Raw genomic sequence first — 111,685 nt, forward strand, 5'->3', positions numbered from 1 at the left:
AGCCCGTCGTCCCCGCGAGCGCGGGGGTGGTCCCGCATCGCCGAATGGGCAGCCGGGAACGCGAAAGTCGTCCCCGCGAGCGCGGGGGTGGTCCCGATCGGGCGGTCGGCCTAGACGGCAGGATGATGTCGTCCCCGCGAGCGCGGGGGTGGTCCCCCCGACAATGACGTCTCCGGCAGGACCCCGAAGTCGTCCCCGCGAGCGCGGGGGTGGTCCCACGTGCTCCACGTCGGGGGTGACCGCGCCGTGGTCGTCCCCGCGAGCGCGGGGGTGGTCCCTGGACGGCGCTGCACACCGGTGAGGCGCCGGCGTCGTCCCCGCGAGCGCGGGGGTGGTCCCAGCGTCAACGGCGCGATCAACGCGGTGGAGACGTCGTCCCCGCGAGCGCGGGGGTGGTCCCTGGTTGACCTCCAGCTGTGACAGCCCGTCGTTGTCGTCCCCGCGAGCGCGGGGGTGGTCCCTCGTCGCGGGACTGCTCGACGCCGCGGGCCATGTCGTCCCCGCGAGCGCGGGGGTGGTCCCCCGAGGACACGGCGTTTGTCGCTGTCGAGCTCGTCGTCCCCGCGAGCGCGGGGGTGGTCCCGGCACGGCCGCGCTCGTGAACGCGTCGACCGGGTCGTCCCCGCGAGCGCGGGGGTGGTCCCGCGCCGGACGAGCGCGGCGACATCACCCATCGGGTCGTCCCCGCGAGCGCGGGGGTGGTCCCCCGGCGTCCTGCCCATCTCGCTCCTCGCACCGGTCGTCCCCGCGAGCGCGGGGGTGGTCCCGAGGGCATCGTCCGGCTGTGGAACGGCATCGCGTCGTCCCCGCGAGCGCGGGGGTGGTCCCGAGGTGCGGGAGGGCTCCCGAAGTGGTGCCAGCGTCGTCCCCGCGAGCGCGGGGGTGGTCCCAAGGAGCTGGTCGCCCAGCAGAAGGCGGCCCCGTCGTCCCCGCGAGCGCGGGGGTGGTCCCGAGCAGCTCGCCGCGCGCGGGCAGGCCCCGGTGTCGTCCCCGCGAGCGCGGGGGTGGTCCCGCGGGGTGTGCACCTCGTGTGGCGAGGTGTGGGGCGTCCCCGCGAGCGCGGGGGTGGTCCCATTCGGCACGTCGAGCACGGCGAGTCCGCCCGGTCGTCCCCGCGAGCGCGGGGGTGGCCCCGGGCCGAGGGCGCCGCCGGGGGAGACCGCCTCGTCGTCCCGCGAGCGTGGGGGTGGTCCCTACTGCATCCAGGGCACCGCCCGCGAGCTGCTGTCATCCCCGCGAGCGCGGGGGTGGTCCCGGTGAGCAGAATCTGCAGGTCAGCGAGCGGTTGTCGTCCCCGCGAGCGCGGGGGTGCTCCCCGGACCTCGGCGTCGGCGCGGGCCGCGGCCTCGTCGTCCCCGCGAGCGCGGGGGTGGTCCCAGGCTCATCGAGCGGGGCAGCCCGGTCACCCGGTCGTCCCCGCGAGCGCGGGAGCGGTCCCGGGTTCGAGGTCGACTGGTTCCGGGCCGCCCGGTTGTCCCCGCGAGCGTGGGGGTGGTCCCTGGGCCTGGCGCATGTCCAGCGCGTTGCTGTCCGTCGTCCCCGCGAGCGCGGGGGTAGTCCCTGGACCCTCAACAACGGCACCGGCGAGCGCGAGTCGTCCCCGCGAGCGCGGGGGTGGTCCCGCCAGCGCGGCCAGGGTGAGCACAAGCGCGGTATCGTCCCCGCGAGCGCGGGGTGGTCCCGGGTACACGATGCCGGACCCGGCGGGCACGTAGTCGTCCCCGCGAGCGCGGGGGTGGTCCCCGGGGCATCCAGGGCTCCGATGCGGGCACCCTGTCATCCCCGCGAGCGCGGGGGTGGTCCCCGTCGGCGACTCGCGGGACAAGACCGCCAACTGTCGTCCCCGCGAGCGCGGGGTGGTCCCTCCATCGTTCGGCGGGTCACCACGGGGTCCTCGTCATCCCCGCGAGCGCGGGGGTGGTCCCGACACGAGCCAGTACGGCACCGGCGCCCGCCAGTCGTCCCCGCGAGCGCGGAGGTGGTCCCGATTGTCGGGGTCGAGCAGCCGTGCTTAGGTGGTCGTCCCCGCGAGCGCGGGGGTGGTCTCAGAGCCGCGGGCAGCCTCGTCGGCTGGTGGTGGTCGTCCCCGCGAGCGCGGGGGTGCCCCTAGCGTGGGGCGATGGTGGTCGACGGACTCCTGCCGTTCCCGCGGCCGGACGAGTGGCCCCGGGCGCACCGACACTTCCCCAACAGACTGGGGCACGGTTTGAGGCACGCTTACGGCTGATCACGGGGTCGGAGGCTGACCATGGCTGATTAGCAAAAGCAGCTCTGACCAGCAGGGAAGACTCTCGGCGAACATGGCTGGCGGTGTCACGGAGGACCCGTCAGGTCGTGGGTTCGAGCCCCACCTGCCCCACAGCGTGTGCTGTTTCTCCAGGTCAGGGCGTTGACTGGTGGCGAGTGCAGCCGTTCTCAAGATCAATGTGCACGGAAACTCTCTTCGTGATGAGCGAGCCATGGGTGCTGACCTGCGAAGATGGCGGATACGAAGATCGCTGGCATGTGCTTGGCCGCTGGACCGCAATCGACGGGCGGCCTCCCAGTTGTGTGGCCGGTGGCCCGGCGCCGGGGGTGTCAGGGGTGACACGTCCGACTGATCGGAGTACCTTGGGACGTATGGGAGGACCTGCTCGCCAGGGAATCCTGTCCGCCCTTGGGCCCCGCTCTGGTAGCGGGGCCGTCGTGCATCTAGGGCCAGATCCGAGCGCGCACGATCTGCGGTCGCAGTAGCTCATACAAGCGCGCCCAGGCCGCCTCACTACGTGCATCCGTCTCGGAGTGCACGGCCCGTCGTCGGTAGAGGTACGTGGCGACGTCGGAGGCCTGGATCAGGCGGGTGCTGTGGGACGGCACGAAGTGGATCGTGTCGACGATTCGGTCGAGAACCTGGGCCTTGTACCCCCACGTACCCTGCCGCTGACCGACCCACAGGCTCCGGCGGTGCTCATCGTGCTGGTCGACTTCGTCCGCGACGACGAGTGCGTAGGTGTCGATGCCCGACGTCCTGGTGATTTGCGCGGTGTACTCGTTTACGCGCTCCATCACATACATCAAGGCCAGAGGGTGGGGATCATCGGGCGTGGCGTAACGCTCGGCCAGCTTGGTCCGGTCGATCCCTTCGGCGATGAACTTGGCGTCATGTTCGGCGATGGCGCCGAGCACTGCTTCGAAGATGCCGATTCGCGCACGGAGCATGGCCTTCATCGGCTTCCATGCACCCTTCGCGTTGACGAGTTCGTGGGCGTGAAGCTCGGTGGTCGGGTCCAAGACGTCGAACGAGCTCGCGGCCCTGAGCATGACGTTGTCGAGAGCTGCCGCGAGCGGTCTGGCGGCAGTCTCGGGCACGACCAACGCACCGATGAACTAGTGGCTGGTCGTATACGAGTGTCCAGGTAGGCCAGGAGCACGTCACCCATCTTGGTGGCGCTCACTCCGATACCGGTTCCGGCTCGCCGAGCGATTCGGAGGTGCAGGACAGAACGAAGGCAGCGAGTCGGCGGAGACGCGACCCGAGAACGGGGTCGCCGCCATTGCCTGCCCGGCTGGTCTGCGACGGCGATCTTGCGCACGACATCACGCGCGAGCGGCTTCTGGCTGGCCGCGGTCGGCGACGCCTTCTCCAACCGCATCGTCGGGTGGCGCTGCTCGGACCGCTGCGACACCGACCTCATCCTCGGCGCGCTCGAGTACGCGGTCTGGACCCGCAACGTCGCAAGCGGACAGATAGTCCATCACTCGGATCGCGGCTCGAACTACACATCTCTGCGATTCGGGCAGCGCTTGGAAGACCACGGGATCCTCGTATCCATGGGCTCGGTCGGCGATTCCTACGATAACGCGCTCATGGAGAACTTCTTCTCCACACTCAAGACCGAGCTCGTCTACCGGAGATCATGGCGAACCCGTGAGGAAGCGGAGAATGAGCTGTTCGCCTACATCGACGGTTGGTACAACACCGAACGTATCCAGGCCCGCCTGGGCTGGCTCTCACCTGATGAGTACGAGGCCACCTGGCACGCCCAGCAAGGCGTCCTGGACGATCAACCCGCATCACCCGCCGACGGGGCCGACCCGGCCCCGGTCAGCTAACCAGCACTCCGAGCCGGCGGGGGAACCTCAGGACTGGGAGGTAGGTCTATTCGGCACTATCGCACAGGTGGCGTGTTCCCACGCCTACTGCGGCTGCGGGATCATCGGGTGTGGCACCGTCAGCCGGAGAGTGGTCGCGGCCCAGTGTGCGTCGAGTCAGTCCGTGCCGAGGTCCGTCGCCTCCAGCCCCGCCTGGAGCTCCGGGTGTGCGGTGAACACGGCGACCTGCAGTTCGGCGACCAGGCGCTGGGCGGGCACCTCGACGTCGACGCCGAAGGCGTCCCGGATCCGGGTGAGCCGGTACTTGAGCGTGTTGCGGTGGACGTACAGCGTGCGGGACGCGGCGGTCAGGTCCCCACCCGCACCGAAGAACGCGCGCAGGCTGGGCAGGTACTCGGTGCCGCGGTCCCGGTCACTGACGACCATGCCCGCCACACCGCCCTGCAGCAGGCGCGGCCGGTCGACCACGAGCTCGGTGAGCTCGGACAGGATGGCGTCGGCGACGGAGTCGTCGAAGCAGACGACGCGCCGCTGCTCGTCGAGCAGCGGGAGGTTCAGCAGCCGGTCGATGTCCCGGCGGGCGCTGCTGACCAGGGCGACGTCTGAGACCTCACTGCTCACGGCGGCGCGCAGGCCGATGTGGAGCTGCCGGTCGGCCTGGCCGATGATCTCGCGGGAGAGGGCGGCGACCTCCCCCGGCGGACGGTCGTCGAGCGCGGGGAACAGCGCGTAGATGCGGTCGTTGCAGGAGGTCACCGCGCCGCGCCGGTGTGAGGCCTCGACCCGGAGCGCGACGAGATCCTCCAGCGGGCGGAGCGCGACGTGGCCCTCGCCCCGCCGAGCGTCGGGCACCTCGTGCGCGAACGAGACCAGACGGAAGGGACGACCGTCGATGCCGAGCCGCGAGGCGACCGTGCCGGGGTCGCCGCGCCCGGAGAGCGCGCCGCGCAGGAGATCGCTGCGCAGCCGCCGGTCGAGGTCCTCGCTGATCCGCGAGCGCAGGAGCTGCAGCGCGGCGACGCGGGCGATCTCCGCGAGCAGGTCCTCGGACTGCTGGTCCAGCTCGCGGGTGGTCTCGGCCACCCAGATGTAGCCGAGGATGTCGGTGCCGCCGCGGATCGCGGTGACCAGGCGGGTGGCGCCGTCCGGTGGGACGACCTTCACCGGCCGCAGGCTCTGCCGCACCCGGGGGAGTACCCCGGTGGTCTCGCACCAGGCGATGAAGTCCTTCGGGGGGCGGCGCTGCAGGATGGACTGTTGGCGGATCTCGTCGATCGGGTCGCCGAGGCTGGAGAAGGCGATGACCTCCATGCGCTCGTCATCGATGATCACCGGCCCCTCCAGGGAGGCGGCCGCCGCATTGGCCAGTGCGAACAGGTCCCCGAACGGGACGCCGCGCTCGTCTGCGACGCCGGCGGTCGTCGAGGAGATCGACCTGCGCGCGAGGACGTGGAGCTGGTCCCAGGACAGGTCGGGCGAGATCGCGAGCACGGTGGCGTCGCACGCGATGGCGGACTCGCGCAGCCGGTCGCGCTCGGCGTCGTCTCGCACCTTGAAGGCCAGGGTGACGTCCCGGCCGAGGAGTTTCATCAGCGGCTCGACGTCCGGATCGTCCACGGCGACCCCGATCGCGAGGATCAGGTCGCCCGCGTTCGCCTGTGCCGTGGTGGACGTGTCGTGGATGAGGACCGCCACCACGGGGATGTCCAGCCCTGCGGGTGCGTGGACGACATCGACGAAGTCACCGCCGACGAGGCCGAGCAACGTGTCGAGCGTGAGCACGGTACCTCGCGAGGGCGCTGTCATACGCTTCTCCCTCCGGGGCTCAGATCATGCTGCGCGCCCCATCGACACCATTGTCCAGGGAAGACCGCTCCCGCTCGTCCCCGAGACGTTGCGTCCCGGTAAACCCGGCGAAGAGATGAGCGTAGACCGCGACGGCGGTGACGAGCGAGTCCACGTCGACGTACTCGTCGACGGTGTGCGCCACGTGCAGTTCGCCGGGGCCGAACACCACCGCGGGGATGCCGAGCTGGTTGCGCATGAAGCGCGCGTCGGTGGTGAAGGGCAGCCCGGTGGTCCCCGGCCGCCGGCCCGTCATCGCCTGGAAGGAGGCGGCGACGGTGTCGACGAACGGATGGCCCGCGTCGATCTCGGACGGCTCGCAGAAGGTGTCGACCTCCAGGTCGTAGTCCTCGCCGGGCGAGAGGTCGAGCGAGGCGATCCGGTCGACGATGCCCTGGACGACGCTGCGCTCGGTGTCGCCGGGCAGGACCCGGCGGTCGATCTGGAGCTCGCACTCCTCGGGGACGACGTTGGGGCCGCTGCCGCCGCGGATGACCCCGACGTTGCAGGTGGTCGTGCCCAGCAGCGGGTGGGGTGTCTGGGGGAACTCGTTGTCGTGCAGGACCTGCGCGATCGCCGCGGCGGTGATGATGGCGCTGCGCCCCTTCGAGGGCTCGCTGCCGTGGGCGGGGATCCCCCGGGTGGTGACGCGCGCGAACATCAGGCCGCGTTCGGCCAGGCAGAGGTCGAGCCCGGTGGGTTCGGGGTCGAGGCAGGCGTCCGCCCTGATCAGGCCCGCCCGCAGCAGGGCCGCCGTGCCCTGCCTGCCGCCGAGCTCCTCGTCCGCCACGAGATGGAAGGCGACCTCGCAGGGCAGGTCGAGCCGCAGCGTCCGACACACCTGCAGGGCGGTGATCGCGGCGGCGACCCCACCCTTCATGTCGGCGGAGCCGCGTCCGTAGAGGCGTCCGTCGTGGACCTCGCCGCCGAACGGGTCGTGGTGCCAGGCGTCGGGCCGGACCGGGACGGTGTCGAGGTGCCCGTTGACCAGCAGCACCGGCTTGCCACTCGGGGTCGCCTGCTCGGTGCCGACCAGGAGGCTCTGCCGACCCGGTGCCGGCTCGACGACGCGGCCGGTGCCGAGCCCCATCTCGCCGAACAGGCCCTGCAGGTACGCCACGACCTCCGTCTCGCGACCGGGCGGGTTCTCCGAGCGGATCCGCACGAGGTCGCGGGTCAGGGTGACGACCGCGTCGACGTCGACGGCCGAGCGGATGTCACGGACGAGGGAGGTGGGGGTCATCGCAGCTTCTCCAGGTCGTGCCGGTCCAGGAACCCGGCGTCCGCGAGCCGGTCCAGGAACTCGCGGAGCCTCGGGTTGCTCCGCACCGCGTCGGCGAGCTGGTCGCGCGCCGCGGTCAGGTCCCCGGAGCGGGCGAGCAGGACACCGCGCCAGAATCGGGCTTCCGGGTTGCCCTCCATGACCTGGGCGGCGTCCTCCAGCGCGGCGAGGGCGCGGTCCCGGTCGCCGGGGTGGGGTTCGGCGTACGCCCCGACCATCAGGCCGGGGGTGAACATCGTCCCGGAGACGGCGTCGAAGGCGCGGCGGTAGCCGAGGAACCTGCGCAGCTCGGCGATGGGGTCGGGATGGTCCTCGACCCGGAGGTCGACGGGCTTGTGGTTCCAGGGATCGGCGACGCGGGGGCCGTCGACGACCAGCAGCGCGGCGCCCTGGCTGCCGCGGATGTCCCCACCCGCGGCCTCGGCGGCCTCCATGGCGGCCATCAGGCGTTCGGCGAGGTCGCCGTCGCTGCGGCGGTACGCCTCGATCATGGCCGGGAGGACGGTGTCGTCGGTCAGCATGTTGCCCTGGACCGCGACGGGGCCGTCCACGAGGCTGCCGGCCCGGGCGATGCACGCGCCCCCGGTCCACGTCGCGGCGTCGCCGCTGCGACCGACCATCCCCACCTGGCGCACCTCGGGGTGCGGGTCGTCGACCCGCAGACGGTCCAGGACCTCGGCGGCCGTCGCGCCGGCGGCGAGCATGTCCATGCCGTCGCCGCCGTACCGGCCGTCGATGAACGCCTGGGTGGCGATGGCGCCGACACCCGGTCGGGCCCAGGTGACCCCGGCGCCGGGCGCGAAGAAGTGCGATTCGCAGGCGACGCCGAGCTGTCCGGTCGCCTCGTCGCGGGCGACGATGGAGTACGTCACCCTCGGCTCCCCTCGACCTCGTCGTGGAACCGCCGGATCGCCTCCGCCGTGGCCGCGGGTGCCTCGAGCATCGGGAGATGGCCGATGCCGTCCATCGTGTGCACGTCGCCCCCGAGGACCTCGGCCAAGGCGTGGGCCATCGCGGGCGGGCAGGTCGGGTCGTGGGTGCCGACGAACACCCGGGCGGGTGGGCGGGTGGAGCGGGCCGCGAGAGCGGCCCCGGCCGGACGGGCGTCCGCGAGCCCGAAGGTCGTGCGCAGCACGTCCACGACCGTGTCGACGTCCCGGTCACCGTCGCGCCCACCGGACGCCAGCTCCACGAGCTCGGCGGCGGCCTCGGGCCGCGACGCCGGCCCCAGGATCCCGGCGCCGTGGCGGACGAACCACTCCCGGACACCGAGCGCGCGCAGATCGCGCTCGGTGTCGTCGAGGGTGGCGTCGTCCCAGCCGACGCGCAGGGTCGCGCCGAACGCGACGACACCGGCCACCCGGTCCGGGGCGGCCACCGCGAACTCCGTCGCCACCGCGCCGCCGATCGAGCCGCACACCAGGTGGGCGCGGTCGAACCCGGCGGCGTCGAGCACCGCCAGCGCGTCGGCGGCGTAGTCGGCGGGCAGGTACGGGCCGCCCGCCTCGGACCGTCCGTGCGCCCGGTAGTCCACCGCGACGCCCGGCCTCGTGCCGCCGAGCGCGGCGGCGACGGCGGACCACACCGCGGCGGCGGTGTTCACCGGGTGCAGGTAGAGGATCGGCGTGGTGTCCGCGGGCCCGGGCCAGGCCAGGTAGGACAGCTCGCCGGCCTTTCCCGGCGTCGAGTGGCGTGGGGCGTGCGACATCGCGGTGGTTCTCCCGACTGGCGTCGTGCTCGGTGGTGGGGCGGGGCGCTCAGGCGTCCTGGGGGAACCTGGGGGTGTCGGGGGAGGCGATGGGGGAGGCGTGGAAGTGCCAGATCTTCCAGACCGGGTTGCCCTTGCCGTCGTCGCGGCGGTACACCTCAGTGACGCGGAAGACCAACGGCTCGGGGTCGGGCTCGAGCACGCCGGTGCCCTTGTCGCCGGAGACCTGGGCGCTCCAGTAGGTGGTCAGGTAGGCCAGGTCGCCCTCGGCGTGGACCTTGGGCTCCTCGACGATCTTCATGTCGGACAGGTTGAAGCCGATCTGGTGCAGGCCCTCCCAGAGTTTCACCTTCTCGTCGACGCTGTCGTACTGGTGGCCGTTCAGGTTGAACTGCAGGTACCCGGGGTTTGCGAAGTTCGGGTACATCTTGGACTCGACGAGATCGTTGTTGGAGTCCAGCCAGGAGTGGTGGACGGCCAGGATCTCCTTGATGTCGTCGGGGTTGTTGACGGTGCCGCTCATCGCGTCTCCTCGGGGTCGGGGTCGGGGTCGGGGTCGGGGTCGGGGTCAGGACTGCGCGGCGTGGGCGCGCAGGGCGGGAAGGACGTCCTCGGACAGCTGGGTCAGGAAGCGTTCCTGGTCGTGGCCGGGGCCGTGGAACACCAGGTGGTCCAGCCCGGCGTCGAGGTAGGGCTTGATCTGGGCCATGGCCTCGGCGGGGTCGCTGGCCACGATCCACCGCCGGGCGATCTCCTCGATGGGCAGCTCGTCGGCGAGGCGTTCCATCTCCTCGGCGGAGTCGACGGTGTGCTTCTGCTCGGCGCTCAGCGACAGCGGTGCCCAGAACCGGGTGTTCTCCAGCGCGGCTGCCGGGTCGCGGTCGTAGGAGAGCTTGACCTCGATGGTGCGCGCGACGGCGTCCGGGTCGCGGCCCGCCTTCTGCGCGCCCTCGGTGACCGCGGGCATGAGCGTGTCCGTGTAGAGCCCCATGCCCTTGCCGGACGTGCAGATCATCCCGTCGCCGAGCCGGCCCGCGTACCGGGCCACCATCGGGCCGCCTGCCGCGACGTAGACGGGCACCGGCTCGTCGGGCCGGTCGTAGATCGAGGCGTTGACCAGCGTGTAGTAGTCGCCTGCGAAGTCGACGTGGGACTCGGCCCACAGCAGCCGCATCAGGGTGATCGACTCGCGCAGGCGGGCGAAGCGCTCCTTGAACTCCGGCCACTCCCGGCCGGACACGGCGACCTCGTTGAGGGCCTCGCCGGTACCCACGCCGAGAATGACGCGGTTGTCGTAGAGCAGCGCCATGGTGGCGAAGGTCTGCGCCATCACCGCGGGGTTGTAGCGGAAGGTCGGCGTGGTCACCGAGGTGCCGATGCGCACGCGCCGGGTCCGTTCGCCGACCGCGGCCATCCAGGTGAGCGCGGACGGGGCGTGCCCGCCTCGGTGCCGCCACGGCAGGAAGTGGTCGGACACCCAGACGCTGTCCAGCCCGACCTGCTCGGCGCGCACCGCGTACTCGACGAGGTCCCGGGGGCCGAACTGCTCGGCGGAGGCCTTGTAACCGAAGGTGAGGTTCATCCACGGCCTCAGGAGAGCCGGGGCAGCACGGTCGACGCCGCGAGCTCGAGTTCGTCGAGTGCGGTGTCGGCGTTGACGGGGGAGAGCACGACGCTGGTGGCCCCCGCGGCGCGCAGGGCCGCGACGCGGGCGGTGACCTCGTCGGGGTCACCCGCGACGGCGAGGGTGTCGATCCACTCGTCGGGCAGGTTGTCGGCGAGCGTGTCCGGTTCCCGGAGCAGCTCGGCGAGCTGGTCGTTGTACCCGCAAGCACCGGTCAGCGGATTGTGCGGACCGACGGCGGCGAGGTACCCGGCCAGAGCGGGCCGCACGGCCTTGCGGGCCTGGGCGCCGTCCTTCGCGATGCTGAACAGGGCGAAGGTCGGCACGAGGTGCTCGGTCCGCCCGGACTCGGCCATGCCGGACCGGATGTGTCCGAGGGCCTTCTCGAGATAGGTGGTCCCCGCCAGCACGCTCATCACCGTGCCGTCGGCGATCCGCCCGGACAGCTGCAGGGACTTCGGGCCCAGGACCCCGGTCAGGATCGGGACCGGGTCCTCGACCGGATGGGTCGCCGTGACCGAGTGGAAGCTGAACTGCTTGCCCTGCTCGTCGAGCGTCTCACCGGCGAGCAGACGCTGAACACCGGTCACACATTCGGTGAGCGCGGAGAGGGGCGACTCGGCGGTCAACCCCATCTGGTCGGTCCAGAAGGGGACGCCGTGGCCGATGCCGGGCAGGAACCGGCCGGGATGGGCGCGGGCCAGGGTCGCGATCTCCATCGCGGTCACCGCCGGGTGCCTTGCGACCGAGGCGACGATGCCGAGGCCGACCTGCACCCGTTCCGTCGCGCCGAGGGCGAGGGCGGCACCGGTGAACCCGCCGTAGCAGAAGTAGTCCTCCGCGACCCAGACCTCGCCGTATCCGAGCCGTTCGGCGGCGGCGGCGAGGACCGGGATGCGCTCGGGGGGCGTCGACGTGGCGACGAAGACGCCGACGGGGGCGGTCACGCTCATGGGGATTCCTCCGGAAGGCGATGACGCTCGGGGACGGGGCATCGCGGGTCGTCGATCGGGACGAGTCTCTGCTCGGGGGAACCCCGGGGGCAATTGGCGGTGCGACGAACTCCGGCCGCCGGCTTGTGCCGTTCCGTCAATGGACACCGCGTTGATCAGCCTCGACGCTGACTCGCATCGCGCCATCTGCGGCGTCCGGGCTCGGCGGGCGAGCGCTCGCCGACCCGGATCGCCCCCCACCACTGAAGGGCGGATCGTGACTCAGCACCAGGTACCCCCAGGATTGATCGGCGCCCGGGTGCGCCGCAAGGAGGATCCGCGCCTGCTGACCGGCCGGGCCCAGTTCGTCGACGACGTGGTGCTGCCCGGCATGCTGGAGGCGGCGGTCCTGCGCAGCCCGCACCCGCACGCCCGGATCCTCGGCATCGACGTCCGCGCGGCGCTGGAGCTGCCGGGGGTCTTCGCGGTGCTCACCGGTGAGGACGTGCGCGCCGCCTGCGCGACCCCGCAGCCGGTGGTCTGGCGGATGATCCCCGACCAGCGCATGACCGACCAGTACGCACTCGCCGTCGACAAGGTCCGCTACGTGGGCCAGGCGGTGGCGGTGGTGGCCGCGGTCGACCGCTACGTCGCCGAGGACGCCCTCGGGCTGATCGACGTGGAGTACGAGGTCCTGGAGCCGGTCGTCACCCTGGACGACGCGCTCGCCGAGGGCGCTCCGCTGCTCTACGACAACTGGCCGGACAACGTCAGCTGTCGTCAGACGATCCCGAAGGGGGACGCCGCGGCGGCGTTCGCCGAGGCGGACGTCGTCGTCACCGAGACTCTGACCTACGGCAGGCAGATGGGTACCCCGCTGGAGACGCGCGGGGCCGTCATGTCGTGGGACCCGTTCACCGACCAGCTCGAGGGCTGGATGTCCACGCAGTCCCCGAACCTGACCCGCGACCTGCTCGGCGAGGTGCTGGGCCTGCCGGTCGACCACATCCGGGTGCGTACCCCGCACGTGGGCGGCGGCTTCGGCAACAAGTTCGACTTCTACGGCGAAGAGGTGCTGGCCGCGCTGCTGTCCAAGCGCACCGGACGGCCGGTGAAGGTCATCGAGGACCGCCTGGAGAGCTTCGTCGCCAACGCCCACTCCCGTGAGCAGCGCATCGAGGTCTCCGTCGCGGCGAAGTCGGACGGCACCATCATCGGGATGCGCGGCACCGTGTGGGCCGTGCTCGGTGGCCAGCTCGCGACCGTCGGCATCGGTCCCTGCTGGCTGTCCATGGCGCTGATGGCGGGCCCCTACGACATCCCCCACGTCGAGGCCACCGTCGTCGGCGTGGTCACCAACCGCTCGCCCTACGGCTCCTACCGAGGCTGGGGCCAGCCGAAGGCCAACTTCGCCCACGAGCGCATCATCGACAAGCTCGCCCACGAGCTCGGGATGCCCGCCAACGAGGTCCGCCGCCGCAACCTGATCGCCCCCGAAAAGTTCCCCTACCCGAGCCAGGTGTTCTTCTACGACAGCGGCAACTACGCCGAGTGCCTCGACATGGCGGAGCAGGCCGTCGCCGACCGCGGGTGGGCCAAGCGTCGGGACGCCGCCGCGGAGGAGGGGCGCTCGCTGGGTATCGGCTACTCGTTCCACATCGAGATCAGCGCGCTCGGCCCCAGCAAGATCATGAACCAGGCGGGGCTGCAGCACTCCTCCTTCGACGAGGAGGTCGTGCGGATCGACTCCGCGGGCGGCGTGACCGTCCGGACCGGGCTCTCCGCCATGGGCCAGGGCATCGAGACCGCCCTCGCGCAGGTCGCCGCCCAGACCCTCGGCGTCCCGCTGGACACCGTCAAGGTGCTGCACGGGGACACCGAGACCAACCCGTTCACCGGGTACGGCACGGGCGCCAGCCGCGGCGCCGCCCTCGGCGGCGGAGCGCTGCTGCGCGCGAGCAGCCGGTTGCGGGACAAGGTCCTGCGCATCGCCGCCCACATGCTGGAGGCCGATGCCGAGGACCTGGAGATCACCGACGGTGTGGTCGCCGTCAAGGGCGCCCCGGGCGGCCCGTCGGTGACGATGCGACAGATCGGGGACGCGGCGTACCGCCGCCTCGACGGGAAGCTGCCCGACGGCGAGGACCCGACCCTCGAGGAACGGGACGTCCTCGACCCGGACAACGTGGCCTTCTCCTACGGCACCACCGCGGTGCTCGCCGAGGTGGACCGGGAGACCGGCCGGGTCGAGCTGCTGGACTACCTCCTGGTCCACGACTGCGGCACCGTGATCAATCCGATGATCGTCGACGGGCAGATCCACGGCGGCGCCACGCAGGGCATCGGCGGGGCGCTGTTCGAGGAGATCGTCTACAGCCCCGAGGGCCAGCCGCTGACCACGACGTTCATGGACTACCTGATCCCGACGGCCTCGGAGATCCCGACCTTCGAGACGCTGCACATGACCACGACGGCGGACCACATCCCCGGCGGCTTCAAGGGCATGGGCGAGGCCGGGACCATCGGCGCGGCCTCCGCCATCACCGCTGCCGTCGAGGACGCGCTCCCCGAACTCGACCTGCGGCTGACCCGCCTCCCGGTCACCCCGCCGCGGCTGCTCGACGCCTTGACCACCGCCACGCCGAAGGACCCGTCATGAAGCCCGCACCCTTCGGCCACGTCCGCGCCTCCACCCTGGACCAGGCGGTGGAGACCCTCGTCGCCGAGGACGGCGACGCCAAGGTCCTCGCCGGGGGACAGAGCCTCGTCCCGCTCCTCGCCATGCGGCTCGCCCAACCGACCACGCTGGTCGACCTGGGCGGGCTGCGCGAGCTGGACTACATCCGCGACGAGGGCGACCACGTCGAGATCGGGGCGATGACCCGCAGCCGCGCCGTGGAGACCTCGCCCCTGGTGGCCACGGCGCTGCCGCTGCTCCCCGCGGCGCTGCGCCACGTCGGGCACGTCACGATCCGCAACCGGGGAACCCTCGGCGGCAGCGTCGCCCACGCCGACCCCGCGGCCGAGGCGCCCTCGGTGCTGCGGGCGCTGGACGCGGAGATCATCGCGACCGGCCCCGGCGGCCGCCGCACGATCGCGGCGGCGGACTTCTTCCAGGGCTTCCTGTTCAGCGCCCTCGAACCCGACGAGATCCTCACCGCGATCCGGATACCCAGGCAGCCGGCCGGGACCGTCGTCGCCGTGGAGGAGTTCGCCCGCCGGCACGGCGACTTCGCCCTGGTCGCGGTCCTCGGCGCCGCGCGGCTGGACCCGTCCGGCGAGATCGCCGAGGTGCGCCTGAGCGTGGCGGGTGCCGCGAACACCCCGCTGCGCGCCGACGCCGCCGAACGCCTGCTCACCGGCCAGGCGCCGACCCCGGACGTGATCGCCGCCGCGGCCACCGCGGTCGCCGAGGCCACGGACCCCGCGGCGGACATCCACGCCCCCGCCGAGTACCGACGCCACCTCGCCGCAGTACTCACCCGACGGTGCCTCCACCGTCTGTTCGCCCACGCCGAGAGGAGCGCAGCCGCATGAGCACCCCGACCCGAACCGGCACCAGCGTGTCGATGACCGTCAATGGCGAGCAGGTCGACCGGCACGTCGACCCGCGACGCACCCTGTCGGACTTCCTGCGCCGGGACTGCGGCGCCACCGGCGTGCACCTGGGCTGCGAGCACGGCGTCTGCGGGGCGTGCACCGTCCTGCTCGACGGCCGCACGGCCCGCTCCTGCTGCACCCTCGCCGTCCAGGCGCAGGGGGCCGACATCACCACCGTCGAGGGCATGGCCGACGGCGCCGAGCTCCACCCGCTGCAGGAGGCCTTCTGGAAGCACCACGGGCTGCAGTGCGGCTTCTGCACACCCGGGATCCTGCTGACGGTGCAGGAACTGCTGGCGGACAACCCCGACCCCAGCGACGAGGAGATCCGCGAGGGCATCTCCGGCAACATCTGCCGCTGCACCGGATACCAGTTCATCGTCGACGCCGTCCGTGACGCCGCCGCGGTCCTGCGCGGGGAGAAGGCCACCGAGGCGGAGTAGCGCCCTGCTCCCCTCGGAGCGAACCGCGTCGCCGTCGAGCCCGTCTGCTCGACGGCGACGCGGGGTCGGGCACGAACAACGCGGCGGTGCCGGGGAGCGCGCCGCCGCCGGTGCGCTCCCCGGACGTGGACGGCGATGAAGGTGCCCAGCGCCACGGCGACGATCGAGCGGGCCACCACGGCGAAGGACAGGGTGACGAACGAGGGCCAGTCGTTCGGGATCCGCGCTGCGGTGGCCGCGGTGGCCTCGGTCCGCGCGGCCGCGTGGCGACCCGCGAGCGCCCGCAGGACCGGGAGACGCAGCACCACCGTCGCCCACTGCTGCGGCTGGTCGTCGGCGAGTGTGTTCATCGACGCGTTCCGGCGGACCTTCGGCCGGACCCCGGGTCGACACCCACTACGGAGCGCCCGTCCGTAGCCGGCGGTCGACCCTGGTCAGCGTGGTGGGGCCGACGGTGGAGTTCACGTCCTCCGCCAGGTCGGCGACGGTGACCGCGTTCAGGGACTCGCGCCACGCACGGTCGGCGTCCGCCACGACGCGGGCGATCCCGCAGGGCACCGTGCAGTTCTCGGGGGCGGCGGCGAGGGGGCGCGCTGTCGCACCTCGGTGCAGCGGAAGGCCGGTGTGGTGCCGTCGATCGCCTCCACGATCTGGAGCACGGTGATCTCGACGGCGGGCCGGGTCAGGAGGTAGCCGTCGTTCGAGGACGGGCCGGTCCTGGAGTTCTTCACCCGCTCGACCGAGCAGCTCCTGGCCGCGGGCCGGTAGGCGGGGATCCGGCACCACGTCGTGTTGTCGATCGTGGGCACCGACGGTGTGCCGAACAGCGGGTACCTGCGGGCCAAGGCGGCACAGGAGGCGCTCGTCCGCGCGGGCGGGCTGCCGTACTCCGTGGTCCGGGCGACGCAGTTCTTCGAGTTCCTGGGGCCGATCGCCGCGGGATCGACGGTGGACGGGGTGGTGCGGCTGCCGACTGCGGACCTCCATCCGGTCGCGGCCGCGAACGTCTCGGCGATCCTGGCGGAGACCGTGGTGGCGGGGCCACGGAACGGTCGCGTCGACGTGGCCGGACCGCAGCGGGGCCCCTTCGCCGACTTCGTGCGCCCCGTGCTCGCCGCCCAGGTGATCCCCGCACGGTGGTGGCCGGTGACGACACGCCCTACCTCGGTGCCGTGCTGGAGAAGTCGGCCCTGGTGCCGGCCGGGGAGGCGGTGATCGGGGCGACGGACTCCGCCACGTGGCTGGCCGGGCTCGCGTCGGATCCGGTCGAGGGATCCGCGGGGCGCGCCGTCCTCAGATCAGGTGCAGGGCGTCGAGCAGGTCGGCGGGGCGGTCGAGCGGCACGATGTGGCCGCAGTCGGGGACGAGACGGCCGGTGAGCTCGTCGCACAGGGGTCGGAGCTGCCGTTCCAGGGCCCGGCCGACCGGAGCGGCGCCGATCGCGGTGGTCGGCACCGTCAGCCGCGTCCGGGCCGCCGCCTCGGCGAGCTGGGACCCGGTGCGCGGCAGGGCTCGGTAGAACCCCAGTGCCCGGCCCAGTGCGCCGGGTCGGGCGTAGGAGCGCCCGATGGCCGCGCGCACGTCGGGGCGGACACCCCGGCCGCGCGTCCCCTGGTCGTAGAACCACCCGACGTACTCGGCCTCGTTCCCGGCCACCACCGTCTCGGCGAGGCCGGGGACGGCGTGGAGGCCGAACCACCACGGCGGGCCGCCCGCGAGGAAGTCCTCGGCGCCGGGGAGGGCACCGAGCGTGCCCTCGACCAGCACGAGCCTGCGCACGAGGTCGGGGCGGCGCAGGGTGAGCAGGAACGCGACCGGGACCCCCGCGTCGAGCGCCACCACGGTGGCGGGGTCACCGCCCAGCAACCCCTCGACGTCCGTCGCGAGGGTCCCGGCGTCGAGGTCGTCGGCGGTCGCCGTGCTGTCCCCGAAGCCGCGCAGGTCCGGGGCGAGGACGCGGTGGTCGCGGGAGAGCGGGCCGATGATCTCCGACCACACCCGCCAGGTGTGCGGGAAGCCGTGCAGGAGCACGACGGTCGGCCCGGCCCCGGCCGTCGCCACGTTCAGCTCGACCCGGCCTGCCCGACCCGGAAGCTGCTCGACCGCATCGGGGCCAAGTGGACGTCGATGGTGGTCGAGGTCCTGGCCGCGCCGGGGGAGCTGCGGTTCTCCGAGCTGCGCGGACGGATCCCCGGCGTCTCGCAGAAGATGCTGTCCACGACCCTGCAGAACCTGGTGGCCGACGGGCTCGTCGCGCGGCGGGTCGAGCACACCGTCCCGCCCCGGGTGTCCTACCGGCTCACCCCGCTCGGGGACTCGCTGGAGGTGCCGCTCGCGGCGCTGCGGGAATGGGCCGAGCGGCACATGGTGGAGATCGACGCGGCGCGGACGGCCGCCCCGGGCTCCGGTTGAACCCGGTCGGCGCCTCAGCGCGCGGGGCTGTCGGTCAGGGAGCGCAGTGTCGTCATCGCGGAGGTCTCGATCGTCGCGATGTCCTCGAGCAGGCGGCTCGCGGCGGCGAGCGGAGCCGGGCTGCCCGTCGTCCCCGCCTCCTCGACGAGTCCGGCGACGCTCGTCCAGAGCCGCGCGGCCTCGGCGAAGTGGTCCCTCGCCCGTTCCACGAGGTCGGCACCCGGCTCGCCGTCCAGCAGACCTCGGCACTCGGTCAGGAAGTCCCGGTACAGGGTGCGGAACAGGGCACCTCCGGTGCCCGCGCGTTCCATCATGGTCGCGATGGCGGGGAGGTCGCGGCCGGGGTCGTCGACCCGGTCGAACCACGACGGCACGCGCCGGGCGGCCGTGCGGATCCCGCGGCCGCCGAGGTTGGCGATCGGCGGCGCGAGGAAGTCCTCGGCGCACGCGCTGAGGGCGGGGACGATCGCGGAGGCGAGACGCCCGCCGTCGACGTCCGGCGGCACCTCCACGGTGAAGGACCGGTGGCGGGCCGACATCGGCCCGCGTGCGGCGCGCGCCCGCGCCAGGCTCTCCAGGCTCGTGGACACGGCCCCGCCCTGCTGCGCGGTGTCGACCAGGTGGGCCCGTGCGGCGTCGTAGCCGTACAGGGCGACGACGTGACCGGCGAAGTGCACGCGGGATCCGAAGTACTCCAGGTCGTGGCTGTCGAGCTGCAGCCCCACGGGGACCCCGTCGTCGATCGAGGAGCGGACCTGCTCCCAGGCCTTCCGCGCCGACGTGGTCTCCGCGACGCGCAGCCCGATCCCGAGTCGTCGGGCCAGGTTCCGGGTGAGCGCGAAGGGCTTCACCCGGCCGCCCAGGAAGGGCAGCGCCTGCCGCGCCGAGTCCCAGTAGACGAAGGACAGCCCGGCCCCCAGGCCGAAGAGCATCGGTTCGGACAGGTCGAGCCCGGCGTGGCGCAGGAGCACGCCGAGGGTCGTGGTCTCGCAGTGCACGCCGCCGGCGGCGGAGACTCCGGCGAGGATCGTCGTGTCGGGCGGCATGTCAGGAGGGGTGCCCGTCGAGGCTGTGCAGCAGGTTCGCCAGCTGCACGCGGCTGTGTACGTCCAGCTTGGCGAACACGGCCCGCAGGTGCGTGCCCACGGTGTTGGGGGAGATGCCGAGCGCGGAGGCGGCGGTCCGGTTGGTGTGGCCGTCGCCGACGAGGGTGGCGACGAGGCGTTCGGTGTCGGTGAGCGAGGTCCAGCCGCTCGTGGGGCGGGGGGACCGGCCGGGCGGGGGGAGCGGCCGGACGCCCGCGTCGGCGAGGGTCCGGTCGATCGCGGCGACCGGCAGGGTCGCGCCGAGCTCCGCGTAGCGGCGGCGGGCCTCCTCGAGGCGGGCGGTGGCGGTCTGGTCCGCGCCCACGGCGAGATGGAGGACGCCCGAGTCGGCGAGGGCGGAGGCGAGGAGCAGCGGGCGGGGGCAGTCGCGGAGCACGTCGACGGCCTCGTCGAGCGTGCGGGGGTCGGCGTCGGCGAGGCCGCGGGTCAGCAGGGCGAGCCCGGCGAAGGCGGGCACGCCGGGGTTGCGGTCGGCGCCGGCGCGGGCCAGCTCGACCGCACCGGTGACCAGCGCGGAGTGTCCCGCGGCGAGGCCTGCCTGGACCTGGGGTCGGGTCCACAGGGGGAACCAGGGCCAGTACTCCCGGCTGCGCGCGGCGCCCGCGACGAGCGGGGCGAAGAGCTCGGCCGCAGCGGCCGCGTCGCCGACCAGCAGCGAGATCCAGCCGTCCATCAGCCGGCGGGCCGTGTCGTGCAGTCGGGGGGCGTGCGGCCCGTCGGGGTGCAGCCGGTGCCGGGCCTCGGCCGGGTCGCCGCGGATCAGGGCGACGAAGGCGAGCACCGACCGGCCGTCGACGGTCCCGCCGTGCTGTCCGAGCTCGTCGGCGAGCCGCAGCAGGGTGTGGGCCTGCGCCTCGGCCTCGTCGAGCCGGCCCAGGTTGACCTCCTGCCACATCTGGGCGTGGACGAGGTCGGGGGTGCGGGCGTCGACGTCCGCGGGGGCGCCGTCCGGCACGGCGTCGAGCAGGCGGGCGGCGTCGTCGAAGCGGTCCAGCAGCTGCAGGCAGCGGATCTCGTCCGCGAGGTGGTCGGCTCCGGTGACCGCGCGCAGCTCCCGGGTCCGCCGGTGGGCGAGCTCGTGTCGACCGTCCTGTCTGGCCACGGCGACGAGGGTGCGCAGGGCGAGCCCCTCGGCCGTCGGATCGCCTGCGGCCCGGGCCTCGGCGAGCGCGGCGTCCGCGGCCGCACCGGCCTCCTGTGTGGTGCCGAGCTGGATCAGGGCGAGCGTCCGCGCCGCGACCACCATGGTGCGCCGGTCCGGGGAGAGCCCGGGCTCGGCGAGGAGGGGATCGAGCCGGGGGGCGATCTCGGTGTGGCGGTCCATGCCGGACAGCGCCAGGACGGCCTGGACCTGGAGCCGGGCCCGGTCGTCGGGGGTGATCGCGTCGGCCTGCGCGGCGTCGACGACGTCGATCGCGGCGACCCCGTGGTGGACCCTGAGCAGGAGCGCGGCGCACTCCTCGGTCGCGGCGACCCGGCCCGGTCCCGGCGGCACCAGGTCGAGGGCCCGGCGGGCCAGCTCGGCGGCGCCTGCGGGCAGGGTGTCCGCCGCCTCGGCGGCGGCCGCGCGGAGCACCCGGATCGCGTCGGCGTCCCCGGGAGCGGCCCCGGTGAAGTGCGGTGCGGCGTCCAGCGCCGAGGCGCCCGCGGCCAGGAGGTGCTGTCCGCACGCGCGGTGCCGGGCGGCGAGCTCGGCGCGGGTGAGATCGGCGTAGACGGCCTCGCGGATCAGGTCGTGACGGAAGGACACCACGGCGGCCGTCCGCTGCAGCAGCCCCTGCGCCACGCCCCGGTCGGCGGCCGCGAGGACCTCGGTCGCGGGCCGGTCGAGCAGGTCGGCGGCGTCCGCGACAGGGAGTGGACGGCCCCAGACGGCGCAGGTCCGGAGCAGCTCGCGCAGGTCCGGGTCGTCGACCGGGAGCCGGCGGTGGACGCCGAGGATCAGGTCGGCGGGCAGCTCGCCGTCGCCGTCTCGGGCGACGGCCTCCACCAGCCGGGCGGCCCAGAACGGGTTGCCCCCGACGGTGCGCAGGAGCAGCGCGGTCCGCGCGGTGGGAGCGGCGCCGAGCCGGTCCGCGGCCAGCTGTTCCAGGTCGTCCGCGTGCAGCGGACCGAGGTCGATCCGCTGCCCGGCCGGACGGGGCTCGTCCACCGGCCTGCCCGCCGTCAGCCACACCACCGGCGCGCCCGCGAGCCGCCCCGGCAGCACGTGCAGGGCGAAGCGGGTGAGCTCGTCCGCCCACTGGAGGTCGTCGATCGCGACGAGGACGGGGGCGGTGGACGCGAGGTCGTCCAGCATGGCCGCGACCCGGTCGACGAGCCACAGTGGACGGTCGGCGTAGAGGGTGCCGAGCTCGGCGAACGCGTCGGCGTCGAGGAGGGGGTGGGGTCCGGAGCGCAGGGCGGTCAGCAGCGGCGCGCCCGCGGCGATGCGGCTGATCTCCTCCGCCTTGCCCACCCCGACGAGGTAGCCGGCCCGCCGGGCCTGCTCGACGATCTCCCGGAGCAGGGCCGACTTGCCGATCCCCGGCTCGCCGACGATCGAGAGGACGTGGCCCCGCCCCGTCCGCGCGACGCGACGCAGGGCACCGAGCGCGGCGGACAGCTCGTTCGCCCGTCCCCTGAGCACCGGCCGCCTCCTCGATCACCCTCGCCGCGGACCGTACCCCCTCGGTCGCGGGTCCCTCACGCCCTCGGGTGAGGCCGCGGGCCCGTTCCCGGGCTGCTCCTCACCCGTTCACGTGATCCGCGCCGGGGCCGCGCCTGCTGTGCTGGTCGGGTTCCGACCACGACTCCGGAGGTACGCCATGCCGATGATCGACGTCTACGCGGTGGAGGGCACCTTCCCCGACCGGGCGGCCCTGGCCGTGGACCTCGCGTCCGCGGTGATGCGGATCGAGGAGGTCCCGGTGATCCCGATGTTCCGGGAGAACACCGCGGCCTTCGTCCACGAGCTGCCCCCGGACTCGCTGCGGAACGTCGCGGGCGACGGCGCGCACGTGCGGGTGCAGGTGCTGACCAACGCCGGCGCGCTGGACCGCGACAAGCAGCTCGCGGTGGTCCGCGAGCTCACCGACATCGTGGCCGCGGCCACCGGTGACCCCGGGCTCGCCGCGCGGACCTGGGTGCTGCTCACCGAGGCCGCGCCGGGCGGATGGGGTCTCGCGGGGCACGCGAACACCAACGAGGAGCTCGTGCTCGCCGCCCGCGCGGAGATCGCCCGGCTGTCCTGACCCGCGGGCCCCGGCCGGTCAGGCGCTGACCAGCACCGTCCGCAGGGCCTCGGCGGCGATGTCGAGCAGGCGCGGGTCGGCGGCCTCGCGGGTCCGCAGGTGCAGCCGCTCCGGCGGCACGGGCGGGAGGTCGTCCCGGCGTTCCAGACCCTCGGGGGCTCCTCCCGTGCCCGCCACGAGCACCACGCCCAGACCGGCGCGCGCCGCGTTCAGCACGCCCGCGAGGTAGGCGGCCTCGCCGACGACGTTCGTCTTGAACCCGTTGCGGCTCAAGGTCTCCAGCGCGCGCCTGCGGATCGTGCACGGACTGTCGATCACTACGAGCGGGATCGGCGCGCTGGGGGGCGGGCGCCGCCAGCCGGGGGCGGCGTACCAGGTCAGGGGCAGCGCTCCGACGGAGACGCTGTCCGCACCCTGGATGTCCCCGATGTACATGGCGAGATCCAGCGTGCCGCGCTCGATCGCGTCGTTGAGCCTGCTGCTGCGGTCGAGCCGGAACCGCACGGCGGAGTCGGGGAACACCGAGCTGAGGGCGCCGGTCACCAGGCCCAGGAGCTCGTCCGCGGCGTGTTCGGTGGTGCCGAGGACGATCGACTCGCGGTCGTCGCCGACGCCGATGTGGCGCAGCGCGTCGTCGTGCGCGGCGAGGATGCGCCGCGCCTGGCCCACCAGGGCCTCGCCCTCGGGGGTGAACCGGCTGTTGCGGCCCACGCGCTCGACGAGCGGCCTGCCGATCGTCTTCTCCAGCCGCCGGACGTGCTGGCTCACCGCCGACTGCGAGACCACCAGGTGCTCGGCCGCGCGATGGAAACCGCCGCAGTCCGCCACCGCCACGAAGCTGCGCAACGCGACGATGTCGAGGACGGCGGTGGGACCGGGCATGCCGCGACGGTAGCACCGGCCGATCGCGGATCCTGATCGATTGTGATGCGGATTCTTCGTTGGACGCTCCCCGGCGCCCCGGCGATACTTCGGGGGTGTCCGAAACGACGGTGGGTGGCCTGCGCGCGTCGCGCCGGTGCGTGCCCGCCGTCCCGGGCGGACGGTCCGTCGGCAGCGCGCTGACCCAGCGCCGCATCATCGACCACGGCACCGTCCACTCCGCCGGTTGTCGCGGGAACAGCTAGCCCCCGCTCGTCCGGCTCCGCTCCCGCCGTGGTCACCCTGCGACCACCGCCGGTCCACGCCCGGACGGGTCGTCCGTCCGCGCGCGCCACCGGGAGAACCGTGTCCGTCGAGTTCATCAGTGCCACCTTCGCCAACGCCGCTACCGAGCTGGACCCCGGTGCCGGGTCCGGGGTGGACCCGGCCTACCTGCGCCGCTACGTCCGCGCGCTGGAGGACGCGGGGTTCGACCACACCCTGCTCGCCTACAGCTCCACCTCGTTCGACCCGTTCACCGTGGCCGGTGCGATCACCCGGCTGACCGAGCGGATCAAGCCGCTGATCGCGTTGCGGCCCAACACCGTCCACCCCACCGTCGCGGCGCGCAAGCTCGCCACGCTCGACCAGCTGTCGGGGGGCCGGGCCGGGGTGCACATCATCTCCGGCGGCCGGCCCGCCGAGCAGGACCGTGAGGGCGACCGGCTCGACAAGGTCGCCCGCTACGCCCGGTCCGAGGAGTACATCGGCATCCTGCGCCGAGCAGGCGTGCCTCGCGGCCCGGACCGACCGCCCGCGGATCTGGGTGACGTTCCGACCGATCATCGCGGGCACCGAGGAGCTCGCCTGGGAGAAGGCGCACGGCATCCTCGCGGTACTGCAGCGGTCCCAGGCCACGGCGACGAACGCCAAGGGCGCGCGTCGACCGCGCTGGTCGGCACGCCGGAGACGGTCGCCGCGGCGATCCTCGACTACATCGACCTCGGCGCCGAGCTCGTCTCGATCCGCGGCTACGACAACCTCCACGACGCGATCGACTACGGCCGCTACGTCCTCCCGCTCGTGCGCCAGGAGCTGGCCCGCCGCCGCCCCGTCGCCGCAGCCCCGTCGCCGTCGGCTCCTCCTGACCGTGCACCGACCATCCCTCCCACCCCGGCCGGACCTCGTCGCGGCCGCCGTGGCCGACCTGACCGCGGTGGTCGGCCACGACCCGGCGGGCACCGACTTCCCGGAGAAGGGCTTCGACGTCGTCCGGCGCTCGGGACTGACCGCGCTGACGGTGCCGACCGCCCTCGGCGGCCACGGCGCGGACCTGCCCGCGGTCGCGGACGCCGCCCGCCGGGTCGCGGCCGTCGACGCCGCGGTGGCGCTGGTCCTGGCCATGCACCACCTGCACACCGTCGACCTCTTCGCGACCGAGACCCCGGTGCTGCGCGCGCTCGCCGCGGAACTGGTCACCCGCGGCGGGTTCGTCGGCGGCCTCGTCAGCGAGGCGCGCAGCAACGCCCCGCACCGCGGCACCCCGCTCGCCGGGAGGGCGTCGCGGACTCCCGACGGCTGGGTCCTCGACGGGCGCAAGACCTATGTCACCGGCAGCCTCGCCCTGACCGCGGCCCGGGTCACCCTCACCGTCGACGGCGTGGACGGCGACCGCCGGACCTTCCTGGTGCCGTTCGACGCGCCGGGCGTCGAGATCGTCCCGAGCTGGGACACCCTCGGCCTGCGCGGCTCGGTGGGGCACGACCTCGTCCTGACCGACGTCCGGGTGGGGGCCGACCGCGACCTCGGGCCCGAAGGGGCGGGCGGACGCAAGGTCGTCTGGTGGCCGATCCTGCTCGCGGCGATCTCCGCAGGCGTCGCGGCGCGCGCCCTGGACCTGGTCGAGGGCGGCGCGACCACGTCTGGCAGCGGCTGTACCGCGACCTGCGGACCGGCCTGCACCACGCCCCACCCGAGGACGTCGTCCTGCGCGAGCGCGCAGCACACCTACTGGAGGCCACATGACCACCTCGATCCGCACCCGCACGCTCGGGTTCAACACCCGCGTGTCCTGGACGGACTCCGCGGGCCCGGCGGCGGGCCTGCGGGACGGCATCGCGCTGTACCGCGCGGCGGAGGAGCTCGGCTACCAGGCGGGCTGGGCCTACCAGCGGCACTTCGACCACTACCTGTCCTCGCCGCTGCCGTTCTTCGCCGCGGTGGGCCAGCACACCTCCCGGATCCGGCTCGGGTCCGCGGTGCTCCCGATGCGCTACCAGGACCCGATCCTGCTGGCGGAGGCGGCGGGCACCACCGACCTGCTCGTCGACGGGCGCCTCGACCTGGCGCTGGCCACCGGCTCGACGGCGCTGTGGGACCCGGTGTTCGGACCCGTCGCCGACGACCCGCGCACCGAGGCCCGACGCCGGCTGGCCCGCTTCGTCGCGGCCGTGGCGGGGGAGGCCCTGCACACCGTCGACGGCGAGGGGCAGGGCGCCCCGATCGGCACCGAGGTGCGCGTGACCCCGCACAGCCCGGGTCTGCGGTCCCGGCTGCGGCGGGGTGCGGCGGGCCTGGACTCCGCCGTCGACGCCGCCCGGCTCGGGCTCGGCCTGATCACCGGTACCGTGCTGCACGACCTGGAGCCGGGGGAGACCTTCCCCGAGTACCAGGCCCGGATCATCGAGGCCTACCGCACCACCTGGCGGGCCACCCACGACAGCGAGCCCCCACCCGTCGCGGTCGCGGCCTCGATCCTGCCGGGGACGACGCCGGAGCTGCGCGAGACCTACGCCGCCTACGACCTCCAGCGGCGGACGGAGGGGATGGCGGCGTCGCGTCCGGAGGGTGCGCTCACCCCGGTGATCGGCGCGGCCCCGCGCGGCGGCGTGGTGATCAGCCCCGTCCACCACGGCGATCCCGACCGGGTCGCCGCGACCGTGGCGACCGACCCCGGCCTGGCCGCCGCGGACGAGATCGTGCTGTTCCTGCCCCCGGCGTTCGCGCTGCCCGCCAACACCCGGCTGATCACCGACCTGGCCCGGCACGTCGCCCCGGCGCTCGGCTGGTCCCCGGCGTGAGCCGGACCCACAGCACGCACTGGGGAGCGTTCCGGGGCACGCTCACCGCGGACGGGCTGCGGGTGGTGCCGCGGGCGGGCGACCCCGACCCGTCGGCGCTGCTGGACAACGTGCCCTCCGCCGTGGACCACCCGGCACGGGTGCGGCGCCCGGCCGTACGCCGCGGCTGGTGGGAGGACGGCGCCGGGCCGGACGACCGCCGGGGCCGGGACTCCTACGTCGAGGTCGAGTGGGACGCCGTGCTGGACCGGGTGGCCGCGGAGCTGCGCCGGTACCGGCCCGAGCAGGTGTACGGCGGCTGCTACGGCTGGGCCGGCGCCGGGCGGTTCCACCACGCCCAGAGCCAGGTCCACCGCTTCCTCAACCACGCCGTCGGCGGGTACGTCCGGTCGGTGGGGGACTACAGCGGGGCCGCGGCCCAGACCGTGCTCACGCACGTCCTGGGCCCGTCCGAGCTGGTGTCGAAGGGCACCGTGACCTGGGACCAGGTCGCCGCCCACACCGACACCGTGCTCGCCTTCGGCGGGATGAACCTCAAGAACAGCGCGGTCGGCGGCGGCGGGATCAGCGCGCATCTGGAGCGGGGTGCCCTGGCTGCGGCCGCCGCGCGCGGCGGCCTCCTGGTGAACGTCGGGCCGCTCCGGTCGGACCTGCCCGAGGGGTCCCGCTGGCTGTCGGTCCCGCCCGGCACGGACACCGCCCTGATGTTCGGGCTGCTGCACACCCTGGTCGAGGAGGACCTGCACGACCGGGGGTTCCTCGACCGCTACTGCGTCGGCTGGGACACGCTGGCGGCCCACCTGCGGGGTCGGGACGCCGAATGGGCCGCCGAGATCACCGGGGTGCCCGCCGCGGAGATCCGGCAGCTGGCCCGCCGGGCCGCCGCGGGACGCACGCTGGTCACCGTGGCGCAGTCGCTGCAGCGCGCCGAGTTCGGGGAGCAGCCGGTGTGGGCGGGCCTCGCGCTGGCCGCGGCGCTCGGCCAGATCGGGCTGCCCGGCGGCGGGTTCTGCTACGGCCTGGGCTCGATCGGGCACTACGGCCGCAACCGGGTGTCGGTCCCCGTCGCCGCGGTCCCGCAGACCCCGGACACCGGCGGGGTGATCGGGGCCTTCCGCGCCGATCCCGACGCCCACCCGCTGCCCACTCCGTCGGGCCGGATCGAGCTGTGGTCGGCCACCATCGACGCGTTCGGCTACCCCGACGCACCCGGCCACCCGACCTGGCTCCCGCCCACCGAGGCGCCCGACGAGCGCCACCCGCTGTGGCTGGTGGCCAACCAGCCCGCGACCCGGCTGCACTCGCAGCTGGACTTCGGCGCCCACTCCCGCGCCCACAAGGTGCGTGGCCGGGAGGTGGCGCGCATCCACCCCGCGGACGCGGGCCCCCGCGGCATCGCGACCGGCGACCTCGTCCGGCTGTCGAACGACCGCGGCGCCTGTCTGGCGGCCGCCGAGGTGACCGACGGGGTCCGGGCCGGTGTCGTGCAGCTGCCGACCGGCGCCTGGTTCGACCCCCTCGACCCGGGCGCCGACGTGCCGTTCTGCGTGCACGGCAACCCGAACGTCCTGACCCGCGACCGGGGCACCTCCCCGCTGCACAGGGCTGCACCGGCCAGCACACGACCGTCGCGCTCGAGCGCTGGGACGCCCCGGTCCGGGAGGTCCGGGCCTTCGCGCCGCCGGTGGGGTGAGCGGGGCCCGGCCCCCACGTGGGGGCCGGGCCCGCCCGGTCAGTCCGCGGGGACGTGCCTGCGCACCCACTCCACGGCCGCGGCGGCCACCGCGTCCTGGCTCTCGTAGAAGGTGTGGGTCGCGCCGGGGACCACGAGGACGCGGGAGCCCGGGGGCAGGAGGTGCTCGCCCGCCAGGGTGGTCGCGGCGAGCGCCTGCTCCTGTGCGCCGGTGTCCCCGTGGATCACCAGGACGGGCACCGACACCGCACCCAGCAGCTCCGCCTGGGTGCCGTCGGCGCCGAGCTTCGGCCGCCGCCGGTTGACGACGACGTGCGTGCGGGTCGGTGAGTCGACCGCCAGCGGGACGTCCTCGTCCCGGTACCAGGCGGCGAGCTGCGCGTCGTCGAGGAACGGGTAGGGCGTGTCGCCGGTGCCCGCACCCGTCAGCGCCCCGGTGAGGACGAGCGTGTGGACCCGGGGCCGCCGCGGGGCGACCCGCAACGCGATCGCCGAGCCGAGACTCTGCCCGTGCACCACCTGGCGGGTGTAGCCGAGCGAGTCGAGGTGGTCCAGCCCGGCGTGGGCGTCCGCGAGCAGGTGGTCGGCGTCGACCACCTCCCCGTCGGAGTCGCCGAACCCGCTCAGGTCCAGCCGCAGGACGGCGTGGCCGAGCGCCGCGTACTCCGCCGCGAGCCGGTCGAAGCGACCGCCGGCCCGCCGGTCGGAGAGGAACCCGTGCAACAGCAGGACCGCGCCGTCCCCGGTCCCCGGGGTGAAGGTGGTGGCCAGCGACCCGCCCCACCCGCTGGTGAGCCGCAGCTCGGTCTCGGTGCTCGTCATGAGAGCCCCAGGTTCGCACGGAGCGTGGTGCCCTCGTACTCGGTCCGGAACACGCCGAGCCGCTGCAGGTGCGGCACGACGGCCCGGCCGAAGTCCTCGAAGGACCCCGGGAAGTGCGTCGGGGTGATCAGGAACCCGTCCGCCGCGCCCGAGCCGAAGATCTCCGCGAGCTGTTCGGCGACCTGCTCGCCGGTCCCGACGACCTGCGGGGTGAGCTCGCTGGTCGAGAACGCGATGCCCGCCTCCGCGATCGTGACCCGGTCCCGGCTCGCGCCCAGCAGGTCGTCGAGCTGGGAGATCGCGCGGGACTCGGTCTGGCCGTCGGTCGCCCGCTCCGCCAGCACGTCGACGTAGCGGGCCTGCAGGTCGACGCCGGTGAGGTCGATGCGGGCGAAGTGGCTCAGGAAGGTCGTCCCGGACTCGGGGGTGATCCGGGTCCGCAGGAAGTCCCGCCGGGCCTCGGCGATCTCGCGGGTCTCGCCGACGATCGGCTGCACCGCGGCGAACAGCCGGATCCGCTCGGGATCCCGCCCGGCCGCTCGCGCCTTGGCCTTGAGGTCGTCCTTCTTGCTCTGCAGGTCGGCCTGGGTGCGCTCGATCGCGAAGATCACGTCCCCCCACCGGGCGCCGAACTCCCGGCCGCGCGGCGAGTCGCCCGCCTGGATGATCACGGGGTGCTGCTGCGGGCTGGGCGGCAGGTTCAGCGGCCCGCGCACCGCGACGTAGCGGCCCTTGTAGTCCGGGACGGTGATCCTCGACGGGTCGGCGAAGACGCCGGACTCCTGGTCCTGGACCAGGGCGTCGGGCCCCCAGGACCGCCACAGCGCCAGGACCGCCTCGACGAACTCGTCCCCCCGGTCGTAGAGCGCGGAGCCGGTGAGCTCCTCGGCGTGCGGGAAGTTCAGGTAGTTCGCCGGGCCGTGCGACTGGATGACGTTCCACGCGACCCGACCGCCCGAGAGGTGGTCGAGGCTGAGCAGCGTGCGGGCCAGGTTGTAGGGCTCGTTGAAGCTGGTCGACAGGGTCACGCCCACCCCGAGACGGGTGGTGACCGCGGCGATCTGGCCCGCGACCTGCGCCGGGTCGTGCTTGATCGAGTTGGAGTGCCCGTGCCGGGTGAAGCCCTCGTTGTGGCTGATCGTCTCCGGGATGAAGGCGAGGTCGAACTTCGCGGCCTCGAGCGTGCGGGCGGTCTGGTGCAGGAAGTCCCGCCCCAGCCAGTCCCGCGACGAGTACGGGTGGCGCCAGGCGCCTGCGTAGTGCCCGCTCGGGAACAGGATGTAGCCCCCGAGGAACAGCTGTCGATCCGTCATGGCTGGACCCTTCCGACGCCCTGGGCGTACAGGTAGCGGTTCGGCTTGGGCGTCCACTGCAGACCCTTGGACACCACGCCGGTGAACGGCGACGGGTAGAGGAAGATCGCGTGCGCCTCGTCGTGGGCGTTCTGCACGGCCTGGTTCACCAGGTCGGTCTTCTCGGCCTCGGTCGTGGCGTTCTGGGCGCGCGTGGTCAGCGCGTCGAACTCCGGAGCGTCGAGGTGGCTCTGGATGTGGTCGCTGCGGAAGGGACCGAAGTTGCCGGTCACGTCGCCGCGGAAGGCCCCGCCCCACATGATGTAGTAGAAGTCCGCGGCCTGGTCGTCCGGCCCGTACTGGCTCTGCAGCCAGGCGGGGAAGGGCTGCTGCTCGATCTTCAGCGTCACGCCCACCTTCGCCCACTGCGCGGCGATCGCCTGCGTGGCGGCGTCCTGCGAGACGTAGGTGCCCGAGGAGAGCAGCACGGTCAGCGTGAGCCCGTCCGCGTGCCCGGCCTCCGCGAGCAGCTGCTTGGCCTTCTCGGGGTCGTACGGGTAGGCGGAGACCGCCGGGTCGGGCTGCTGGAACGGGTCGTAGATCACCTGGCCGGGCAGCGGGGTCACCGCGCCCTGCAGCAGGCTCTTGATGATCGTGTCCTTGTCGGTGGCGTAGTTGAGCGCCTGGCGCACCCGCGGGTCGGCCAGCGGGGTGCCGGTCCTGCGCTCGTTGATCGCCAGGGTGAGCGGCTGGTTGCCCACGCCGAGCACCGTGTCGTAGGTGTCGGAGTCCCGGAACTGGGCCAGGTCCAGCGGGTCGAGGTTGAGGATGAGGTCCTGCTCGCCCGCCCGCAGTGCGGCGACGCGCTGGGCCTCCGAGGCGAGCACCGTGTACCGGACCTGCGCGAACTGCGGCTTCGGCCCGGCGTAGTGCGGGTTGAGCGACAGCGTGGCGCCGTTCTCCTGGTCCAGCGTGTCCAGCTTGTACGGCCCGCTGCCCAGCGCCTCGTTGTCCAGGTTGTGGGACTGGGCGAAGGCGGGCTGCGCGATGTAGATGGACCACAGGCGCCCCGGGAGGTCCAGGGCGGGCTGGGACAGGGTGAAGGAGAGGGTGCTGTCGTCGACCTTCGTCACCGAGGTCAGGTACCTCCGCAGCGGGGCGCCCGCGGTGCCCTTGTAGTCCGGGTCGAGCAGCTGCTGGAAGTTCCAGACCACGTCGTCCGCGGTCAGCGGCGAGCCGTCGGAGAACGTCGAGTCCGTCCGGATGGTGAACCGCCAGTGCAGCGGGTCGGTGCTGGTCCACGCGGTCGCCAGCGAGGGCTGCACGGTCAGGTCCGGCCCGATCTGGGTCAGCGACTCGTAGATCGAGCCGACGATCGAGCCCGACGAGTCCGGCGAGCCCCCCTTGTGCGGGTTGACGCCGGTGATCTGGCGCGAGAGCCCCAGCCGGAGGACGTCACCCACCTGCGGGGTCTCGCCGCCGCCCGCCGCGGCTCCACCGCAGGCGGCGAGGACCGCGAGCAGGACGGCGGCCACCGCCGCGGTCAGCAGTCGTACCGGCCCGCGTCGGGCGGAGGGTCTGTGTGTCACGGTGCGTCCCTGTCTGTGTGGTGTGAGCGCCCGGGGATCGCCTCGACGAGGGCCCGGGTGTAGGGGCTGGTGGGTCTGGCCAGCACCTCGGCGGTGCGGCCCTGCTCGACGATCTGGCCCCCGCGCAGGACGACGAGGTCCTCGCAGAGGTAGCGGACGACGGCGAGATCGTGGGAGATGAACAGGTAGGTCAGGTTCCGCTCGCGGCGCAGCCGCCCGAGCAGCTGGAGGATCCGCGCCTGCACGGACAGGTCCAGGGCCGAGACGGGCTCGTCGGCGATGATCAACGACGGCTCGGTGGCGAGCGCGCGGGCGATGCCGACCCGCTGCCGCTGCCCGCCGGACAGCTCCGCGGGGTGCCGGTCCCGGAAGCTCCGCGGCAGCTCCACCTCGTCCAGCAGGGAGTCGACGCGGGCGGCGACCGCGCGCCGCGACAGGTCGCGGCGGGCGATCTCGAGCGGCTCCCGCAGCGTCTGGGCCACGGTCAGCCGCGGGTCCAGCGAGCTGTAGGGGTCCTGGAAGATGTACTGGACCTCCTGCCGCCAGCGTCGTCGCTGCGCCCGGTCGTGACCGGTCAGCGGCGTGCCCTGGTAGGACACGACGCCGGAGTCCGGGCGTTCGAGGCCCACGACGATGCGGGCGAGCGTCGTCTTGCCGGAGCCGGACTCGCCCACCAGCCCGATCGCCTGGCCCCGGGCCACGGTGAGGTCGACCCCGTCGAGCGCGACGTGCCGGGCCCGACCCGTGCCGCCCCGCACCGTGAACGCGCGCCGCAGTCCCTCGACCCGCAGCTGGGGGACCGGCGTCGGGTCCTCCCGGGGGGCGACCCGCACCGGCTCCAGCCTGCTCGGGGTGGCCGCCAGCAGGGTGCGGGTGTACTCGTGCGCCGGGTCGCGCAGCACCTCGCCGGTGGGTCCGGACTCGACGATCCGGCCCGCGGACATCACGTGCACGTCGTCGGTGCGGTCGGCGATCACCCCGATGTCGTGGCTGACCAGCAGCACGCCGAGGTGCAGCCGCTCGCGCAGCTCGTCGACCAGGTCGAGCACCTGGGCCTGCACCGACACGTCGAGCGCGGTGGTCGGCTCGTCGGCGATCAGCACCGCGGGCTCGCGGGCGAGCGCCATCGCGATGACGACGCGTTGGTTGAGCCCACCCGAGAGCTCGTGCGGGAACGCGCCGAGCGTCTTGTGGACGTCCGGGATCCCGACCGCGCGCACGAGTTCGGCGACCCGCGCGCGGGCCTCCCGGCGGGAGGTCCCGGCGGGCAGCGCCTCGCGGAGCTGGGCCGCGATCCGCATGCGGGGGTTGAGCGAGGCGGTGGGGTTCTGGAAGACCACGCCGACGGTCGCGGACAGGTGCGCCCGAGCCGCCCGCGGGTCGAGCCCGGTGAGGTCCCGTCCGGCGACCTCGACGCGGCCGCCGTCCACCCGGACCGCCGACGGGAGCAGCCCCGCCACGGCCAACGCGGTCAGGGTCTTGCCGGAGCCGGACTCGCCGACCAGCCCGACGGACCGGCCCGCGCGCACCTCGAACGAGACGCCCGCGACGATCGGTTCCCGGGCGTCCGGCTCGTCGAGCCCGACGGCGAGGTCGCGCACCCGCAGGACCGGGTCGCCCGTGGGCGTCGGCCGGGTCGTCACCAGTGGTCGGACGGTCTGTGCGGTCACTGCGCGAGTCCTCTCTTGACGGCGGGGCCGCCGACGAACCGTTCGGCCAGCCCGTCGCCCAGCAGCTGCAGCCCCACGGCCGTCACGACCACCGCCAGGCCGGGGAACAACGCGATCCACGGCGCCGTGAAGATCTGGGCCTGCCCGCTCGCGACCATCTGCCCCCAGTCCGGCTGGGGCGGCTGTACACCGAGACCCAGGTAGCCCAGGCTCGACTCGAGGAGCAGCGCGGACGAGGCGTTGATGGTGAAGGCGACCGCGAGCAGCGGCAGCACGCTCGGCACCAGGTGGCGGCGGGCCACGCCGAACCGGCCCGCGCCCGCGACCCGCGCCGCCTCCACGTACTGCGCGCGCACGACGGCCCGGGCGTGCCCGCGGATCACCCGGAAGGTCAGCACCCACGAGCCCAGCACCAGGACGGCGACGATCGGGACGAACGAGTTCCCCACGAACGACAGCACCACGATGGCGAGCACGATCGACGGCACCGCCAGCTGGACGTCCGCGAGCCTGCCGGCCAGCGCGTCGACCCAACCGCCGTAGAGGGCACCGAGCAGCGCGAGCGACAGGCCGAGTGCGGAGGCGACCACCGCGGACACCAGCGTGATCGCCAGCGCCGTCCGGCCGCCGAACACCACCCGCACCAGCACGTCCCGCCCGAGCTCGTCGGTGCCGAACAGGTGCGCCGCAGACGGCGGGCGCAGGATGGCCTCGAAGTCCTGGGCCAGCGGGTCGCCCGAGGTCAGGGGGCCGGCGAGCGCGGTGAGCACCACGACCGCCAGGAGCGCGGCGCCGACCCACCCGCCGATCCCGATGGTGCGGCGCGGGCGCGCGGGCCGGTCCGGTTCGGCCGCCCGGACCGCGTCGGCGTCGTCGGTCTGCAGGAGGGTCACGACCGCAACCTCGGTTCCACGATGGCCGCCAGGACGTCGACGACCAGGTTGATCAGGACGAACCCGACGGCGATCACCAGCACGCAGACGATCACCAGCGGGTAGTCGCGGTTCTGCACCGCGTTGATGGAGAGCTGTCCGAGGCCGGGCCAGCCGAACACCGACTCGGTGACCACCGCCCCGCCCAGCAGCACACCCGCCTGGATCCCGACCACGTTCAGCGTGGTGCCGAGGGAGTTCGCCACGACGTGGCGCCAGACCAGCGTGTGCCGCGGCAGACCCTTCGCCCGGGCGGTGCGCAGGTGTTCGGCCTGGAGCACGTCGAGCAGCGCGGTGCGGAAGACGCGGGCGACGGTGGGCACGAACGCGAAGGCCAGGGTGAACGCGGGCAGGACCAGGCTCGCCGCGTCGCCGGTGCTCGTGACCGGGAACCAGCCCAGCTGCACCGCGAACACGATCACCAGCACGATGCCGACGAAGAAGGTCGGGATGGACTCCAGACCGACCGCGACCCCCAGCGGGACCCGGCTCAGGAAGGTCGAGCGGGAGGTCGCCGACACGTACCCGACCACCCCGCCCAGCAGGGTGCCGATGACGAGGCCGCTCACCCCGAGGGCCAGGCTGGCCGGGATCTTCTCCAGCGCGATCGGCAGCGGGTCCTCGCCGTAGCGGATGGAGTCGGGGAACGACCCGGTCAGCACGCTGTGCAGGAACGTGCCGTACTGCTCCGGCAACGGGCGGTCGAAGCCCATGAGGCGGGTCAGCCGGGCGATCTCGTCCGGCGGGGCGTCCGGCGGGACCAGCAGGATCGCCGGGTTGCCGGTCGCGTAGAGGGCGAAGAACACCAGCGTGACCGCGCCCCACACCGCGATCAGCCCGGTCAGCAGGCGACCGCCGACGTACCGGAGGCTGACGGGTGGTCGGGGCACGTGTGGGCGGCGCGGCGGCGGACCGGCGCGCTCCTGGGTGAGCTCGGAGGCGGACACTGTGGACCCTTCTGCGGGGGAGGGGGACGGGGACCCGGCGGGTGGGTGCGCGAGGTCGACCGCGCTCGGGCACGGCACGGCACGGGCACGGGCACGGCGGTGCCCGGGACCCGGACGGCGTGCGGGCGCGGCCCGGGTCCCGGGGACGCGGGGGCGGGGAGGGCACGCGGGCGCGCGGTCGGCCCGGCGCAGACGTGCGCGCGGGCTACGGCCTGCGGATCAGAAGGAGCGACAGCTCGTGGAGTTCACGGTGCCGTGGTCGATGACGCGACGCCGGCTGAAGGTCGACGAGGTCGACGGAGCGCTCGGGGCGTGCGCGGCCGGGGCCACCCGCGGCGCAGGCGACACCATCGCCTGACGGGGCAGCGGGTTCGACACACGGAGAGTAAAGCCCACTGGTCACGGCTTCGTCCAACCACGAAAGCAGATCGGAACCGATAAGCGACCGTTGTCGGACGGGCTCCGGGGGCGGGCCCGCGGCCGGGACCGATCACCCCGGGCGATCGATAGTGATGACCAATCGGCGTTGGACGGCGGGCCCGCCTGCGGGGTCTACTGCTCGGGTGACCCGTCCGTTGCGCCGCCCGAGCCGTGCCCGGGTCCCGTCGCGCGGTGACGGCCTGACCCAGCGCCGCGTGATCGACCACGGGGTCGTCCACTCCGCGGCCTGTCGCGTGGGCGTCCGCGCGTAAGGCGTCCTCCCCGGCGGGACCGTCCCGGCCCGCCTCCCCGGACCGCGCCGCGGTCGCCACGCCCGACCAGCCGCTCCGCGGTGCCCGGGCGTCCGTCACCTCCCCGCCCGCGGCGGGGGTGGCGTCTCCTGAGATATCCTCCCCCCGAGATAACGAGGTGATCCCGCATGACCATCGCGGGTGCAGTTCCCGTCGTCGCGTCGTGGTCCGAGCCCGAGGGCATCGCGCCGCGGGGCACGGTCGTCGTCGTGCCCGGCCGCGGTGAGCACGCCGGTGTCTACGAGCGCTTCGGCCGTCGCATCGCGGCGGACGGCTACCGCGTGTGGGCGGTCTCCGACCCCACGGTCGACGAGGGCCGGGCCCGGGCGCAGGTCCGGGCGCTGCTGGACAGCACGCCCTCCAGCGAGGCGGGCGAGGCGGGTCCGCCGCCGCGGGTCCTGGTGGGCTCGGACACCGGCGCGCTGTTCGCCGCGCTGCTGGCGGCCGAGGGCACGCAGGGGATCGCAGGCCTCGTGGTGGCGGGCCTGCCCGTCGCCGAGGCCCGGTCGGACGCGGGCTGGGACGACGAGCTCGCCCTGCGGACCTCCTGCCCGACCCACCGGGGCAGGCTCGCGGCGGACGACGCGGTGCGCCACGGCGCCCTCGGGACCGCAGTGCCCGCCGAATGGCTCGCCGCGGCCCGCGCGGCCGCCGTCACCGTCCCGGTCCTGGGCCTGCACGGTGACGCGGACGCGCTGTCCCCGCTCGCGGAGGCCCGGCGGTGGTACGCGCAGGCTCCCGAGGCGGAGCTGGTCGCCATCGCGGGCGGGGTGCACGACGCGCTGAACGACCAGACCCACCGGACCGCCGCCGCCACCACGGTGCTGTTCCTCGAGCGCCTGCGCCTCGGCGCGGGCCCGATCGCGCTCCCGCAGGACCTCACGTGAGTCGGTACGTCGTGATCGGTGCCGGGGCGGTCGGGGCCACCCTGGCGGCCGAGCTGCACCTCGCCGGGCTCTCGACCGTCCTCGTCGCCCGCGGGGCGCACCTCGCCGCGCTGCGCCAGGGGCTGCGCTACCTGCGCCCGGACGGCGAGCAGCGCGTCGCTGTGCCCGCGGCGGCCGCCGACGAGGTCGAGCTGGGCCCCGAGGACGTCCTCGTCCTGGCCACCAAGGCGCAGGACGCCGAGGCCGCCCTGGCCGACTGGGCGTGGCGGCCGGTGGGGGACCGCACCGCGGCCGAGGTCCTGCCCGTCGTCACCCTGCAGAACGGCCTGGAGGCCGAACGGGTGGCGCTGCGCCGGTTCGCCACGGTCTACGGCGCCGTGGCGTGGTCGCCGTCGGCCTACGTCACGGCCGGTGAGGTCGAGGCCCCGGGCGCTCCCGCGGCCGGGGTGGTGTGGCTGGGTCGCTACCCGGCGGGCACCGATCCCCGGGCCGCGGCGATCGTGGCGGACCTGGAGAAGGCGCGTCACCTCGCCGAGGCCGTCCCGGACATCACCCGCTGGAAGGCGGGCAAGCTGCCCGGGATCATCGGCAACGCGCTCGACGCCCTGTACCCGCCGAGCCCGCTGCGCGAGCGGGCCGTCGCCGCGCTGCGGGACGAGCTGCGGGCCGTCTACGCCCGCGCGGGGGTGGACGCCGCGAACCTCGTGGGCGAGACCGCGCTGGACCTCGGCCGCTTCGGCACCCAGCCGATCCCCGGCCGCCCGCCGACCGGGCGGTCCACGTGGCAGAGCCTGCGCCGCGGCGCGCCGCCGGAGACGGACTTCCTCAACGGCGAGATCGCCCTGCTCGCCCGCCTGCACGGCGCCGAGGCCCCCCGCAACGCGGCGGTCCAGGCCCGGTTGCAGCGCGCGGTGGGCGCGGGGACCGAGGTGGGCTCCCTGGAGGACGCGGACCTGCGCGCCGTGCTCCCGGACCTGGACGTCCTGGTGGACGCCGCGGCGCTCGCGGCGGAGCTGGACGGTCCGAACCCGCCCGTCCTGCTGGACGTGCGGTGGGCGCTCGGGGACCCGCACGGGCGGGCGCACCACGCGGAGGGCCATCTCCCGGGCGCGGTGTACGTCGACCTGGACACCGAGCTGGCCGGGCACGGGGAGCCGACCGACGGCAGGCACCCGTTGCCGGAGGTCGCCGACCTGCAGGCCGCCGCGCGGCGCTGGGGGGTGCGCGCGGACCGCCCGGTCGTCGCCTACGACGCCTCGGGTGGTCTGGCCGCCGCGCGGGCGTGGTGGCTGCTGCGCTGGGCGGGCCACCCGGACGTCCGACTGCTCGACGGCGGCCTGGCCGCATGGACGGCGGCGCAGGGCCCGCTGGAGACGGGCGAGGTCGTGCCCGAGCCGGGGGACGTGGTCCTCGACGGCGGGCACCTGCCGGTCCTCGACGCCGACGAGGCGGCCGAGCTCGCCCGCACCGGGCTGCTGCTCGACGCCCGGGCCGGGGAGCGCTACCGCGGCGAGGTCGAGCCGGTCGACCCGCGGGCCGGGCACATCCCCGGGGCGCGCAGCGCCCCCACCGGCGACAACCTCGACCCGGACGGTCGCTTCCGCCGCGACCTGCGGGCGCGGTTCGCGGCCTTCGGCGAGGGCGAGATCGGCGTCTACTGCGGATCCGGGGTGACGGCGGCGCACCAGGTCGCCGCGCTGGCGAGCGTCGGGGTGTCCGCGGCGCTCTTCCCGGGCTCCTGGTCGGCGTGGTCCAACGACCCCGCCCGCCCGGTGGCGACGGGGCCGGAGCCGGGCTCCGGGCGATGACGGCCGCCGTGAGCGTCGTCTCCGCGGCGCTCACGGCACCGGACCGGCGCGCGGCGCAGGCGCCGGTCACCCCGTCGACGGCCCATCGATCACGCATCGCGATCGGTAACGATGCCGATTCGTCGCTGGACCGGGCGCGCGGCGTGGGTTTCACTGTTCGTATGCCGCGCCGGACCGCCACTGCCCCCTCCGGGGGACGGGCGTGCCCGGGCACGGTCCTGACGCAGCGCCGGGTGATCGACCACGGCATCGTCAACTCGGCGGGCTGTCGCTCCTGCTGACCCGGCGCAGCCTGCGCCGGCCTCCGACCCGACCTCGCGCGCCACCCGGCGCGTCCGAAGCCGGCCCGCCCCGTGCGGGCCGCCGCCCCGGTCTCTCCCGGGAAGGCCGACCGCGGAAAGCGACGCGATGACCAGTACTCTGCCCCTCGACGCCGTGCGCGGCTGGACCACCGACCCGGTGGTCCGTGCCGCGCACCGACTGGACCGCTCCGGGTTCGACCCCGGCAGCGCCCCGGACGCGGTGGTGCACGCCGAGTCCGTCGAGGACGTCGTGGCCGTGCTCGCCCACGCCCAGGCGACCCGCACCCCAGTCGTGGTGCGGGGGGCGGGCAGCGGGCTGTCCGGCGGTGCCGTGGCGGGGGAGGGCAGCCTCGTCCTGGACCTCACCCGGCTGAACCGGATCACCGAGCTCTCGGCGGCCGACGAGCTCGCGGTGGTGGAGCCGGGCGTGATCACCGCCGACCTCGACGCGGCCGCGGCGGCCCACGGCCTGCGCTACGCGCCGGACCCGGCGAGCGCGGCGATCTCCACGATCGGCGGCAACATCGCCACCAACGCGGGCGGTCTGCGCTGCGCCAAGTACGGCGTCACCCGGGACTCGGTGCTCGGCCTGGACGTGGTGCTGGCGGACGGCCGCCGGATCCGGACCGGCCGGCGCACGGTCAAGGGGGTCGCGGGCTACGACCTCACCGGGCTGTTCGTCGGCTCCGAGGGCACCCTCGGGGTGATCGTCGGCGCCACCGTGCGGCTGCGTCCGATCCCGGTCCGGACCGCGACCCTGGCCGCGTGGTTCACCGACTTCGGGGCCGCGGCGGCCGCCACGGCCGCCCTCACCGCGGCCCGGCTGCAGCCTGCCGTCGCGGAACTGCTCGACGCGGGGTGCCTGGAGGCGCTCGGCGCCGACGGTGCGGACAGTGGAGCGTTCCTGCTGGTCCAGACCGACGGGTTCGGGGCGGACGCCGAGATCGAGGCCGTCCGCGCCGTCGTCGAGCCCTTCGCGGTGCGGGTGGACCTCGCCGCGGACGAGGCCGAGGCGGAGGCGTTGCTCGCCACCCGCCGCGGCGCGCTGCCCGCGTTGGAGAAGCTCGGCCGGGTCCTGGTCGAGGACGTCGCCGTGCCCCGCTCCCGGCTGCCCGAGGCGGTCGCGGCGATCACCGAGATCTCCCGGCGCAGCGGGCTGCGGATCGCGACGATGGCCCACGCCGGGGACGGGAACCTGCACCCGATCCTCGTCGTCGACGGCGACCTGGACGACCACGTCTGGGCGACCGCGGCCGAGGTCTTCCAGACCGCGCTGGACCTCGGCGGCACCCTGACCGGCGAGCACGGCGTCGGCCTGCTCAAGCGCCGCTGGCTGCGCGCCGAGCTGGGCGACACCGCCCACGACCTGCAGCGCGAGCTCAAGGCGGCCCTCGACCCGCACGGCCTGCTCAACCCGGGGAAGGCGCTGTGACCCGCTCCGTGACCGCTCCGGCGGTGACCTGCCGCTGTCCGGTCTGATCCCGCTCCACCCGCCGAGCCTCGTCCCGCCCACCGCGCCACCGCGCCACCGCGCCACCGCGCCACCGCGCGCCGTGCCCACCCGTGCCCTCCAGGAGGACCCCGTGACCGCTACACCGATCCCGCCCACCGCCGCCCGGCAGGTCGAGTTCATCTCGCTCTCGCACCTCAACCCGTCGACCGAGCTGGACCCGATCCCGACCCGCGGGATCGATCTCGCGTACTTCCGTCGATACGTCCGGACATTGGAGGAGGCGGGGTACGACTACACGCTGCTCCCGTACGGATCGTCGAGCGCGGACTCGTTCGTCGTCGCCTCCGCGGTCGGTCAGCTGACCGAGCGGCTCCGGCCGATCGTCGCGGTCCGGCCGAACACCGCCCTCCCGCAGGTGGTCGCCCAGCAGCTGGCGACGCTCGACCAGCTGACCGAGGGCCGCGCCGTGGTCCACCTGATCAGCGGCGGCAACGACGCCGAGCAGGCCCGGCACGGCGACTACCTGCCCAAGGCCCGCCGCTACGCCCGCACCAGCGAGTTCATCGACATCCTGCGCCGGTCATGGACGGAGACCCGGCCCTTCGACCACGCGGGCGAGTTCTTCCGGTTCGACGGGTTCGGTCCCGGCTTCCGACCCTACGGCGACACCATCCCGATCTCCATCGGCGGCCAGTCCGACGAGGCATTCCAGGTCGGTGGGCGGCAGGCGGACATCTTCAGCTTCTGGGGCGAGCCGCTGGCCGACCTGCGCGCCGAGATCGAGCGGGTGCACGCCATCGCGGACGCGGCGAACCGTCCGCGGCAGCGCATCTGGGTGACCTTCCGGCCGATCATCGACCGGACCGACGAGCTGGCCTGGCGCAAGGCCTACGACTACGCCGCGCGGATCGGCGCGACGTTCGAGGCGCAGACCTTCGGGCGACAGGCGCTCATGGGCAAGGGCACCCCGCAGAACCGCGGGTCCCAGCGCGCGCTCGAGTTCGCCTCCCGCTCCGAGGTCTACGACCGCGCGCTGTGGACGCGCACCGCCGCCGTCACCAACGCGGGCGGCGCGTCGACGGCACTGGTCGGCACCCCGGAGACCGTCGCGGCGGCGATCGTCGACTACATCGACGTCGGCGCGGACCTGGTGTCCATCCGCGGCTACGACACCCTCGCCGACGCCCGGGACTACGGGCGCCACGTCCTGCCGCTGGTCCGGCAGGAGCTGGCGCACCGGGCGGCGACCGGGCAGCGCGGCACCCTGCAGGCCGAGCACCCCGGCGCGCTGGCCCCGGGCTTCGACGCCGACGCGCTGGCCGGCGTCCGATGACGGCGACGCTCGCCCTGCCCGTGCCCGACCTGACCGATGCCGGTCTCGCCGCGGTCACCGCCGCGCTCGCGGCCACCGCCGAGGAGTACGACCGCTCCGGCGCGGTCCCGGTGGCGGGCATCGAGGCCGTCCACCGGGCCGGGCTGCTCACCGCCACCGTCGCGCAGCGCTACGGCGGGCCCGGGCTGGGCCCCGACGCCGCCGTGCGGATCCTGCTCGCCCTCGGCGAAGGCGACCCCTCCGTCGCGCTGCTGGTCGCGAACACCCTCAACACGCACCTCGGCCAGGCCGCCGCCGGACACTGGCCGGACGAGGTCTACGCGGAGCTGCTGCGCCACGACGGACCGGGACTGGTCAACGCGATCCGCGCGGAGCCCGAGCTCGGCGCCCCGGCGCGCGGCGGCCTGCCGAAGACCCGGGCGATCCGCGGGCCGCAGGGCTGGGTGCTGAACGGGCACAAGGCCTACGCCACCGGCGGCACCGCGCTCGCCTACCACGTGGTGTGGGCGGTGACCGACGACGACCGGGTGGGCCACTTCCTCGTCCGCGGCGACGCGCCGGGCATCAGCTGGATCGACACGTGGGACCACCTGGGCCTGCGCGCCTCCAACACCCACGACGTGGTCTACACCGACACCCCGGCCGAGGCGTTCGTGGAGATCCCGCGCGGTGCGGACGGCGTCTACCGCGACCCCGCCGCCGTGGCCGGGCCCGCGAGCTTCGGCCACCCCGCGCTCTACGTCGGCGTGGCCAGGGCGGCCCGCGCGGCCTTCGTCCGCTACGCCCGCGAGCGGGTCCCGGCCGCGCTCGGTCGCCCCATCGCCGAGACCGAGCGGATCCAGTCCGTGGCCGGGGAGATCGACGCGCAGGTCGCGCAGGCCGAAGCCCTGCTGGCCGCCGCCACGACGCACGTCCCCGAGCAGCTCTCGCTGCTCAAGATCCAGATCGCCCGGTCCGCGATCGCGGCGGTGCAGACCGCCGTCGGCGCGCTCGGCAACCCGGGGCTGACCCGCAACCTGCCCTTCGAACGGCACCTGCGGGACGTCCTGTGCGTCCGCGTGCATCCCCCGCAGGAGGACACCGCGCTGCTCGCGGCCGGTCGTCGCCTCCTGCTGAACCCCTGAACCACACCCCGTCCACACCAGAGGAACCCCACGATGTCCCGACCCACCCGTCGCCGATGGCTGACCGCCCTGCTCGCGGGCGCCACGCTCGCCCTCGCCGCCTGCTCCGGCTCGGCCGCCCCGGGTGGTGACGCCGCCGATGCGGGCCCGCCCGTGCGCGGCGGCACGCTCAAGGTCGCCTTCTTCCCGGACAACGCCGCCTTCTCCTGTGTCGACCCCTTCCAGACCTACTGGATCGAACACCGCTCGGTGATCCGCAACATCGCGGACTCGCTCACCGACCAGGACCCGCAGTCCGGAGAGATCAAGCCCTGGATCGCGCAGAGCTGGGAGGTCTCCCCGGACGGCCGCCAGTACACCTTCCACCTGCGCGACGGCGTCACCTTCTCCGACGGCACGCCCCTGGACGCGGCCGCGGTCAAGGCCAACTTCGACGGCTGGGCCGACACGGTCAAGCAGACCGGCGGTGCCGCGTACGGCGCGAGCTACATCCTCGGCTACGCCTCCTCCGAGGTCCTGGACCCCGCGACCGTGCGGGTGGACTTCGCCCAGCCCAACTCGTCGTTCCTGCAGGCCACATCGACCACGAACCTGGCCCTCGTCACGCCGGCGTCCTTCCAGAACACGCCCAAGGACCGGTGCCTCGGCAAGTTCACCGCGTCCGGCCAGTTCGTGCTCGACGACTATTCGCCGGGCAAGAGCCTGACCATCAGCCGCCGCCCGGGCTACGCGTGGGGCTCCGCGCTGTCGCAGAACACCGGTGAGGCGCACCTGGACAAGGTCGAGTTCACCTACGTGGCCGAGGACAGCGTGCGCACCGGCAACCTGGTGAGCAAGGCGATCGACATCGCCTGGCCGCGCAACCCGTTCACCGCCGAGGACCGGGCCCTGATCTCCCGCTCGGACGCCACCGTGCAGTCCCGCTCCCTGCCGGGTGTGTCCTACACGCAGTTCGCGAACGTCAGCGCGGGCCGTCCGCTGTCGGACCCGGCCGTGCGCGAGGCGCTCTACCAGGCCCTGGACCTGCCGACCTACGCGCAGACCGTGTACGGCGACGGCTACCCCGTCGTCGAGGGCGGGTACGACACCACCACGCCGTACTTCGCCTCGGTGGCGGGCAAGCTCAAGTACGATCCCGCCGCCGCGAAGGCCCGGCTCGACGCGGCCGGCTGGGCCGTGGGCCCGGACGGGTACCGGTACAAGAACGGGGCCGAGCTGACCCTGACCTACCCGCTCACCCAGTTCAGCGCGGGCGCCGAGCTGCTGCAGGACCAGCTCAAGCAGGTCGGCATCAACCTGGTGCTGGACACCGTGACCACCGCCGAGCTGCCCGCCAAGCTGGCCAACGGCGACTACGACATCACCCAGACCTATTTCACCCGGGCCGACCCCGGCGCGCTGCAGTTCATCCTCGACCCCGACCTGGCCAACTCCAAGGCGCTGGCCACCAACTCCATGACCCCGGACGTCCGGGCGCAGCTCAAGGCGCTCTTCGCCCGAGCGATCCAGACGACCGACCCGAACCAGACCGAGCAGGCCTACGCGGACCTGCAGAACCTGCTGATCGACCAGGGCATCACGTTCCCGCTGTTCGAGCGTGTGCAGTACGCCGGCGTGAGCAACGAGGTGCACGGGTTCGCGTTCACCTCCGAGAGCTTCCTCAAGCTGGCGGACGTCTGGAAGACGCAGTGACCGGGAGCGCGCTGACCCGCTATCTCGCCGGGCGGGTGGCGCAGGCCGTCGGTGTGCTGTGGGCGGCGTTCACCGTGACGTTCGTGGTGCTGTACCTGCTGCCCAGCGACCCGGTGGCGCTGCAGCTCGGGGCGGCCGGGATCGAGACGGACAAGCTGACCCCGGAGCAGCTGGCGCAGGTCGAGGCACAGTACGGGCTCGACCAGCCCGTGCTCGCCCAGTACTGGCACTACCTCACCGGCGCGCTGCACGGGGACTTCGGCACCTCGTTCGCCCAGGGCCTCCCGGTGTCGCAGCTGATCGGCGAGCGGGTGGGCACCACGCTCACCCTCAGCCTGGTCGCCGGGGCCCTGTCGCTCGTGGCCGGGACGACGCTGGCCTGGCTGGCGGCCTATGTGCGGTGGCGGCCGCTGCGGCTGTTCCTCAGCAGGCTGCCGTCGGTCGGGGCCTCGTTCCCGCAGTTCTTCATCGCGCTGCTGCTGATCCAGCTGCTGTCGTTCAGCCTGGCGTGGCTGCCCGCGACCGGGGACCGCGGCTGGCAGACGCTGGTGATGCCCGCGTTGACGATCGCCCTGCTCACCGGCTCCATGCTGGCGCAGGTGCTGATGCGCAGCTTCGACGACACGCTGCAGCAGCCCTACATCACCACGGCCCGGGCGACCGGGCTCTCCCGGGCCGCGGTGCAGCTGACCCACGCCTTCCGCAACGCCGCGTTGCCCGCCATGACCATCCTCGGCGTGCTCGTCGCGCAGACGGTCACCAGCGCGATCGTCGTCGAGACGGTGTTCACCCGTGACGGGGTGGGCAGGCTCGCGCAGCAGGCGGTGCTCGCCCAGGACGTGCCGGTGGTGCTCGGCGTGGTCACCCTCGCCGCCGCCGTGTTCGTGGCGGTCAACCTCGTCGTCGACCTGCTCTACCCGCTACTCGACCCGCGCATCGTCCACACGCCGAAGGTGAGCCGGTCATGACCCTCTCGCTGACCCGCGAGGACACCGCCCTCGCCCTCGAACCGCCGGACGACGAACCGGGGGGCAGGCGCGCCGCGCTGGCGGCGCGGCTGCGCACCCTCGCGCGCCGCCCCGGGTTCCTGCTGGCCTCGCTGTTCCTGCTGTTCGTGCTGGTCTCCGCCTTCGTGCCGCAGCTGTTCAGCGGCTACGACCCCTACGCCACCGCGCCGAAGGACCGGCTCCTGCCGCCGAGCCTCACGCACCCGTTCGGGACGGACGACATCGGCCGCGACCTGTGGTCGCGGATGCTCACCGGTTCGGGGCTCACCATCCGGGCCACGCTGGTCGCGCTGCTCATCGCCGTCGTGGTGGGTCTGGTGCTCGGGGTGGTGTCCGGCTTCTTCATGGGCCTGACCGACTCGGTGATCATGCGGTTCGCGGACGTGCTGCTGGCCGTGCCCGGGCTGCTGCTCGCGCTGGCGATCGTGACGGCGCTGGGTTTCGGGACCATCCCGGTGGCCGTGGCCGTCGGGGTGGGGATCGTGCCGGGGTTCGCCAGGACGACCCGGGCCGAGGTCCTGCGGGTGCGCACGCTGCCGTACGTGGAGGCCGCCCGCACCGGAGGGGCGTCCTGGCTGCGGATCCTGGTCCGCCACGTGCTCCCGAACTCCTGGGGCCCCGTCGCGGTGCTGGCCGTGCTGGACACCGGAGTGGCGATCATCGCCATCGCATCGCTGAGCTTCCTCGGGTTCGGCGCCGCCCCGCCCGCGGCCGAATGGGGCAGCCTGATCGCGGGCGGCCGCAACTTCATGATCACCGCACCGTGGGTGTCGCTGCTGCCGGGGCTGTTCGTGGCCGCGACCGTGCTGGCGCTCAACCACGTGTCCAAGACCCTGCAGGAGCCGGCGCGATGAGCGATCTGGTCACGGTCGAGGGACTCGAGATCGGCTACGCACGGCGGCGGCGGATCGTCCCCGCCGTGCGCGGCGTGGACCTCACGATCGCGCCGGGGGAGACCGTGGCGCTGGTCGGGGAGTCCGGCTCGGGCAAGACGACGATCGGCACCGCCCTGCTCGGGCTGCTGCCGGCGGCCGCCCGGATCACGGCGGGCACGCTCACCGTCGACGGCGTGGACGTGACCCGCGCGTCGGAGCGGGCGCTGCGCGCGCTGCGCGGGGCCGTCGTGGGCCTCGTGCCGCAGGACCCGATGGTCGGGCTCAACCCGACCATGCGGATCGGCGCCCAGGTCGCCGGGCCCGTCCGGCTGCGCGGGGTGCGTGGCCCGCAGGTGGACGTCGAGGTCGTCGAGTTCCTGGAACAGGCCGGTGTGGACGACCCGGTGCTGCGCGCCCGCCAGTACCCCCACCAGCTCTCCGGGGGGCTGCGCCAGCGGGTGCTCATCGCGATCGCATTGGCCGGGCGGCCTCGGCTGATCGTGGCCGACGAACCCACCAGTGCCCTGGACGTCACGGTGCAACGGCGGATCCTCGACCACCTCGAGGGGCTGGTTCGCGGGTCGGGCACCTCGCTGCTGATCATCACCCACGACCTGGCGGTGGCCGCGGACCGCAGCGACCGGGTGGTGGTGCTGGCAGGCGGCCGCGTGGTCGAGCGGGGCACGCCGCGGGACATCCTGGTGTCCCCGGCGCAGGACTACACACGGCGGCTCATCGCCGCCGCGCCCGGGCTGGCGCACGGCGGGCGGATCGTGCCGCGCCACGCCGCCGCCCCGGCGTCGGGTGAGCCGGTGCTCCAGCTGGTCGGAGCAGGCCGCCGGTACGCACTGCCCCGCGGCCACGGCAGCGGCACGCTCACCGCGCTCGAGGACCTGTCGCTGGAGCTGCGGCCCGGACGCACCCACGCGCTCGTCGGCGAGTCCGGGTCGGGCAAGACCACCGCCCTGCGGCTCGCGCTCGGGCTCGAACGTCCCGACACGGGACGGGTGCTGCTCGACGGCACGGACGTGACCGGGCTGGGCTGGCGGCAGACCCGCCCGCTGCGCCGCCAGGTCCAGCTGGTGCACCAGAACCCCTTCGCCTCGCTCGACCCCCGCTTCACGGTGGGACAGAGCGTGACCGAGCCGCTGGTGTCCTTCGGCATCGGCGACCGGCGGTCGCGCACCGCGCGGGCCCGCGAGCTGCTCGAGCAGGTGGCGCTGCCCGCGTCCTACCTCGACCGGCTGCCCGCGGAGCTCTCCGGTGGCCAGCGCCAACGCGTCGCGATCGCCAGGGCCCTGGCACCGGCGCCCCGGACCGTGCTGCTCGACGAGCCGGTCTCCGCCCTAGACGTGTCCGTGCAGAAGCAGATCCTGGCCCTGCTGGTGCAGCTGCAGGAGCAGCTCGGGCTGTCCTACCTGTTCGTGTCGCACGATCTCGCCGTCGTGGCGCAGATCGCGCACACCGTGTCCGTCCTGCGGCGCGGGCGGCTGGTGGAGGAGGGGCCCGTCGCGACGGTGTTCGGCGCGCCACGCGAGGACTACACCCGCGAGCTCATCGCGGCGATCCCGGGCCGTCGGGCGGAGTCGCGGGTCTGAGCGGACCGCGGCCACCCGGTCACGCGGCGGGTGCGGGCGGGGTTGCTACCGTGCGCGGATGCGCGTGCTGGTCACCGGGGGTGCCGGGTTCATCGGGTCGCACGTCGCGGACCTCCTGGTGGCGCAGAGCCACGAGCCCGTGGTGCTCGACGCCCTGTTGCCCCAGGCCCACGGCGCGCAGGCGCCGGAGTGGGTCGCGGACGGGTTCGTCCGCGGGTCGGTCGGCGATCCCGAGGTGCTGGCCCCGCTGTTGGCCGGGGTGGATGCGGTGTGCCACCAGGCGGCGATGGTCGGACACGGCGTCGACCCGTTCGACGCGCCGGACTACGCCCGGCAGAACGACGTCGGCACCGCCGTCCTGCTGGCGGAGATGTACCGGGCCGGGGTCGACCGCCTCGTCCTGGCCGGCTCGATGGTCGTCTACGGCGAGGGCCGCTACGACTGCGCCGAGCACGGCGTCGTCCGGCCCGGTCCGCGGGCGGTCGCGGACATCGAGGCGGGGATCTTCGAGCCGCGCTGCCCGCGGTGCGGCCGCGAGCTGGTCCCCGGCCTGGTGCCCGAGGACGCCCCGCTGGACCCGCGCAGCACCTACGCGGCTACCAAGCTGGCCCAGGAGCACCTGGCGAGCGCCTGGGCGCGCCAGACCGGGGGATCGGTGTGGTCGCTGCGCTACCACAACGTCTACGGGCCGCGGATGCCGTTCGGCACCCCCTACGCGGGGGTGGCCTCGATCTTCCGGTCCGCGCTGGAGCGCGGCGAGGCGCCGCGGGTCATGGAGGACGGACGGCAGCGGCGGGACTTCGTGCACGTCACGGACGTCGCGGCGGCGAACCTGGCCGCGTTGACCACCCCGGTCGAGGGCTTCGCGGCGGCGAACGTGTGCTCGGGCGAGCCGCACACCGTCGGGGACCTGGCCGTGGAGCTGGCCCGGGCGATGGACGGCCCCGAGCCGGAGATCGTCGGCGGGGCCCGGGCCGGGGACGTCCGGCACGTCGTGGCCGACCCGGCGCAGGCCCGCGCGCGGCTGGGTTTCCGGGCCCGGACGTCCTTCGCCGACGGGGTGCGGGCCTTCGCCACCGACCCGCTGCGCGCGCCCGTCGTGACCTGACGTCATCGATCGGTAAGCACCCGAGACCGATCCGACCGGCCCGCGGGCGCCGAAGATCAGGGTGTGCACCGTCCTGAGATCGTCCTCCCGTGCCTCGACGAGGCCGAGGCGCTGCCCGGGGTCCTCGCCGCACTGCCCGCGGGCTGGCCCGTCCTGGTCGTCGACAACGGCTCCACCGACGACACCGCCGCCGTCGCCGCGGCGCACGGCGCCCGCGTGGTGGTCGAGCCCCGCCGCGGCTACGGCGCGGCCGTCCACACCGGACTGGAGCATGCCCGCGAGCCGCTCGTCGCGTTCCTCGACGGCGACGGCTCGCTCGACGCGGACCTGCTCCCCGCGCTGGCCGACGCCGTGGCCACCGGGCGCGCCGACCTCGCCGTGGGCAGGCGGGTGCCCGAACCCGGCAGCTGGCCGTGGCACGCCCGGGCGGGCAACGCGCTGATCGCCGCCGAGCTGCGCCGCCGCGGCGTCCCGGTGCACGACATCGCCCCGATCCGGGTCGCCCGCCGGGAGGCGCTGCTCGGGTTGGGGATCGCCGACCGCGCCTTCGGCTACCCGCTCGAGCTGCTGTTGCGCGCCGGTGCCGCGGGATGGCGGATCGAGGAGCGGCCGGTGCGGTACTCCCGGCGCGGCGGGGGCCGGTCGAAGGTGTCCGGCTCGGTCACCGGCACGGCGCGGGCGGTGCGGGACATGGCGGGGCTGCTGCGATGACGGGCACGCTGATCGTGCTGGCCAAGGCGCCGGTGCCGGGCCGGGTGAAGACCCGGCTCTGCCCGCCCGCCACCCCCGCCCAGGCGGCCGACGTGGCCGCCGCCGCACTGCTCGACACCCTCGACGCCACGGCCGCGGTCCCGGGCTCCCGCACCCTCGTCGCCCTCGCCGGGTCGCTCGACGCGGACACCGCGCGGGTGGGGGAGCTCCGCGCCGCGCTGGGCCGGACCGGGCGGACGGCCCAACGCGGCACCGGGCTCGGCGCGCGCATCGTCGCCGCGCACGCGGACGCCGCCGCCCGCCACCCGGGGGAGCCGACGCTGCAGATCGGCATGGACACCCCGCAGGTGCACTCGTCGACACTCGCCGCCGCGTTCGCCGCGCTCGCCGACGTCGACGCGGTGCTCGGCCCGGCCCCCGACGGTGGGTGGTGGGCCCTGGGCCTGCGGGACCCCGGATCGGCGGGCCCGGTGGCCGACGTGCCGATGTCACGGGCCGACACCGGGGAGAACACCCTGGCCGCCCTACGGGCGGCCGGGCTGCGGGTAGCGCTGTTGCCCGAGCTGACCGACGTCGACACCGCCGAGGACGCGCTCGCCGTGGCGGCCACCGTGCCCGGATCGCGGTTCGCCGCGGCCGTCGACCGGGTCCCGGGATTCCGCCGGGCCCGGTCGTGACCGCGGGCGCCCCCGTCGCGGCCCCCTTCGACGCCGTCCTGACGGGCCTGGGCACCCGGCTGGTCCGCGACGACGGCGTGGTCCTCACCTGGGACCCCGCCCGGTGGCGGGCGGGTGCAGGCCCCGAGGACGACTGGCTGCTCGACCGCTGCACCGGCCCGACCGTCGATCTCGGCTGCGGTCCGGGCCGGATGGTCGCCGCCCTGGTCGGCCGGGGAGTGTCCGCGCTCGGGGTGGACAGCTCGTCGGTCGCGCTCGGCCTGTGTCGTCGCCGCGGCGTCCCGGTGGTCCACCGGGACGTGTTCGCGCGCCTGCCGGGGGAGGGCGGCTGGTCCCACGTCCTGCTGGCCGACGGGAACATCGGGATCGGCGGCGATCCGCTGCGCCTGCTCGCCCGGGCGGCGCGGCTGCTGCGCGGCGGGGGGACGGTGCTCGTGGAGACCGGCCCCGACCCCGACGAATGGTGGTGCGGCACCGCCCGGACCTGCGGGACCGAGGTCCCGTGGGCCTGTGTGGGGGCGGCGGCGCTGCGCCGCCGGGCGCCCGGGGCGGGGCTGCGGGTGGTCGCCGACTCACCGCCGGGGGAGCGCGGGTTCGTGGAGCTGCGGCGCCGGTGAACTCTCGGCCCGAGGGCGTGTCTCCCGATCCGCCGCCGGGCCCGGTGATCCACGGCGTGGCAGGCAAGGCAGCCGGCGGCGGGGTGGGCGCCGGAAGCGGTGGTGGCGGATCGGGAGACACGGCTCAGGCCTGGGCGACTCGCCGGGCCGGGGCGAGGTGGGGCAGCTCGATCTCGAAGACGCAGCCCGGCCCGTGGTTGCGCACGGTGATCGCGCCGCCGTGGGCCTCGACGAACGCGCGCGCGATCGCCAGCCCGAGGCCCGCGCCGGGACCCTGGCCCGGCGTGCGCGCCTGCTCGCCGCGGAACCCCACGGTGAACACCCGGTCCAGGTCGGCCTCGGGGATGCCCCCGCAGCCGTCCTGGATCCGCAGCCAGGCCCGCCCGTCGCGGACGCCCGCGGCCAGCTCGACCCGCCCGCCCGCGGGGGTGTGCCGCACGGCGTTGGTCAGCAGGTTGCGCACGGCCCGGGTCAGCTCGGAGTCGCTGCCGGACACGACCGGCCAGGCCTGCGGGTCCTCGGCCGCGATCACCACCCGCGCCGCCGCGGCGGCCGCGGACTCGGCGGCGACGGCGTCCGACACCACCTCGCCCAGCGCCAGCGGGCTGAGCGTCAGGTGCAGACCGGCGGACGTCGCGCGGGAGAGCTGGAAGAGGTCCTCGACCATGTCCGCCATCCGGTCGGCCTCGCGGCGGATGCGGGCGAGATACGCGGCCGCCTCCGGGCCGGTGACGATGCCGTCGGCGAGCGCATCGGTCATCCCGCGGATCCCCGCGAGCGGGGTGCGCAGGTCGTGGCTCATCCAGGCGACGAGCTCGCGGCGGGCCGCCTCGGCGTGGCGCACGGCCGCCAGCTCGGCCGCGTCCGCCTCGCGCTGCCAGAGCGCCTCGTGGGCGAACCGGCTGCCGAGCCACCACGCCACCGGCACGGTCGCCACCCCGACCACCGCGCACACCGCGATCGTGCCGACCAGCTGCGGGGTGTACATCAGGCCGCTCACCCCGACGACCCCGCCGAGTGCGGCGGCCAGCGGGACCAGCGCCAGGGCGACCATGGCGGCGGTCATCGAGCGGCGCCGCATCAGGTGCAGCACCACCCCGCCCACCACGGCGACCGGGAGCGCGAACAGCAGCGCCAGCGGAGCGGCGCGTAGCAGCTCGGCCGTCACGGCTCAGCCCTCCCGGTCGTAGCGGTAGCCGGTGCCCCAGATGGTCGCGATGCGGCGCGGCGCCGTCGGGTCCGCCTCGACCTTCTCGCGCAGCCTGCGGACGTGGACCGTCACCGTGGAGCGGTCCCCGAACTCCCAGCCCCACACCTGCGACAGCAGCTCCTCGCGGGTGAACGCCTGCCCGGGATGGGCCAGCAGGAACGCGAGCAGGTCGAACTCGCGGGTGGTGAGCGCGAGGGCGACGCCGTCGAGCGTGGCCTCCCGGCCCGCCGGATCGACCCGCAGCGCCCCGTCGGTGAGCACCGGGGATGCGGCGAGGGTGCCGGTGCGTCGCAGGATCGAGCCGATGCGCAGCACGAGCTCGCGCGGGCTGAAGGGCTTGGTCACGTAGTCGTCCGCGCCCAGCTCCAGGCCCAGGAGCCGGTCGTCCTCCTCGCCGAGCGCGGTCAGCATGACGATCGGCAGGTCACCCTCGGCGCGCAGCACCCGGCAGACCTCCAGTCCGCCGAGGCCGGGGAGCATGAGGTCGAGGACCACGACGTCCGGCGGCGACTCCCGCGCCGCCCGCAGGGCCGCGGGCCCGTCGCCGACCAGCGCGACCTCGTGGCCCGCCGCGCCGAGATAGCGGCCGACGACGTCGCGGACGGTCTCGTCGTCGTCGACCACCAGGACGTGTGCGCACACCCGGGTCACGCTAGCCCTGCGGCGGGCCCAGGGGAGCATCCGTCATCGTTCGGTAAGGCCGGCTCACGAGATCCTTACCGCTCGGCCGGATGGCCGGGATCCGCGCCTACGGTCGGCAACCGTGAGGATTCGGATTCGCTGGCGCAGCCCGATCCGCGGGCCGTGGCTGACCTCGGTGTTCGGGCTGGTGCTGCTCTGCGCGCTGCCGGTGGTGATCGTGACCGGGCTGCTGGACTGGGTGGCCTACGGCTCGCAGCCGATCCCGCCGGACGTCGGGTTCCTGCACCTGCCGACCTTCGACTGGCCCACCCGGCCCGCGTGGCTGTTCCGGCTCACCCAGGGCCTGCACGTCGGGCTGGGCATCGTGCTGGTCCCGGTGGTGCTGGCGAAGCTGTGGTCGGTGATCCCGAGGCTGTTCACGGCGCTGCCCCGCGACCCGCTCAAGGCACTGGAGCGGCTGAGCCTGGTCATGCTGGTCGGCGGGATCCTGTTCGAGATCGTGACCGGGCTGCTCAACATCCAGTACGACTACGTGTTCGGGTTCAGCTTCTACGCCGCCCACTACGTCGGGGCCTGGGTCTTCATCGCCGGGTTCGTGCTGCACGTGGCCCTGAAGCTGCCGACGATGGTGCGCAGCCTGCGCTCCCGCTCGCTGCGGGCGGAGCTGCGCACCCCGCTCGCCGAGACCCGGTCCGAGCCGCCGCACGAGCTCGTCGCCCCCGATCCCGATCCGCCCACGATGAGCCGCCGCGGAGCGCTGGCCGTGGTCGGCGGCGGGGTGGTCCTGCTCGCCGGCCTGACGGTCGGCCAGACCGTCGACGCCCTGCGCCCGACCGCGCTGCTGCTGCCGCGCGGCCGGACCGCGCCGGACGACTTCCCGGTCAACCGGACGTTCGCGGCCAGCGGCATCGCCGACGACGCGGTGGGCGCGGACTGGCGGCTGGACCTGGGCGCGGTGCGACTGAGCCGTGCCGAGCTCGCGGCCCTGCCCCAGCACACCGCCGACCTGCCGATCTCCTGCGTGGAGGGGTGGTCGACCCAGCAGCGCTGGACCGGGGTGCGGCTGCGCGACCTCGCGGCGATCGCCGGGGTGGAGCAGCCGTCGGGGGCGGCCGTCGCCTCGGTGGAGGAGGGGCCGTTCGCGCGGGCGGCCCTGACCCGCGACCAGGTCCTGCACCCGGACTCGCTGCTCGCCCTGCAGGTGAACGGGGCCGACCTGTCCCGCGACCACGGCTTCCCGGCGCGGGTGATCGTCCCGGCGCTGCCCGGGGTGCACTGCACCAAGTGGGTCGCCGCGATCGGGTTCGCGCCGTGAGGGGCGTCAAGGCGGTCGGGATCGTGGCCTGCCTCGCCCTCGGTGCCTACGCCACGACGATCATCCTGCGCGACCCCACGCTGCACCCGTCGATCCTCGGCATGCTGATCTGGTTCGCCGGGGCGCTGCTGCTGCACGACCTCGTGCTGTTCCCGCTCTACGCCGCGGCCGACCGGGCCCTGACCCTGCTGCCGCCGACCCGGGTGCCGCTGGTCAACCACGTCCGACTCCCGGTGCTGGGCGCCGCCCTGACGTTCCTGGTGTTCCTGCCCGGCATCATCCGACAGGGCGAGCCGGTGGTCCGCGGCGCGACGGGCCTGGACCAGGAGCCGTTCCTCGCGCGCTGGCTCTGGCTCTGCGCGGCGATGGCCGGGGTGTCCGCGCTGGTCTGGATCGTGCGCGTCACCAGACGGTCAGCAGCAGGTGGTTGACGGCCAGCGCCAGCACGGCCTGCGCCACCAGCCACCGCCGCGGGTGCGGCAGCGCGCCGCAGGCCACCGTCGCCCAGACCGCGAACGGCAGCCAGATCCGCTCGACCTCGGCCTTCGACATCCCGGACAGGTCGGCCAGCGCGATCGCGGCCACCGCCGCCCCGACGAGCAGCAGGGCCGCCCGCGGCAGTGCCGGCGTGCGGCGCAGCGCCGCCACCCCGGCCGGGCCCAGCGCGAAGGCGAGCGCCGCGAGGTTCGCCCACACGAAGTAGGAGTACGGCCGGGTCGCGGCCGCGCTGGCCGCGTAGATCACCCGCAGGTCGGCGAAGCCCGCGAACCACCAGAACCCGGCCGCGGTGAACGCGGCCACCACGACGAGCACACCCGCGACCGTCGGGACGAGGACCCGCCACCGCCGCGTCGCCACGAGCACGGCCAACGGGAGCAGCCCGCCCAGGACCAGGCCGTAGGACAGGTAGACGGTGTAGCCCAGCAGCAGCCCGCTGCCGACCGCGGCCGGGGTGCTGCGCCGCGTGGCGGCGAGGGCGAGCAGGGCCACACCCCACGCCAGCCACCCGGCGAACAGCCCGTCCGCCGAGACCCCGACCCACACCGCGCCCGGGAACAGCACGGAGAAGGGCAGGACCCGGCGGGCGAGGTCCTCGTGGCCGAGCGCGCGCAACGTCACCGCCACGGCCACGGCCGCCGACGAGCCCACGGCCATCACGACGAGCCCCGCGGCGCCGCCGGAGCCCAGCCCGACCCGGTCCAGCACGGTGAACAGCAGGAACGCGCCCGCGGGGTGCCCGCCGACGTGGGTGGTCCAGAACCATGTCTGCGCGGGGTCGACGGCGGTGGTGAGGATGTGGTCGGAGAAGACCCGCAGCATGGGCCCGATCCCGCCCAGCTCGGCGACCCGCGGCACGTCGGAGAGGTACTCCTCGCCGCTGGTCAGGCGCTCGACGACGCCGCGCTGCCAGCCGTCGACCAGCGCGAGCGACAGCGTCCACGCGAACGCCGCGGCCCAGCCCGTCCACAGCAGCGGGGCCCAGCGCAGCCGCGCGGCGAGCCCGGGCCCCCACGCGGCGACCGCGCCCGCCACGACGATCGCCGCGGGCGTGCCCGGCCCGACGTGGGGGAGCCACTGCGCGAGCAGCGGTGGCCACCCCAGGAACAGCTCGACGTCCGAGGCGACGAGCATCCGGCCGACCACCACGGCCGCGGCGACCAGCACCACGACGGCCCCGACGACCGCGAGGTCCGTCCGGGTGCCGCGGTGCTCCGTGCGCGTCCGGGCCTCGGTCACCCGCGCACCGTAGCCGGGGGACACTGGGCCGGGTCAGGCGGCGGTGCGGACCGCGCCCACGCCCGCCCGGTAGCGCGCGACCACGGCGTCGACGACCGCCGGGTGAGCGCCGAGCGGGGCACCGACGACGTCCGCGCCCGCAGCGAGCAGGCGGTGGTGGAAGACACCGGGGGCGAGCAGCCAGGAGACCACCGAGACCCGTCGCACGCCCGAGGCGCGCAGGCTCTCGACCAGTGGCACGATCCGCGGCATGGCCGTGGCGGCGAAGCCGACGCGGACCGGGCGGCCGAGGGCCTCGGACAGCATCCGGCCCGCCGTGCGGACCTCGTCGAGCGCCGCCGGGTCCGAGGACCCCGCCGCCGCCAGCACCACGGTGTCGCCGATCCGGTGCCCGGCCTCGGCCGACCGGGCGAGGGCGGCCCGGACGAGCAGCGGGTCCGGCCCCAGGGCCGGGGTCAGCACGAACCGGGCCGGATCCACCCCGGCCATCGCCAGCTGCGCGGGCAGGTCGGTGCGCACGTGGTACCCCGACGCCAGGAACGCGGGCAGCACGACCGCCTCGGCCAGCCCCTCGACCGCGTCGAGCACCGAGGGCCGCCGGACGTCGACGTAGGCGACCCGCACCTCCGCCCGCAGCCGGGCCCGGGCGGCGGCGGCGATCTCCTGGACCACCGCGTCCGCCGCGTCCGACCGCGAGCCGTGGGCGACCAGGAGCAGCGGCGGGGTCACCGGTCCTCCCCGGACACGCAGTGGCCGCCGATCGGGGAGGGGCCCACGGTCGGCAGGGTCGGGTCCAGTGCCAGCCGGTAGCCCCGCTTCACCACGGTCTGGATGAGCTTGGCGCCGCCGAGCCCGGAGCGCAGACGGGCCATGGCCGTCTCCACCGCGTGCTCGTCGTCCCCGCCGCCGGGCAGCACCGCCAGCAGGTCGGCGCGGGACACCACGCGACCGGGGCGCCGGGCGAGGACCCGCAGCAGCGCCATGCCGGTGGGCGGGAGGGCCTTGAGCTCCCCGTCGACCAGCACGGCGTGTCCGCGCAGCTCCAGGGTGTGCCCGGCGATGGGCAGCCTGCGCGCCAGCGAGGGCGCCTCCGACTCCAGCGTGCGCACCATCGCCCCGAGGCGCGAGCGCGGGGGCTGCACCGTGGGGATGTCGACGGCCTCCAGCGGTGCCGCCGTGACCGGTCCGACGCACACCACCAGCACCTTCATCCGCAACGCGGTGATCAGGTCGTCCCGCAGCCCGCGCTCCGCCGCCCGGGCGAGCAGCGAGGCCGCGGCCGGGGCGGAGGTGAAGGTCAGCACGTCGATGCCGCCGGCCAGCACGGTGTCGGTGAGCCGGTCCATCGGGCTGAGGTTCTCCGGCTGCACCCAGCGGTACACCGGGACCTGCACGACCTCGGCCCCGGCGAGCTCCAGGGCCTCGACGACGTCCGGCAGCGGCTCGCCGTGCAGCTGCACCGCGATCCGACGCCCGTCGACCCCCTCCTCGAGCAGGTGGTCCAGCACCTCGGCCGAGGACTCCGAGGCGGGCGACCACACCTCGGTCAGCCCCGACGCCCGGATCTGGCCGCGGGCCTTGGGGCCGCGGGCGAGGACCTGGCTGCGGCCCAGGGCGTCGAGCAGCGCCTCGCCCACGCCCCAGCCGTCCGCGGCCTCGATCCAGCCGCGGAAGCCGATCCCCGTCGTCGCGACGGTGATGTCCGGGGGCCGGGCGATCAGGTCCCGGGTGCGTCGTTCGAGGTCCGCGTCGTCCGCCAGCGGGACGATCCGGATGGAGGGCCCGTGCTGCACGCACGCGCCGCGTCGTTCCAGCATCGTGCCCAGCTCCTCGGCACGACGGGCGGCGGTCACGCCGACGGTGAAACCGGCCAGCGGGGGAACGGGCGCCGCTGCGGTGGTGGGGGCGCTCATCGGGACATTCTCCGGCATCGTCGGGGCAACGCGAACGCGAGGGGCGTCACTAGGCCGTGTCTCCCGACCCGGCGCCGCCGGCGGCGGCGTGGGCGCCGGGAGCGGTGGTGGCGGGTTGGGAGACACGGCCCAGCCCGACCTGGACGTCCCCGCCGTCCACCCGGACCGGATAGGTCGGCACCGAGCGGCCCTCGACGTCCAGACACCGGCCGTCGAGCAGGCTGAAGGACTCCTTGTACAGCGGCGACGCGACCGTCGGCACGCCGCCGCGGTCGCCCACGATCCCGCGCGAGAGCACCGCGGCGCCGGTCCGCGGGTCGACGTTGCCGAGGGCGAAGAGCCGGTCGTCGTGCAGCCGGAAGACGGCGACCTGGACCTCCCCGAACAGGGCGGCGACGCCGCGCTCGGGCTGCAGCCGCGCCAGCGGGCAGACGGTCCGCCAGTCCCCGTCCTCGCCCGCCTGCCGTGGCTGGACCTGCTCCGACGTGGTGGTCATGCGCGCACCCCCGGGATGCCGATCAGGACGGGATCGCCCGCGCGGGGCGTCGGGACGGGCATGCCGCGCTCGGTGACGAACGAGATCGTGGGATCCGGCGTCTCCGGCGCGTTGACGAAGGACACGAAGCGCTCCAGCTTCTGCGGGTCCTCCAGCACCCCGCGCCACTCGTCGGCGTAGTTCTCGACGTGCGCGGCCATGGCCGCGTCGAGCTCGGCGCCGATCCCGAGCGAGTCCTCCACCAGCACCGCGCGCAGGTGGTCCAGCCCGCCCTCGAGCTCCTCCAGCCAGGGCGCGGTGCGCTGCAGCCGGTCCGCGGTGCGGATGTAGAACATGAGGTAGCGGTCGATCGTGCGGATGAGGGTCTCCTGGTCCACGTCCTGGACGAGGAGCTGGGCGTGCCGGGGGCTGGCGCCGCCGTTGCCACCGACGTAGAGGTTCCAGCCCTTCTCGGTGGCGATGATCCCGAAGTCCTTCGACCGGGCCTCCGCGCACTCCCGCGCGCAGCCGGACACGCCCGACTTGATCTTGTGCGGGCTCCGCAGGCCGCGGTAGCGCAGCTCCAGCAGCACGGCCATGCCGACCGAGTCCTGCACCCCGTACCGGCACCAGCTCGACCCCACGCAGGACTTCACCGTGCGCAGCGACTTGCCGTAGGCGTGCCCGGACTCGAAACCGGCGTCCACCAGCCGCTTCCAGATCGCCGGCAGCTGCTCGACGCGCGCGCCGAACATGTCGATCCGCTGGCCGCCGGTGATCTTGGTGTAGAGCCCGAAGTCCCGCGCGACCTCGCCGATCACGATCAAACCCTCCGGCGTGATCTCGCCGCCCGCGATGCGCGGCACCACCGAGTAGGTGCCGTTGCGCTGCATGTTCGCGAGGAAGTGGTCGTTGGTGTCCTGCAGGGCGGCCTGCTCGCCGTCGTGGATGTGGCCGCCGCCGAGCGAGGCCAGGATCGACGCGACGGCGGGCTTGCAGAGATCGCAGCCGCGCCCGGTCCCGTGCCGTTCGACGACCTCGGTGAAGGTCCGCAGGCCCGTCGAGGCGATGATCTGGAACAGCTCGGCGCGGGAGAACGCGAAGTGCTCGCAGATCGCCTTCGAGACCTCGACACCCTCGGTGACCAGCATCTTCTTCAGCAGCGGCACGCAGGACCCGCAGCTGGTGCCCGCCAAGGTGGCGGACTTCAGGTCCGCGACCGTGCACGCGCCGTCCTGGATCGCGGTGCGCAGCGCGCCCTTGGTCACCGCGTTGCAGGAGCAGATCTGGGCGGAGTCCGGCAGCGCGTCCGCGCCGAGCTCGACGCCGCCGGGCGCGATCATCGCGACCGGGTCCGCGGGCAGCGCCAGGCCCACCATCGGCCGGAGCGTGGAGTACTTCGAGGCGTCCCCGACCAGCACGCCGCCGAGCAGGGTGCGGGCGTCGTCGGACACCACGAGCTTGGAGTAGGTGCCCGCCACCGGGTCGTTGACCACGACCTCGAGCGCGCCCGGGGACGCGGCGTGCGCGTCCCCGAAGCTGGCCACCTCGACGCCCAGCAGCTTGAGCTTGGTGGACATGTCCAGCTCGTCCGCGGTCATCGCGGCCTCGCCGCCGAGCAGCCGGTCCGCGACCACCTCGGCCATCGCGTAGCCGGGCGCGACCAGCCCGTAGGTGCGGCCCTCGAGCGCCGCGACCTCGCCGATCGCCCAGATCGCGGGGTCCGACGTGCGGCAGGTCGCGTCCACCCAGACACCGCCGCGCTCGCCGAGTCGCAGGCCCGCCTCGCGGGCGAGCGTGTCGGCGGGCCGGATCCCGGCGGAGAAGACGACGACGTCCGCGTCGAGCTCCACCTCGTCCGACAGGGTGGCGACCAGGCGGTCGGACTCGGCGCGGATCGCCGAGACGGCGACCCCCGTCCGCACCGCGATGTCCTGGGCGGTGACCAGGTTCTTCAGCAGCGCGCCGCCGCCCTCGTCCACCTGCACCGGCATCAGCCGCGGCGCGATCTCCACGACCTGCGGGGACAGGCCGAGCAGCCGCATCGCGCGGGCGGCCTCCAGACCGAGCAGACCGCCGCCGACGACGACCGCGGAGCGCCGCCCCGGACCCGGCCGCGCGACCGCGGCCGCGGCGGCCGCGGAGATCGCGTCCAGGTCGTCCAGCGTGCGGTAGACGAAGCAGCCCGGCAGGTCCCGGCCGGGGACGGGCGGGACGAACGGCACCGAGCCGGTGGCGAGGACCAGGGCGTCGTAGTCCAGCTCGGCGCCCGACGCGGTGACGACCCGGCGGGCGTCCCGGTCGATCGAGACGGCCGGGTCGCCGAGCCGCAGGTCGAGACCCGACAGCTCGGGGAGCCGCAGCTCCTCCTCGGACGCGCCGTCGACGTAGGACGACAGCGCGACCCGGTCGTAGGCGTGCCGGGTCTCCTCGCCCAGCACCGTGATGTGCCAGTCGGTCGTCCGGTCCTGCAGCGCGGAGACGAGCCGGTGACCGACCATCCCGTTGCCGATCACGACGAGGTGCTTCGTCACTCGGGGTACCTCCGTGGAGCGTGTGCGGGTGATCAGATGCGGGCGGGGGCGGTCTCGTCCTCGCCGACCCGGACCGTGGCCGGGCGGCGCATGTAGACGAGACAGGTGACGACCGCGCAGACCACGTAGAAGGCCAGGAAGGCCCAGAAGGCCGGGACGCCGCTCTTCGTGGCGGCGAAGGACTGGCGGAAGGCCAGGTTGATCGCCAGCCCGCCGAGCGCGCCGACCGCGCCGATCAGCCCGACCGCGGCGCTGGAGATCCGGCGGGCGTGCAGCAGCGCGGCGGCCCGGTCCGCACCCCGGGCGACCCGCTCCAGGGCCTGCCGCCGGAAGATCGCCGGGATCATCTTGTAGGTCGAGCCGTTGCCCAGGCCGGAGAACAGGAACAGCAGGATGAAGCCCGCGGTGAACAGGGCCAGCGAGTTCGAGCCCGAGGCCAGGATGCAGATCAGGGCGGAGACGGCCATCGCGAGGTAGGTCAGCGCGCTGACCCGCGCCCCGCCGTACCGGTCGGCCAGCCAGCCGCCGACCGGACGGATGAACGAGCCGATCAGCGGGCCGATGAAGGTGACCGCCGCGGCCTGCAGCGGGGTGCGCCCGAACTGGGTCTGCAGCACGAGGCCGAACGCGAACGAGTAGCCGATGAACGAGCCGAACGTGCCGATGTAGAGGAAGGACATGATGCCGGTGTCCTTCTCCTTCATCGCCAGCGAGAAGGCGCCCTTGTCGTTGCCGACGCTCGTGATGTTGTCCATGTAGAGCGCCGCGCAGACCGAGCAGATGACGATCAGCGGGATGTAGACGGCGAGCAGCAGCCGCGGCGAGCCCGCCCCGGCGGTCGCGATGACGAGGAGCCCGATCAGCTGGATCAGGGCGACGCCCAGGTTGCCGCCCCCGGCGTTCAGCCCGAGCGCGGCGCCCTTCTTGCCCTCCGGGAAGAAGGCGTTGATGTTCGCCATCGACGAGGCGAAGTTGCCGCCGCCGAAGCCGCCCAGGGCCGCCATCAGCACGAACACCCAGTACGGGGTGCCGGGCTCGAGCACGAAGGCCGCCGCGACCGTCGGGATGAGGAGCAGCAGACCGGAGATGACGGTCCAGTTGCGGCCGCCCAGCCAGGCCACCGCGAACGTGTAGGGCACCCGCAGGATCGCGCCGACCAGCGTGCCGGTCGCGCCGATGAAGAACTTGCCCGCCGCGTCGACGCCGTACTCCGGGCCCATGAACAGCACGAAGACCGACCACAGCGTCCAGATCGCGAACCCGACGTGCTCGACGAAGATCGACGCCCACAGGTTGCGGTTGGCGATCTTCCTGCCGGTCCGCTCCCAGAAACCGGCGTCCTCCGGCTCCCAGTGGCCGATCCACCGGCCCTGCACGAGACCACGGTCGACGATCTGCGCCTCCGTGGCGGCGGTTCCTTCTGCGGTCGCAGTCACGTGCTGCCCTTCGGCTCGGGTCGGGGACGGCCCGAACGGTAGGCAGCCGGGATTACCCCGGGGTGGCCCCGTGTGACACGAGGGCAAAGGCCCGCTCACCTGCGTTCAGCGGCGCTGTGAGGGTTCGCGCAGCCGGGCGTCGTCGACGGTGAACCCCACGTCCGCGCCGCCGCCCGCCCGCGGCCGGGCGAAGACGGTGCCGCCGTGGGCCTGCGCGACGTCCCGGACGATGGACAGGCCCAGGCCGGAGCCGGGCAGGCCGCGGGCGGAGTCGGCCCGGTAGAAGCGGTCGAAGACCCGCGCGGCGTCCTCGGCGGCGATGCCGGGGCCGCGGTCGGACACCGTCACCCCGCCCGCCCCGACGCGCACCTCGACCGGCGCCGCGCCGTCCGGGTCGAACTTGACGGCGTTCTCGAGCAGGTTCCCCACGGCCCGCTCCAGGCCCTGCCTGCGGCCGAGCACGGTGGTGTCGCCGTCGGCGTCGACGCGGACCTCCCGCCCGCTGCGCCGCCGGACCCGCTCCGCCGCGGTGCGCGCGACGGCGGCCAGGTCGACGGGCTCGTCGGGCTCTGCGCCCTCGTCGGAGCGGCGGGACAGGGCGAGCTCCACGAGCTCGTCGACGAGGTGGCTCAGCTCGCGGGTCTCGCTCTGCAGGTCGTCGACGAGCCGGTCGCGGGCGGCCGGCGGCAGCTCGGCGATCCGCCGCAGCACGCTCGCGTTGGTGCGCAGGCTGGTCAGCGGCGTGCGGAGCTCGTGCGCGGCGTCCTGGACGAGGCGGTCCTGGGCGTCGCGGGCCCTCGCGAGCCTGTGGAGCATGGTGGTGAACGAGGCGGCGAGCCTGCCGACCTCGTCGCGGCCCTCCACCGGGACCGCCCGGTCGAGCTCGCCGGTGCCGCTGACCTCCTCGGCGACCCGGGTGAGCCGCTCGAGGCGGCGGGTGATCTGGCGGGCGAGCAGCCAACCCGCGAGGGCGGCCGCCACCAGTACCGCCAGACCCGCCCCGGCGATCTGGCGGGCCGTGTCGGCGAGGACCCGGTCGGTGTCGCTGACGTCGACGGCCACCAGCACCGCCCGCCCCGCGCCGACCGCGGTGGCGAGGACCCGGAACGTGTCCGGCCCCTGCTGGACCTCGGCCGTCGCGGTCCGCCCGGCCGGGGCGGAGGCCAGGGCCGCGGCCTCGGCGGGGACCGGCAGCGTGGTCCGCCGCCCGCCGAGGTAGGACGCGGTCCCGTCGGCGGCGACGGTCAGGCCGACGTACTGGGGCTCGGTCTCGCGGGGGCCGCGGCGGGGCCCGTCGGCGGGCGCCGCCGTGGACTCCAGGACCTGGGTCTGGCCCGCGACGACCGCCGTCGCCACCGAACGCAGGGACTGGTCGATCTCCGCGGTGATCCGCTCCGACGCCGCGCGGTAGCTCAGCAGGCCGACCAGCGCCGCCACCACCGCACCGACGACCGCGAACGCCAACGCCAGCCGGGTCCGGAGGTTCACGGCCGCCGGACCGCATAGCCGACCCCGCGCACGGTGTGGATCAGTGCGGGGGCGCCGACCGCGGCGAGCTTGCGCCGCAGGTAGCCGACGTAGACGGCGAGGTTCTTGGAGTCCGGGCCGAAGTCGTAGCCCCAGATCCGGGTGTAGATCACCGTGTGGTCGAGGACGATGCCCTCGTTGCGGACCAGCAGCTCCAGCAGGTCGAACTCGGTCTTCGACAACGACAGCTCGCGGTCCGCCCACCAGGCGCGGCGGGCGCCGGGGTCCACCCGCAGCGCGTCCACGCCGAGCACCCCCGCCCGGTCGGGCCCGTCGGCGGGGGCGGCGCGGCGCAGCAGGGCGCGCAGCCGGGCGAGCAGCTCGTCGAGCTCGAACGGTTTGGGCAGGTAGTCGTCCGCGCCGGCGTCGAGGCCCGCGACGCGGTCCGGGGTCTCGACCCGCGCGGTGAGCATGAGCACCGGCGTCCGGTCGCCCTCCGCGCGCAGCACGCGGCAGACGGCGAGCCCGTCGACGTCCGGCATCATCACGTCCAGGACGAGGGCGTCGAACGGGTCCCGGTGCACGCGCGCCAGGGCGTCGACGCCGTCGGGCACGGTGACGACCTCGTAGCCCTCCAGCTCGAGGGCGCGGGCCAGCGACTCGCGGATCGCGCGGTCGTCGTCGGCGAGCAGGACGCGGTTCGGCACGCCGTCATGGTGCCCGCCCCCGCACCGTGGAGCCACAACTGCCGTGTCAGGGCCCGACAACGACAGGTGTGGCTCCACAATGCGGTCGTCAGGCGCCGGGGAGGGGCCCGCGCGGGCCGGGGCCGTCGGCGGGACCGGGGCCGCCGGGGTGGTGGAAGCTGTGGCCCTCGGGGCCGCCGGGGCCGCCGGGGCCGGGGCCCCCGCCGGCGCTGCCGAGCGCCAGCCCCGCGCCGAGGCCGATGCCGCCCGCCACCAGCACCGCGGCGACCAGGACGATCAGCGGGCGGAACCGGGACCAGCCGCCCCCGGGCCGGGTCGCCCACGGCCGCCTGCGGAACCAGCGCCTGCCCGCCGGGGCGGTGGGGGCGTCGGGCGCGGCACCCTCGGCGGAGCTCATGCGATCACCGCCCCGAGGAGCGCACAGGCCAGGACCCACGCCACGAGGACGACGGCGACCCACGCGGCGAGGCGGCACTGCCGCTCGGTGGGGGCCGCCGCGGCGGGGCCCCACACGAGGAGCCGGGCCCGCCAGACCACGGCGTTCCAGATCGCCCTCGCCTCCGGGGCGACGGACGGCCTGGCGGGGCCGGTCGGGAGGTCCGCGACGAGCGGGTCGAGCTCGTGGCGGTGCTGGGCGGCGTAGGCGGCCGTGACGCGCTGCTCGGTCTCGGCCAGGTCGAGGCGACCCTCGCCGAGGGCCCCGTGGAGCCGGGCGACGGTCTCCTCCCGCTCCGCGTCCGAGGCCCGCTCGAACGGCGGGACGACGTCGAGGCGGGGGGCGGGGGGAGGAGGGGCTGCGGTGGACATCGGGCTCCGTGGGGTCGGTGGTGGGAGGCGCAGGCGGCGCTGTCCCTGCACCGTCGTCGTCCCGGGTGAGGCCACCGCGAGTCCTCGGTCAGAGGACGGTAAGAACCGCCTACGAGCAGGGCCGCGCGGCCTCCTGCGCTGAGCCGGACGCGATCTCGATCGTGCGGTCCAGCCCGGTCAGGGTGAGCGGACGCAGGACCGCGCGGTTGTCCGGGCCGGGCACGACGACGAGCCTGCCGCCGCGCCGTCGGGCCTGCTCGGCGCCCTCGAGGAGGGCGGCGAGACCGTGCGAGCCCAGGAACCGCACCCGCGACAGATCCACGACGACGGTCTCGCCCTCGCGGACGAGTGCCTGCAGCGCGGCGTCGAGGGGTGCGGCGGTGACGGTGTCGATCTCGCCCTCGACCTCGAGGACCGTGACGCCCGCCCCGTGCTCCACCACGGCGAGCCGCCACCCGTCCGGGAGCCGGTACGGACCGGTCATCCCGCGCCCTGGTCCTTGTTCTCGCCCTTCGACTTCTCCTTCTTGGGGCCTGCGGGGGTCTCGGCGCGCCGGGACTGGCCGGGCGGTCCGGCGGCCGGGGCCGGGGTCGCGGTTCCGGGGGCTCCGGGGGAGTCGGGCTGCGGGCCGGCGGGCGGCCCGCACGCGGCGGGCCCGCAGCCACCGACGACGCCGACGACGCCGGCGGCGATGTCGGCCCCGGTGACCGCGTGCGGCGGCTCGGCCCTCGCCCCGTTCACCGGCGCACCGGACCCCGCGATCTCGGATGCGGCGGCGTCGGCGGCGTTGCCCGCCACGGCGCCGGGCTGCGCGGAACCCGGTCCGGGCCCGGGGGTGAGCGTGCGGGTCGGCGCGGCGGGTGCGGGGGTGGAGCTCTGCGCGGCCAGCGCCACGCCTCCCGACGCCGTGCCGGCCACGGCGAGCGTCGCCAGCACGGTGCGTACGGCGACGAGCCGGGGGCGTCGTGCCGCCGGGGGCGGCGTCGCGACCGCGGCCGCGAACGCGCTGCGGGCCGCGGACTCGCCCCGCAGCTCCCGCGCGGACCCGGGGGCGCCGGCCGCGTCGAGCAGCCGCCGCAGGTCGTGGCGCCGTCCGCCGCCGTCGAGGAGGCGGTCGGCCTCGGCGTCGGTCAGCCGGGTGCGGTCGCGTCGCTCACCCATCGTGGGCCTCCCGGGGCGCCGGGACCACGGCGGGATCGAGCTGGTCGGCCAGCCTCCGCAGCCCGCGGTGCGCGGCGACGCGGACCGCGCCGGGCCGCTTGCCGAGGACCCGGGCCGCGGTCGGGCCGTCGAGCCCGACCACCGCGCGCAGCAGGACGGCCTCGGCCTCGGTCCGCGGCAGGGCCAGGATCAGCTCCAGGGCCCGGCGGGTCCCGAGCCGCTCGAGCGCGGTCCCGTCGGTGCGCGCGTCGTCCGCGACGACGGCGAGCTCGGCGACCTCCGCGAGCTCGACCGTGGCCACGGGGCGCCTGCTGCGGGCCCGGGCGGAGTCCATCGCCCGGTTCCGACAGATCGTGGTGACCCAGCCGCGGAAGCCGTCCAGGTCACCGGTGAACCGGCGCAGGTCGCGGGCGACGTGCAGCCAGGTCTCCCCGGTCACGTCCTCGGCGTCCGCGCCCACCAGCGCGGTCGCGTACCGGATCAGCCTCGGCTGCAGGTCGCGGTAGAGCGCGACGAACGCCTCCTCGTCGCCTGCCCTGGCCGCCGCCAGCGCCGCGTCGAGATCCAGGTGTGGCGGGCACACCACGACGGACACTCCACCACCTCCGGTCGATGACGGGCCGGACGCCGGGGGGCGGTACGTCCGACCCGTCACGCCCTCAGCGCCGGAGACGGGCGAGGCGTTACAGACCGCAGGTGTCAGGCGGTGGAGTTCGCCGGGTCGCCGTCGGTGGCCGCGGCGAGGCGCGGCGTGGCCAGGTCGATCGCGACCGGGAGGGAGAGCGGGCTGCTCATGCCGATGGCGCCGTTGATCTCGGTGCCGAAGCCGCCGGTGTAGAGCACCCGGTTCTGCTGGGCGGCGGGCAGCGATCCGAAGGTCGGCTCGGCCGCCATGTCCTCGGGGGTCGCGCCCATCAGCACCACGACGTCCGCCTCGAGCGAGCCGTAGGACTCCGGGCCGACCGAGCCCGTCACCGCGGTGGGGGTGAACCCGAAGTCGGTCCAGAACCGTGTCCGCAGGTCGGTGGGCTCGAGGGCGTAGGTGCCCGAGTCGAGGCCCCACAGCACGACGGAGATCGACTTGCCCTGGAAGGAGGGGTTCGCGGCGACCGCGTCGGTGAACCGCTGCTCGGTGTCCGCGATCACCGTCGCCGCCTCGGCCTGCTTGCCGAGCGCCTGTCCGGTGATCTCCATCTGCTGCTGCCAGGTGGCGCCGTCCGCGGTCGGCGCCGCCACCGTGGGGGCGATCCGGCTGAGGCGGTCGTAGTCCGCCTGCGTCATGAAGGAGTAGACGCCGAGGATGAGGTCGGGGCGCAGGGCCGCGATCCGCTCGAAGTCCAGCTCGCTGCTGCCGACCTTCTCCGGCTGCGTGCCGCCGAGCGCGGCCTGCGCCCAGCTGCGGCCGTCGGCGTCGAAGTCGCCGAGGACCTCGCGCTCGCCGACCGGCTTCTCTCCGAGCGCGAGCACGAAGTCCGCCTCGTTGAAGCCGACGGTCACGATCCGCTGGGGCTTCGCCGGGACGGCCGCGCTGCCGTACTGGTGCGCGATGGTGACGGGGAACGCGCCGTCGGGAGCGGCGCTCGGTGCGGCCGAGGGCTCCTGGGACGGGCTCGAGCAGCCGGCGAGCGCGACCACGGCGCTCAGGAGGACGGCCGCGCCGAGGCGGGGGAGACGCATGGGGGTCCTTTCGTCGACCGCGCACGATCCGCGGCGGCGTGCAAAGGCTAGCCTCGCCTATCTCCTTCGGCAATCGCGGGCTCGCAGGTCACGGAGGGTCTCGGCCACTGCGCCCACCGTGATCATGCCGCTGCCCGGCGCCCGCGATCTCGTGCTCGGCCGGGGCGAGTGCCGCGGCCGCCCGCGCGACGAGCGCATCGTCCCCGCGGCGAGCCCGGCCCGGCCCGCGAGCACCCACAAGGCCTCCTGGAGCTGGTCCGGCGGAGGATCGGGGAGCTCGGTGGGTCCGCCGCGGAGCGCCCCGATCCACGGCGCGTACGGGCCCGGCTCGACGGGCTCGGGCACCGGTTCGCCGCGCTGGACGGCGAGGCAGGTCAGGGCCAGGTCGAGCAGGCCGTGTTCCACGCCGGGCATCCCGCGGTCCCGCAGCGCTGCCGCGGCGGCGCGGTAGCGGTCGGCGGCGTCGGGCGCGCTGTCGCGAGCCGCCCGCATCGCGGCGAACCAGCGGGTGAGCACCGCGACCGACGGGCGGTCGTGCCGGGCGGCGAGGGAGTCCGCGGCCCCGGCGTGGACGGCGGCGGCCTCGAGGTCGCCCAGCGCCTGCATGCGCACGAGGTGCCCCAGGACCGCGAAGTTCGGTGGAGCGGCGGGGAGGTCCAGGAGCTCGCGGCCGAGGGCGTCGCGCTCCGCGGCGAGCCCGCACCGGTGGAAGGTCTGTATCCAGCGCCCCGCCAGGGCGAAGGCGCGGGGCGGGAGGAGGGGTGGCGGCTGCCGTACCCGCGCAGGTCCGGGCAGAGGACCTCGACGCGGAGCCCGCGGGCGCGCGGCCGCGGGGGAGGCGAACGTGCGCACGGCGCTGCCGCGATGCCGCGCAGCAGCGCTGCGCGCCGCGATGGACCCCAGCGTGGCCGCGGCGGGGCCGCTCTCTGGCGGCGCTGGGCGCCGGACCTCGAGCACGTGACCCTCGACGCCGGTCACTTCATGGCGGAGGAGGCCCCTGCGGAGATCATCGCGGTGATCAGGTCCCTGCTACGCCGCTGAGCGACCGTCACACGCCCGTACGGGCATCGGCGAACGGCGCGTCCGCCGGGTATGAGCCGCCGCGTCGTTCGCCGTGCGGGGGCTCGATGGTGGACGGCGCTTTCGCTCACCAGGTGTGAGCGAACGCGCCGTTCGTCGGGGCGGGGGGCCTGCCAGGATGGGGCCATGACCCGGGTGCTCGTCGTCGACGACGACCCGGCGATCGCGCGGGCGCTGCGGATCAACCTGACCGCGCAGGGCTACGACGTGGTGTCGGCGGCGGACGGGGCGAGCGCGTTGCGGGCGGCGGCGGACCGGCACCCGGACGTCGTGGTGCTCGACCTGGGGCTGCCGGACCTCGACGGCGCGGACGTCATCGCGGGGATCCGCGGGTGGAGCCCCGTCCCGATCCTCGTGCTGTCCGCCCGGACGGACTCCGGGGAGAAGGTCGCGGCCCTCGACGCGGGCGCCGACGACTACGTGACCAAGCCCTTCGGCATGGACGAGCTGCTGGCGAGGCTGCGCGCGGCCGTCCGCAGGGGGACCGCCGCGCCGGCCGCCGAACCGGTGCTGACCCTCGGCGAGCTGACGGTGGACCTGCAGGCCAAACGCGTCCGCCGCGGGGCCGAGACGGTCCACCTGACGCCCACCGAGTGGGGCATCCTCGAGATGCTGGCCGAGCACCGCGGCAAGCTGGTCGGGCAGCGGGAGCTGCTGCGCCGGGTCTGGGGCCCGCAGTACGAGGACAACCGCCACTACCTGCGGGTCTACCTGGCCCAGCTGCGCCGCAAGCTCGAACCCGACCCCGCGCACCCCCGGTTCCTGCACACCGAGGCGGGCATGGGCTACCGGCTCGACGTCTGATTCCCGCCGGACCGGGCGGGCCGCGCGGACCACCCTGGGGCCATGGACCTGCGGACGCTGGACACCGAGGGGATCGCCCGGATCCCTGCGCTGCTGACCCCCGGCGAGTGCGCCGAGACCGCGGCGCTGTTCGACGACGACGACCGGTTCCGCAGCACCGTCGTCATGGCCCGGCACGCGTTCGGGGAGGGCTCGTACCGGTACTTCGCCGACCCGCTGCCCGACCTCGTGCAGAAGCTCCGCGAGGAGCTCTACCCGCCGCTGGCCCGCGTCGCGAACGACTGGGCGGCCCGGCTGGGGGAGCCCGGCCACCCGGAGACCCTCGCCGAGCTGCGGGCCTGGTGCGCGCAGGCGGGGCAGACCCGCCCGACCCCGCTCCTGCTGCGCTACGGCCCGGGCGGACACAACCGCCTGCACCAGGACGTCTACGGGGACCGCACGTTCCCGCTGCAGGTGTCCGTGCTGCTCGACCGGCCCGACGTCGACTTCACCGGCGGCGAGAGCGTCTTCACCGAGCAGGTGCCCCGGCAGCAGTCGCGGGCGATCGTCGAGCGGCCCGGGCACGGGGACGCCCTGGTGTTCCCGGTCCGGTACCGGCCGGTGCGGGGGGCGCGCGGGGTGCACCGGCGGCAGCTGCGGCACGGGGTGAGCGCGGTGCGCTCGGGTCGCAGGCACGTGCTGGGGATCATCTTCCACGACGCGCCGTGACGACCGTCGTCACGTTCGGGCACGCGCCGCGACGTGGGACCATCGGTCGGTGACCGAGACACCACGCTGGTTCGCCGAGGCCGTGGCGCAGCGCCCCACGCACGCCGACGTCGAGGTCGAGGGCGCCCGGGTGCACTACCGCGCCTGGGGCGACCCCGCCGACCGCGGGCTCGTGCTGGTGCACGGCGGGGCCGCGCAGTCCGGATGGTGGGACCACGTGGCGCCGTTCTTCTCCGCGACGCACCGGGTCGTGGCGCTCGACCTGTCCGGGCACGGGGACAGCGACCACCGCCCGGCCTACGACCTGGAGCAGTGGGCCCGCGAGGTGCTCGCCGCGGCGCGGGCGGCCGGGATCGCGGGGGCGCCGCTGGTGGTCGGGCACAGCATGGGCGGCTGGGTCACCACCACCGTCGGGGCGCACCACGGCGCGGAGGTGGACGGGATCGTCATCATCGACTCGCCGCTCAACGAGCAGCCCCCGGAGGAGGAGCGGCTGCGCCGCACCCAGCGCGAGGCGCGCTTCTACCCGGACCGGGAGACGATCGTCGGCCGGTTCCGGACGACCCCCGCGCAGGAGACCATGCTCCCGTACGTGCGCAGGCACATCGCCGAGCAGTCGGTCCGCGAGACGCCGCGGGGCTGGACCTGGAAGTTCGACCCCATGATGTTCGGCGAGCGCGTCCTGCTGCGGCAGCTGTTGCCCGAGCTCAAGTGCCGCGCCGGTTTCCTTCGTTCGGAGTTCGGGCTCGTCCCGCCGACCATGGCCGGGGAGATCGATGCGCTGCTCGGGCACCGGGTGCCCCTCATCGACCTGCCCGCGACCGGCCACCACCCCATGCTGGACGAGCCGTTGGCGCTGGTCACGGCGCTGCGCGCGTTGTCGGGCCAGTGGGCGGTCGACGACCTCTTGTAAACATCGTGTTTCCGGTGTGTGATCGTGCCGTTATCGCCGATCAGGGGGACACCGATGCTGAACAGTCGGGAGCGCGCCCAGCTGCGCGCGATCGAGACCGCGCTGTGGCTCCAGGACCCGGCGTTCTGCCGCCTGCTCACGACGGGCCGCGTCCGCTCCGCCGCTCCCCGGCGGTTCGCTCTGGCGCTCCTGGTGCTCGGCGTGGTCGGACTGCTCCTCGCCATGACCGTGCTGTCCACGCTGGGCGTCGCCGTGTCCGTGGTGCTCGCCCTGGTCGGCGGCGGGCTCTGGCTCTGGTTCAGCGGCGCCGTCACGCCCGGTCGCTGAGGCCGCGGTCCTCATACCGCCGTGCGTGCGCTCCCGTGACGATCGGAACGATCACCCTCGGCGAGCGCTACAGGAGCGCTCGCGCGACTGCGCTCCCGTGACACTCGCCCGCGGTGATCCTTCCGAGGGTGGCGGGAGTGCTCTTTCGAATGCGCTCCTGTGACGGTCGGAGGGATCACCGGCGAGTGTCACAGGAGCGCTCTGGTGACTGCGCTGTCGTCACGCTCAGAACGATCACGCCCAGCGAGCGTCACAGGAGTGCTCCTGCGAATGCGCTCCTGTGACGGTCGGAGGGATCACCGGCGAGCGTCACACGAGCGCTGTGGTGAGTGCACTCCCGTGACACTCGGAGGGATCACCGCGGACGAGTGTGACGGGAGCGCTCTCGCGAGTGCGCTCCGGTCACGCTCGGAAGGATCTCTCGTGGCGGTGCGTCAGGATGTGACGGCCGCGGGGGACAGGTCCTGCACCGCCTCGGACACCTCGACCTTCTTGCGCAGCACGCCGAAGGACTCGTAGTTGTCCGCCACCGCCTGGATCTCGCCGACGAGCGCGGCGTCGATCGGCACCAGGTTGCGGTTGGCCCGCTCCGACATCAGGTCCGCGACGGCCGCGGGCCGCTGGGTGAGCCGGGTGTAGATCGCGGCGGTCTCGGCCGGGTGCTCCTGCGCCCACTGCACCGCCTGGCCGTAGCGCGCGATGAAGTCCTGCATGGCCTGCTTCTTGCCGGCGTCCTCGAGCGCCTCGGTGTTGGCGTCGAGGAAGGTCAGGCCGGGTGCCAGGCCCTGCGCCGCCCGGATGACCCGCGCGCCCTGCTCCTGCTCGGCGACCGCGGTGTAGGGGTCCCAGGTGGACCAGGCGTCGATCGAGCCCGAGGACATGGCGGCGGCGGCGTCGACCGGCTGCAGGAAGGAGACGGTGACGTCGTCCGCGGTGAGCCCGACCTCCTTGAGCGCCTGCAGCAGCAGGTAGTGCCCGACGGAGCCCTGCGTGGTGGGCGAGACGGTCTTGCCCTTGAGGTCCGCCACCGACTGGATGGCGGAGTCCTTCGGCACGATGATCGACAGGCCGTACTGCTGAGGCACGCGGCTCGCCGCGACGATCTTGATGTCGTCGGTGGAGGAGAGCGCGGTCAGGGTGGGGGCGTCACCGGCCACGCCGAGGTCGACGGCCTTGCCGCGCAACGCCTCCAACACCGGGGCGGCCGCGGGGAACTGCGCCCACTCGACCGTGTAGGGGGCGCCCTGGAGCGCCCCGGAGGCCTCGACCAGCGCCTGCTGGATGCCGGCCTGGTCGCCGACCTTGAGGGTGACGGTGGCGAGGTCGACCGGGCCGTCGGACTGGGCGTTCGATCCGCCGCAGGCGGTCAGGCCCAGGGCGGCGGTGGCCAGGAGAGCGGTGAGCAGACGCTTCACGAAGGGTTCTCTTCCGTACTGTCGGGAGGACTGTCGAGGGGGTACAGGGCGGGGAGGTTCACGACGATCCCCTCCTGGGTGCTGCGGGAGATCACGACCACGGCGGGGTGGTCCGGGTCCGGGTTCTCCTCGCGGTGCGGGACGAAGGGCGGCACGAAGATGTAGTCGCCGGGCTCCGTCTGCAGGGCCACCTCGCCGGTGCCGTCGTGGAAGACGAACCGCGGGTGGCCGCTGACGATGTAGATCGAGGTCTCGGCCTCGCCGTGGTGGTGGTCGCCGGAGTTGGTGGCGGGCGCGACGTGCGTCTCGCCGGTCCAGAGCTTCTCCGAGCCGACGGTCTTGCCGCTGACGGCCTCGCGCCGGGTCATGCCGCTGGTCTGCGTGGTGTCGCCGGACAGGTCCGCGTTCTTGATCAGGTGCACCCGGGCGCGGTCGGGCAGCTGCGCCTGGGCCGCGGTGAAGTCGGGGTGGAAGGCGTCACTCATGGTCAGCTCCTCAGCTCCAGCACGGACCGCTCCTCGAGATACTGGCGCACGGACTGCTCCAGCCCGGCCCAGAGCACCCCGTCGGGCACGGTGGCGATCGCGCCCTCGGTGGCCCGCACGACGTCCGCCAGGGTGATGTCGGCGGCGTCCCGAGCGAGCAGGTAGCCGCCCTCGCAGCCGCGGCGGCTGGTCACCAGACCGGCCTTCCGCAGCTGGATCATGATGTTGACCAGGGAGTTCAGCGGGATCTCGCGACTGCGCGCCACGTTCTCGCACCGGACGGGGGCGTCCGCGCCGATCAGCTCGGCGATCGCGCGCAGGCCGTAGTCCAGCCGCGCCGAGACGTGCAGCGGTGCCGCCTTGCGGGCCTTCGTTCCCTCCCGCGCGGCGGGCTCGACGAACCCGGCGCCCTTGGCGACGCCCTCGAGGAAGGTCACGAGGCGGGCGGCGACGATCCGGTGGAACTGGTCGTTGAGCACGTCGTGCACGCCGTCCCGGACCACGGCGACGTCCGCGAACCGTGCGGTGACCGCCGCCACCGGGGCGATCGGGTCTGCCTCGCCGTGCAGCACCAGGGTCGGCACGTCCGGCAGCGTCTGCGGCGGCTCCGGGAGCTCGCCGGTCAGCGCTCCCCAGTGGAAGTCCGGGTCGGCGTCGAGGACCTGGCGGTGGATCGGGCACGCGGTGCGGGCGGCGATCTCGGCGTCGTGGTCGCCGGGGACGTCTCCCTCGCCCAGCGGTACGCCGGCGAGCACCAGCGCGTCCGGCCGGGTGGTGGCCGCGACGGACCAGGCCCGCAGCGCTCCCGCGTCCGAGCCGAGCAGGACGCGCGCGCCCTCGCCCGCGGCCAGGGCGTCCCCGATCTCGGCGTCCGACGCCTCGGCGGGCGGGACGACGACGGTGTACCCGTCGAATGCCAGCCGCGTGCCGAAGCGGGTGTAGATCCCGGGGTGCTCGCCGCGGCCGACCAGCACCACGACAGTGCCGCGGACCGCGGCGGTGGGGGTGAAGACGGCGGGGGCCTGCCCCCGCTGCGGAACGGTCGCGGTCACGCGGACACCACCGGCCGGGTCGCGCGGCGGGCCACCTCGGCCCGGACGAGCGGGAGCAGCTCGCGGCCGTAGTCGGTCGCGTCGGAGATCGGGTCGTAGCCGCGCAGCAGCAGGGTGGTCACGCCGATGTCGACGTAGTCCAGCAGCGCCTGCGCCACGGTCTCGGGGGTGCCGACGAGCGCCGTGGAGTTGCCCGCCGCGCCCGACGCCGCCGCCGTGGCGGTCCAGAGGCAGCGGTCGTGCAGCTCGCCCTTCTCGGCGGCGGCGAGCAGCCGCTGGGAGCCGACGTTCGCCGGCGCACCCGCCTGGCGCATCCGGGTGCCGGTGAACGAGCCGTGCCCGCCCTTCGCCGCCACGATCGCGTCCCGGATCGCGTGGGCGCGCGCCCAGGCCTGCTCCTCGGTGGCACCGAGGATGGGCCGGAAGGACACCGAGATCCGCGGCAGCTCGGTGCGGCCCGCCGCCCGTGCCGCCTCGTGCACCCGCGCGATCTGCTCGGCGGTCTCGGCGAGTGGCTCGCCCCAGAGCGCGAAGACGTCCGCGTGCCTGCCGCCGACCCGGAACGCGGCCTCGGAGGACCCGCCGAAGAAGATCGGGATGTGCGGGCTCAGCGGGCGGATCTCCTGCTGCACACCAGCCACCCGGTAGTGCTCGTCGGCGAAGTCGAAGGCCTCCGGGGAGTACCAGGCCTTCTGGACGACCTGCAGGTAGGAGTCGGTGCGCGCGTAGCGCTGGTCCTTGTCCAGCCAGTCCCCGTCGCGGCGCTGGTCGGTGTCCGACCCGCCGGAGATGACGTGCATGGCGACCCGGCCGCCGCCGGAGAAGTGGTCCAGCGTGGCGTACTGGCGCGCGGCCAGGGTGGGCTCGGTGAAGCCGGGGCGGTGCGCGACCAGGAAGCCCAGCCGCTCGGAGTGCGCGGCGGCGAAGGCGGCGACCTGCAGGCCGTCCGGGGTGGACGACGAGTGGCCCACCAGGACCTTGTCGAAGCCGCCCTCCTCGTGGGCGGACACGAAGCGGCGCACCGTGTCCCGGTCCACGATCGGGCCCGACGCGGGGTGGATCTCGGAGACCTCCTGGGTCCCGATCATGCCGATGAACTCGACCATCGTGGTCTCCTCCTAGTGCACGCCGAGGCGCGCGAGCAGCTCGGCGCGCAGGCGTTGGAACTCGGGATCGGTGACGTCTCGCGGGCGGTCGATCTCCACGGGGGAGTCGTAGCCGATCTTCCCGTCCTGCATGACCAGGACTCGGTCGGCGAGCGCCAGCGCCTCCTCGACGTCGTGGGTGACGAGCAGGACCGCGCAGCCGTGCCGCTGCCACACCTCGTCGACCAGCCCGCGGGCGGTGATCCGGGTCAGCGCGTCGAGCGCGGAGAACGGCTCGTCGAGCAGCAGCAGGTCCGGCTCCCGGACCAGCGCGCGGGCCAGCGCGGCGCGCTGCGCCTCGCCGCCGGAGAGGACCTTCGGCCAGACGTCGACCCGGTGCGCGAGGCCCACCTCGGTCAACGCGGCGACGGCGCGCTCGCGGTCCGGCCTGCCGGGCAGGCCGAGGACGACGTTGCGCCACACCCGCTTCCACGGCATCAGCCGCGGGGCCTGGAACCCGACGGCGCGCTTGCGGGCCACCGTGACCTCGCCGGACACGTCCTTGTCCAGGTCCGCCAGGATCCGCAGCAGGGTGGACTTGCCGCACCCCGAGGCGCCGAGCAGCGCCACGAACTGGCCCGGCGCGATGTCCAGGTCCAGGTCCTGGATCACCGCCCGGTCGCCGAACCGCCGGGTGAGGCCGCGGACCTCGACCGCCTTCACCTCCCGCTGAACGCCGGTCGCCACGACAGCAGCCCCCTCTCGAGTGCACGCACGATCATGTCCGCGACCAGGCCGAGGATCGCGTAGAGCGCGAGGCAGACGACGATGATGTCGGTCGCGAAGAACTCGCGGGCCTTGTTCATCTCGTAGCCGATGCCCGAGGTGGCGTTGATCGTCTCGCCGAAGACCAGCGCCAGCCAGGCGGTGCCCAGGGCGTACCGCAGCCCGATCAGCGCCTGGGGCATCGCGCTGGGCAGGATCACGTGCCGCACCTGGCCGAACCAGCCGAGCCCGAGCGTGCGGGCGGCCTCGATCAGCGAGGAGTCGACGTTGCGGATGCCGCCGTAGAGGTTCATGTAGAGCGGGAACGTCGCGGCCAGCGCGACCAGGATGATCTTCGGCTGCTCGTCGATGCCGAACCAGATGATGAGCAGCGGGATCAGGCCGATGACCGGCACCGTGCGCAGCATCTGCATCGGGGCGTCGATGACGTCCTCGCCCACGCGGAACAGCCCAGCGAGGGTGGCGAGGACGAGGGCGGCGACCAACCCGATCGCCAACCCGACGACCACCCGGAACACCGAGGTCAGCACGGCGCTCTGCAGGGTGCCGTCCGACCACATGCCGGCGGCGGTCTGCGCGATCGTGAGTGGCGAGGCGAGCGTGTCGTCCTCCAGGATCCCGACGCTCGAGAGCACCTGCCACAGCGCGATCAGCACGATCGGGGAGAGGGTCTTCAGGGCCCAGCGCGGGATGCGGGAGGGGCGGGCGTCGGCCTCGGCGCGCAACGTCACCGTCTCGACGGGGCCGCGCTCGGGGTGCTCGGACGGTGGTTGCACACGGGCCCGCTCGGGCGTCGTGGTCATGGGTGTCCCTAGGGGCGAGCGGGCACCCGGGAGCCTGTCTCACGCACCGGGCACCCTGGTGGAGCGCCGCGTGCTGCGCGGCCTGGTCCGACGAGGGCGGTCAGCGCGGACAGAGTGCCGACGCCACGCGCCCGAGGTCGATGTGACCCCGGGTGGTGAGCAGAACGCCGGTCATGGGAGCGACGGTAGCGCCGATCGTCCCGATACCCAACCTCAGGAGTTGGGATTGCGGACCCGGTCACAGCAAGTGTTCTGCCTGTTGGGAACGGGTCGAGGACGTCCGGACATTTCGGTCCGTGCGTAGGGTGTGAAACCTGAGCGACGACGAGGGGACGGCTTCCATGGGACGGCGACGCAACCGGGTGGGACGAGAGATCGCGAGTCTGCTGCTGCGCTCGGCGGTGGGCGGGACGATGATCGCGCACGGGGTGAAGCACGGGCGCTCCCTGGAGGGCACCGCGGGCTGGTTCGGGTCCATCGGGTTCCGGCAGCCGAAGCTCCAGGCGCAGGCGAGTGCCGTGGTCGAGATCGGGTCCGGGGCGCTGCTCCTGGCCGGGGCGGGGACGCCGCTGGCCGCGGCCGCCGTCGTCGGGACGATGGGGGTGGCGGCCCGCTCGGTGCACGTCCCCAACGGGTTCTTCATCACCGCCGAGGGCTGGGAGTACGTCACGAACCTGGCCACCGCGGCGGTGGCGCTGGCCGCGATCGGCCCGGGCCGCTTCAGCGTGGACCACGCGGCGGGCCTGGACCGCCGCCTCACCGGCGGGCAGCGCGCGGCCGTCGCGGCGGGCCTGGGCCTGGCGGGCGCCGCCGCCCAGCTCGCGGCCTTCTGGCGCAAGCCCTGATCTGCGCCTTCGGCGCTCGTGCGCGGTAAGTGGTGCTCTGGCACCACTTCCCGCGCACGAGCGGCGCAGCCGCTACTCGACCGGGGCGGCCGGGCGGCGCTTGGGCAGCAGGACCAGCGCGACGACGAAGGCGAGCGCCACGAAGATCGCGGCGATGCGGAAGGTGTGGCCGAAGGACTCCGCGAGCGCGGGCTGGATCCGGGCGAACACGTCCTGCGGCAAGGCCGCCAGGTCGCCGATGCTGCCGCCCGCGGCGGCGCCGCCGAGCCTGCCGGTCATGGTCGTCGCGAGGACCACCGACAGCACGGCGGTGCCGAACGACGCGGCGACCTGCTGGGTGATGTTCAGCGCCGTGCTGGCCCCGGCGATCGACGCCCGCGGCATGGTCTGCAGCGCGCCGGTCATGGTCGGCATCATCGTGAAGCCCATGCCGACGCCCGTGACGAACAGCGCGATCGACAGGTGCCAGTACGGGGTGTCCGCGGCCAGCTGGACGGACAGCCAGGTGTAGGAGCCCGCCACGAGCGCGAGCCCGATCGGCACGAAGCGGCCGATGCCGGTGCGGTCGGCGAGCCGGCCCGCGATCGGCATGGCGAGCATGGCGCCGAGGCCCTGCGGGGCGATCAGCAGCCCGGTGTCCAGGGGCGACTCCCCGCGCACGAGCTGCAGGTAGAGCGGCATCAGCAGCATGCCGCCGAAGACCGCGATCACCACGAGCATGAGCGTGCCGCTGGAGGCGGCGAACACCCGGTTGCGGTAGAGGCGCAGGTCCACGAGCGGATGGGAGGTGCGCAGCGCGTGCCACCCGAAGCCCGCGACGAGCAGCGCGCCCACGACCGCGGGCAGGATCACCTGGACGTGCCCGAAGCCCCCGTTCGCACCGGACTCGGCGAGGCCGTAGATCAGCAGGGCGAGACCGGGGGAGAGCAGCAGCAGTCCGACGCGGTCCAGCCGGGCCCGGCCGCCCGGGGTGTCGCGCGGCAGGATCCGCGCCGCGAGCACGAGCGCGAGCAGCCCGATCGGCAGGTTGATGAAGAAGATCCAGCGCCACGAGTAGTCGTCGACCAGCCAGCCGCCGAGCACCGGGCCGAGCACCGGGCCCAGCAGCATCGGGATGCCGATGACGGCCATCAGGCGGCCGATGCGATGGGGCCCCGCGGCGCGGGTCAGGATCGTCATGCCCAGCGGCATGATCATGCCGCCGCCGAGGCCCTGCAGCACCCGGAAGCCGATCAGCGACGCGGCGTCCCAGGCCGTGCCCGCGAGCGCCGAGCCGAGCACGAACAGCGCGATCGAGATCATGTAGAGCCGCGTGGTGCCGAACCGTTCGGCGCCCCACGCGGTGAGCGGGATGACCGTCGCCAGCGCGAGGGTGTAGCCCGTGGCGACCCACTGGATCGTGGTCAGCGACGTGTCGAAGTCCCGGGCGAGGGTGTTGATCGCGACGTTGACGACGGTCACGTCCAGGATGGACATGAGCGCGCCCAGCACGACCACACCGGCGGTGGCCAGCACGGCCCGGTCGAGCTTCTCGCCGTGCACCGGCGGCGGGGGTGCCGGTGGTGCGGGTGGCGCTGTCGCCTCGCGCGTCTCGGACGTCTCGGACAAGGGGCCCTCACAGTGCCGCGGCCCCCGACGTGGCCGTCGACGCGACGGCCGGGGCCACCCGGGCTGTCGCCCGCGGCCCCGGCCGCATTACGTCATGCCACGTTCCCGCGCTGAGGGACTCTCAGCGGCGTCAGGCGCCCGCGCCCTCCGGCGTCTCGACGTCGAGGTCCAGTTCGCGGCGCAGGACCTGGGCGGGCACGGAGACCGTGGTCCGCGTCCGCCGCTGCGGCAGCCGCAGGGCGATGGTCAGCTCGTGGGCCAGGTCGTAGCCGTAGTCACTGTGCGGATCCTGCTCACCCGACATGCCGCTCTCCCTACTCTCGCCGAACAACCTGACGCTCCGTCACGCCTCGTGCCCGGACCGTGCCCACGAATGATCGCCCGGTCGGTCACTCTGGGGCAAGAGATGTCCACCGTCCGGAGTCGAATCCCCACGGACGAGGGACGGGCGGTGGCGTGTCGGACGCCGGAAGGGTGGCGCGCGCCACTCGTCCGGCCCTGGGCGGGACGAACGGTTGTGACCCCGGCCGCAGTCGTGGTCGACTCGGCGCAGAACGTCCGTTCAGATCGACTCGGGATCCAGCGTGGGAGGCAACGTGTCGGACGAGGTCCTCGTCGAGCGCCGAGGTGCGGTGCAGGTCATCACCATCAACCGTCCGCAGGCGGAGAACGCCCTCGACCTCGGTGTGGCGCAGGGATCGCCGCGGCGGTCGACGAGCTCGACGCGTCCGACGAGCTGAGGGTCGGCATCCTCACCGGCGCCCGCGGCGTGTTCTCCGCGGGCATGGACCTCAAGGGCTTCCTGCGCGGCGAGAGCCCGGCGATCGAGGGGCGCGGGATCTGCGGGATCACGCAGACCCCGCCGCGCAAGCCGCTCATCGGCGCGGTCGAAGGATGGGCGCTGGCGGGCGGCTTCGAGCTGCTGCTGGCGTGCGACCTCGTGGTGGCGGCCACGACCGCGAGGTTCGGCGTGCCCGAGGTGAAACGGTCGCTGGTCGCCGCGGGTGGGGACGCCGTCCACCTGCCCCGGCGGATCCCGCCCGCCAACGCCCTGGAGATGCTGCTCACCGGAGACCCGCTGCAGGCCGAGCGGGCCGCGCAGATCGGGTTGGTCAACCGGGTCACCGAGGAGGGCGCGCTCGCGCTCGCCGAGACGATCGCCGCCAACGGCCCGCTCGTCGTCGCCGCGACCAAGGCGGTCGCGCAGCAGACCGTCGACTGGACCCGGGAGAACATGTGGGCCCACCAGGCGGCGATCACCGGCCCGGTCTTCGCGTCCGAGGACGCCAAGGAGGGGGCCACCGCCTTCGCGGAGAAGCGCCCCCCGGTGTGGAAGGGGCGCTGACCCGGGCCCGCGTGGACCGGCGGTTGACGGCGTGATCGTCCGGCCCCGACGCGTTGAGCTGCGCGGACGCCGGGCGACCGTCGGTCTCGGGTAGCGCAAAGAACTCGTGACACCGCAGTCACTCCACACACGCGGCCCCGGGGTGACCATGGGTGCCATGAGCGAGTGCGAAGGTTCGACCGGACCGGTGGAGAGGGTCACGGTCGTCGTCGGGAACCCGAAGGTCGGCTCCCGGACGGCGGCCGCGGGCCACGCCGTGGCCGCGGCGGTCGCGCCGGCGGCGGCGGTGTCGACGGTGGAGGTCGCCGAGCTGGCGGCCGGCCTGTTCAGCTGGGGTGACCCCGCCGTGGCCGCCGCCAAGGCCACCGTGCTCGACGCCGACCTGCTCGTGGTGGCCACCCCGGTCTACAAGGCGTCCTACACCGGCCTGCTGAAGTCCTTCCTGGACCAGTTCGGGCGGGACGAGCTGCGCGCGCTGGCCACGGTGCCGCTGATGGTCGGCGCGGCCCCGCTGCACAGCCTCGCGGTCGAGGAGCAGCTGCGGCCGGTGCTCGTCGAGATCGGCGCCTCCTGCCCCACCCGGGGCGTCTACGTCCTCGAGTCCGCGATCGAGTCGGGGGAGCTGGAGTCGCAGCTCGCCGACTGGGCCGGGCTGTGGGGTCCCGCGCTCCGCGCCGTCGCCGGCGCCCGGACCACGGTCGGTGCGGCGTGACCGCGGCGCTGCGGGCCGACCGAGCGGCGTCCTCACCGATCGTGGAGGCGCTCTTCGACGGCCGCCCGATCCTGGTCCTCGGCCCGGCCAAGGGCGGTGTTCCGATGGTCGGCTCCGCGGGGTCCGCCTGCGTGCTGCTCGCCGCGGCGACCGCCACCACCGACGGTGTCGCGTGGGCGGTGCGGCACAGCACCGGCCTGCTGCGCGCCGTCGTCGAGCCGGAACGGGCGGACGCCCTGCGCCTGCCGCCGATGTCCGGTGTCGACCGCGCGCGGCGCGGCAACCTGCAGACCGCGTCCGTGGACGGCGTCGGCACCGGCACCGGGATCAGCGCCGCCTCCCGCGCGCAGACGCTGCGGATGCTGGCCGACCCGGCGACCGGCCCCGACGACCTGGTCGTGCCCGGGCACGTCCTCGTCGAGCTGGCGGGCACGGAGGTCCGCCCGACGCCCGCGGGTGCGGTGGCCGAGGCGGCCGTGCGGCTCTGCGCCCGCGCCGGGCTGCCCCCGGTCGCCGTGCTCGCCGACGTCCTCGACGCGGCGGGGGAGCCGCTCGGACCCGCCGGGCTGCGTGCGCTCGCCGACGCGACCTCGGTCCCCCTGCTGACCGTGCCCGTCCCCGTGCCCGAGAGGAACCTGCCATGACGTGGCCCGCCGACCCGATCCTCGACACCGCCGCCCTCCGCACCCTCTACGGCTGCTTCCCCAGCGGGGTCGTCGCCGTCTGCGCCCAGGGGCCCGACGGGCCGGTGGGGCTCGCCGCGAGCAGCTTCACCTCGGTGTCGATGGACCCGCCGCTGGTGTCCTTCTGCATCCAGAACACGTCCTCGACCTGGCCGAAGCTCGCCGACCTGCCCCGGCTCGGGGTGAGCGTGCTGGGGTCGGCGCACTCGGTCGCCTGCCGACAGCTGGCCTCCAAGACCGGCGACCGGTTCGCCGGGCTGGACCTGGCCACCACGGCCGACGGTGCCGTGTTCGTCGAGGGCTCGCCCGCCCAGCTGGACTGCTCGGTCGAGGACCTGTTGCCCGCCGGTGACCACCAGATCGTGCTGCTGCGCGTGCACGCGGCCCGGGCGCTGCCCGCGGACGAACCGCTGGTCTTCCACGCCAGCACCTTCCGCGAGCTCGTCCGGGTCGCGTAGCGCCTCCGGCGCTCGTGCGCGGTAAGTGGTGCCAGAGCACCACTTACCGCGCACGGGCGCGGAGCGCGAGGGGGGCCGCGACGGCCAGGACCCCGGTGACCAGCACCGCGACCCGGAAGACCGCGGTGAAGTCCCCCGCGTCCGCCGCCCCGCTCGCGAGCGCGGTGCCCGCGGCGCTGCCCAGGAACAGGCTCGCGGCGAACAGGGCGATCATCGCCGCGCGGGCCTGCGGCACCACCGACGTGGCCCAGTTCTGCAGGGTGGAGTGCAGGAACGCCCAGCCTGCGCCGAGCAGCAGACCCCCGACGACCGCCGTCGGGAGGGTGAGGGCCACCGCGGGCACGGCCCACGCCGCCACCAGGAAGGCCCCGCCGATGCCGGCGAGCGCGGCCGCGGACAGCCGCCCGACCAGGGGCCGGACGGCGCCCGCGGTCAGCATCACGCCCACGCCGTAGCCCGCCGCGGCGAACCCGGCGACGGTGGCGCCGTACCCGAGCGACTGGACGGCGGGCGCGACGAACGTCAGCACCCCGACCACCACCGCGCCCTCGGTGAACGCCAACGCGAGCACGACCCACGCCCACCCGCTCCGGACGACGGTCGCGAGCGCCTGCAGCGGCCCCGACGGCCGGTCGCGGACGGGCTCGGGCAGCGTCCGCAGCACGGTGCCGAGGACCAACGCGATCACCGCCGTGGCGCCGAGGACCACCCGCCACCCCGTCAGGTCGCCGAGCAGGCCCGCGCCGGCCGTCGCCACCGCGATGCCGGTCGAGGTCGCGGCCGCAAGCTGCATCAGCGCCCGCTGGCGCACCCCGCCCGGCCAGGTGTCGCCGATGTAGACCAGCCCGGCGGGGTTCACGGCGCCGAAGCAGCCGCCGGTGACCGTCCGCAGGACCGCGAGCGCGGCGACGGACGGCGCGAACGCCGAGGCCAGCCCGGCCACCCCGGCGACCAGCAGCGCGATCCGCATGACCCGGACCAGCCCGATCCGGTCGCCGAGCATGCCCCACACCGGCTGCAGCAGGCCGTACGCCACGAAGTAGCCGGACGCGACGACCGCGACCTCGGCCAGCGACGCCCCGAGCTCCAGGCCGATGGCGACGAGCAGGGGCGAGATCGCGAACCGGTCCAGGCTCGACGTCGCGACGGCCAGCCGCAGCAGCCGCAGCGCCCGCCGCCCGCCGTCGGGCTCGCGGGTTACCGCAGCCACGAGTAGGCGGTCTGGCGGGAGATGCCCAGCGCCTTGGCCATCGGGCTGATCTCCAGTCCCTCGTCGCGCCCGGCCACGAGCAGCCTGCGCTGTTCGGCGCGCAGCTCCTCCATCCGCTCCGCGACGGCCTCCATCTCGGCCAGCAGCGACCGGGCCTCGGGGCGTGCGCCCGCGCGCGAGCGGCCCACCCCGGGCCGGGGGAACTCCCGCACCTCGGCCGCGGACCACCGCTTGGGGTCGGTGTCCGGCAGCGGGGCGGGTGCCTGGCCGCGCGAGACGTACCCGGCCCAGGTCCCGGGCCGCACGCCCCAGGCCTCGGCGCACTCGGCGGCGGTCCAGGTCTCCACGGGGGAGAGCGTAGGTGTCACCATCGGCCGCGGTGGTTGGGGATCCGGGACATCCCGACGGCGGCGGCGGCGAGCAGGCCCGCCAGCACCGCGAACGCGACGCCCCCCGCCCGGCCCGGCTCGGCGCTGGCGGAGAGCACCGCGGTGATCACCGAGACCGAGGCGATCCCGCCCATCTGGCGGAACATGATCCGCAGCCCGCTGACGGCCGTGACCTCGTCGGAGACCAGGTGCATGCCGGCGTTGTTCGCGGCCGGGCCCGCCAGGCCCATCCCGAGGCCGCACAGCACGGCGCCGACCGTGAGCCAGACCGCGGGCGAGGTCCCCGCAGGCGGGACGGCGACCACCAGCAGACCGGAGATGATCAGCCCGAACCCGGTGAGCACCAGTGGTCGGTGCCCGAGCCTGCGCAGCAGCGCCACCGCGATCCCCGACGACGCGATGGTCCCCACCGCGCGGGCCGTGAGCAGCACCCCGGCCGCCAGTGGGAGCAGCGCGTAGCGGGTCTGCGCGTAGACCGGCAGCAGCGCGCCGAACCCCACCAGCGCCGCGCCGAACAGGACGTTCGTGCTGTTCATGATCCCCAGGCCGCCGCCGCGGAGCAGCCGCAGCGGGATCACCGGGTCCGGGTGCACGCGGGCGTGGCGCAGGAACGCCCAGCCGCTCACCACGGCCAGCACCCCGCACACGGCGACGAGCACCGGGGCGAGACCCCCGCCGGTCGTCGACCCGACGAGCGTGATCGCGACCATCCCGGAGACGAGGGTGCCCAGCAGCAGGGCGATACCGCCCGCGTCGACCTTCTCGGGGCGCCTGCGCGGTGGTTCGCCGATCAGCAGCGCCCCCGCGACCACGAGCAGGATCCCGATCGGGACGTTGACCAGGAAGATCCCGTGCCACGACCACGTCGTGAGGATGAGGCCGCCGAGCACCGGCCCGGCGATCGAGCCCATCGGGAAGACGCTGGTGAACAGGGCCAGCGCGCGGTCCCGCTCGCGGCCGTAGTGGAAGGCGACGAGGCCGCTGGTGGCGGGCAGTATCACGCCGCCCGCGACGCCTTGCGCGAACCGGCAGACGATCAGCTGGGCGATGCTGGTCGAGGTCGCGCTCAGGGCCGAGAGCAGGACGAACGCGGCGACCGCGACGAGGAAGACCTTGCGCTTGCCGAACTGGTCGCCCAGCCGCCCGCCGAGCGGGAGCGCGAGGACCTGGCCCACCGCGCACGCCGTGAGCGTCCAGCCGGTCCAGGCCAGGTCGGCGTCGAGGTCCGCGCCGAGCGTCGTGAGCGCGGTGGCGACCGAGGTCTGGTCGAGGGAGAACATCAACAGCGCGACACCCACGACGACGAACACGGCGTGCCGCCGGGGGTGGGGCGTCAAGTCCTCGGTGGCGGGAGCGTCGCGCACGGCCTCGGACACGGGGAGCCATCACCTGCTCTGCAAAGGGGACCCCCAGAATAAGTTTGCTGACGACAAACAAGCAAATCGGCGAGGGCGTGTCTCCCACTCCGGCACCGCCGGGCCCGGTGATCCACGTCGCCGCCGGCAAGGCAGCCGGGCCGCCCTCATACCGGGCGTATTCGGGCGGTGCGGCAACGCCGCCGGTGGCGGCGTGGGCGCCGGGAGCGGTGGTGGCGGAGTGGGAGACACGCCCTATGTGAACTCCGCCTTGACCCCGAGCAGCCGGACCGGCCGGTCGCGGCGGAACCGGTCGACCACCTCGAGCGCCGCCGCCTCGAGGACGGCCGGGTCGCGCGTGGGGGAGTCGAGGGTCCGGCTGCGGGTGGTGGTCAGGAAGGGCCGGTAGCGCACCTTCACCCCGACCCGGGCGACCGCGCGGCCCTCCTCGGCCACGTCGGTGGCCACCCGGGCGGCCAGCGCGGCGACCTCGGTGCGGATCCGGTCCCAGTCCTCGATGTCGGTGTCGTAGGTGGTCTCCCGGCTGCGCGAGCGCGGGACGTACGCCGCGCCCTCCATCTCGGTGCGGCCCATCCCGCGCCCGAGCGAGACGTAGTACGGACCCATCCGCGGCCCGAGCCGCTCGCCCACGGCGGTCGGCGAGGACTCGGCCAGCTGCGTGACGGTGTGGATGCCCAGCTCCGCGAGCTTGCGCTCGGTCTTGGGGCCGATGCCGTGCAGGGCGCCGGTGGGGGAGTCGCCGAAGGTCGCGAACCAGTTGTGCGCGGTGATCCGGTGCACCCCGCCGGGCTTCGCCAGGCCCGTCGCCATCTTCGCGCGCAGCGTGTTGTCCCCGATCCCGACGGCGCAGGACAGGTGCGTCCGCGTGCGCACCGCCGCGCGGATCTCGTCCGCCAGCCGCTCGGGGTCCGACCCGTCCCACTGCAGGAAGGCCTCGTCCCAGCCGATCACCTCGACCACGACACCGTCGCCGCCGTCGTCTCGACCGCACTCCCGCAGGACGGCCATGACCTCCGCCGACGCGGCCTCGTAGGCGGGGTTGTCCGCGGGCAGGAACACCGCGTCCGGGCAGCGACGGGCGGCCAGGCGCATCGGCATCCCCGACCGGACGCCGAACGCGCGGGCCTCGTAGGACGCCGTGGCGACCACGGTGCGTGACGACGGGTCCCCGTTGCCACCGACGACCACCGGCCGACCCGCGAGCTCCGGGCGGCGGCGCACCTCCACGGCCGCGAGGAACTGGTCCAGGTCGACGTGGAGCACCCAGCGCCGCGCTCCCCGTTCGGGCTGCTCGGCCGCGGCGCTCACCCCGCCAGGGTACGGCTCCGGACCGTGCTCGCCGCGGTCGTCAGGGTGGTGAGGACCGTGGCCACCCGGCGCAGCGTGCCGGGGTCGCCACAGGTCGCGAGCAGCTCGGCCTGTTCGCGGGCGTCGGGGCAGCCGGGCGGTCGGGCCCGGTGCGCGGCGCGCAGGTCGGCGAGGTCGTAGAGCGGCTCACCGGGGAGCGGCCGGGCGGGCGCCGCCATCCCGAGCTCGGCCGTGAGCAGCCGGAACGCGCCGTAGCCGACGACGTAGAGGCCGGCGTCGAGGGCGCCGTCGGTCGGCTGCCGGGACGCCACGGCGAGCACGCCGCCGTCGAGCACCGCCCAGGCGGTGAGGACGGGGCCGTGCGGTTCGCGGGCCGTGACCGTCGGGCCGGGCCGGGTGCTCACCCACTCCCGCACCGCGTGTCGACACCCCGGTCCGACGACGAACACGGCGGGCGCGAGCGCCGACCGCGCGAAGGAACCGGTCCACTCATGCGAGTACGCCATGACCACCCCCCGAAGTGACGTGCATCATAAGATGTCGGCAGCGAGGTCGGTAGCGTTGTGCACCGATCCGGGTACGGAGAGTGGCCGGGTGTCCCGAACGGCGGTCACGGAGGGTGAAGCGCCCGCGGAAACGACACGATCGTGGGACACCGCTCCACAGTCGTAACGGGGCAGGATGGTCCGCACGATCCAGCAGACGACAGCGTGATCCGAAGGTCGGAGGGTGAGATGGACGAGCGCGGGCCCGGTCGGTCCTCCTGCCGGCACGACATTCCCCACCAGGAGCGGCGCGTGCCCTCCCCGTCGGATCTCGCCCACGTGCGCAGGCTGGCTCCCCGTCCCCGGGTCTCCCCGGAGTCGAGGGAGGACCTCGAGCCCATCGGGCAGGTCCGGGACCACGACCGCGCCAAGGTGCTCCTGCGCTACGCCCGGCTCATGGGGACCGGGCGCCCGGTGTTCTGCAAGCCCAGCCGCAAGGAGATCGCGGGCACCGCGCCGCGCAGGCAGGGTGTCGGCGCCGACGGCAAGGTCATCTACCCGGACCGCGACTCCGCCGAGGCCGCGGCCCGCGAGCTCGAGGAGCTCGGCGCCCGCGCGCAGCGCGCCTACGTGTGCAAGCGCTCCCGCCGCGGGCACTACCACCTGACCACGGACCTCGTCCGCGAGCGCCAGCGCGAGCTCGACGCGCTGCGTGCGCTCTCCTCGATCCCGCAGCAGCGCCGCTCGGCCTGCTAGGGTGGTGTGGTGACGATCACAGCGCTCCACGTCCTGTTGTGATCGCGACCACCACCACCGGGAGGCCGGCCCGTGAACCCGCACCGCCTGCAGGACCGCCTCGACTCCATTCCGGAGTCGCTCGACGCGCCCCAGCGCGCCCGCGTCGCCGCACACCGCAGCGCCGTCGAGGAGTGCCGGGAGCGCATCGCCGAACTGCGCACCGAGCTGCGTCGGGTGCTCTCGGGCATCGACGGGCCGCGCTCGTCCGTGGAGATCATGATCGAGCTCGACGGGCTGGAGCGCGTGCAGCAGCGCCTCGACAGCAGGCTGTCCGATCTCTGTGACGAGCTGAGCGGTGCGACCCCGGTGGTCCGCTACGGGGACGCGGCGCCGATCTAGCCTTAGATACAACTTAGATACAAGCTGGGATACGCTGGGGGTGTGTCCCAGCCGGCGGCCGAACGCGCCTACGTCCTGACCAAGGAGCTCGTCCTCTCCGGCGAGCTGCCCGGCGGTCACCTGCTGAGCGAGGGGGACATCGCCGAGCGGCTCGGCGTGAGCCGCACCCCGGTGCGGGAGGCCTTCCTGCGGCTGCAGGCCGAGGACCTGCTGACGCTGATCCCCAAGCGGGGCGCGGTCGTCGTGCCCGTGCCGCCGGGCGAGGCCGAGGACGTGCTCGACGCCCGCGAGGCGATCGAGTCCGCCGCCGTGCGCAGGCTGCTGCGGCGCCCGGACCTGGTCCCTGCGGCCGTCGAGCGGCTGCGCGCGGCGCTCGAGGTGCAGCGCGGGCACGCCGAGCGCGGCGACCTGGCCTCGTTCGCCGAGGCGGACGAGGCCTTCCACCGGACCCTGGTCGAGGCCGGGCGCAACGCGCTCACCCTGCGCTTCTACGCGACCCTCGCCGACCGGCAGCGCCGGATGAGCGTGCACGCGCTGGGCCCGGTCCCCGCGCGGCTGCCCGAGATCGTCGCCGAGCACGCGGCGCTGATCGACGTCGTCGAGAGCGGGGACGCGGCGGCCTTCGCGGCCGCGCTGCACGGACACCTCGACCGCACCCACCGGCGCCCCCTGTGAGCGGCGATGGTCGCCATGGCGACGATCGCCGCGCACGAGGGGGGTGGGCGGCGGCCGCGTTCGCGGTGTTCGCCTGCGGCTGGGGCGGCAACCAGTTCACCCCGCTGCTGGTCATGTACCGCGAGGCGGGCTGGTCGGTGCTGACGGTCGACGCGTTGCTCGGCGCCTACGTCGTCGGGCTGGTGCCGGGGCTGCTGTGCGCGGGGGCGCTGTCGCAGCGCTACGGGCGCAAGCCGGTGATGGTCGCCGGCACCGTCGCGTCGCTGGTCGCGAGCCTGCTGCTGGCCGTCGGCGGGGTCCCGGCGATCGCCGCCGGCCGGTTCGTCACGGGCCTGGCGGTGGCGGTCGCGATGGCCGTCGGGTCGACGTGGGTGACCGAGCTGTCCGTGCGGGCCGGCGACTCGGCGGCCACCGGGACCCGCCGCGGCGCGCTGTGGCTGACCGTGGGGTTCGGGCTCGGCGCGGGCGTGGCCGGGGTGCTCGCGCAGTGGGGGCCGTGGCCCTGGCACCTGCCGTACCTGGTGCACGCGGTGCTGGCACTCGGCGCGCTGGTCCCGCTGTTCCGGCTGCCGGAGACGCGCGGGTTCGCCGAGCCCGGCCCGCGGTTCACCGAGGTTCGGCACCCGCGGTTCCGCCGCGTCGTCCTGCCGATGGCGCCGTGGATCTTCGGGTCCGCGGGGGTGGCGTACGCGATCCTGCCGCAGCTGGTGGGGGAGCGGCTGGGGTCGTGGGGGCTCGCCTACTCGACGCTGCTCACCGTCTGCACCCTCGGGGCGGGCGCGCTGGTGCAGCCCCTGGCCAAGCGCCTCGACCGCCCGACGAGCGCGCGCGGCGTCCTCGTCGGCATGGTCCTGATGTCCGCCGGGCTGGCGGCGAGCGCGGTCGCGGCGCTGGTGCGCTCACCCGTCGTGGCGCTGGGGGCGGCGGTGCTGCTCGGCGCGGCCTACGGGATCGCGGTGATCTCGGGCCTGCTGGAGCTGCAGCGGTGGGTGGCGCCGAGCCGGATCGCCGCGCTGACCGGGGTCTACTACGCCCTGGCCTACGTCGGGTTCCTGCTCCCGAGCGTCCTCGCCCTGCTCTCGGGGGTGGCGAGCTACCCGGTCCTGCTGGCGGCGCTGGTGGTCGTCGCCGCCGGGGGCACCGCGATCATCGCCCGGCACTCGCGACGGCACCTCCCGACCCTCACCTGATCTCCCGCGAGTCAGCCGAGCCGGAGCTCGTCGTCGGTCTCGACCCGCGGCTGGTCGGAGGCGGTCCCGTCGTCCCCCCTGCGCAGGCGCTTGGCCGCGGCGAGGCCGGTCGCGCCGGTGCGGGCCAGGGCGTGCAGGGCGAGGTCGCGGTGCACCGGGTCGTCCGTCCGGGCGAGGAAGCGGGAGAGCTCGTCCGCGGCGGCCGACATGCTGCGGGCGGCGACCCAGGCGTCGAGCTCGGCCTCGGCGACGGCCGAGCGCACGTCCGCCATCCGCACGCAGACGTACTCGATGTCCTCGTCCGCCAGCTCACCGGGCAGCGGTGCGTGCAGGCCCTGGTCGATCAGGGTCTCGTGCACCGCCCAGAGCCCCATCGGGGTCAGCGAGACCACCGTCGGGTCCGGGTCCTCGCGCCCGGCCAGCTCGACGAGCCCGTCGAGCTCGTCGGCGTCGAGCAGCTCGCCGAGCTCGACGGCGCCGAGCAGCTCCAGCGCGTCGAGCAGGGCGGTGACGTCCCGGCGCCAGAGCCGTCCCTCGGCGTCCCCCGCCAGGTCGTCGACCACGCAGCCGCACGAGTCGTTCACGGCCTCGCGGACGAGCCGGTGGAACAGCTCGACGGGGATCGGCCCGCCGCCCGCGGCGTAGAGCTCGAGCCAGAGGATCGGGAACGCGTCGGCGAGGGACATGCCGAACAGCGACGGGGCGCCGAACACATCCGTGCCCCCGAGGTGGTCGCCGATCCGCCCGACCGAGCCGAACACCCGCCGCCACAGCTCGATCGGCCGATGGAGGTCCTTCGCGGCGCTCTTGACCGGCAGCAGCCTGCCCTGCACCGGGCGCACCAGCCGGGCGGCCTTGGCCCAGTGCAGCATCAGCGAGGTCTCGGGCAGGTCGGTCGCGGTGCGGGCGGAGTCCCGGTAGAGCTGGTCCAGCCCGAGGACGTCGGCGAGGGCCAGCGCGTCGGCCAGGTGCAGCCGTCCGTCCCGGGTCAGCCTGCGGCCGGCCCGCACCCAGCGGGTGAGCGCCCGCAGCTGCTCCAGCGCGACGCTCGACCGCGCGGCCTCGACCATCTCCGCGGCGGTGGGCAGCAGGACCGGGGGGAGCTCGGGGGCGGGGGTCTGCCTGCGCGGGGCCTGCTCCTCGCGGCGGGTGATCTCGGCGAGGGCGGCGCGGTCGATGTCCACCTCGCCCGAGCGGGCGCGGTCCAGGAACCGCTGCACACCGCGGGGGTCGGCCGGGTCGACGCCGTGGCGGCGCAGCTGCACGCCCCAGAACTTGCCGAGGTCGTAGTTGCGCTCGTCGGCGATGCCGTCGAGCAGGGCGGGGGTCGAGTCGCGGACCTGCGCGTGCAGCTCCGCGCGCGAGGACGAGCGCGGGTCCAGCCCGTCGTGGTCGGCGAGGAAGTCGATCAGGGCGTGGAACGCCTCGGGGACCTCGTCGGCGTCGAGCACCGTGACGTGGCGGGGGAACCACATGCCGAGGGCGTCGGCGATGTGCGCGCGGGTCCAGCGGCCGAGCCTGCGGTCCAGCGCGTACTTGTAGTCGAGGGCGGCGGCGACCAGGAAGACGTCGGCGGAGACCCGCCTGCGGCGCGCCCAGACGAGGAACGCATCCACCAGCCGGTCCCGGGCTCCGGCGTATCCCTGGTCGTCACCGGGGGCGAACACGAGACGCATCGCGGACCACTTTCTCAGCACCGCGGGCGCCCACCCTCGAGGGGGTGGGCGCCCGCGTGTGGAGGTGATGCGGTAGGTCGGCTCGGTCGGTCAGGTCACTGCTTGGGCTCGCCCGGCAGGACGGTGCCCTTCGCCGTGTCGTCCGCCTGGACGAGCGGCTTGACGTTGAGGATGAACTCGCCGTCGTGCTCCTTGAGCCCGTAGTCCACGGCCTGCTCGACGGCCTCCTGCGCCCGGTCCTCCTTGCGGATGAGCGGGTCGCTGCGCAGGTCCTTGTAGAGCGACACGCACAGCAGCACCATCACGATCACGAACGGCAGCGCCATGATGATCGTGATGTTCTGGATGCCGGACAGCGCGTCCGACCCGCCGACCAGCAGCATCACCGCCGCGATGGCGCCCATCACCGCGCCCCAGAAGATCACGATGCCGCGGCTGGGCTCGATGGAGCCCTTCTGCGAGATCGTGCCCATCACCACCGAGGCCGCGTCGGCACCGGAGACGAAGAAGATCGCCACCAGCAGCATCGCGATCACGGCGAGGATGCTGCCCAGCGGGTAGGACTGCAGCAGCCCGAAGAGCTGTCCCTCGGTGCTCGCCGACGCCAGGTCGTTGCCCTCCTGCTGCGCGGAGATCGCCGCGCCGCCGAAGATCGCGAACCAGATGAGCGAGACGATGCTCGGGATCAGGATGACGCCGGTGATGAACTGCTTGATCGTCCGGCCGCGGGAGATGCGCGCGATGAACATGCCGACGAACGGCGTCCAGGAGATCCACCAGGCCCAGTAGAAGACCGTCCAGCTCTGCAGCCACTCGGCCGTCTCGGGGCCGTCGGCGCCGGTGCGGGCGGCCATCGACGCCAGGTCGGCGAGGTAGTGGCCGACGGCGCCGGGCAGCAGGTTGAGGATCAGCACGGTCGGGCCGACGACGAACACGAAGAACGCGAGGACGGCCGCGAGCACCATGTTGACGTTGCTCAGCAGCTGGATGCCCTTGGCCACGCCGGACACCGCCGAGGCGATGAAGCAGATGGTCAGCACCACGATGATCGCGACGAGCAGCCCGGTGCCCGGGTTGTCCATCCAGCCGCCCGCCTCGAGCCCGCCGCCGATCTGCAGCGCGCCCAGGCCGAGCGAGGCCGCGGAGCCGAACAGGGTGGCGAAGATGGCGAAGATGTCGATCGCCTTGCCGAGCCCGCCCTGCGTGCGGCGGGTGCCGAGCAGCGGCGCGAACGCCGCGGAGATCAGCTGGCTGCGGCCCTTGCGGAAGGTGCCGTAGGCGATCGCCAACCCGACGACGGCGTAGATCGACCACGGGTGCAGCGTCCAGTGGAACAGCGTGGTCGCCATCGCCGCGTCGAGCGCCTGCGGGCTGCCCGCGACGGCGCCGGAACCCGGCGGCGGGGAGGTGAAGAAGGCGAGCGGCTCGGCGACGCCGTAGAACATCAGGCCGATGCCCATGCCCGCGGAGAACATCATCGCGACCCAGGAGGACGTCCGGAACTCCGGAGCCTCGTCGTCTCGCCCGAGCGGGATCTTGCCGTAGCGGCTCGCGGCCAGGTAGATCGCGAACACGACGAAGGCGGAGGCGGTCAGGATGAAGAACCAGCCGCCCGCGGACATGATGCCGCCCAGGACCGCGCTCGCGACCGCCGACAGGCTCTCGGTGCCGACGATGCCCCAGACGATGAACGCGACGACGAGCGCCGCGGCCACGCCGAACACCACCTTGTCGGTCGACTGCCGCCGGTCCGCGGCGCCCGCACCCTCGGTGACGGCCTCGGGGGCGGGCGGTTCCTCGGGGTCGGTCCCGGAGCCGCCGGTGGTGGGTTCCTTCAGTGTCATCCGTGGCCTCCCGCGTGGCGCGGGGTCCCCCTCACAGGTCTCGAAGCGGAACGTGAGCCGTCACCATCAGCCCGGAGAGGGCGCACGTCAACCGCTGCGCCCGATTCCGTTTCGCGGTGCGCGATAGGTTGCGCAGAGTGCGTACCAGCGTGAATGGACTCGGCCAGCCGGATGAGCGGGGCCGGGATCGTTACGTGAACGTCACGGCGCGTGCCACCCGCGCGGATCGACGTGGCCGGGGACGGGTGCTTGCGGGTCGTAGGGCGTGCGGGTGAACACGAACGTCGCCAGGTTCAGCGAGTCCCCCTCGACGCGCAGCGTCTCGCCCGCGAAGTAGCCCTCGAGGCCGATCCAGGTGCCGTCGGGCCCGGGCCGGAAGCGCGAGCTGCGGCCCGGCCGCCCGAGCCCCCCGAGGTGCAGGAGGCCGCCGGGGACGGCGCGCAGGACGTAGGGCGACGGACCCCAGAACCAGGGGCCGAGCAGCGCGACCGGGACCGGGGACGGGGCGGGCCGCCACGGCGCGACGACGGTCGGTTCGTGCGTCCGCAGGTCGGCGAGCAGCCCGGCGGGCAGGCCGCCGTCGAGCCCGGATGTGACGTTGGCCAGCGCGAGCGCGGCGATGCCGTCCTCGCGGTCCGCCCACAGCCCGGCCAGGAACCCCGGCATCGAGCCCCCGTGCCCGACGAGCGTGTGCCCGTCGACCCGCTGGACCTGCACCCCCAGCCCGTACGACGTCCAGTTCGGACCGGAGACGTCCACACCGGCCGGGACGGTCATCTCCTCGATCGTCGCCGGGTCGAGGACACCGCCGCCGTCGCCGAGCAGGAAGGCGCCGAGCCTGCCGAGGTCCGCCGCGGTGGCCCACAGCTGCCCCGCGGCGGCCATGGCGCCCGCGTGGTGCTCGGGCTCGACCAGCAGCTCGTCGGACCAGGGGTGCACCGCGTAGCCCTGCGCGGCGCGGCCGCTCGGCCGTGGGGTGGTGCGGTGCATCCCCAGGGGGTGCAGCACCTCGTCCCGGGCGACCTCGTCCCAGGTGCGGCCGCGGGCCCGCCCGACCAGCTCACCGAGCAGCCCGAAGCCCAGGTTGGAGTAGTGGAAGCGGCGCCCGGCGGGCAGGACGCGGTCCGCCGCGGACAGCGGGAGCTCGGCGCCGGGGGTCCGCTCCCACCATTCGCCCGGGCTCTCGCTGGTGACACCGCCGGTGTGGGACAACAGCTGGGTCAGCGTCCGGTCGCCGACGGACGTGCCCGGCAGGTGCTGCTCCAGGGTGTCGGAGAGGTCGAGGAGCCCCTCGTCCCGCAGCCGCAGCACGGTGATCGCGCAGACGGTCTTGGAGATCGACCCGAGCCGGTACTGGACGTCGTCGGCGGGGTCCTCGACCGCCCCGCGCCCGGCGGACCAGGCGAGGCCGCCGCCGCGGACCACCCCGGCCACGACCGAGGGACACCGCCCGTCCCGCTGGGCCCGCGCCGTCCGGGCGAGCAGGACACGTTCCGTGGAGGGGAGCAGCGCCATGATCGGAGCCTACGACCCCTCGTGAGTGGCGATCGTCGCCATGGCGACGATCGCCACTCACGGGGTGGGGTGACGCGGTGCTCGACCGGAGTGGGGCGGTCAGGGCGTTCGTGGGGCGCCGGTGCGGTAGCGGGACGGGGTGAGGATCTCGGCCGCGTGGACCCAGCCGACACGGCGGGAGACCGTCGCCCGGATCTCGTCGCCCTCCGTCAGCTGCTCCCAGCGCTCGGCGGTCGTGCCGAAGGCGCGGACGGTGCGGGAGCGTCCGTCGTCGAGCGCGACGTAGTGGTCGTAGGTCGTGCGGTTCTCGTTCTGCGAGCGGACCCGGCGCCGCAGCCGCACGACCTGCCCCTCGACCACCCCGCGTCCGCCCACGTCGAGCAGCAGCCCCACCAGCGGCACACCCACGACCAGCAGCGCGCCGAGCAGCCCCACCAGCTCGGGCGGCACCGGGACGTCCAGGAACGCGCGGAGCAGGATTCCGATGAGGAACGCGACACCCCACGACGGGATCGCCGCGATCGCGAGCCTGCCGAGCAGGTGCAGGGGTGCGCGCCCCCAGAAGAACCGCCCCCACGGGCCGGGCCCGCGGTAGTCGACCCGGACCACGTGCCACATCCCGCCCCGGTCGGACCAGGCGCGGGAGTCGTCCGCCGGGATGGCGACCGGCAGCCCCGCGACGGCCCGCCCCGCGACCCCGAGCGCCGCCGCGTAGGCGAGCGGGCGACCCCAGATCGTCACCGCGGCGGCGGGCGCCTCCGCGAACCGGGCGCCCGCGAGGTGCTCGCGCACGCCGAGCCAGCGGGAGGCGGCCGCTCCGCCCGCGTCGGTGCCGCACTCCCGGTCGAGCCGCGTGACCAGGGCGGAGAGCAGGGCGAACGTGAGCACCGCCCCGCCGGCGAACGGGCCGAGCGGGCCGTCGGACCCGGAGCGGGCGGCCGCGGCGGCGAACCCCACCGCCGCCATGGGGACCGCCCCCGCGCCGAGCAGCAGCAGGCGCTGCGCGCGGCTCCACCGCGGCCGGGACAGACCCGCCGCGCGCGCCTCGGCGATCACCGCCTTCCCGAACGCCCGCCACCAGGGCCCGAGACTGCGGGCCCCCTCCGCGAGCGCCCCGGTGGCGACCACGCCGTCCGCGGTGGCGAGGGTGCGGACGTGGTCGAGGACCAGCTGCTCGTAGGGCGCGAGGTCCGGCTCGCCCCGCGCCGGGTCCCGGCGGCCGAGCCGGACCAGGGCCAGCTCGGGCCCGATCTCCTCGATCGTGACCACCCGCCGGGCGGCGAGGTCGAGCAGCGTCGCCGAGGCCGCCTCGTCCGACAGCACCCAGCCACCGGTCAGCAGGTCGACGACGGCGGGGGACTGCGGTCCGAGTGCCGCGGTCGCCGGGCCCGGCCGGACCGCGGGTCCCCGTGTGGCGGCGAGGACGACGCCGAGCAGCAGGAACCACGCGCCGACGGCGACCGCGGCCCCGACCAGGGTCAGGACCGTCACGAGAACCGCACGGCGACCGGACCGCGCTCCTCGTCGGGGGCGGTGAAGTACTCGCGGACCCGGAACCCGGTGACCCCCGCGACGAGGGCCGTCGGCACCGTCTGGACGGCGTTGTTGTAGCCGAGCACGGCGTCGTTGTAGTACTGCCGCGCGTAGGCGATGCGGTTCTCGGTGTCGGAGAGCTCGGCCTGCAGGTCGGCGAAGTTCCGCCCGGCCTGCAGCTGCGGGTAGGCCTCGGCGACCGCGAACAGACTGCGCAGCGCCCCGGTGAGCCGGTTCTCGGCGGCGGCCTGGGCGGCCGGGCCGGTCGCGGAGACGGCGGCGGAACGGGCGGCGGTCACGGCGTCGAGGGTCTGCCGCTCGTGGGCGGCGTACCCCTTCACCGTCTCCACCAGGTTGGGGATCAGCTCGTGCCTGCGGCGCAGCTGGACGTCGATCTGCGCCCAGGCGTTGTCGACCGCGTTGCGCGAGGTGACGAGCCGGTTGTACATGCCGACCAGCAGCACGGCGAGCAGGATGAGGACGACGACGATGACGAGCACGACGATCAGCGCGGACATCAGCACTCCGGGGGCGAAGGGGACTCCGAGGCAGGAGCAACGAGCGGGTCGATCACTGACACCGGCGCCCCCGACGCCACCCGGTCAGAGTAGTGGGGTGACGCGATGCTCGACCAGCCGCCGCATGACCAGGCTCGTGGTGGTGCGCTCCACACCGTCGATCGCCAGCAGCAGGCCCGCGATCCGGTAGAGGTCGTCCGCGTCCCGGGCCACGACCTGCACCTGCAGGTCGCCCTGCCCGGAGATGCCGAGCACCTCGATCACCTCCGGGACCGCGGCGAGGGCCTCCGCCACCCGGTCCAGCAGCCGCTGCACCACGACGACGGTCACGAAGGCGGACAACGGGTAGCCCAGGGCGGCCGGGTCGATCCGGCGTTCCTCGCTGCGCAGCACCCCGCTTTCCTCCAGGCGCGCGAGCCGGGCCGCGACGGTGTTGCGGGACAGCCCGGCCGCCTGCGCGAGCGCCAGGGTCGTGCCGCGCGGGTTCGCGACCAGCGCCCGCAGCAGCCGGGCGTCGACGTCGTCCACGGTCATCCTGCTCGCGCTCCTCGGCCGGGGATCGGGTTCCCCGTGCATTCTGCACGCCGCAGCGGTCCTGACTTGTGCAGGGCTGGATCTGATGGTGCCCTAGACGGCACATCTGCCCAGCGACGAAGGAGTACGCGATGACCGCCCCCGCCGAGACGGACCGCCTCACGGTGCTGGGGGAGATCGAGCAGCGGGTGCGCTGGCTCTCGACGGCGATCATCGACCACGCGAACCGGGTGCGCCCCAACCCGACGGGGCTGAAGGTGGGTGGGCACCAGGCGTCGAGCGCGTCGATGACCACCCTGATGACGGCGCTGTGGTTCGAGCACCTGCGCCCCGGCGACCGGGTCTCGGTCAAGCCGCACGCCTCGCCGGTGCTGCACGCCATCAACTACCTGCTGGGCGAGCTGGACGAGTCCTACCTGACGACGCTGCGGGCCTTCGGCGGCCTGCAGTCCTACCCGTCGCGCTCGAAGGACCCGGACCTCGTCGACTACTCGACGGGCTCGGTGGGCATCGGCGCCACCGCCCCGATCTGGGGTGCGCTGGCCCGCCGGTACGTGGCGACCCTGGGCGAGCAGGCGGGCGTCGGGCGGCAGTACTCGCTGGTCGGAGACGCGGAGCTCGACGAGGGCGCGGTCTGGGAGGCCATCCTCGACCCCATGGTCGCCGAGCTCGGCGAGGTCGTGTGGATGGTCGACCTGAACCGGCAGAGCCTGGACCGGGTGGTGCCCAACATCGGTGCGCCGCGGCTGCAGGGCATGTTCGCCGCGGCGGGGTGGCAGGTGCTCACCGTGAAGTACGGGGCGCTGCTCGAGGAGCTGTTCACCCGCCCCGGCGGCGCCGATCTGCGCCGCCGCATCGACGACATGCCCAACCCCGAGTACCAGCGGCTGCTGCGCTGCACCCCCGACCAGCAGCGGGAGCGGCTGCCGGACACCCCGGCCCTGGCCGCGCTCGTCGCCACTCTGGACGACGACACGCTGCGCGCGGCGGTCCGCAACCTCGGCGGGCACGACCTCACCGCGGTCGGGCAGGCCTTCGCGGAGATCGACGACACCCGCCCCACGGTGATCTTCGCCTACACCGTCAAGGGGTTCGGGTTGGCCAGCGAGGGGCACCCGCAGAACCACTCGTCGCTGCTGTCGGCCGACCAGTTCGGGGAGCTCGCGCAGCGCTCGGGCATGGCGGTCGAGGATCCGTGGCGGCGGTTCGAGCCGGACACCGCGGCCGGACGGTGGTGCGCCGAGACCGCCGCGCGGCTGCACCGGGACCCCGTGCAGGCGACCCCGCCGCCCGCGCTGCCCACCGACATCGGCCGCACGCCGTCGGGTAGGGCCACCACGCAGGCCGCGTTGGGGCGCGCCCTGCTCGACCTGACCCGGGAGGCCCCCGAGGCGGCCCGGCGGGTGGTCACCCTCTGCCCGGACGTCTCGTCGAGCACGAACCTCGGCGGCTGGGTCAACAAGGTGGGCGTCTGGTCCCCGGCCGAGCGCCGCGACTGGTTCGACGACGACCCGGAGACGATCCTGCACTGGCGGGAGAAGCCCACCGGCCAGCACATCGAGCTGGGCATCGCCGAGGGCAACCTCGTCGGTGCGCTCGGCGAGCTCGGCGCCACCTGGAGCCGCTGGGGACAGCCGTTGCTGCCGATCGGGGTGCTCTACGACCCGTTCGTCGAGCGCGCGCTGGAGCCGTGGTCGTTCGGGATCTACGCGGGCGGCCAGTCGATCCTGGTCGGCACGCCGTCCGGGGTGTCGCTGGCGCCCGAGGGCGGGGCGCACCAGTCGATCACCACCCCCTCGGTCGGCCTGGAGCAGCCGGGCTGCACCACCTACGAGCCCGCCTTCGCGATCGACGTCGAGTGGACCCTGCTGGCCTCGCTCGCCCGGCTCGGCAGGCCGGACGGCACGTCGGCCTACCTGCGGCTCTCGACCCGGCCGGTCGACCAGTCCCTGGCCGCCGTCCCGACCGACCCGGCCGCGCGGGAGCGGCGCCGCAGGCAGGTCGTGGCGGGCGCGTACCCGCTGCACACGAGCGAGGCCCCCAAGGCCGTGATCGCCGTGATGGGCGCCATGGTCCCCGAGGCGTTGGCCGCGGCCGAGCGGCTGGAGTCGCTGGGCACCCCGGTCGACGTCGTGGTGGTGACCTCGCCGGGGCTGCTGTTCGACGCCGTCCAGGCGCGGGCGGGTCACGGCAGCGCCGACACCTGGATCCTGGACGCCGTGTTCCCCGAGCGCCGCGCCGCGCCGCTGGTCACCCTGCTCGACGGGCACCCGCACACGCTGGCGTTCCTGGCCGGGATCAACGCGGTCCGCGCGCGGCACCTCGGGGTGACCCGGTTCGGCCAGTCCGGCGACCTGGACGCCGTGTACCGCCACCACGGCATCGACGCGGACTCCGTGGTCGCCGCCGCCCTCGACCTCCTGTGAGGGGTCAGGGGGTGGCGAGGACCGTCGCGGTGCAGTTGTCCGTGCTGCCCCCGAGCAGGGCGCTGTCGACCAGGTCGCGCGCCGCCGCCGCGGGGGTGGCGGCCCGCCGGACCAGGTAACCGATCGTCTCGGGCGCGAGGCTGCGGTGGACGCCGTCGCTGACCAGGACCAGCGTGCCCGCGGCGGGGCCGGGGACGTGGCCGGTCGTCTCGGCGTCCGCGCGGGCCACCGTGGTGGTGACCAGGTGCTCCCAGGACGGGTTCACCGGCAGCAGCCCCGCGTCGTGGAAGGCCTGGGCGACGGTGTGGTCGTGGGTGAGCAGCACCGTCTCGCGCGCCCGGACGAGGTAGGCGCGGCAGTCGCCGACCCAGGAGACGGTCCAGCCGCCGTCCGGGGTGCCCGCGGTGACCACCAGGACCGAGTCCGCCGCCTCCGGGTCGGCGCGCACCGCGTCCCGGGCGGCGAGGACCGCGTCCAGGGAACCCGCTCGCCCGGCGACCGCGGCCGCGGTGTCCGCGGCGATCCGGGCGGCGCGCGCCGCGGCGGGGGAGTCCCCGATCCCGTCGGCGACCGCCGCCACGCCCGGCCCGCCCACCGCGGTGGCGTCCGCGGCGAACCGGCGCAGCCCCCGGACCGACGCCGAACCCGCGAGACCCCGTCTCGCGACGGGCGGGCCGCCCGGCAGGGTCCGCTCGACGGGACGCTCGAGCTGCTCGGTGGTCATGGCGCCTCCCCGGTGGTGTGGGCGCGGAGCCGACCGGTGAGGGGTGCCGACCGTCCCCGCGCCCGACGTCCAGGGTCCGCCGCGTTCCTGAGGACGTGCTGTGGTCCGGCTTAGCGTTCCTCCCCGAACCCGGGGCCGCCGTTCTTGTCGTCCTCCTGGTCGGCGAGGAACCGCTCCACCTCGGCCGCCAGCTCGTCCGCGCTGGGCAGGTCACCGGTGCCGAGCCCGCCCGCGGCCCGCCCGGCCGCGACGGAGTCGTACTGCTTCTCCAACGCCCGGACGACCTCGGCGACCTCGGCCGACCCGGCCACCTGCTCGGCGATCTCGGCGTCCGTGCGCTCCGCGGCCGTGGTGAGGCCCTCGGTCGGCAGGTACAACCCGGTCGCGACGGCGGTGTGGTCCAGCAGCGTGCGGGCGGCGTGCGGGTACTCGGCGCGCGCCAGGTAGTGCGGCACGTGCACCGCGAACCCGACGACGTCCTTGCCCGCCTCACCCAGCCGGTACTCCAGCAGCCCCGAGGCGCTGCCCGGGACCTGCGCCTCGGCGAACCACGGTTCGTGGCCCTCGATCAGCTCCTTGCGGGTGGCGTGCGCGGTCACGCCGATCGGCCGGGTGTGCGGCACCGCCATCGGGATGCCCTGCAACGTGACCACCAGCCGCACGTTCAGCCGCTCGACGAGCTGGCCGACCGCCGCGATGAACCGCTCCCACTGCGTGTCCGGCTCCGGGCCCGCGAGCAGCAGGAACTGCGACTCGGCGGAGTCGGTCAGGGCCACGACGTCGAGCACGGGGGGCTCGTAGGCCGCCCAGTGGTCGGTGTCGAAGGTCAGCGGGGGCCGCCGGGACCGGTAGTCGACGAGCTGGTCGGTGTCGAAGGAGACGAGCGTGCGGGCGTCCCGGCCCTCGCGCAGCGCCTCGACCGCGAGCCGACCGGCGTTGCCGGCGTCGACGAAGCCGTCGAGCACCACCAGCAGCACCGACCCGTCGGGGTCGGCGGACACGCCCTCCTCGACGCGGTACAGCTCAGCCGGATCCAGCACCTGTTCCTACCTCCTCGGACACGCCCGTGTGGCGCTCATCCTCCCCTGCAACCACTCGGCGCGCCCACACCATCCCCGTCTGCGCGATCTCGGGTTCGTCTCGATCATTGCCCGTTCACCGATCCGTGGCTTAGGTTAGCCCCGCCTCACTTCGGAACAGGGAGACGATGACCGGACTTCTGGACCCCCCGCCGGGGGCGCGGCCGGCCCGCACGCCGGCCCCGGTCCGGATGCTCGGCCTGGTCGTCGCCGCCGTCGTTCTGGTCGCGGTGGCCGTGGCCAGCGTGATGGTGGGCGCCAAGGAGATCCCGATCTCCACGGTGCTCGACGCCTTCCTGCACTTCGACCCCACGAACAACGACCACCTGTTCGTGCGCGTCGAGCGGGCCCCGCGCACGGTGATCGGGCTGCTGGCCGGGGCCGCCCTCGGCCTCGCGGGCTGCATCATGCAGGCGCTGGCGCGCAACCCGCTGGCCGATCCCGGCATCCTCGGGGTCAACGCGGGCGCCGCGCTGTTCATCGTCGTCGGGATCAACTTCTTCTCGCTGACCGCGCTCACCGGCTACGTCTGGTTCGGCTTCCTCGGCGCCGCCCTCGCGTCCGTCCTGGTCTACGGCGTCTCGGCGCTGGGCCGCGAGGGCGCCACGCCGATCAAGCTCGCGCTGGCCGGGGCCGCGGCCAACGCGGCGTTCGTCTCGCTGACCACCGGCGTGCTGCTGACCAGCACGGACGCCTTCGAGCAGTTCCGCTTCTGGCAGGTGGGCTCGCTCGCGGGCCGCCAGTGGGACGTCGTGGTGTCGGTGCTGCCGTTCCTGAGCGTGGGCATCCTGATCGCGTTGTGCTCCGGCGGGCTGCTCAACACCCTGACCCTGGGGGACGACCTGGCCAAGGCGCTGGGCCAGAACGTCGCCCGCGCCCGGGTGGTCTCCGGCGTGGCGGTGGTGCTGCTCTGCGGCGCGGCCACCGCGGCCGTCGGCCCGATCGCGTTCGTGGGGCTCGCCGTGCCCCATGTCGCCCGGATGATCACCGGCCCGGACAACCGCCGGCTGCTGCCCTACTCGCTGCTGCTGGCGCCCATCCTGGTGCTCGGCGCCGACGTGCTCGGGCGGATCATCGCCCGCCCCGGCGAGGTGCAGGTCGGCATCCTGACCGCCGCCATCGGCGCGCCGATCTTCATCGCGCTGGTCCGCGGCCGGAAGGTGGCCCAGCTGTGAGCGCCGCGGTGGACGCCGCGGCCTTCGACGTGGGGACGCTCGCGCAGACCCGCGCGCGGGGCCGGGTCCGGCGGCTCTCGGTGGCGGGCGGCCTGGGTGTCGGCGTCCTCGCGGTGTTCGCGCTGTCGCTGATGGTGGGCGCCGCGGTCATCTCGCTGCCGGACGTCCTGTCCACCCTCGCGGGACAGGGCAGCCGGAACACGAACTACGTCGTCCTGGAGCTGCGGCTGCCGCGGGCGCTCGCCGCCACCCTCGTCGGCCTCGCGTTCGGACTCTCCGGCGCCGTCTTCCAGAACCTGCTGCGCAACCCGCTCGCCAGCCCGGACGTCATCGGCATCTCCACCGGCGCGAGCGCGGCCGCCGTGCTGGGCATCGTCGGGCTCGGGCTGACCGGCCTCGCGATCTCCGGGTTCGCCCTCGCGGGCGCGCTGGGCACCGCGGCCCTGATGTACGCGATCGCCTGGCGCAACGGCGTGTCCGGCTACCGGCTGATCCTGGTCGGCATCGGGCTGTCGGCGCTGCTGCTGTCCGTCGTCAGCTACTTCATGACGAGCGCGCAGGTCACCAACGCCCAGGACGCCCTGCTCTGGATCTCCGGCAGCCTGTCGGGGCGCAACTGGAACCAGGTCGTGCCGCTGCTGCTCTCGCTCGTCGTGCTCGTCCCGGTGACGATGGTCCTCGGCCGGGTGCTGGGCGTCCTCGGCCTGGGTGACGACACCGCCCGCGGCCTGGGCGTCCCGGTCGACGGGGTCCGGCTGGGCCTGATCGTCGCCGCGGTCGCGCTCGCGGGCGTGGCCACCGCGGCCACCGGCCCGATCGCGTTCGTGGCCCTGCTGGCCGGGCCCATCGGCCGCGGGCTGGCGCGGGACGGCGGCCCCGCGCTGCTGCCGTCGGCGCTGGTCGGGGCCCTGATCGTGCTGGTCGCCGACTTCCTCGCCCAGCACACGCCGTTCCTGCCGAACCTGCCGGTCGGCGTGCTGACCGGCGCCGTCGGCGCGCCCTATCTGTTGTGGCAGCTCGCCCGCACCAACTCCGGGGGCCAGGGCGGATGACCTCGTCGAGAGCGCAGGAGACCATGACCGACGCTGTGGAGGCGACCGACGCCGTGGAGGCGCTCGCCGCGCTCGAGTCGTCCGACGGACACACCCCGACCCGGCACACCCTCGCCGCGGAGGGGCTGCGGCTCTCCTACGACAAGCAGGAGATCGTCCACGGCATCGACCTGGAGCTGCCGCCCGGCAAGGTCACGATGATCATCGGGCCGAACGGCTGCGGCAAGTCCACGACGCTGCGCGGCCTGGCCCGGCTGCTCGACCCCAGCGGCGGCCGGGTGCTGCTCGACGGCGAGGACATCTCGACGATCCCGAACCGGGAGGTCGCGACGATCCTGGGGATCCTGCCCCAGCACCCCGTCGCGCCGGACGGCATCACGGTGACCGACCTCGTCGGCCGTGGCCGCTACCCGCACCAGGGCTGGTTCCGGAAGTGGAACGCCGAGGACGACGAGGCCGTCGCCCAGGCGTTGGCCGTCACCCACACCGCGGAGCTGGCCACCCGGGCGGTGGGGAGCCTGTCCGGCGGGCAGCGGCAGCGGGTGTGGATCGCCATGGTCCTCGCGCAGCGCACGGACCTGCTGCTGCTCGACGAGCCCACCACGTTCCTGGACCTGGCCAACCAGGTGGAGCTGCTGGACCTGCTGACCGACCTCAACCGCCGCTCCGGCACGACCATCGCGATCGTGCTGCACGACCTCAACCTCGCCTGCCGCTACGCCGACCACCTGGTCTGCATGAAGGCGGGCGACATCGTCGCCGAGGGCAGCCCGAAGGAGATCCTCACCGCCGAGGTCGTGTCCTCGGTCTTCGGGATGCGGTGCGACGTCCTGATCGACCCCGTCTCCGACACCCCCCTCATCGTGCCGATCGGGCGGCACCACACCACGAAACCGGAGTGAGCACGTCGTGAACAACCCTTTGCGTCGGCTGGCGCTGGCGGCCGTCGCCGCGGCCGTCGGCCTGACCGTGGCCGCGTGCGGCCAGGTCCAGGACTCGTCGACACCGCCGAGCGGTGCCGCCGCGACCACCTCGGTCGACACCCTGTTCGGTGCGGTCGAGGTCCCCGCGAACCCGCAGCGCGTGGTCGCGCTCGGCTGGTCGGACGCCGAGTCCGCGCTGGCCCTGGGCGTGCAGCCGATCGCCGTCAGCGACTGGCTGGCCTTCGGCGGCAAGGGAGTCGGACCGTGGGCGGAGTCGCTGTCCACCACGTCGCCGACGATCCTGCCGACGCTCGAGCTGAACTACGAGCAGATCTCGGCGCTGAACCCCGACCTGATCCTGAACACCCGCTCGGACAACTCGAAGGAGAAGTTCGACGAGCTGAGCAAGATCGCCCCGACGGTCTCGGCGCCCGCGGGCACGACCATCCAGTACGGGACGACCTGGCAGCAGCAGATGCAGCAGGTCTCCGCCGCGCTGGGCAGGAAGGAGCAGGGTGACGCCCTCATCGCCGAGACGGACGCGGCGTTCGCGGCGGCGCGGACCGCGCACCCGAACTTCGCGGGCAAGACGGTGGGCGTCGGCTCGTTCTTCAGCGACTCCTACGGCGCCTACGTCGACGGCGACTCCCGGGTCGACTTCATGAAGTCGCTCGGGTTCGTGAACAAGCCGGAGATCCAGGCGCTGTCGGACGGATCGAGCTTCTACGTGCAGGTCGCGCGGGAGAACATCGAGCAGCTCTCCGCGGACACCACGGTGATCTTCCCGATCGGCGGTGACGCGAGCGCCCTGAAGGCCGACCCGGTGCTCAACCAGCTCCCGGTCGCCCAGGCCGGTCACCTGCTGATCATCGACGACCCGGTGCTGGCCAACGCCTTCTCCTCGGGCTCCACCCTGGGCACGAAGTACGCGATCGACCACGCGGTCCCGCTGATCGCGCAGCACACCGCCACCTGACCCCACACCGCCGCCTGCTCCCCGGTGAACGGCGCGTTCGCTCTCCTCGTGAGCGGAGGCGCCGTTCGCCGTCGACGGACCCGGGGTGATCACCCGTTAGTGAACATCGTTACCGTTATCCTCTCCAACTGAGAGAAGGGGCGGTGCGGTGCGGATCGCGTTCGTCGGCAAGGGCGGCAGTGGCAAGACCACGACGGCGGCCCTGTTCAGCAGGTACACAGCGGGCCTCGGGCGGCCGGTGCTCGCCGTCGACGCGGACATCAACCAGCATCTCGGCGTCGCGCTCGGCGCGGACCCCGCCGCGCCGCCGCCGCGGGCGCTGGGCGGCGACCTGACCTGGCTCAAGGACCACGTGCGCGGGGAGAACCCGCTGCTGCCGTCCGCGGACACCATGATCAAGACGACGCCGCCGGGGCCGGGATCGCGGATGCTGTCCCTCGACCCGTCCGGCGAGCTGCTGCGGCGCTACTCGGCCGTCGCGGGCGGGGTGCGCTACCTCGTCACCGGCGCGTTCGACGAGTCCGACATCGGGGTCTCCTGCTACCACTCCAAGACCGCTTCTCCACGGTCTCGCCCGGCGCGGTGGAGCTGTACCTCAACCACCTGCTCGACGGCCCGGGGGAGTACGTCGCGGTCGACATGACCGCGGGGGCGGACGCCTTCGCGTCCGGCCTGTTCACGCGGTTCGACCTCACCGTGCTGGTCTGCGAGCCGACCCGGCGCGGGGTGGGGGTGTTCCGCCAGTACGCCGACTACGCCGCGGAGCACGGCGTGGCGCTGCGGGTGCTGGGCAACAAGGTCACCGACGACTCCGACGTCGCCTACCTGCGGGACGAGGTGGGGGACGCGCTCATCGGCTGCCTGGGGCAGTCCGCGTGGGTGCGGGCCGCCGAGCGCGGCACCGTCCAGCCCGTCGAGGACCTGGAGCCCGCCAACCGGACCGTGCTCGCCCGGATCCTGGCCGACCTCGACGGCCGCACCCGCGACTGGGTCGCCTACCACCGCGGCACCGTCGAGTTCCACCTGCGCAACGCGAAGTCCTGGGGCGACAAGGCGACCGGAGTCGACCTCGCCGCCCAGGTCCACCCCACGTTCGTCCCCGCCTGAAAGGTCTGAAGAATGTCTCTCGACGTCCCCACCGCCGTCCTCGAGGCCGCCGAGCGCCGCGAGGTGACCGACGAGCAGTTCCTGGCCGTGGTCCGCGACTCGCTGCCCTACGCGTGGGAGGTCGTCTCGGCGGCCGCCGCGGACAACACGGGCGACAAGCCGTTCGGCGAGCACGAGGTCCCGCCGCCGAGCGAGCGGGAGCGCGGGCAGCTGCTCCGGGCGCTGGCCAGCACCAGCATCCGCGGCGCCCTCGAGCGGCACTTCGGCGTGACGCTGGCCTTCCAGAACTGCCACCGCGTCGCCGCCTTCTCCTCGGCGCAGGTGGACTCGGAGATCTACCGGGAGTTCATCGGCATCCGCGGGCAGCTCCTCAACCAGTCCCCGGAGCTCCGCGACTGCTGACCGCGGTGAACGGCGCGTTCGCTCACATCTACTGAGCGAACGCGCCGTTCGTCGTCTACTCGGCGAGCAGGCGGTAGATGGTCTTGCGGGCTTCGGTCAGCGCCTCGGTCGCCGTGCTGATCTGCTCAGGGGTGCCCGTGGCCGTCACCTGCGCGGCGGCGGCGTGCAGCTGCGCGAGCTGCTGCCAGAGGGCGGCGTCCGGGCCGTCCTCCTCCTCGCCGTCGAACGCGGTCCAGACCTTGTCGATCTCCTCGCGGTTCTCCCCGACGTACGCGGTGCCCGCCTCGGTGAGGTGGACGACGCGCCTGCCGTCGGTCTGCTCGACGCGGACCAGGCCCTCGTCCTCGAGCTGCGACAGCGTGGGGTAGACCGAGCCGGGGCTCGGCTTCCAGCGCCCGCCGGAGCGCTCGGCGATCTCCTGGATGATCTCGTAGCCGTGTCGCGGCTGCTCGGAGACCAGGGCCAGGACGGCCAGTCGGACGTCGCCGCGGCCGCGCCGCCCGCGCCCGCCGGGGCCGCGTCGACCCGGGCCGAAGCCGCGGGGGCCGAAGCCGCCGGGTCCGAAGCCGGGCCCGAACGGGCCGCCGGGTCCGAAGCCGGGGCCGAACCGCGGGCCGCCGCGCCGACGACGCAGGCGGTCGGCCGCGTCCTCGGCGTCGATGTTCACGTTCACCTCGACGTCCGGTGCACCCTCGGCGAAGGGGCCGAAGGGGGGACGTCGGTGCGGGCCGCCGCGGCGACCGCGCCCGCGCTGACCGCGCGGACCGAAGCCGGGTCCGAAGCCGGGCCCGAAGGCGCCGGGGCCGAAGCCGCCGAAGCGGCCGAAGGGGGTGTCCCAGGTGGGGTTGTCGGCAGACATGGTGGGTCTCGCTTTCGTCGTGAGCCTCCTCGGTCGGTAGCTCGTGCCATCACGATATATCGCTACCTATCGGCGATGCAACCCCCAAGTCACCCACACGTGTCCTTGTGGTCTGTTTCGCCCGATTCATGAGAAGATGACCGCGTCCGACGGATCGGGACCCGGGGAGGTCGTGTGCTGCGGCTGGTGGCGGCGGTGCTGCTCGTGATCCTGGCGTTCTCCCTGGCAGGCGCGGTGTTCGAGTTCGTGGCCTGGGCGCTGGTCGTGGGTGCCGTGGTGTTCGGCGGCGTCGTCGTGTGGTCGAAGCTCTCGGGTGACGGGCCTCGCACGGGGGAACGGGATTCCGGCATCTCGCGTTGAACCGGACGTGACCACCACTGGGACGTCTCAGAGCCCGCGCGGACTCCGGCAGCGGGCGGCCTTCCTCGCACTGGCGCGCGTGCTCTGGCAGGGGGCCAAGCCCGGCACCCCGAGCCTGGCGGACCGCGCCCGCGCCCTGCCGCGCATGCTCGGTGGGGCGCTGACCGGCCGCTACTCGATCCTCACGAAGGGCCGCATCGGCCTGCTCGTGCTCGCGGTCGCCTACCTCCTCTCGCCCGTGGACCTCGTCCCCGAGGCCCTGTTCTCCGTCTTCGGACTGCTGGACGACGGTGTCGTCGCCCTCTGGCTCGGCGGCGCCCTGCTGGTCGAGACCGAGCGGTTCCTGAACTGGGAGTCCCAGGGACGGCCCACCGTGGTCGACGGCGAGCTCGCCGGGGCCTGACCCCGTTCCGGTCGCACCCGGCGTCTCCGGGGACGGCGCGGGCGGCTGTGCTCCACGGCCCACCGGTCTGGCGGAGCCCCCTGAGCGACCGCGCCCGGCGCTGACCCGGGTGTCCGGCCCACCACCCCACGTAGGGTGCGGGGATGCGCGCGATCGTCTGCACCGAGGCCGGCGGCCCCGAGGTCCTCCAGCTGCGGGAGGTGCCCCTCCCCGAGCCGGGGCCGGGCGAGGTCCGGGTCCGGGTGGAGGCGGCGGGGGTCAATCCGATCGACTGGAAGACGCGGTCGGGGCTGGGTCCTTACGCATCGTTCGAGGGCAGGCCCTTCACCGTGGGCTGGGACGTGGCGGGCGTGGTGGACACCGCGGGCGGTGTCCTCGCCGTCGGGGACCCCGTGCTCGGCATGGCCGAGTTCCCGTCGCCGGAGGGCGCGTACGCCGAGTACGTCTGCGTGCCCGAGGCGCAGCTGCGCCCCCGACCCGAGGGCCTGTCCGTGGTCGAGGCGGCCGCGCTGCCGCTCGCGGGCATGACGGCCTGGCAGTCGCTGATCGACGTCGGCGAGCTGCGGGAGGGGCAGCGGGTGCTCGTGCACGCCGCGGCCGGGGGAGTGGGCCACCTGGCGGTGCAGATCGCGAAGGCGCGGGGCGCACACGTGATCGGCACGGCGTCGGGACCCAAGCTGCCGCTGCTGCGCGAGCTGGGCTGCGACGAGGTGGTGGACTACCGCAGCGAGGCCTTCGAGAAGGTCCTCGAGCCCGTCGACCTGGTGTACGACCTCGTCGGCGGCGAGACGACGGTGCGTTCGCTCGATCTCGTCGCCCCCGGCGGGCTGCTGATCTGTCTGCCCACGATCCACGCCGCGGCCGCCCTGGAGGCCGCCGAGGCGCGCGGTGTGCGGGCGTCCGGGGCCTACGTCCGCGCCGCGGGCGGCGGCGGGCTGTCCGAGCTGCTCGACCTGCACGCGCGGGGGCTGCTGCGGATCCTCGTCGACCGCACCTTCCCGCTCGCCCAGGCCGCCGACGCCCACCGCTACGGGGAGGCGGGCGGCACGACCGGGAAGATCGTCCTCACCGTCTGAGGGCGAAGGCCCAGGGCGTGTCTCCCGATCCGCCACCGTCGCTACCGGCGCCCACGCCGGCGGCGACGTGGATCACCGGGCCCGGCGGCGCCGGAGTGGGAGTCACGTCCTAGTGTCCTGCGTCTGAAGTTCGCTGAATATCGATAGGCTGTCGGTCGTGCCGAACAAGCAGGGGCGGCCGGTGGCCGAGCTGAACCTGTCCGACGAGGAGCGGGAGACGTTGAACCGTTGGGCTCGGCGGGCGAAGTCATCGCAGGCCCTGGCGCTGCGCAGCCGGATCGTGCTGGCCGCGGCCGAGGGCGAGTCGAACAAGGCGATCGCGGCCAGGCTGGGCTGTCACGCGGTGACGGTCGGGAAATGGCGGGCCCGGTTCGCGAAGGTCGGCCTGGACGGCCTGCTCGACGAGCCGCGCCCGGGCGCGCCGCGGAAGATCACTGACGATCAGGTCGAAGCCGTC

At 74.4% G+C, this 111,685-nt stretch carries 111 protein-coding genes, 2 pseudogenes and 2 CRISPR repeat arrays; of the genes and pseudogenes, 54 read left to right on the forward strand and 59 right to left on the reverse strand.

Features of this window, described 5'->3' with window-relative positions; all coding sequences use genetic code 11:
- Positions 1 to 5 precede the first annotated feature (5 nt).
- A CRISPR array of direct repeats spans positions 6 to 1,135; the repeat unit is 29 nt; unit sequence GTCGTCCCCGCGAGCGCGGGGGTGGTCCC.
- A gap of 91 nt (positions 1,136 to 1,226) precedes the next feature.
- Positions 1,227 to 1,623: a CRISPR direct-repeat array (repeat unit 29 nt; unit sequence GTCGTCCCCGCGAGCGCGGGGGTGGTCCC).
- Between the two features lie 1,068 nt (positions 1,624 to 2,691).
- Complete coding sequence (locus BLS43_RS25240; protein ID WP_143030218.1) at positions 2,692 to 3,348, reverse strand: DUF3800 domain-containing protein; 657 nt, start codon at positions 3,346 to 3,348, stop codon at positions 2,692 to 2,694.
- A gap of 216 nt (positions 3,349 to 3,564) precedes the next feature.
- Here BLS43_RS25240 and BLS43_RS25245 point away from each other — a divergent pair, with 216 nt between their 5' ends.
- On the forward strand, positions 3,565 to 4,092 hold the full coding sequence (locus BLS43_RS25245) for an IS3 family transposase (RefSeq protein WP_176921535.1): 528 nt from the start codon (positions 3,565 to 3,567) through the stop codon (positions 4,090 to 4,092).
- A gap of 156 nt (positions 4,093 to 4,248) precedes the next feature.
- On the opposite strand, the gene BLS43_RS25250 is transcribed toward BLS43_RS25245, so the two are convergent.
- From BLS43_RS25250 to BLS43_RS25280, 7 genes are read right to left on the reverse strand one after another with little or no spacing between them, the layout of a single operon-like run.
- On the reverse strand, positions 4,249 to 5,898 hold the full coding sequence (locus tag BLS43_RS25250; RefSeq protein ID WP_093089197.1) for a PucR family transcriptional regulator: 1,650 nt from the start codon (positions 5,896 to 5,898) through the stop codon (positions 4,249 to 4,251).
- Positions 5,899 to 5,917: 19 nt separating this feature from the next.
- Complete coding sequence (locus BLS43_RS25255) at positions 5,918 to 7,180, reverse strand: M20 family metallopeptidase (protein ID WP_093089198.1); 1,263 nt, start codon at positions 7,178 to 7,180, stop codon at positions 5,918 to 5,920.
- Complete coding sequence (locus tag BLS43_RS25260) at positions 7,177 to 8,091, reverse strand: DUF1028 domain-containing protein (protein ID WP_093089199.1); 915 nt, start codon at positions 8,089 to 8,091, stop codon at positions 7,177 to 7,179. Before BLS43_RS25260 ends, BLS43_RS25255 begins: the two co-directional genes overlap by 4 nt.
- Positions 8,088 to 8,927, reverse strand: coding sequence for an alpha/beta fold hydrolase (locus BLS43_RS25265; RefSeq protein WP_093089200.1), 840 nt, complete (start codon positions 8,925 to 8,927; stop codon positions 8,088 to 8,090). Before BLS43_RS25265 ends, BLS43_RS25260 begins: the two co-directional genes overlap by 4 nt.
- Before the next feature lie 49 nt (positions 8,928 to 8,976).
- Complete coding sequence (locus tag BLS43_RS25270) at positions 8,977 to 9,450, reverse strand: YybH family protein (protein ID WP_093089201.1); 474 nt, start codon at positions 9,448 to 9,450, stop codon at positions 8,977 to 8,979.
- 45 nt (positions 9,451 to 9,495) lie between these two features.
- Positions 9,496 to 10,509 (reverse strand): glucose-6-phosphate dehydrogenase (coenzyme-F420), encoded by a 1,014-nt coding sequence (gene fgd, locus BLS43_RS25275; protein ID WP_093089202.1) that lies wholly within the window; start codon positions 10,507 to 10,509, stop codon positions 9,496 to 9,498.
- Positions 10,510 to 10,517: 8 nt separating this feature from the next.
- Positions 10,518 to 11,504 (reverse strand): LLM class flavin-dependent oxidoreductase, encoded by a 987-nt coding sequence (locus BLS43_RS25280; protein WP_176921536.1) that lies wholly within the window; start codon positions 11,502 to 11,504, stop codon positions 10,518 to 10,520.
- A 256-nt stretch (positions 11,505 to 11,760) separates the two neighbouring features.
- On the opposite strand from BLS43_RS25280, the gene BLS43_RS25285 reads away from it, so the two are divergent.
- The 4 genes from BLS43_RS25285 (at position 11,761) to BLS43_RS31345 (ending at position 15,943) form a co-directional block, all read left to right on the forward strand.
- Positions 11,761 to 14,142: a xanthine dehydrogenase family protein molybdopterin-binding subunit gene (locus BLS43_RS25285; RefSeq protein ID WP_245707799.1), complete on the forward strand. Its 2,382-nt coding sequence runs from the start codon at positions 11,761 to 11,763 to the stop codon at positions 14,140 to 14,142.
- Positions 14,139 to 15,020, forward strand: a complete 882-nt coding sequence (locus BLS43_RS25290) for an FAD binding domain-containing protein (protein ID WP_093089204.1) — start codon at positions 14,139 to 14,141, stop codon at positions 15,018 to 15,020. The genes BLS43_RS25285 and BLS43_RS25290 overlap by 4 nt, the downstream gene beginning before the upstream one ends.
- Entirely contained in the window at positions 15,017 to 15,526 is a 510-nt protein-coding gene (locus BLS43_RS25295; protein WP_093089205.1) for a (2Fe-2S)-binding protein, read from the forward strand. The genes BLS43_RS25290 and BLS43_RS25295 overlap by 4 nt, the downstream gene beginning before the upstream one ends.
- Positions 15,527 to 15,661: 135 nt before the next feature.
- Complete coding sequence (locus tag BLS43_RS31345; RefSeq protein WP_245707801.1) at positions 15,662 to 15,943, forward strand: hypothetical protein; 282 nt, start codon at positions 15,662 to 15,664, stop codon at positions 15,941 to 15,943.
- On the opposite strand, the gene BLS43_RS30220 is transcribed toward BLS43_RS31345, so the two are convergent.
- Positions 15,923 to 16,084, reverse strand: a complete 162-nt coding sequence (locus BLS43_RS30220) for a hypothetical protein (protein WP_176921537.1) — start codon at positions 16,082 to 16,084, stop codon at positions 15,923 to 15,925. The two genes, BLS43_RS31345 and BLS43_RS30220, sit on opposite strands and share 21 nt — an antisense overlap.
- 243 nt (positions 16,085 to 16,327) lie before the next feature.
- On the opposite strand from BLS43_RS30220, the gene BLS43_RS25310 reads away from it, so the two are divergent.
- Positions 16,328 to 16,741 (forward strand): SDR family oxidoreductase, encoded by a 414-nt coding sequence (locus tag BLS43_RS25310; RefSeq protein WP_093089207.1) that lies wholly within the window; start codon positions 16,328 to 16,330, stop codon positions 16,739 to 16,741.
- Positions 16,742 to 16,819: 78 nt separating this feature from the next.
- Here the strand turns inward: BLS43_RS25310 and BLS43_RS25315 are convergent, their stop codons facing one another.
- Positions 16,820 to 17,587: an alpha/beta fold hydrolase gene (locus tag BLS43_RS25315; RefSeq protein ID WP_093089208.1), complete on the reverse strand. Its 768-nt coding sequence runs from the start codon at positions 17,585 to 17,587 to the stop codon at positions 16,820 to 16,822.
- Here BLS43_RS25315 and BLS43_RS25320 point away from each other — a divergent pair.
- Positions 17,546 to 17,938, forward strand: coding sequence for a winged helix-turn-helix transcriptional regulator (locus BLS43_RS25320; protein ID WP_245707803.1), 393 nt, complete (start codon positions 17,546 to 17,548; stop codon positions 17,936 to 17,938). The two genes, BLS43_RS25315 and BLS43_RS25320, sit on opposite strands and share 42 nt — an antisense overlap.
- A 14-nt stretch (positions 17,939 to 17,952) precedes the next feature.
- Here BLS43_RS25320 and BLS43_RS25325 read toward each other — a convergent pair whose 3' ends face one another.
- Both BLS43_RS25325 and BLS43_RS25330 read right to left on the reverse strand, forming a co-directional pair.
- Positions 17,953 to 18,984, reverse strand: coding sequence for a BtrH N-terminal domain-containing protein (locus tag BLS43_RS25325; RefSeq protein WP_093089209.1), 1,032 nt, complete (start codon positions 18,982 to 18,984; stop codon positions 17,953 to 17,955).
- Between the two features lies 1 nt (position 18,985).
- On the reverse strand, positions 18,986 to 21,673 hold the full coding sequence (locus tag BLS43_RS25330) for an AAA family ATPase (RefSeq protein WP_093089210.1): 2,688 nt from the start codon (positions 21,671 to 21,673) through the stop codon (positions 18,986 to 18,988).
- Positions 21,674 to 21,857: 184 nt separating this feature from the next.
- On the opposite strand from BLS43_RS25330, the gene BLS43_RS25335 reads away from it, so the two are divergent.
- On the forward strand, positions 21,858 to 22,277 hold the full coding sequence (locus tag BLS43_RS25335) for a tautomerase family protein (RefSeq protein WP_143030219.1): 420 nt from the start codon (positions 21,858 to 21,860) through the stop codon (positions 22,275 to 22,277).
- A gap of 18 nt (positions 22,278 to 22,295) precedes the next feature.
- On the opposite strand, the gene BLS43_RS25340 is transcribed toward BLS43_RS25335, so the two are convergent.
- On the reverse strand, positions 22,296 to 23,159 hold the full coding sequence (locus tag BLS43_RS25340) for a LysR family transcriptional regulator (RefSeq protein WP_093089212.1): 864 nt from the start codon (positions 23,157 to 23,159) through the stop codon (positions 22,296 to 22,298).
- 95 nt (positions 23,160 to 23,254) lie between these two features.
- Between BLS43_RS25340 and BLS43_RS30225 the strand changes: the two genes are divergently transcribed.
- From BLS43_RS30225 to BLS43_RS25355, 5 genes and pseudogenes are all read left to right on the forward strand, one after another.
- Positions 23,255 to 23,404, forward strand: coding sequence for a hypothetical protein (locus BLS43_RS30225; protein WP_176921538.1), 150 nt, complete (start codon positions 23,255 to 23,257; stop codon positions 23,402 to 23,404).
- Between the two features lie 172 nt (positions 23,405 to 23,576).
- Positions 23,577 to 23,864 (forward strand): annotated as a pseudogene (locus BLS43_RS31900) (LLM class flavin-dependent oxidoreductase); the annotation flags it as partial.
- A gap of 1,116 nt (positions 23,865 to 24,980) precedes the next feature.
- A complete protein-coding gene (locus BLS43_RS31355) occupies positions 24,981 to 25,163 on the forward strand; it encodes a hypothetical protein (protein ID WP_176921531.1) in 183 nt (60 codons plus the stop codon).
- Complete coding sequence (locus BLS43_RS25350) at positions 25,160 to 26,218, forward strand: LLM class flavin-dependent oxidoreductase (RefSeq protein ID WP_093089213.1); 1,059 nt, start codon at positions 25,160 to 25,162, stop codon at positions 26,216 to 26,218. The genes BLS43_RS31355 and BLS43_RS25350 overlap by 4 nt, the downstream gene beginning before the upstream one ends.
- A complete protein-coding gene (locus tag BLS43_RS25355; protein WP_245707804.1) occupies positions 26,215 to 28,020 on the forward strand; it encodes a molybdopterin dinucleotide binding domain-containing protein in 1,806 nt (601 codons plus the stop codon). Before BLS43_RS25350 ends, BLS43_RS25355 begins: the two co-directional genes overlap by 4 nt.
- Here the strand turns inward: BLS43_RS25355 and BLS43_RS25360 are convergent.
- The 6 genes from BLS43_RS25360 to BLS43_RS25385 are packed head-to-tail and all read right to left on the reverse strand — an operon-like array spanning position 27,951 to position 35,163.
- Positions 27,951 to 28,733 carry an alpha/beta hydrolase gene (locus BLS43_RS25360; RefSeq protein WP_093089214.1) on the reverse strand — a complete coding sequence of 261 codons (783 nt, stop codon included), beginning with the start codon at positions 28,731 to 28,733 and terminating at the stop codon, positions 27,951 to 27,953. The two genes, BLS43_RS25355 and BLS43_RS25360, sit on opposite strands and share 70 nt — an antisense overlap.
- Complete coding sequence (locus BLS43_RS25365; protein ID WP_093089215.1) at positions 28,730 to 30,046, reverse strand: NtaA/DmoA family FMN-dependent monooxygenase; 1,317 nt, start codon at positions 30,044 to 30,046, stop codon at positions 28,730 to 28,732. The genes BLS43_RS25360 and BLS43_RS25365 overlap by 4 nt, the downstream gene beginning before the upstream one ends.
- The gene (locus tag BLS43_RS25370; protein ID WP_093089216.1) at positions 30,043 to 31,614 is read right to left on the reverse strand and encodes an ABC transporter substrate-binding protein; all 1,572 of its coding nucleotides are present in this window, start codon (positions 31,612 to 31,614) and stop codon (positions 30,043 to 30,045) included. Before BLS43_RS25370 ends, BLS43_RS25365 begins: the two co-directional genes overlap by 4 nt.
- Positions 31,611 to 33,284: a dipeptide ABC transporter ATP-binding protein gene (locus tag BLS43_RS25375; RefSeq protein WP_245707805.1), complete on the reverse strand. Its 1,674-nt coding sequence runs from the start codon at positions 33,282 to 33,284 to the stop codon at positions 31,611 to 31,613. The genes BLS43_RS25370 and BLS43_RS25375 overlap by 4 nt, the downstream gene beginning before the upstream one ends.
- Positions 33,281 to 34,177 carry an ABC transporter permease gene (locus BLS43_RS25380; protein ID WP_143030220.1) on the reverse strand — a complete coding sequence of 299 codons (897 nt, stop codon included), beginning with the start codon at positions 34,175 to 34,177 and terminating at the stop codon, positions 33,281 to 33,283. The genes BLS43_RS25375 and BLS43_RS25380 overlap by 4 nt, the downstream gene beginning before the upstream one ends.
- Positions 34,174 to 35,163 (reverse strand): ABC transporter permease, encoded by a 990-nt coding sequence (locus BLS43_RS25385; protein ID WP_093089217.1) that lies wholly within the window; start codon positions 35,161 to 35,163, stop codon positions 34,174 to 34,176. The genes BLS43_RS25380 and BLS43_RS25385 overlap by 4 nt, the downstream gene beginning before the upstream one ends.
- Positions 35,164 to 36,022: 859 nt before the next feature.
- On the opposite strand from BLS43_RS25385, the gene BLS43_RS25390 reads away from it, so the two are divergent.
- From BLS43_RS25390 to BLS43_RS25450, 14 genes are all read left to right on the forward strand, one after another.
- Entirely contained in the window at positions 36,023 to 36,781 is a 759-nt protein-coding gene (locus BLS43_RS25390) for an alpha/beta hydrolase (protein WP_093089218.1), read from the forward strand.
- Positions 36,778 to 38,589: a rhodanese-like domain-containing protein gene (locus BLS43_RS32165; protein ID WP_093089219.1), complete on the forward strand. Its 1,812-nt coding sequence runs from the start codon at positions 36,778 to 36,780 to the stop codon at positions 38,587 to 38,589. Before BLS43_RS25390 ends, BLS43_RS32165 begins: the two co-directional genes overlap by 4 nt.
- Before the next feature lie 8 nt (positions 38,590 to 38,597).
- Positions 38,598 to 38,870, forward strand: a complete 273-nt coding sequence (locus BLS43_RS29635) for a hypothetical protein (RefSeq protein ID WP_143030221.1) — start codon at positions 38,598 to 38,600, stop codon at positions 38,868 to 38,870.
- Positions 38,871 to 38,997: 127 nt separating this feature from the next.
- Positions 38,998 to 40,323 (forward strand): FAD-binding oxidoreductase, encoded by a 1,326-nt coding sequence (locus tag BLS43_RS25400; RefSeq protein ID WP_093089220.1) that lies wholly within the window; start codon positions 38,998 to 39,000, stop codon positions 40,321 to 40,323.
- Between the two features lie 151 nt (positions 40,324 to 40,474).
- Entirely contained in the window at positions 40,475 to 41,677 is a 1,203-nt protein-coding gene (locus BLS43_RS25405) for an LLM class flavin-dependent oxidoreductase (protein WP_093089221.1), read from the forward strand.
- Positions 41,674 to 42,801 (forward strand): acyl-CoA dehydrogenase family protein, encoded by a 1,128-nt coding sequence (locus BLS43_RS25410; RefSeq protein WP_093089222.1) that lies wholly within the window; start codon positions 41,674 to 41,676, stop codon positions 42,799 to 42,801. The genes BLS43_RS25405 and BLS43_RS25410 overlap by 4 nt, the downstream gene beginning before the upstream one ends.
- Before the next feature lie 33 nt (positions 42,802 to 42,834).
- Positions 42,835 to 44,493, forward strand: a complete 1,659-nt coding sequence (locus tag BLS43_RS25415) for an ABC transporter substrate-binding protein (protein WP_093089223.1) — start codon at positions 42,835 to 42,837, stop codon at positions 44,491 to 44,493.
- Positions 44,490 to 45,461, forward strand: a complete 972-nt coding sequence (locus BLS43_RS25420) for an ABC transporter permease (RefSeq protein ID WP_245707806.1) — start codon at positions 44,490 to 44,492, stop codon at positions 45,459 to 45,461. Before BLS43_RS25415 ends, BLS43_RS25420 begins: the two co-directional genes overlap by 4 nt.
- Positions 45,458 to 46,354, forward strand: a complete 897-nt coding sequence (locus BLS43_RS25425) for an ABC transporter permease (protein WP_093089224.1) — start codon at positions 45,458 to 45,460, stop codon at positions 46,352 to 46,354. Before BLS43_RS25420 ends, BLS43_RS25425 begins: the two co-directional genes overlap by 4 nt.
- Positions 46,351 to 47,973 (forward strand): dipeptide ABC transporter ATP-binding protein, encoded by a 1,623-nt coding sequence (locus BLS43_RS25430; protein ID WP_093089225.1) that lies wholly within the window; start codon positions 46,351 to 46,353, stop codon positions 47,971 to 47,973. The genes BLS43_RS25425 and BLS43_RS25430 overlap by 4 nt, the downstream gene beginning before the upstream one ends.
- Positions 47,974 to 48,031: 58 nt before the next feature.
- The gene (locus BLS43_RS25435) at positions 48,032 to 49,081 is read left to right on the forward strand and encodes an NAD-dependent epimerase/dehydratase family protein (protein WP_093089226.1); all 1,050 of its coding nucleotides are present in this window, start codon (positions 48,032 to 48,034) and stop codon (positions 49,079 to 49,081) included.
- Between the two features lie 63 nt (positions 49,082 to 49,144).
- Entirely contained in the window at positions 49,145 to 49,792 is a 648-nt protein-coding gene (locus tag BLS43_RS25440; RefSeq protein ID WP_093089227.1) for a glycosyltransferase family 2 protein, read from the forward strand.
- Positions 49,789 to 50,469 carry a TIGR04282 family arsenosugar biosynthesis glycosyltransferase gene (locus tag BLS43_RS25445; RefSeq protein ID WP_093089228.1) on the forward strand — a complete coding sequence of 227 codons (681 nt, stop codon included), beginning with the start codon at positions 49,789 to 49,791 and terminating at the stop codon, positions 50,467 to 50,469. Before BLS43_RS25440 ends, BLS43_RS25445 begins: the two co-directional genes overlap by 4 nt.
- Positions 50,466 to 51,086: a methyltransferase domain-containing protein gene (locus BLS43_RS25450; RefSeq protein WP_143030222.1), complete on the forward strand. Its 621-nt coding sequence runs from the start codon at positions 50,466 to 50,468 to the stop codon at positions 51,084 to 51,086. Before BLS43_RS25445 ends, BLS43_RS25450 begins: the two co-directional genes overlap by 4 nt.
- Positions 51,087 to 51,210: 124 nt before the next feature.
- Here BLS43_RS25450 and BLS43_RS25455 read toward each other — a convergent pair whose 3' ends face one another.
- Both BLS43_RS25455 and BLS43_RS25460 read right to left on the reverse strand, forming a co-directional pair.
- Positions 51,211 to 52,254, reverse strand: a complete 1,044-nt coding sequence (locus BLS43_RS25455; RefSeq protein ID WP_093089229.1) for a sensor histidine kinase — start codon at positions 52,252 to 52,254, stop codon at positions 51,211 to 51,213.
- Between the two features lie 3 nt (positions 52,255 to 52,257).
- A complete protein-coding gene (locus BLS43_RS25460; protein ID WP_245707808.1) occupies positions 52,258 to 52,938 on the reverse strand; it encodes a response regulator transcription factor in 681 nt (226 codons plus the stop codon).
- A 121-nt stretch (positions 52,939 to 53,059) separates the two neighbouring features.
- Between BLS43_RS25460 and BLS43_RS25465 the strand changes: the two genes are divergently transcribed.
- Positions 53,060 to 54,253 carry a molybdopterin-dependent oxidoreductase gene (locus tag BLS43_RS25465; RefSeq protein ID WP_245707809.1) on the forward strand — a complete coding sequence of 398 codons (1,194 nt, stop codon included), beginning with the start codon at positions 53,060 to 53,062 and terminating at the stop codon, positions 54,251 to 54,253.
- Positions 54,250 to 54,684 carry a hypothetical protein gene (locus BLS43_RS25470; RefSeq protein ID WP_245707811.1) on the forward strand — a complete coding sequence of 145 codons (435 nt, stop codon included), beginning with the start codon at positions 54,250 to 54,252 and terminating at the stop codon, positions 54,682 to 54,684. Before BLS43_RS25465 ends, BLS43_RS25470 begins: the two co-directional genes overlap by 4 nt.
- Here BLS43_RS25470 and BLS43_RS25475 read toward each other — a convergent pair.
- The 15 genes from BLS43_RS25475 to BLS43_RS25545 all read right to left on the reverse strand — a co-directional run bounded on the left by BLS43_RS25475 (position 54,656) and on the right by BLS43_RS25545 (position 69,124).
- A complete protein-coding gene (locus tag BLS43_RS25475) occupies positions 54,656 to 55,990 on the reverse strand; it encodes a hypothetical protein (RefSeq protein WP_218130007.1) in 1,335 nt (444 codons plus the stop codon). The two genes, BLS43_RS25470 and BLS43_RS25475, sit on opposite strands and share 29 nt — an antisense overlap.
- A 33-nt stretch (positions 55,991 to 56,023) precedes the next feature.
- Entirely contained in the window at positions 56,024 to 56,719 is a 696-nt protein-coding gene (locus tag BLS43_RS25480; RefSeq protein ID WP_093089232.1) for a sirohydrochlorin chelatase, read from the reverse strand.
- Positions 56,716 to 57,903: a uroporphyrinogen-III synthase gene (locus tag BLS43_RS25485; RefSeq protein ID WP_093089233.1), complete on the reverse strand. Its 1,188-nt coding sequence runs from the start codon at positions 57,901 to 57,903 to the stop codon at positions 56,716 to 56,718. The genes BLS43_RS25480 and BLS43_RS25485 overlap by 4 nt, the downstream gene beginning before the upstream one ends.
- Before the next feature lie 49 nt (positions 57,904 to 57,952).
- Complete coding sequence (gene nirD, locus BLS43_RS25490) at positions 57,953 to 58,399, reverse strand: nitrite reductase small subunit NirD (protein ID WP_093089234.1); 447 nt, start codon at positions 58,397 to 58,399, stop codon at positions 57,953 to 57,955.
- A complete protein-coding gene (gene nirB / locus BLS43_RS25495; protein WP_093089235.1) occupies positions 58,396 to 60,912 on the reverse strand; it encodes a nitrite reductase large subunit NirB in 2,517 nt (838 codons plus the stop codon). Before nirB ends, nirD begins: the two co-directional genes overlap by 4 nt.
- Before the next feature lie 32 nt (positions 60,913 to 60,944).
- On the reverse strand, positions 60,945 to 62,306 hold the full coding sequence (locus BLS43_RS25500) for an MFS transporter (RefSeq protein WP_218130011.1): 1,362 nt from the start codon (positions 62,304 to 62,306) through the stop codon (positions 60,945 to 60,947).
- 147 nt (positions 62,307 to 62,453) lie between these two features.
- Entirely contained in the window at positions 62,454 to 63,836 is a 1,383-nt protein-coding gene (locus tag BLS43_RS25505) for a HAMP domain-containing sensor histidine kinase (protein ID WP_093089236.1), read from the reverse strand.
- Complete coding sequence (locus BLS43_RS25510) at positions 63,833 to 64,522, reverse strand: response regulator transcription factor (protein WP_093089237.1); 690 nt, start codon at positions 64,520 to 64,522, stop codon at positions 63,833 to 63,835. The genes BLS43_RS25505 and BLS43_RS25510 overlap by 4 nt, the downstream gene beginning before the upstream one ends.
- Positions 64,523 to 64,610: 88 nt before the next feature.
- Entirely contained in the window at positions 64,611 to 64,919 is a 309-nt protein-coding gene (locus BLS43_RS25515; RefSeq protein WP_093089238.1) for a hypothetical protein, read from the reverse strand.
- A complete protein-coding gene (locus BLS43_RS25520) occupies positions 64,916 to 65,329 on the reverse strand; it encodes a DUF1707 SHOCT-like domain-containing protein (RefSeq protein ID WP_093089239.1) in 414 nt (137 codons plus the stop codon). Before BLS43_RS25520 ends, BLS43_RS25515 begins: the two co-directional genes overlap by 4 nt.
- A 109-nt stretch (positions 65,330 to 65,438) precedes the next feature.
- Complete coding sequence (locus BLS43_RS25525; protein ID WP_093089240.1) at positions 65,439 to 65,813, reverse strand: STAS domain-containing protein; 375 nt, start codon at positions 65,811 to 65,813, stop codon at positions 65,439 to 65,441.
- The gene (locus tag BLS43_RS25530) at positions 65,810 to 66,490 is read right to left on the reverse strand and encodes a hypothetical protein (RefSeq protein WP_093089241.1); all 681 of its coding nucleotides are present in this window, start codon (positions 66,488 to 66,490) and stop codon (positions 65,810 to 65,812) included. Before BLS43_RS25530 ends, BLS43_RS25525 begins: the two co-directional genes overlap by 4 nt.
- On the reverse strand, positions 66,483 to 67,085 hold the full coding sequence (locus BLS43_RS25535; RefSeq protein ID WP_245707812.1) for an RNA polymerase sigma factor: 603 nt from the start codon (positions 67,083 to 67,085) through the stop codon (positions 66,483 to 66,485). Before BLS43_RS25535 ends, BLS43_RS25530 begins: the two co-directional genes overlap by 8 nt.
- Before the next feature lie 104 nt (positions 67,086 to 67,189).
- Complete coding sequence (locus BLS43_RS25540; RefSeq protein WP_093089243.1) at positions 67,190 to 68,167, reverse strand: iron-siderophore ABC transporter substrate-binding protein; 978 nt, start codon at positions 68,165 to 68,167, stop codon at positions 67,190 to 67,192.
- A gap of 57 nt (positions 68,168 to 68,224) precedes the next feature.
- Positions 68,225 to 69,124: a hypothetical protein gene (locus BLS43_RS25545; RefSeq protein ID WP_176921540.1), complete on the reverse strand. Its 900-nt coding sequence runs from the start codon at positions 69,122 to 69,124 to the stop codon at positions 68,225 to 68,227.
- 249 nt (positions 69,125 to 69,373) lie between these two features.
- On the opposite strand from BLS43_RS25545, the gene BLS43_RS25555 reads away from it, so the two are divergent.
- Genes BLS43_RS25555 through BLS43_RS25570 form a run of 4 tightly spaced genes read left to right on the forward strand, consistent with a single transcriptional unit; the run spans position 69,374 to position 71,999 of the window.
- Positions 69,374 to 70,051, forward strand: coding sequence for a response regulator (locus BLS43_RS25555; protein WP_093089246.1), 678 nt, complete (start codon positions 69,374 to 69,376; stop codon positions 70,049 to 70,051).
- 42 nt (positions 70,052 to 70,093) lie between these two features.
- Entirely contained in the window at positions 70,094 to 70,759 is a 666-nt protein-coding gene (locus tag BLS43_RS25560; RefSeq protein ID WP_093089247.1) for a 2OG-Fe(II) oxygenase, read from the forward strand.
- A 49-nt stretch (positions 70,760 to 70,808) separates the two neighbouring features.
- A complete protein-coding gene (locus BLS43_RS25565) occupies positions 70,809 to 71,672 on the forward strand; it encodes an alpha/beta fold hydrolase (RefSeq protein WP_093089248.1) in 864 nt (287 codons plus the stop codon).
- Between the two features lie 54 nt (positions 71,673 to 71,726).
- A complete protein-coding gene (locus BLS43_RS25570; RefSeq protein ID WP_093089249.1) occupies positions 71,727 to 71,999 on the forward strand; it encodes a DUF3040 domain-containing protein in 273 nt (90 codons plus the stop codon).
- Between the two features lie 434 nt (positions 72,000 to 72,433).
- Here BLS43_RS25570 and BLS43_RS25575 read toward each other — a convergent pair whose 3' ends face one another.
- The 7 genes from BLS43_RS25575 to BLS43_RS32170 form a co-directional block, all read right to left on the reverse strand.
- On the reverse strand, positions 72,434 to 73,414 hold the full coding sequence (locus BLS43_RS25575) for an ABC transporter substrate-binding protein (protein WP_093089250.1): 981 nt from the start codon (positions 73,412 to 73,414) through the stop codon (positions 72,434 to 72,436).
- Entirely contained in the window at positions 73,411 to 73,899 is a 489-nt protein-coding gene (locus tag BLS43_RS25580; RefSeq protein ID WP_093089251.1) for a cupin domain-containing protein, read from the reverse strand. The genes BLS43_RS25575 and BLS43_RS25580 overlap by 4 nt, the downstream gene beginning before the upstream one ends.
- Before the next feature lie 2 nt (positions 73,900 to 73,901).
- Entirely contained in the window at positions 73,902 to 74,951 is a 1,050-nt protein-coding gene (locus BLS43_RS25585; protein ID WP_093089252.1) for an Rrf2 family transcriptional regulator, read from the reverse strand.
- On the reverse strand, positions 74,948 to 76,057 hold the full coding sequence (locus BLS43_RS25590; protein WP_093089253.1) for an LLM class flavin-dependent oxidoreductase: 1,110 nt from the start codon (positions 76,055 to 76,057) through the stop codon (positions 74,948 to 74,950). The genes BLS43_RS25585 and BLS43_RS25590 overlap by 4 nt, the downstream gene beginning before the upstream one ends.
- Before the next feature lie 12 nt (positions 76,058 to 76,069).
- A complete protein-coding gene (locus BLS43_RS25595; protein WP_093089254.1) occupies positions 76,070 to 76,783 on the reverse strand; it encodes an ABC transporter ATP-binding protein in 714 nt (237 codons plus the stop codon).
- Positions 76,756 to 77,625 (reverse strand): ABC transporter permease, encoded by an 870-nt coding sequence (locus BLS43_RS25600; RefSeq protein ID WP_093089255.1) that lies wholly within the window; start codon positions 77,623 to 77,625, stop codon positions 76,756 to 76,758. The genes BLS43_RS25595 and BLS43_RS25600 overlap by 28 nt, the downstream gene beginning before the upstream one ends.
- Positions 77,626 to 77,725: 100 nt before the next feature.
- Entirely contained in the window at positions 77,726 to 77,800 is a 75-nt protein-coding gene (locus BLS43_RS32170; protein ID WP_374204977.1) for a putative leader peptide, read from the reverse strand.
- 166 nt (positions 77,801 to 77,966) lie between these two features.
- On the opposite strand from BLS43_RS32170, the gene BLS43_RS25605 reads away from it, so the two are divergent.
- A complete protein-coding gene (locus BLS43_RS25605) occupies positions 77,967 to 78,470 on the forward strand; it encodes a DoxX family protein (protein WP_093089256.1) in 504 nt (167 codons plus the stop codon).
- A 72-nt stretch (positions 78,471 to 78,542) separates the two neighbouring features.
- Here BLS43_RS25605 and BLS43_RS25610 read toward each other — a convergent pair whose 3' ends face one another.
- Positions 78,543 to 80,012, reverse strand: a complete 1,470-nt coding sequence (locus tag BLS43_RS25610) for a DHA2 family efflux MFS transporter permease subunit (RefSeq protein ID WP_245707813.1) — start codon at positions 80,010 to 80,012, stop codon at positions 78,543 to 78,545.
- Positions 80,013 to 80,208: 196 nt separating this feature from the next.
- A complete protein-coding gene (locus BLS43_RS30235; RefSeq protein WP_176921541.1) occupies positions 80,209 to 80,382 on the reverse strand; it encodes a hypothetical protein in 174 nt (57 codons plus the stop codon).
- Positions 80,383 to 80,674: 292 nt separating this feature from the next.
- Here BLS43_RS30235 and BLS43_RS25615 point away from each other — a divergent pair.
- From BLS43_RS25615 to BLS43_RS25630, 4 genes and pseudogenes are all read left to right on the forward strand, one after another.
- A pseudogene (locus BLS43_RS25615) lies at positions 80,675 to 81,423 on the forward strand (crotonase/enoyl-CoA hydratase family protein).
- Between the two features lie 157 nt (positions 81,424 to 81,580).
- Positions 81,581 to 82,135: an NAD(P)H-dependent oxidoreductase gene (locus BLS43_RS25620; RefSeq protein ID WP_093089301.1), complete on the forward strand. Its 555-nt coding sequence runs from the start codon at positions 81,581 to 81,583 to the stop codon at positions 82,133 to 82,135.
- A complete protein-coding gene (locus BLS43_RS25625; protein ID WP_093089257.1) occupies positions 82,132 to 82,779 on the forward strand; it encodes a 3,4-dihydroxy-2-butanone-4-phosphate synthase in 648 nt (215 codons plus the stop codon). The genes BLS43_RS25620 and BLS43_RS25625 overlap by 4 nt, the downstream gene beginning before the upstream one ends.
- On the forward strand, positions 82,776 to 83,276 hold the full coding sequence (locus BLS43_RS25630) for a flavin reductase family protein (RefSeq protein ID WP_093089258.1): 501 nt from the start codon (positions 82,776 to 82,778) through the stop codon (positions 83,274 to 83,276). Before BLS43_RS25625 ends, BLS43_RS25630 begins: the two co-directional genes overlap by 4 nt.
- Before the next feature lie 43 nt (positions 83,277 to 83,319).
- On the opposite strand, the gene BLS43_RS25635 is transcribed toward BLS43_RS25630, so the two are convergent.
- The 5 genes from BLS43_RS25635 to BLS43_RS25655 all read right to left on the reverse strand — a co-directional run bounded on the left by BLS43_RS25635 (position 83,320) and on the right by BLS43_RS25655 (position 88,065).
- Positions 83,320 to 84,486: an MFS transporter gene (locus BLS43_RS25635; RefSeq protein WP_093089259.1), complete on the reverse strand. Its 1,167-nt coding sequence runs from the start codon at positions 84,484 to 84,486 to the stop codon at positions 83,320 to 83,322.
- Positions 84,474 to 84,833: a sigma-70 region 4 domain-containing protein gene (locus BLS43_RS25640; protein WP_245707815.1), complete on the reverse strand. Its 360-nt coding sequence runs from the start codon at positions 84,831 to 84,833 to the stop codon at positions 84,474 to 84,476. Before BLS43_RS25640 ends, BLS43_RS25635 begins: the two co-directional genes overlap by 13 nt.
- 17 nt (positions 84,834 to 84,850) lie before the next feature.
- Entirely contained in the window at positions 84,851 to 86,251 is a 1,401-nt protein-coding gene (locus BLS43_RS25645; protein WP_093089261.1) for an MFS transporter, read from the reverse strand.
- Positions 86,252 to 86,485: 234 nt separating this feature from the next.
- Positions 86,486 to 87,559 (reverse strand): DNA polymerase IV, encoded by a 1,074-nt coding sequence (locus BLS43_RS25650; protein ID WP_093089262.1) that lies wholly within the window; start codon positions 87,557 to 87,559, stop codon positions 86,486 to 86,488.
- Positions 87,556 to 88,065: a hypothetical protein gene (locus BLS43_RS25655; RefSeq protein ID WP_143030224.1), complete on the reverse strand. Its 510-nt coding sequence runs from the start codon at positions 88,063 to 88,065 to the stop codon at positions 87,556 to 87,558. The genes BLS43_RS25650 and BLS43_RS25655 overlap by 4 nt, the downstream gene beginning before the upstream one ends.
- 291 nt (positions 88,066 to 88,356) lie before the next feature.
- Here BLS43_RS25655 and BLS43_RS25660 point away from each other — a divergent pair, with 291 nt between their 5' ends.
- The 4 genes from BLS43_RS25660 to BLS43_RS25675 all read left to right on the forward strand — a co-directional run bounded on the left by BLS43_RS25660 (position 88,357) and on the right by BLS43_RS25675 (position 91,046).
- Positions 88,357 to 88,800, forward strand: a complete 444-nt coding sequence (locus BLS43_RS25660; protein WP_143030225.1) for a hypothetical protein — start codon at positions 88,357 to 88,359, stop codon at positions 88,798 to 88,800.
- Between the two features lie 72 nt (positions 88,801 to 88,872).
- Positions 88,873 to 89,181 (forward strand): hypothetical protein, encoded by a 309-nt coding sequence (locus tag BLS43_RS25665; RefSeq protein WP_093089265.1) that lies wholly within the window; start codon positions 88,873 to 88,875, stop codon positions 89,179 to 89,181.
- 42 nt (positions 89,182 to 89,223) lie between these two features.
- Positions 89,224 to 89,856, forward strand: a complete 633-nt coding sequence (locus BLS43_RS25670) for a GntR family transcriptional regulator (RefSeq protein ID WP_093089266.1) — start codon at positions 89,224 to 89,226, stop codon at positions 89,854 to 89,856.
- On the forward strand, positions 89,853 to 91,046 hold the full coding sequence (locus tag BLS43_RS25675) for an MFS transporter (RefSeq protein ID WP_093089267.1): 1,194 nt from the start codon (positions 89,853 to 89,855) through the stop codon (positions 91,044 to 91,046). Before BLS43_RS25670 ends, BLS43_RS25675 begins: the two co-directional genes overlap by 4 nt.
- Before the next feature lie 11 nt (positions 91,047 to 91,057).
- On the opposite strand, the gene BLS43_RS25680 is transcribed toward BLS43_RS25675, so the two are convergent.
- The 6 genes from BLS43_RS25680 to BLS43_RS25705 all read right to left on the reverse strand — a co-directional run bounded on the left by BLS43_RS25680 (position 91,058) and on the right by BLS43_RS25705 (position 98,666).
- The gene (locus BLS43_RS25680; RefSeq protein ID WP_093089268.1) at positions 91,058 to 92,722 is read right to left on the reverse strand and encodes a hypothetical protein; all 1,665 of its coding nucleotides are present in this window, start codon (positions 92,720 to 92,722) and stop codon (positions 91,058 to 91,060) included.
- A 95-nt stretch (positions 92,723 to 92,817) separates the two neighbouring features.
- A complete protein-coding gene (locus BLS43_RS25685) occupies positions 92,818 to 94,566 on the reverse strand; it encodes a BCCT family transporter (RefSeq protein ID WP_093089269.1) in 1,749 nt (582 codons plus the stop codon).
- Between the two features lie 201 nt (positions 94,567 to 94,767).
- Positions 94,768 to 96,081 (reverse strand): serine hydrolase domain-containing protein, encoded by a 1,314-nt coding sequence (locus tag BLS43_RS25690; protein WP_093089270.1) that lies wholly within the window; start codon positions 96,079 to 96,081, stop codon positions 94,768 to 94,770.
- A 99-nt stretch (positions 96,082 to 96,180) separates the two neighbouring features.
- Positions 96,181 to 97,572, reverse strand: coding sequence for a DUF2207 family protein (locus BLS43_RS25695; protein ID WP_093089271.1), 1,392 nt, complete (start codon positions 97,570 to 97,572; stop codon positions 96,181 to 96,183).
- Positions 97,569 to 98,132: a LemA family protein gene (locus BLS43_RS25700; RefSeq protein ID WP_093089302.1), complete on the reverse strand. Its 564-nt coding sequence runs from the start codon at positions 98,130 to 98,132 to the stop codon at positions 97,569 to 97,571. Before BLS43_RS25700 ends, BLS43_RS25695 begins: the two co-directional genes overlap by 4 nt.
- 84 nt (positions 98,133 to 98,216) lie before the next feature.
- A complete protein-coding gene (locus tag BLS43_RS25705; protein WP_093089272.1) occupies positions 98,217 to 98,666 on the reverse strand; it encodes an Lrp/AsnC family transcriptional regulator in 450 nt (149 codons plus the stop codon).
- A gap of 131 nt (positions 98,667 to 98,797) precedes the next feature.
- On the opposite strand from BLS43_RS25705, the gene BLS43_RS25710 reads away from it, so the two are divergent.
- A complete protein-coding gene (locus tag BLS43_RS25710) occupies positions 98,798 to 101,092 on the forward strand; it encodes a transketolase-like TK C-terminal-containing protein (RefSeq protein ID WP_093089273.1) in 2,295 nt (764 codons plus the stop codon).
- Between the two features lie 4 nt (positions 101,093 to 101,096).
- Here the strand turns inward: BLS43_RS25710 and BLS43_RS25715 are convergent, their stop codons facing one another.
- The gene (locus BLS43_RS25715) at positions 101,097 to 101,816 is read right to left on the reverse strand and encodes a PP2C family protein-serine/threonine phosphatase (protein WP_093089274.1); all 720 of its coding nucleotides are present in this window, start codon (positions 101,814 to 101,816) and stop codon (positions 101,097 to 101,099) included.
- 110 nt (positions 101,817 to 101,926) lie between these two features.
- Positions 101,927 to 102,856: a proteasome assembly chaperone family protein gene (locus tag BLS43_RS25720; RefSeq protein ID WP_093089275.1), complete on the reverse strand. Its 930-nt coding sequence runs from the start codon at positions 102,854 to 102,856 to the stop codon at positions 101,927 to 101,929.
- Between the two features lie 167 nt (positions 102,857 to 103,023).
- On the opposite strand from BLS43_RS25720, the gene BLS43_RS25725 reads away from it, so the two are divergent.
- From BLS43_RS25725 to BLS43_RS25750, 7 genes are all read left to right on the forward strand, one after another.
- On the forward strand, positions 103,024 to 104,070 hold the full coding sequence (locus BLS43_RS25725) for a FecCD family ABC transporter permease (RefSeq protein ID WP_093089276.1): 1,047 nt from the start codon (positions 103,024 to 103,026) through the stop codon (positions 104,068 to 104,070).
- The gene (locus BLS43_RS25730; RefSeq protein WP_093089277.1) at positions 104,067 to 105,122 is read left to right on the forward strand and encodes a FecCD family ABC transporter permease; all 1,056 of its coding nucleotides are present in this window, start codon (positions 104,067 to 104,069) and stop codon (positions 105,120 to 105,122) included. Before BLS43_RS25725 ends, BLS43_RS25730 begins: the two co-directional genes overlap by 4 nt.
- A 23-nt stretch (positions 105,123 to 105,145) precedes the next feature.
- The gene (locus tag BLS43_RS25735) at positions 105,146 to 106,024 is read left to right on the forward strand and encodes an ABC transporter ATP-binding protein (protein ID WP_093089278.1); all 879 of its coding nucleotides are present in this window, start codon (positions 105,146 to 105,148) and stop codon (positions 106,022 to 106,024) included.
- Positions 106,025 to 106,031: 7 nt separating this feature from the next.
- Complete coding sequence (locus tag BLS43_RS25740; protein ID WP_245707816.1) at positions 106,032 to 107,021, forward strand: iron-siderophore ABC transporter substrate-binding protein; 990 nt, start codon at positions 106,032 to 106,034, stop codon at positions 107,019 to 107,021.
- A 148-nt stretch (positions 107,022 to 107,169) separates the two neighbouring features.
- Complete coding sequence (locus BLS43_RS32175; protein ID WP_425438571.1) at positions 107,170 to 107,664, forward strand: nucleotide-binding protein; 495 nt, start codon at positions 107,170 to 107,172, stop codon at positions 107,662 to 107,664.
- The gene (locus BLS43_RS32180) at positions 107,604 to 108,128 is read left to right on the forward strand and encodes an ATP-binding protein (RefSeq protein ID WP_425438572.1); all 525 of its coding nucleotides are present in this window, start codon (positions 107,604 to 107,606) and stop codon (positions 108,126 to 108,128) included. The genes BLS43_RS32175 and BLS43_RS32180 overlap by 61 nt, the downstream gene beginning before the upstream one ends.
- Positions 108,129 to 108,140: 12 nt before the next feature.
- Positions 108,141 to 108,530, forward strand: a complete 390-nt coding sequence (locus BLS43_RS25750; RefSeq protein ID WP_093089280.1) for an SCO5389 family protein — start codon at positions 108,141 to 108,143, stop codon at positions 108,528 to 108,530.
- 55 nt (positions 108,531 to 108,585) lie between these two features.
- Here BLS43_RS25750 and BLS43_RS25755 read toward each other — a convergent pair whose 3' ends face one another.
- Positions 108,586 to 109,389 carry a PadR family transcriptional regulator gene (locus tag BLS43_RS25755; protein WP_093089281.1) on the reverse strand — a complete coding sequence of 268 codons (804 nt, stop codon included), beginning with the start codon at positions 109,387 to 109,389 and terminating at the stop codon, positions 108,586 to 108,588.
- A 174-nt stretch (positions 109,390 to 109,563) separates the two neighbouring features.
- On the opposite strand from BLS43_RS25755, the gene BLS43_RS25760 reads away from it, so the two are divergent.
- The 4 genes from BLS43_RS25760 to BLS43_RS25775 form a co-directional block, all read left to right on the forward strand.
- A complete protein-coding gene (locus BLS43_RS25760) occupies positions 109,564 to 109,749 on the forward strand; it encodes a hypothetical protein (protein WP_093089282.1) in 186 nt (61 codons plus the stop codon).
- Positions 109,750 to 109,756: 7 nt separating this feature from the next.
- The gene (locus tag BLS43_RS25765; protein WP_176921542.1) at positions 109,757 to 110,152 is read left to right on the forward strand and encodes a DUF1232 domain-containing protein; all 396 of its coding nucleotides are present in this window, start codon (positions 109,757 to 109,759) and stop codon (positions 110,150 to 110,152) included.
- 143 nt (positions 110,153 to 110,295) lie between these two features.
- Positions 110,296 to 111,228: an NADP-dependent oxidoreductase gene (locus BLS43_RS25770; protein WP_093089283.1), complete on the forward strand. Its 933-nt coding sequence runs from the start codon at positions 110,296 to 110,298 to the stop codon at positions 111,226 to 111,228.
- Between the two features lie 181 nt (positions 111,229 to 111,409).
- Positions 111,410 to 111,685 (forward strand): helix-turn-helix domain-containing protein (locus BLS43_RS25775; protein WP_218130008.1); only part of this gene is annotated, 276 nt, incomplete at its 3' end.

Origin of the sequence: Pseudonocardia oroxyli (genome assembly GCF_900102195.1) — a bacterium.
GTDB classification, from domain to species: Bacteria; Actinomycetota; Actinomycetes; order Mycobacteriales; family Pseudonocardiaceae; genus Pseudonocardia; species Pseudonocardia oroxyli.

Coding starts and splice junctions, on each gene's coding strand:
- BLS43_RS25255 (WP_093089198.1), bottom strand. CDS start 7,180: ATGACCCCCACCTCCCTCGTCCGTGACATCCGCTCGGCCGTCGACGTC.
- BLS43_RS25290 (WP_093089204.1), top strand. CDS start 14,139: ATGAAGCCCGCACCCTTCGGCCACGTCCGCGCCTCCACCCTGGACCAG.
- BLS43_RS25340 (WP_093089212.1), bottom strand. CDS start 23,159: ATGCCCGGTCCCACCGCCGTCCTCGACATCGTCGCGTTGCGCAGCTTC.
- BLS43_RS25485 (WP_093089233.1), bottom strand. CDS start 57,903: ATGAGCGCCCCCACCACCGCAGCGGCGCCCGTTCCCCCGCTGGCCGGT.
- BLS43_RS25280 (WP_176921536.1), bottom strand. CDS start 11,504: ATGAGCGTGACCGCCCCCGTCGGCGTCTTCGTCGCCACGTCGACGCCC.
- BLS43_RS25445 (WP_093089228.1), top strand. CDS start 49,789: ATGACGGGCACGCTGATCGTGCTGGCCAAGGCGCCGGTGCCGGGCCGG.
- BLS43_RS25570 (WP_093089249.1), top strand. CDS start 71,727: ATGCTGAACAGTCGGGAGCGCGCCCAGCTGCGCGCGATCGAGACCGCG.
- BLS43_RS25750 (WP_093089280.1), top strand. CDS start 108,141: ATGTCTCTCGACGTCCCCACCGCCGTCCTCGAGGCCGCCGAGCGCCGC.
- BLS43_RS25390 (WP_093089218.1), top strand. CDS start 36,023: ATGACCATCGCGGGTGCAGTTCCCGTCGTCGCGTCGTGGTCCGAGCCC.
- BLS43_RS25515 (WP_093089238.1), bottom strand. CDS start 64,919: ATGAGCTCCGCCGAGGGTGCCGCGCCCGACGCCCCCACCGCCCCGGCG.
- BLS43_RS25265 (WP_093089200.1), bottom strand. CDS start 8,927: ATGTCGCACGCCCCACGCCACTCGACGCCGGGAAAGGCCGGCGAGCTG.
- BLS43_RS25350 (WP_093089213.1), top strand. CDS start 25,160: ATGACCACCTCGATCCGCACCCGCACGCTCGGGTTCAACACCCGCGTG.
- BLS43_RS25435 (WP_093089226.1), top strand. CDS start 48,032: ATGCGCGTGCTGGTCACCGGGGGTGCCGGGTTCATCGGGTCGCACGTC.
- BLS43_RS25630 (WP_093089258.1), top strand. CDS start 82,776: ATGACGTGGCCCGCCGACCCGATCCTCGACACCGCCGCCCTCCGCACC.
- BLS43_RS31345 (WP_245707801.1), top strand. CDS start 15,662: ATGAAGGTGCCCAGCGCCACGGCGACGATCGAGCGGGCCACCACGGCG.
- BLS43_RS25700 (WP_093089302.1), bottom strand. CDS start 98,132: ATGTCCGCGCTGATCGTCGTGCTCGTCATCGTCGTCGTCCTCATCCTG.
- BLS43_RS25360 (WP_093089214.1), bottom strand. CDS start 28,733: ATGACGAGCACCGAGACCGAGCTGCGGCTCACCAGCGGGTGGGGCGGG.
- BLS43_RS25425 (WP_093089224.1), top strand. CDS start 45,458: ATGACCCTCTCGCTGACCCGCGAGGACACCGCCCTCGCCCTCGAACCG.
- BLS43_RS25680 (WP_093089268.1), bottom strand. CDS start 92,722: ATGCGTCTCGTGTTCGCCCCCGGTGACGACCAGGGATACGCCGGAGCC.
- BLS43_RS25365 (WP_093089215.1), bottom strand. CDS start 30,046: ATGACGGATCGACAGCTGTTCCTCGGGGGCTACATCCTGTTCCCGAGC.
- nirD (WP_093089234.1), bottom strand. CDS start 58,399: ATGACCACCACGTCGGAGCAGGTCCAGCCACGGCAGGCGGGCGAGGAC.
- BLS43_RS25755 (WP_093089281.1), bottom strand. CDS start 109,389: ATGTCTGCCGACAACCCCACCTGGGACACCCCCTTCGGCCGCTTCGGC.
- BLS43_RS25270 (WP_093089201.1), bottom strand. CDS start 9,450: ATGAGCGGCACCGTCAACAACCCCGACGACATCAAGGAGATCCTGGCC.
- BLS43_RS25555 (WP_093089246.1), top strand. CDS start 69,374: ATGACCCGGGTGCTCGTCGTCGACGACGACCCGGCGATCGCGCGGGCG.
- BLS43_RS25770 (WP_093089283.1), top strand. CDS start 110,296: ATGCGCGCGATCGTCTGCACCGAGGCCGGCGGCCCCGAGGTCCTCCAG.
- BLS43_RS25325 (WP_093089209.1), bottom strand. CDS start 18,984: ATGCCGCCCGACACGACGATCCTCGCCGGAGTCTCCGCCGCCGGCGGC.
- BLS43_RS25520 (WP_093089239.1), bottom strand. CDS start 65,329: ATGTCCACCGCAGCCCCTCCTCCCCCCGCCCCCCGCCTCGACGTCGTC.
- fgd (WP_093089202.1), bottom strand. CDS start 10,509: ATGAACCTCACCTTCGGTTACAAGGCCTCCGCCGAGCAGTTCGGCCCC.
- BLS43_RS25415 (WP_093089223.1), top strand. CDS start 42,835: ATGTCCCGACCCACCCGTCGCCGATGGCTGACCGCCCTGCTCGCGGGC.
- BLS43_RS25400 (WP_093089220.1), top strand. CDS start 38,998: ATGACCAGTACTCTGCCCCTCGACGCCGTGCGCGGCTGGACCACCGAC.
- BLS43_RS25295 (WP_093089205.1), top strand. CDS start 15,017: ATGAGCACCCCGACCCGAACCGGCACCAGCGTGTCGATGACCGTCAAT.
- BLS43_RS25580 (WP_093089251.1), bottom strand. CDS start 73,899: ATGAGTGACGCCTTCCACCCCGACTTCACCGCGGCCCAGGCGCAGCTG.
- BLS43_RS25410 (WP_093089222.1), top strand. CDS start 41,674: ATGACGGCGACGCTCGCCCTGCCCGTGCCCGACCTGACCGATGCCGGT.
- BLS43_RS25530 (WP_093089241.1), bottom strand. CDS start 66,490: ATGGGTGAGCGACGCGACCGCACCCGGCTGACCGACGCCGAGGCCGAC.
- BLS43_RS25600 (WP_093089255.1), bottom strand. CDS start 77,625: ATGACCACGACGCCCGAGCGGGCCCGTGTGCAACCACCGTCCGAGCAC.
- BLS43_RS25605 (WP_093089256.1), top strand. CDS start 77,967: ATGGGACGGCGACGCAACCGGGTGGGACGAGAGATCGCGAGTCTGCTG.
- BLS43_RS25705 (WP_093089272.1), bottom strand. CDS start 98,666: ATGACCGTGGACGACGTCGACGCCCGGCTGCTGCGGGCGCTGGTCGCG.
- BLS43_RS25655 (WP_143030224.1), bottom strand. CDS start 88,065: ATGGCGTACTCGCATGAGTGGACCGGTTCCTTCGCGCGGTCGGCGCTC.
- BLS43_RS25430 (WP_093089225.1), top strand. CDS start 46,351: ATGAGCGATCTGGTCACGGTCGAGGGACTCGAGATCGGCTACGCACGG.
- BLS43_RS25715 (WP_093089274.1), bottom strand. CDS start 101,816: ATGACCACCGAGCAGCTCGAGCGTCCCGTCGAGCGGACCCTGCCGGGC.
- BLS43_RS25560 (WP_093089247.1), top strand. CDS start 70,094: ATGGACCTGCGGACGCTGGACACCGAGGGGATCGCCCGGATCCCTGCG.
- BLS43_RS25590 (WP_093089253.1), bottom strand. CDS start 76,057: ATGGTCGAGTTCATCGGCATGATCGGGACCCAGGAGGTCTCCGAGATC.
- BLS43_RS25335 (WP_143030219.1), top strand. CDS start 21,858: ATGATCGACGTCTACGCGGTGGAGGGCACCTTCCCCGACCGGGCGGCC.
- BLS43_RS25685 (WP_093089269.1), bottom strand. CDS start 94,566: ATGACACTGAAGGAACCCACCACCGGCGGCTCCGGGACCGACCCCGAG.
- BLS43_RS30235 (WP_176921541.1), bottom strand. CDS start 80,382: ATGTCGGGTGAGCAGGATCCGCACAGTGACTACGGCTACGACCTGGCC.
- BLS43_RS25525 (WP_093089240.1), bottom strand. CDS start 65,813: ATGACCGGTCCGTACCGGCTCCCGGACGGGTGGCGGCTCGCCGTGGTG.
- BLS43_RS25540 (WP_093089243.1), bottom strand. CDS start 68,167: ATGCGTCTCCCCCGCCTCGGCGCGGCCGTCCTCCTGAGCGCCGTGGTC.
- BLS43_RS25725 (WP_093089276.1), top strand. CDS start 103,024: ATGACCGGACTTCTGGACCCCCCGCCGGGGGCGCGGCCGGCCCGCACG.
- BLS43_RS25735 (WP_093089278.1), top strand. CDS start 105,146: ATGACCGACGCTGTGGAGGCGACCGACGCCGTGGAGGCGCTCGCCGCG.
- BLS43_RS25620 (WP_093089301.1), top strand. CDS start 81,581: ATGAGCGAGTGCGAAGGTTCGACCGGACCGGTGGAGAGGGTCACGGTC.
- BLS43_RS25250 (WP_093089197.1), bottom strand. CDS start 5,898: ATGACAGCGCCCTCGCGAGGTACCGTGCTCACGCTCGACACGTTGCTC.
- BLS43_RS25690 (WP_093089270.1), bottom strand. CDS start 96,081: ATGGCGCTGCTCCCCTCCACGGAACGTGTCCTGCTCGCCCGGACGGCG.
- BLS43_RS25710 (WP_093089273.1), top strand. CDS start 98,798: ATGACCGCCCCCGCCGAGACGGACCGCCTCACGGTGCTGGGGGAGATC.